Origin of the sequence: uncultured Rothia sp. (genome assembly GCF_963555405.1) — a bacterium.
In the GTDB taxonomy this organism is placed as follows: domain Bacteria; phylum Actinomycetota; class Actinomycetes; order Actinomycetales; family Micrococcaceae; genus Rothia.
Map to the genome: position 1 here is coordinate 1 of NZ_CAUVVO010000008.1, position 108,134 is coordinate 108,134.

At 62.1% G+C, this 108,134-nt stretch carries 75 protein-coding genes and 4 tRNA genes; 21 read left to right on the forward strand and 58 right to left on the reverse strand.

What is annotated here, in order from left to right:
• Nucleotides 1–2: 2 nt before the first annotated feature.
• Nucleotides 3–77: transfer RNA gene (locus tag RWL87_RS06285), tRNA-Pro, on the reverse strand.
• Between the two features lie 269 nt (nt 78–346).
• On the opposite strand from RWL87_RS06285, the gene RWL87_RS06290 reads away from it, so the two are divergent.
• Nucleotides 347–417: transfer RNA gene (locus RWL87_RS06290), tRNA-Gly, on the forward strand.
• A gap of 214 nt (nt 418–631) precedes the next feature.
• Here RWL87_RS06290 and RWL87_RS06295 read toward each other — a convergent pair.
• The 3 genes from RWL87_RS06295 to RWL87_RS06305 form a co-directional block, all read right to left on the reverse strand.
• Nucleotides 632–1,177 (reverse strand): cysteine hydrolase family protein, encoded by a 546-nt coding sequence (locus tag RWL87_RS06295; protein ID WP_303937085.1) that lies wholly within the window; start codon nt 1,175–1,177, stop codon nt 632–634.
• Between the two features lie 19 nt (nt 1,178–1,196).
• The gene (locus RWL87_RS06300) at nt 1,197–2,081 is read right to left on the reverse strand and encodes a DNA-formamidopyrimidine glycosylase family protein (RefSeq protein ID WP_313969278.1); all 885 of its coding nucleotides are present in this window, start codon (nt 2,079–2,081) and stop codon (nt 1,197–1,199) included.
• Nucleotides 2,082–2,200: 119 nt separating this feature from the next.
• Nucleotides 2,201–2,692, reverse strand: a complete 492-nt coding sequence (locus RWL87_RS06305; protein WP_005505713.1) for a ribose-5-phosphate isomerase — start codon at nt 2,690–2,692, stop codon at nt 2,201–2,203.
• A 376-nt stretch (nt 2,693–3,068) separates the two neighbouring features.
• Between RWL87_RS06305 and pepN the strand changes: the two genes are divergently transcribed.
• Nucleotides 3,069–5,618 carry an aminopeptidase N gene (gene pepN / locus RWL87_RS06310; RefSeq protein WP_313969279.1) on the forward strand — a complete coding sequence of 850 codons (2,550 nt, stop codon included), beginning with the start codon at nt 3,069–3,071 and terminating at the stop codon, nt 5,616–5,618.
• A 205-nt stretch (nt 5,619–5,823) separates the two neighbouring features.
• Nucleotides 5,824–6,981 (forward strand): SGNH/GDSL hydrolase family protein, encoded by a 1,158-nt coding sequence (locus tag RWL87_RS06315; RefSeq protein WP_313969280.1) that lies wholly within the window; start codon nt 5,824–5,826, stop codon nt 6,979–6,981.
• 133 nt (nt 6,982–7,114) lie between these two features.
• Here RWL87_RS06315 and RWL87_RS06320 read toward each other — a convergent pair whose 3' ends face one another.
• Both RWL87_RS06320 and RWL87_RS06325 read right to left on the reverse strand, forming a co-directional pair.
• Complete coding sequence (locus RWL87_RS06320; protein WP_313969281.1) at nt 7,115–7,720, reverse strand: peptidase; 606 nt, start codon at nt 7,718–7,720, stop codon at nt 7,115–7,117.
• Between the two features lie 274 nt (nt 7,721–7,994).
• Entirely contained in the window at nt 7,995–8,837 is an 843-nt protein-coding gene (locus RWL87_RS06325) for a transcriptional regulator (protein ID WP_313969282.1), read from the reverse strand.
• 206 nt (nt 8,838–9,043) lie between these two features.
• Between RWL87_RS06325 and RWL87_RS06330 the strand changes: the two genes are divergently transcribed.
• The gene (locus RWL87_RS06330) at nt 9,044–9,952 is read left to right on the forward strand and encodes an acyl-CoA thioesterase II (RefSeq protein ID WP_313969283.1); all 909 of its coding nucleotides are present in this window, start codon (nt 9,044–9,046) and stop codon (nt 9,950–9,952) included.
• Nucleotides 9,953–10,103: 151 nt separating this feature from the next.
• Here the strand turns inward: RWL87_RS06330 and RWL87_RS06335 are convergent, their stop codons facing one another.
• Nucleotides 10,104–10,679 carry a DUF308 domain-containing protein gene (locus RWL87_RS06335; RefSeq protein ID WP_313969284.1) on the reverse strand — a complete coding sequence of 192 codons (576 nt, stop codon included), beginning with the start codon at nt 10,677–10,679 and terminating at the stop codon, nt 10,104–10,106.
• A gap of 218 nt (nt 10,680–10,897) precedes the next feature.
• Complete coding sequence (gene ettA, locus RWL87_RS06340; RefSeq protein WP_311469426.1) at nt 10,898–12,577, reverse strand: energy-dependent translational throttle protein EttA; 1,680 nt, start codon at nt 12,575–12,577, stop codon at nt 10,898–10,900.
• Between the two features lie 93 nt (nt 12,578–12,670).
• Here ettA and RWL87_RS06345 point away from each other — a divergent pair, with 93 nt between their 5' ends.
• Nucleotides 12,671–13,087: an MmcQ/YjbR family DNA-binding protein gene (locus RWL87_RS06345; RefSeq protein ID WP_313969285.1), complete on the forward strand. Its 417-nt coding sequence runs from the start codon at nt 12,671–12,673 to the stop codon at nt 13,085–13,087.
• Between the two features lie 720 nt (nt 13,088–13,807).
• On the opposite strand, the gene RWL87_RS06350 is transcribed toward RWL87_RS06345, so the two are convergent.
• From RWL87_RS06350 to ffh, 8 genes are all read right to left on the reverse strand, one after another.
• Nucleotides 13,808–14,095: an antibiotic biosynthesis monooxygenase gene (locus RWL87_RS06350; protein ID WP_313969286.1), complete on the reverse strand. Its 288-nt coding sequence runs from the start codon at nt 14,093–14,095 to the stop codon at nt 13,808–13,810.
• Between the two features lie 209 nt (nt 14,096–14,304).
• Complete coding sequence (gene trmD / locus RWL87_RS06355; RefSeq protein WP_313969287.1) at nt 14,305–15,204, reverse strand: tRNA (guanosine(37)-N1)-methyltransferase TrmD; 900 nt, start codon at nt 15,202–15,204, stop codon at nt 14,305–14,307.
• Nucleotides 15,205–15,207: 3 nt separating this feature from the next.
• Nucleotides 15,208–15,858, reverse strand: coding sequence for a ribosome maturation factor RimM (gene rimM, locus RWL87_RS06360; protein ID WP_070634724.1), 651 nt, complete (start codon nt 15,856–15,858; stop codon nt 15,208–15,210).
• 180 nt (nt 15,859–16,038) lie between these two features.
• On the reverse strand, nt 16,039–16,284 hold the full coding sequence (locus RWL87_RS06365; RefSeq protein ID WP_005505691.1) for an RNA-binding protein: 246 nt from the start codon (nt 16,282–16,284) through the stop codon (nt 16,039–16,041).
• A gap of 2 nt (nt 16,285–16,286) precedes the next feature.
• Complete coding sequence (gene rpsP / locus RWL87_RS06370) at nt 16,287–16,709, reverse strand: 30S ribosomal protein S16 (RefSeq protein WP_049358453.1); 423 nt, start codon at nt 16,707–16,709, stop codon at nt 16,287–16,289.
• A gap of 301 nt (nt 16,710–17,010) precedes the next feature.
• Nucleotides 17,011–17,499 (reverse strand): NUDIX hydrolase, encoded by a 489-nt coding sequence (locus RWL87_RS06375; RefSeq protein ID WP_313969288.1) that lies wholly within the window; start codon nt 17,497–17,499, stop codon nt 17,011–17,013.
• Between the two features lie 12 nt (nt 17,500–17,511).
• A complete protein-coding gene (locus RWL87_RS06380; protein WP_313969289.1) occupies nt 17,512–20,376 on the reverse strand; it encodes a hypothetical protein in 2,865 nt (954 codons plus the stop codon).
• A 105-nt stretch (nt 20,377–20,481) separates the two neighbouring features.
• The gene (gene ffh, locus RWL87_RS06385) at nt 20,482–22,062 is read right to left on the reverse strand and encodes a signal recognition particle protein (RefSeq protein WP_049342095.1); all 1,581 of its coding nucleotides are present in this window, start codon (nt 22,060–22,062) and stop codon (nt 20,482–20,484) included.
• A 327-nt stretch (nt 22,063–22,389) separates the two neighbouring features.
• Here ffh and RWL87_RS06390 point away from each other — a divergent pair.
• Nucleotides 22,390–22,472 (forward strand) — tRNA-Leu (locus RWL87_RS06390).
• A gap of 210 nt (nt 22,473–22,682) precedes the next feature.
• On the opposite strand, the gene pyk is transcribed toward RWL87_RS06390, so the two are convergent.
• The gene (gene pyk / locus RWL87_RS06395) at nt 22,683–24,146 is read right to left on the reverse strand and encodes a pyruvate kinase (protein WP_313969290.1); all 1,464 of its coding nucleotides are present in this window, start codon (nt 24,144–24,146) and stop codon (nt 22,683–22,685) included.
• Between the two features lie 521 nt (nt 24,147–24,667).
• Between pyk and RWL87_RS06400 the strand changes: the two genes are divergently transcribed.
• The gene (locus tag RWL87_RS06400; RefSeq protein WP_313969291.1) at nt 24,668–25,240 is read left to right on the forward strand and encodes a flavodoxin domain-containing protein; all 573 of its coding nucleotides are present in this window, start codon (nt 24,668–24,670) and stop codon (nt 25,238–25,240) included.
• Between the two features lie 674 nt (nt 25,241–25,914).
• Nucleotides 25,915–27,846 carry a GH25 family lysozyme gene (locus RWL87_RS06405; protein ID WP_313969292.1) on the forward strand — a complete coding sequence of 644 codons (1,932 nt, stop codon included), beginning with the start codon at nt 25,915–25,917 and terminating at the stop codon, nt 27,844–27,846.
• A 914-nt stretch (nt 27,847–28,760) separates the two neighbouring features.
• On the opposite strand, the gene adhP is transcribed toward RWL87_RS06405, so the two are convergent.
• The 6 genes from adhP to RWL87_RS06435 all read right to left on the reverse strand — a co-directional run bounded on the left by adhP (nt 28,761) and on the right by RWL87_RS06435 (nt 38,773).
• Nucleotides 28,761–29,801 (reverse strand): alcohol dehydrogenase AdhP, encoded by a 1,041-nt coding sequence (adhP, locus tag RWL87_RS06410; protein WP_012903352.1) that lies wholly within the window; start codon nt 29,799–29,801, stop codon nt 28,761–28,763.
• A 413-nt stretch (nt 29,802–30,214) separates the two neighbouring features.
• Nucleotides 30,215–31,609, reverse strand: coding sequence for a phosphoenolpyruvate synthase (locus RWL87_RS06415; RefSeq protein WP_313969293.1), 1,395 nt, complete (start codon nt 31,607–31,609; stop codon nt 30,215–30,217).
• Nucleotides 31,610–31,911: 302 nt separating this feature from the next.
• Nucleotides 31,912–32,940: a prolipoprotein diacylglyceryl transferase gene (lgt, locus tag RWL87_RS06420; protein ID WP_313969294.1), complete on the reverse strand. Its 1,029-nt coding sequence runs from the start codon at nt 32,938–32,940 to the stop codon at nt 31,912–31,914.
• Nucleotides 32,940–33,794: a tryptophan synthase subunit alpha gene (gene trpA, locus RWL87_RS06425; protein WP_313969295.1), complete on the reverse strand. Its 855-nt coding sequence runs from the start codon at nt 33,792–33,794 to the stop codon at nt 32,940–32,942. The genes lgt and trpA overlap by 1 nt, the downstream gene beginning before the upstream one ends.
• Complete coding sequence (trpB, locus tag RWL87_RS06430) at nt 33,794–35,128, reverse strand: tryptophan synthase subunit beta (RefSeq protein ID WP_313969296.1); 1,335 nt, start codon at nt 35,126–35,128, stop codon at nt 33,794–33,796. The genes trpA and trpB overlap by 1 nt, the downstream gene beginning before the upstream one ends.
• Nucleotides 35,129–35,440: 312 nt before the next feature.
• Nucleotides 35,441–38,773: an AAA family ATPase gene (locus tag RWL87_RS06435; RefSeq protein WP_313969333.1), complete on the reverse strand. Its 3,333-nt coding sequence runs from the start codon at nt 38,771–38,773 to the stop codon at nt 35,441–35,443.
• A 322-nt stretch (nt 38,774–39,095) separates the two neighbouring features.
• On the opposite strand from RWL87_RS06435, the gene RWL87_RS06440 reads away from it, so the two are divergent.
• The 3 genes from RWL87_RS06440 (at nt 39,096) to RWL87_RS06450 (ending at nt 44,518) form a co-directional block, all read left to right on the forward strand.
• Complete coding sequence (locus RWL87_RS06440) at nt 39,096–40,151, forward strand: 3-oxoacyl-ACP synthase III (RefSeq protein WP_313969297.1); 1,056 nt, start codon at nt 39,096–39,098, stop codon at nt 40,149–40,151.
• 86 nt (nt 40,152–40,237) lie between these two features.
• A complete protein-coding gene (locus tag RWL87_RS06445) occupies nt 40,238–43,258 on the forward strand; it encodes an alpha/beta fold hydrolase (protein WP_313969298.1) in 3,021 nt (1,006 codons plus the stop codon).
• 30 nt (nt 43,259–43,288) lie between these two features.
• Complete coding sequence (locus RWL87_RS06450; RefSeq protein ID WP_399534337.1) at nt 43,289–44,518, forward strand: NAD-dependent epimerase/dehydratase family protein; 1,230 nt, start codon at nt 43,289–43,291, stop codon at nt 44,516–44,518.
• A 171-nt stretch (nt 44,519–44,689) separates the two neighbouring features.
• Here the strand turns inward: RWL87_RS06450 and mutM are convergent, their stop codons facing one another.
• From mutM to murA, 14 genes are all read right to left on the reverse strand, one after another.
• A complete protein-coding gene (gene mutM, locus RWL87_RS06455; protein WP_313969299.1) occupies nt 44,690–45,772 on the reverse strand; it encodes a bifunctional DNA-formamidopyrimidine glycosylase/DNA-(apurinic or apyrimidinic site) lyase in 1,083 nt (360 codons plus the stop codon).
• A 75-nt stretch (nt 45,773–45,847) separates the two neighbouring features.
• Nucleotides 45,848–46,537, reverse strand: coding sequence for a ribonuclease III (gene rnc, locus RWL87_RS06460; RefSeq protein WP_313969300.1), 690 nt, complete (start codon nt 46,535–46,537; stop codon nt 45,848–45,850).
• 16 nt (nt 46,538–46,553) lie between these two features.
• The gene (rpmF, locus tag RWL87_RS06465; protein WP_005505656.1) at nt 46,554–46,757 is read right to left on the reverse strand and encodes a 50S ribosomal protein L32; all 204 of its coding nucleotides are present in this window, start codon (nt 46,755–46,757) and stop codon (nt 46,554–46,556) included.
• A 30-nt stretch (nt 46,758–46,787) separates the two neighbouring features.
• On the reverse strand, nt 46,788–47,396 hold the full coding sequence (locus RWL87_RS06470; RefSeq protein ID WP_012903341.1) for a DUF177 domain-containing protein: 609 nt from the start codon (nt 47,394–47,396) through the stop codon (nt 46,788–46,790).
• A 188-nt stretch (nt 47,397–47,584) separates the two neighbouring features.
• A complete protein-coding gene (gene coaD / locus RWL87_RS06475) occupies nt 47,585–48,061 on the reverse strand; it encodes a pantetheine-phosphate adenylyltransferase (protein WP_313969301.1) in 477 nt (158 codons plus the stop codon).
• 120 nt (nt 48,062–48,181) lie between these two features.
• On the reverse strand, nt 48,182–48,808 hold the full coding sequence (gene rsmD, locus RWL87_RS06480) for a 16S rRNA (guanine(966)-N(2))-methyltransferase RsmD (protein ID WP_313969302.1): 627 nt from the start codon (nt 48,806–48,808) through the stop codon (nt 48,182–48,184).
• A 103-nt stretch (nt 48,809–48,911) separates the two neighbouring features.
• Complete coding sequence (locus RWL87_RS06485; protein WP_313969303.1) at nt 48,912–52,595, reverse strand: helicase-related protein; 3,684 nt, start codon at nt 52,593–52,595, stop codon at nt 48,912–48,914.
• Nucleotides 52,592–53,875 carry a Dak phosphatase gene (locus tag RWL87_RS06490; protein ID WP_313969304.1) on the reverse strand — a complete coding sequence of 428 codons (1,284 nt, stop codon included), beginning with the start codon at nt 53,873–53,875 and terminating at the stop codon, nt 52,592–52,594. Before RWL87_RS06490 ends, RWL87_RS06485 begins: the two co-directional genes overlap by 4 nt.
• A gap of 195 nt (nt 53,876–54,070) precedes the next feature.
• On the reverse strand, nt 54,071–55,450 hold the full coding sequence (locus RWL87_RS06495; RefSeq protein WP_313969305.1) for an AIR synthase related protein: 1,380 nt from the start codon (nt 55,448–55,450) through the stop codon (nt 54,071–54,073).
• A gap of 77 nt (nt 55,451–55,527) precedes the next feature.
• Entirely contained in the window at nt 55,528–57,198 is a 1,671-nt protein-coding gene (locus RWL87_RS06500) for a hypothetical protein (protein ID WP_313969306.1), read from the reverse strand.
• Between the two features lie 565 nt (nt 57,199–57,763).
• A complete protein-coding gene (locus RWL87_RS06505; RefSeq protein ID WP_313969307.1) occupies nt 57,764–58,882 on the reverse strand; it encodes a D-alanine--D-alanine ligase family protein in 1,119 nt (372 codons plus the stop codon).
• Nucleotides 58,883–59,109: 227 nt separating this feature from the next.
• Nucleotides 59,110–60,228, reverse strand: coding sequence for an NAD(P)H-dependent glycerol-3-phosphate dehydrogenase (locus RWL87_RS06510; RefSeq protein ID WP_313969308.1), 1,119 nt, complete (start codon nt 60,226–60,228; stop codon nt 59,110–59,112).
• 111 nt (nt 60,229–60,339) lie between these two features.
• Nucleotides 60,340–61,197 (reverse strand): lysophospholipid acyltransferase family protein, encoded by an 858-nt coding sequence (locus RWL87_RS06515; protein ID WP_313969309.1) that lies wholly within the window; start codon nt 61,195–61,197, stop codon nt 60,340–60,342.
• On the reverse strand, nt 61,197–62,630 hold the full coding sequence (murA, locus tag RWL87_RS06520) for a UDP-N-acetylglucosamine 1-carboxyvinyltransferase (RefSeq protein ID WP_313969310.1): 1,434 nt from the start codon (nt 62,628–62,630) through the stop codon (nt 61,197–61,199). Before murA ends, RWL87_RS06515 begins: the two co-directional genes overlap by 1 nt.
• A 689-nt stretch (nt 62,631–63,319) precedes the next feature.
• Between murA and RWL87_RS06525 the strand changes: the two genes are divergently transcribed.
• Entirely contained in the window at nt 63,320–64,771 is a 1,452-nt protein-coding gene (locus RWL87_RS06525; protein ID WP_313969311.1) for a transcriptional initiation protein Tat, read from the forward strand.
• 195 nt (nt 64,772–64,966) lie between these two features.
• On the opposite strand, the gene leuD is transcribed toward RWL87_RS06525, so the two are convergent.
• Both leuD and leuC read right to left on the reverse strand, forming a co-directional pair.
• Nucleotides 64,967–65,560: a 3-isopropylmalate dehydratase small subunit gene (gene leuD / locus RWL87_RS06530; protein ID WP_005505627.1), complete on the reverse strand. Its 594-nt coding sequence runs from the start codon at nt 65,558–65,560 to the stop codon at nt 64,967–64,969.
• Nucleotides 65,561–65,586: 26 nt separating this feature from the next.
• Nucleotides 65,587–67,029 (reverse strand): 3-isopropylmalate dehydratase large subunit, encoded by a 1,443-nt coding sequence (gene leuC / locus RWL87_RS06535; protein ID WP_070831218.1) that lies wholly within the window; start codon nt 67,027–67,029, stop codon nt 65,587–65,589.
• 410 nt (nt 67,030–67,439) lie between these two features.
• Between leuC and RWL87_RS06540 the strand changes: the two genes are divergently transcribed.
• Nucleotides 67,440–68,336: an IclR family transcriptional regulator C-terminal domain-containing protein gene (locus RWL87_RS06540; RefSeq protein ID WP_371416058.1), complete on the forward strand. Its 897-nt coding sequence runs from the start codon at nt 67,440–67,442 to the stop codon at nt 68,334–68,336.
• A gap of 111 nt (nt 68,337–68,447) precedes the next feature.
• Here RWL87_RS06540 and RWL87_RS06545 read toward each other — a convergent pair whose 3' ends face one another.
• Together RWL87_RS06545 and RWL87_RS06550 are read right to left on the reverse strand one after the other, a co-directional pair.
• Nucleotides 68,448–70,316, reverse strand: coding sequence for a GTPase (locus tag RWL87_RS06545; RefSeq protein WP_313969312.1), 1,869 nt, complete (start codon nt 70,314–70,316; stop codon nt 68,448–68,450).
• 47 nt (nt 70,317–70,363) lie between these two features.
• Nucleotides 70,364–72,262 (reverse strand): dynamin family protein, encoded by a 1,899-nt coding sequence (locus RWL87_RS06550; RefSeq protein WP_313969313.1) that lies wholly within the window; start codon nt 72,260–72,262, stop codon nt 70,364–70,366.
• 613 nt (nt 72,263–72,875) lie between these two features.
• On the opposite strand from RWL87_RS06550, the gene RWL87_RS06555 reads away from it, so the two are divergent.
• From RWL87_RS06555 to epsC, 7 genes are all read left to right on the forward strand, one after another.
• A complete protein-coding gene (locus tag RWL87_RS06555) occupies nt 72,876–73,703 on the forward strand; it encodes a DUF6318 family protein (protein ID WP_313969314.1) in 828 nt (275 codons plus the stop codon).
• A gap of 268 nt (nt 73,704–73,971) precedes the next feature.
• The gene (locus tag RWL87_RS06560; RefSeq protein WP_313969315.1) at nt 73,972–75,150 is read left to right on the forward strand and encodes a DUF6318 family protein; all 1,179 of its coding nucleotides are present in this window, start codon (nt 73,972–73,974) and stop codon (nt 75,148–75,150) included.
• 310 nt (nt 75,151–75,460) lie between these two features.
• On the forward strand, nt 75,461–76,294 hold the full coding sequence (locus tag RWL87_RS06565; protein ID WP_313969316.1) for a DUF6318 family protein: 834 nt from the start codon (nt 75,461–75,463) through the stop codon (nt 76,292–76,294).
• A gap of 103 nt (nt 76,295–76,397) precedes the next feature.
• Nucleotides 76,398–77,366 carry a DUF6318 family protein gene (locus RWL87_RS06570; protein WP_313969317.1) on the forward strand — a complete coding sequence of 323 codons (969 nt, stop codon included), beginning with the start codon at nt 76,398–76,400 and terminating at the stop codon, nt 77,364–77,366.
• Nucleotides 77,367–77,483: 117 nt separating this feature from the next.
• Nucleotides 77,484–78,257: a DUF6318 family protein gene (locus tag RWL87_RS06575; RefSeq protein WP_313969318.1), complete on the forward strand. Its 774-nt coding sequence runs from the start codon at nt 77,484–77,486 to the stop codon at nt 78,255–78,257.
• 402 nt (nt 78,258–78,659) lie between these two features.
• Complete coding sequence (gene cysK, locus RWL87_RS06580; RefSeq protein WP_005505601.1) at nt 78,660–79,595, forward strand: cysteine synthase A; 936 nt, start codon at nt 78,660–78,662, stop codon at nt 79,593–79,595.
• A 308-nt stretch (nt 79,596–79,903) separates the two neighbouring features.
• Complete coding sequence (gene epsC, locus RWL87_RS06585) at nt 79,904–80,488, forward strand: serine O-acetyltransferase EpsC (protein WP_298699618.1); 585 nt, start codon at nt 79,904–79,906, stop codon at nt 80,486–80,488.
• A gap of 209 nt (nt 80,489–80,697) precedes the next feature.
• Here the strand turns inward: epsC and gndA are convergent, their stop codons facing one another.
• Both gndA and RWL87_RS06595 read right to left on the reverse strand, forming a co-directional pair.
• A complete protein-coding gene (gene gndA, locus RWL87_RS06590) occupies nt 80,698–82,170 on the reverse strand; it encodes an NADP-dependent phosphogluconate dehydrogenase (protein WP_070677220.1) in 1,473 nt (490 codons plus the stop codon).
• Nucleotides 82,171–82,369: 199 nt separating this feature from the next.
• Nucleotides 82,370–82,442 (reverse strand) — tRNA-Val (locus tag RWL87_RS06595).
• Nucleotides 82,443–82,922: 480 nt separating this feature from the next.
• Between RWL87_RS06595 and aceE the strand changes: the two genes are divergently transcribed.
• Nucleotides 82,923–85,655 (forward strand): pyruvate dehydrogenase (acetyl-transferring), homodimeric type, encoded by a 2,733-nt coding sequence (aceE, locus tag RWL87_RS06600; RefSeq protein WP_313969319.1) that lies wholly within the window; start codon nt 82,923–82,925, stop codon nt 85,653–85,655.
• A gap of 173 nt (nt 85,656–85,828) precedes the next feature.
• On the opposite strand, the gene RWL87_RS06605 is transcribed toward aceE, so the two are convergent.
• The 15 genes from RWL87_RS06605 to RWL87_RS06675 all read right to left on the reverse strand — a co-directional run bounded on the left by RWL87_RS06605 (nt 85,829) and on the right by RWL87_RS06675 (nt 107,957).
• A complete protein-coding gene (locus RWL87_RS06605) occupies nt 85,829–90,136 on the reverse strand; it encodes an amino acid adenylation domain-containing protein (protein ID WP_313969320.1) in 4,308 nt (1,435 codons plus the stop codon).
• 227 nt (nt 90,137–90,363) lie between these two features.
• Entirely contained in the window at nt 90,364–90,591 is a 228-nt protein-coding gene (locus RWL87_RS06610; RefSeq protein WP_313969321.1) for a phosphopantetheine-binding protein, read from the reverse strand.
• A gap of 33 nt (nt 90,592–90,624) precedes the next feature.
• Entirely contained in the window at nt 90,625–92,325 is a 1,701-nt protein-coding gene (locus tag RWL87_RS06615; RefSeq protein ID WP_313969322.1) for an AMP-binding protein, read from the reverse strand.
• Nucleotides 92,326–92,580: 255 nt separating this feature from the next.
• Nucleotides 92,581–93,984 carry an enterochelin esterase domain-containing protein gene (locus RWL87_RS06620; RefSeq protein WP_313969323.1) on the reverse strand — a complete coding sequence of 468 codons (1,404 nt, stop codon included), beginning with the start codon at nt 93,982–93,984 and terminating at the stop codon, nt 92,581–92,583.
• Nucleotides 93,985–94,529: 545 nt separating this feature from the next.
• Nucleotides 94,530–95,372, reverse strand: coding sequence for an ABC transporter ATP-binding protein (locus tag RWL87_RS06625; protein WP_303944694.1), 843 nt, complete (start codon nt 95,370–95,372; stop codon nt 94,530–94,532).
• Complete coding sequence (locus RWL87_RS06630) at nt 95,372–96,478, reverse strand: iron chelate uptake ABC transporter family permease subunit (protein WP_313969324.1); 1,107 nt, start codon at nt 96,476–96,478, stop codon at nt 95,372–95,374. The genes RWL87_RS06625 and RWL87_RS06630 overlap by 1 nt, the downstream gene beginning before the upstream one ends.
• Nucleotides 96,478–97,545 carry an iron ABC transporter permease gene (locus RWL87_RS06635; RefSeq protein WP_303989148.1) on the reverse strand — a complete coding sequence of 356 codons (1,068 nt, stop codon included), beginning with the start codon at nt 97,543–97,545 and terminating at the stop codon, nt 96,478–96,480. The genes RWL87_RS06630 and RWL87_RS06635 overlap by 1 nt, the downstream gene beginning before the upstream one ends.
• Nucleotides 97,546–97,684: 139 nt before the next feature.
• Entirely contained in the window at nt 97,685–98,731 is a 1,047-nt protein-coding gene (locus tag RWL87_RS06640; protein ID WP_313969325.1) for a plasmid partitioning protein, read from the reverse strand.
• 178 nt (nt 98,732–98,909) lie between these two features.
• Nucleotides 98,910–100,913 (reverse strand): peptidase, encoded by a 2,004-nt coding sequence (locus RWL87_RS06645; RefSeq protein WP_313969326.1) that lies wholly within the window; start codon nt 100,911–100,913, stop codon nt 98,910–98,912.
• A gap of 114 nt (nt 100,914–101,027) precedes the next feature.
• Complete coding sequence (locus RWL87_RS06650) at nt 101,028–102,107, reverse strand: iron-siderophore ABC transporter substrate-binding protein (protein ID WP_313969327.1); 1,080 nt, start codon at nt 102,105–102,107, stop codon at nt 101,028–101,030.
• Nucleotides 102,108–102,503: 396 nt separating this feature from the next.
• Entirely contained in the window at nt 102,504–103,205 is a 702-nt protein-coding gene (gene rpe, locus RWL87_RS06655) for a ribulose-phosphate 3-epimerase (RefSeq protein WP_313969328.1), read from the reverse strand.
• 69 nt (nt 103,206–103,274) lie between these two features.
• On the reverse strand, nt 103,275–105,305 hold the full coding sequence (locus tag RWL87_RS06660; protein ID WP_313969329.1) for a transcription antitermination factor NusB: 2,031 nt from the start codon (nt 105,303–105,305) through the stop codon (nt 103,275–103,277).
• The gene (fmt, locus tag RWL87_RS06665) at nt 105,302–106,270 is read right to left on the reverse strand and encodes a methionyl-tRNA formyltransferase (RefSeq protein WP_313969330.1); all 969 of its coding nucleotides are present in this window, start codon (nt 106,268–106,270) and stop codon (nt 105,302–105,304) included. Before fmt ends, RWL87_RS06660 begins: the two co-directional genes overlap by 4 nt.
• 6 nt (nt 106,271–106,276) lie before the next feature.
• Nucleotides 106,277–106,882, reverse strand: coding sequence for a peptide deformylase (gene def, locus RWL87_RS06670; RefSeq protein ID WP_313969331.1), 606 nt, complete (start codon nt 106,880–106,882; stop codon nt 106,277–106,279).
• Nucleotides 106,883–107,108: 226 nt separating this feature from the next.
• Nucleotides 107,109–107,957, reverse strand: a complete 849-nt coding sequence (locus RWL87_RS06675) for a PD-(D/E)XK nuclease family protein (protein WP_313969332.1) — start codon at nt 107,955–107,957, stop codon at nt 107,109–107,111.
• Nucleotides 107,958–108,134 lie beyond the last annotated feature (177 nt).

Here is a 108,134-nt window from a genome sequence, read left to right on the forward strand (position 1 = left end):
CGTCGGGGCGACAGGATTCGAACCTGCGATCTCCTGCTCCCAAAGCAGGCGCGTTAGCCAAGCTACGCCACGCCCCGTGAAACCGACCGTGTTGTGCACTTGCGTGTTTTAACACAGTCAGTGCCCTAGTTTACCTGTTTTCCCGCTAAATGCCCAACACAGCGGCTCGTGCGCGGTTTATTTCCACTGTGCGCGTACTCGCCCCATAAGGATGCACAGACCGGCACAAAAAGAGGAGGCGAGCGCCCGCAAGAACACGCCAAAACCACCACACAAAACCGGACCAACACCCCAAAGAGTTTGACAGCGCAGACGGAACCTCGTTACTATGGTCAAGTTCCATTCCGGGGATGTAGCTTAATGGTAAAGCCTCAGTCTTCCAAACTGATTACGCGGGTTCGATTCCCGTCATCCCCTCGCACAATCCCCCCGACGTTGTCGGGGGGATTTTTTTGTGCTCGGGGATGCAGGGAATCGCTTCCGGGCGAAAATACATTCCCTCGCGCGCTCGGGATTTTCACCCTCCAGCCCGTCATCCCCTCGAGAACTATCCTGAACGATTCGCTACGGAGCCCTTCCACATGCGGATTTATCCCCTCGCACGCTCGGAATCCGCACGCTCCAGCCTAACTTATATATACTTCTCAAGCACCTGCTGCGCCGAGACAATCGTGGCGAATTCATCGCGCAACGCCGCAATATTGTAGAGGTGCACCATCTCCGGGGAAAGAAAATCACCGGCACCATCAGAAAGAGCAAAGGTTACGCAGGCATCCTCAACAAGAGTCACCTGAAAACCATAATTTGCCGCCATCCGCACAGTGGTAGACACACAATGCGGCAGCGTACAACCCATCACCGTGAGCCGATCAATCCCGCGTTCACGCAGATAGGCAAGCAGATTTGTACCAATAAATGCGCTATTCACATTTTTTGTAAATACCTTCTCCCCCACACGAGGCTCAAATCCGCTCTGGAACCTAATATTTTCCTCATCGTAAAAGAAGGAGCTCGAATCCGTTCCCCGATGCTGAATATGGATTATTTCGCGCCCTGAACAGCGGAAATCCTCCATAATCTTCTGCATCTTCTCTTCCGCACCGTCATTATTTCTAGCCGGTAGCTGCGGATGCAGAAAACCCCTCTGAACATCCACCACCAATAGAGCCTCAGCCATTGTTCTTCTCTTCCTGTAGCTACTTCTGGCAGCCGGGGCACCAGTAGAGCTTGCGTCCGGCGATTTCTTCCATGCGGATGGTGGTTCCGCAGCGGCGGCAGGGTTCGCCGTGGTGCATGTACACGTAGTTCGCATGGTCGGGCCACGCCTCGGTCTCAGGAATACCGGGGCGGTCTTCGGGTTCGGTGGTGATGATGCGTCCCACGCGCACGCCGATAACCAGCAGGTGCTTGTTGTCTTCCCAGAGGCGCTTGAGCTCATCGTCGCTCAGGCTCTTACCGGGGCGTAGCGGGTCAATTTCCTGGCGGTAGAGCGACTCGGCACGGAAAATATTACCCACGCCAGAGATTGCCGCCTGATCCATCAGAATCACACCAATCGGGCGGGAGCTCTTACGTGCGGCGCGGTAGAACTGCTCGGGGTCCGCATCCGGATTGAGCGGATCCGGGCCGAGCTTCGAGCGGACGGTGCGCACCTCCTCCGGCGTGAGCGTGCGGCAAATAGTGGGACCCACCAGGTCAGCCCAGCCGTGCTCCGATACAATACGGCAGCGCACCGTACTCTTCGGTTCGGGAGGGCCGGCGTAAGGCTCCCCCTCCCCCGCCGCGTATTCCTTCTCGCCAATCTTGCGGGGCGCACCAATGCTCGAAGCGCCCGTGAACGTCTCGTCGCCGCCGAAGCTCCAGTTACCGTAAATACCCAGGTGCACGTTCAGGGTCAGGTCGTTTTCGAAGGTCACGAACAGGTGCTTACCGTGCGCGTACGCGCCGGTGATGGTGTGGCCGTCCAGCAGGGCTGCGCCCTCAGCGTAGCGGCCCTGCGGGGAGGAAACCTGCACGCGCTCGCCGGTGAATACGTCGCTGATTTGGCGGGCGATACGGTGAATGGAGTGGCCTTCGGGCACGGGTCCCCCTCGAAAACTCGGCGGCTAGAAATAGCACGGATACAAACAGTACGGATTATCTGGAGTGCAGAGACGACCGAGGCGCATAGCCTGCACTATGCGCCTCAGATTCTTAGAGCTTAGGCAGCGTCAATCTGCTTGCCGGCAATGTCGCCGGTCTGCTCGTACTCAGCCAGCTGGCCGATACGGCGTGCGTGACGCTCCTCGTTGGTCCAGGGGGTAGCCAGGAAGACCTTGATGATTTCCAGTGCTTCTTCCTTGCTGTGCTGGCGGCCGCCCACAGCAACGACCTGTGCGTTGTTGTGCTCGCGAGCCAGCGCTGCGGTGTCGTGGTTCCATGCCAGAGCCGCGCGGATACCATCAACCTTGTTCGCAGCCATCTGCTCGCCGTTGCCGCTACCGCCCAGCACAATACCCAGGGAGTCCAGACCTGCCTCGCGGTCACGCTTCACGCCCAGCGCCGCGTTAATGCAGAACGAGGGGTAGTCATCCAGCGGGTCGTAGTCGGCGGGGCCGTGGTCAATCATCTCGTATCCCGCAGCGGTGAGGGACTCAATCAGGTAGTGGCTCAGTTCGAGGCCAGCGTGGTCGGTTGCGATGTGTACGCGCATGGTACTCTCCTGGTGATTTTGTCTTGGTGACGTGCGTTTGTGCGTTCGTGGGAGGCGCCGGTTCTCAGTTCTGAGCGCCGTTGCTAGAGTGCGCCGCGCATCCATCAGGTGGGATACGCTCCCCGTTTGGGTTTTTTCTGTCTTAACTGTATCGAATTCGCGCGGGTTCGGGTAATGCGGAGCCTTCTAGACCCCCACCTATACGGTAGACTGTGGGATATGGCACTTTTTGGTGTCCCGATTCGCCGCGCCCAAGCTTGAACGTCTCCAGCGCCACGTATGCAGCGTCGCAGGAGCCGCGCGCCTCGGGAACCAGCACACCATGACAGGGCGTGTCAGCACGGCACGCTATTCACATCTAAGGAGAGGGAGCTGTATGCCCGGCCTGAACCTAACCCGCAATGAGGCAATCGAACGCGCATCCATTATTAAGCGCGTGCACTCGTACCGTATTGAACTCGACCTGCCGAAGGACAAAGACGTCTTCTCCTCGAAGGTTGAAATTCGCTTCGACGCTCAGGAAGGTGCTTCCACCTTCATTGACGCGATCACCTCCTCGGTCAAGTCCATTAACCTCAACGGCGAAGAGCTGAGCACCGACCTGGCTGACGGCGAGCGCATCCAGCTGCCGAACTTGGCGGCTGAGAACACCCTGGTCATTGATGCAGAGATGTTCTACACCAACACCGGTGAGGGCCTGCACCGTTTCGTGGACCCCGCTGACGGCGAGGTGTACCTGTACTCCCAGTTTGAGGTGCCGGATTCCCGCCGCGTGTTCCCCGTCTTTGAGCAGCCCGATCTGAAGGCAACTTTTGAGTTTATTGTGCGCGTGCCCTCGCACTGGGTGGTTGTGTCGAACCAGCCCGAGGTGAAGGTTGAGGACAAGGAGTGCGGTTGCGGCCGTGCGAAGACCTGGTACTTCAAGCCGACCCCGCGCATGTCTTCGTACATTACCGCGATTGTGGCTGGCCCCTACGAGAAGGTCACCAGCGAGCTGACCAACTCTGAGGGTCGCGTCATTCCGCTGGGCGTGTACGCTCGTAAGTCCCTCATGCCGTTCGTTGACGCTGAGGACATGTTTGAGCTGACCCGTCAGGGCTTCGAGTTCTACGAGGAGCAGTTCAAGACCCCGTACCCGTTCGAGAAGTACGATCAGCTGTTCGTGCCCGAGTTCAACGCCGGTGCGATGGAGAACGCTGGCTGCGTGACCTACCTGGAGACTTACGTCTTCCGTTCCAAGGTTGCGGAGGCTCTGCGTGAGCGCCGCGCTATCACCGTTCTGCACGAGCTGGCTCACATGTGGTTCGGCGACCTGGTCACCATGAAGTGGTGGAACGACCTGTGGCTGAACGAGTCCTTCGCTGAGTTCATGTCGACCCTGGCTGCTGCGGAGAACACTCGCTACGCCAAGGAGGCGTGGGCTACCTTCGCTGCTTCGGAGAAGACCTGGGCGTACCGCCAGGATCAGCTGTCTTCGACCCACCCGATTGTGGCTGAGATTCGTGACCTTGCCGATGTTCAGGTGAACTTCGACGGCATTACTTACGCTAAGGGCGCTTCGGTGCTGCGTCAGATGGTGGCGTGGGTTGGCCAGGAGAACTTCATGGCCGCTCTGAAGGTGTACTTCGATAAGCACAGCTGGGGCAACACCGTTCTGGACGACCTGCTGGTTGAGCTGGAGCGCACCTCCGGCCGCGACGTGCGCGCCTGGAGCGCCAAGTGGCTTGAGACCGCCGGCGTGAACACTCTTGCCGTTGAGGTTGAGAACGATGAGGCTGGCAACATTTCTTCGCTGGGTATTCGCCAGTCCTACGCTGAGGGCTTCGAGACCCTGCGCCCGCACCGTGCAGTGATTGGTTTCTACAACCTGGTGGACGGCAAGCTGACCCGCACCGACCGCATCGAGCTGGACATCGACGGCGAGCTGACCGTGGTTGAGGAGGCTCTCGGCAAGAAGCGCCCCGACCTGCTGCTGCTGAACGATGAGGACCTGGCGTACGCAAAGATTCGCCTGGACGAGCGTTCCATCGAGACCGCTATCAAGCACCTGGGCGACATTGATTCGTCCGTGGCTCGAGGCGTGGTCTGGGGTTCGCTCTGGGATACCGTGCGTGACGCTCAGATGCCGGCACGTAAGTACGTTGACCTGGTGCTGAACAACATTGGCAAGGAGACCAACTCCACCGCTCTGCGCACCCAGATTAACAACCTGTCCGCTACCCTGCACTCCTTCGTGGCTCCCGAGGCTCGCGAGGAGACCCGCCACCGTGCCGCTGACCGTCTGTGGGAGCTGGCATGCGTTGCAGAGCCCGATTCGGATGCTCAGCTGCAGCTACTGCAGGCGTTCATCAACCAGACCCGCACCGAGGACCAGTACAACAACGTGCAGCGCCTCTTCGAGGGTGAGCTGACCCTTGAGGGCCTGGACATTGACGCTGACCTGCGTTGGAACCTGGTGTGCCGTCTGGCTACCGGTGGCCGCTTCTCCGCCGAGCAGATTGCTACGGAGCTGGAGAACGACAACACCGCGAACGGTCAGCAGTACGCTGCTCAGGCATACGCATCGATTCCGACCGCGGAGGCTAAGGCTGAGTACTGGAACAAGATCATGGTGACCGGCGAGCTGTCGAACATGATTCAGCGTTACGCTATTTCCGGTTTCAAGTCCGGCAAGCCCGAGCTGATTGCCCAGTACAACGAGCCGTACTTCGAGCAGATTGAGGGCATCTGGCGTTCGCGTTCGCACGAGATTTCCATGCAGATTATTGGTGGCATGTACCCGAGCGAGCCGACCGCTGAGCTGCTGGAGCGCACCGAGAAGTACCTGGCGTCTCTGCCTGAGGATGCTGCGGCACTGTACCGTCAGATTGCGGAGGCACGCGACGGCGTGGCTCGTGCACTGAAGGTTCAGGCTGCTGACATCTAACAATGCTTGTGAGCTGAGGCAGGTTTACTGCCCGCTCTCATGAGTTTCTGTTCGTCCCCTTCTACCCCGTTTGCGGGGTGGGAGGGGACGTTTTGCATCAAGAGTCTAAATTCTTGTCACTGCAGTGCATATTTTTTGTCTTTTTCGTTTGAATATCCCTAAAAAGCTCTCTACTTGGGGTTGCGCCTATCGTATACTGTTGTGCATGCCTTCTATCAAGTCTCCTATCGCGAAAGCTTCTTTGACCGGCGCAATCGTTGCTGTGGTTGCCGCCGGTTCCTTTGGCGTGTACTCCGCAGGAGGCTTCAACGCGCCCGGTGCCACTGCCGCTACCGCTGCCGCGAGCGCCGAGCCTACCCAGTCGGCGCAGGAAAGCCCCAGCGAGTCTCCCTCTCCCGAGCCGACTCCGGAACCGACTACCCCGGCGCAGAAGATTGAACGCACCGCGCAGAACGCCTTCGGCAAGGAAGGCGCACAGGCAACCGGTGAGATTCAGGCGCCGTTCTCAACCTCCGCTGATGCCGCAGACATGCTGGTTCAGCAGTTCAAGGGCGGCGTGGTCATGTACACCCCCAAGTACGGCCCGGTCGCGGTGGAAACTGGCGTCTACACGCACTGGTGGAAGCAGCGAGAGTACAGCGACTTTGCCGGTTGGGAGGGCCTGCCGGTGAGCTGGCGTTCCGAGAACGGCGTTCTGTACACCAAGTTTGAGAAGGCTGAACTCTACTGGGATAAGGCGAACAGCCTGCCGCGTAACACCAACGTTCTGGGCGCTAAGGACGCCCTGGTGATTGGTGACTCGCAGGTGACCTCAACCTCCTGGGTTGGTTTGGGCTTGAAGCAGGCAGGTTTTGTACCGTACCTGTTCCGTTGCGGCGGCGTGGGTTTTGTGACCGCCCGCGAGGGTGTGTGCCCCTCCTACTATCAGGGCGTGATGGGTGGCCGCTGGGCTCTGCCGAGCGGTAACCCCGGTGTGATTTACCTGGATGCCTCCGGTAACGACATTTACATCCACGAGGATGAGACGAAGGCTCGCGAGCACGTGAACGCGCACCAGACTCAGGTCATTGAGCAGCTGCGACGCATGTACCCGTCCTCGAAGATTGTGTTCGGCGGCGTGGTGTCGATGAGCGAGGACGCGGCAACGGATAAGCAGGTGGCTCATAAGCGTCACGTGGCGAACGAGGTTGCACGACAGGGTGCACGAGAGACCGGCGTGCTGTTCATGGACACTGCGGACTGGCAGACCATCTACCTGACTGAGGGTGACATGGCTGATGGTGTGCACCTGAAGGACGAGGCACAGTACAAGCTGGCGGCACCCTTTGCGGCTCGTCTGCGTGAACTGCTCGGCACCGCCTAAATCAGCCGTGTAGAGCATCGTTGACACCGGACCTATAAACGAAAATGAGGTGCCCGGAAGGATTCAATCCTTCCGGGCACCTCATTCGTTTGAGTGGGTTACCCTCCGCAGCTCTACAGTTAGTGTGCGGGTTTTATGCCGCGATGCCTGCTCGGCGTTCCTTCGCCTCAGCCTTCTGGTGTGCCAGCACGCCCTCCGCAAGGCGACGCTTCTGACGCTCACGAGCAGCTTCCTTCTCGCGCTGTTCAGCAGCCCAAGCAACCGGGTCAATGTCGATTGCCTCGTAGTGCCATTCGCCAATGTAGTCACGAATCGGGGCAACCAAGGTCACGGGAATACCGCGGCGCAGGTACACCTCATGGTCGGTGTCTTCAAAAGCGTGGATAATGCGGTTGCCGTCAGCAATCAGGGACTCAAGGATGGAGTCCTTCCAAGCGGGGCTATTGGAGCCATCGTTGCCAGGCTTAGCAAATACGTGCTTGGGTTCCAGACCAGCGCGGGCGATGAACTGGTTCAGCTCCTTCATGTAGGTGCCGTCTCGGCCGGTAATCACTACGACCTCTGCGCCGGTTTCTGCCGCGATTTCGCGAACACGGTCGGCAACTTCAACATTGACCGTGGCGTTGCGGATAGCCTTGAAGAATCGGCGGTTGCTGGCGAAGAAACCGGTCAGGTACTTGTCCATCTGATCTCGGTTACTGGCAAGGGTGCCGTCAATGTCGACTGCAATCAGATCCATAAAGGTCTCACTTTCGATCCGTACGGGAAGAATGTGCCTGGTGAGGGCGCGGCGGAAGATTCCCGTGCGGTGTGGCTGGTAAATCGGTGTGTCATAGACGCCCCGGTGAAGGGCGTAGTCTTTTTAGAATACCTTATTTGCGTAAAGTAATGTCCTATCGAATGTCATTATTACAACCACCCCGTTGATGTCATGCAGCATAAAAACGCTGGTGGCGTAGGCTAGGAGCCCACACCACCAGCGTAAAAAGTCTAAAACTGTCTCAAGGAGAGAGTTAGAGCAGCGCACCGGATCCGCGGCGCACCAGCACCATGCCGGCGGGTGCCACAATACGCAGCCACTCCTCCGAACCAACATGCGCAGCAAACAGCGGCAGATCGCCGGTGAAGCCTTCCGGGATGAAGCCGAACACGCGCAGGGCGAATGCCGCGCCGGTCGGTACAAGCACGGTATCGAACTCGGGCAGGTACTCCAGCACCATATCGGAGGACCAAATACGCGAGCGCACCGTGGAAAGCACCGCGGCGCCGGGGTTCTCGGGCAGGGCGCGTTCTACCGCATCCAGGCCTTCTGCGGTGGCGCGGTGGAACTCTTCAACCGGAACGGTGCCGACTTCGTGCCAGCCGCTGAGCGGGGCAGACTTACCCGCCCAGCTGGCGTTGACGGTCACCGGCGGCATGAACAGCACCAGCTGCGGGTTCTCCTCGTTAGCCTGCTCTTCTGCCTGCTTCTGCAGACGCGCCAGACGATCCAGCAGCGCCTGCGCCTGAACGGTCATGTCCAGGGTGGAATCAGCCAACAGGTGCAGGGCACGCAGACCCATAATGACCGGGGTGTTCGAGGAGGCGTCCTCCGGCTCCAGGGAGCAGGCGAATACCGCCACCACGCGACCGCGTGCGGTCAGGCGGATTGCCGCATCGGGGTTGACCGCCAGGGCGCGAGAAATGTAGGTGGCAAGGTCCTTGACCACTGCGGCACCCTGGGCGCCGCCGGACAGAATCAGGAAGGGCTCCTCCACGCCTTCGTGGGGGTTGTACTTGAGCTCGATGGGTGCGGGCGCATTGTTCTGGTCGGGAGCGTTTTCCTGTGCAGGGGTGGTGTCAGACGGCGTAGTCATTTCTGCTCCTTTTCGGCGTTGGCCTGCTCGGTGGCAAGTTGGTGGGTGATATATGCGATGGTGTGTTAGGCAGACGTTCCGGATCGATAATCCGGTGTCATTATTCCTAGTCAATGTTCCGAATCAACCCGTCGTGGTTGTCTCAGAGTATGCTCTCCCACTCTACGCCAGAAACCGGCTCATTGAAAACGTGCGAGAATAAAACCATGACCAAGCCCACTGTGACCCAAAACCTCATGCGGATGCTGGACCTCTCCCCCGTGGAGGCGGCGCCCGCCTCCTTCGGTAGCGATGAAGTGTCCACCGGTGTGACGCTCACCCGCGAGCAGCCGCGTACTTTCGGTGGTCAGGTTCTTGCCCAGTCGATCATTGCCGCCGACCGCACGGTGGAGGGCAAGGACATCCACTCGATTCACGCCTATTTTCTGCGCCCCGGCGATATTGAGCGTGAACTGTTCTTCGCCACTCAGCGCCTGAACGATAGCCGCTCCTTCTCGACCCGCCGCGTGCAGGTGTTCCAGGATGAGGCTCCCATGTTCTCGGCGATTATGTCTTTCCAGGCGGAGAGCCGCGGCCCGGAGCACACCGCGGTCACCATGCCGGAGGTTCCGGACCCCGAATCCCTGCCGAAGGTCAGCGACTACCTGGGTGAGCTGCCGCATCCGATTGCGCAGGCTGTGGCGTGGGAGCGTCCGATTGATATGCGCCACGTGGATGCGCCCCTGTACACTCAGCCGGATTCCTCCTCGACTGAGCCGCGTGCCTGCGTGTGGTTCAAGACTTTTGACCGCCTGGTGCATGCTGATGGTTCTGAGGCGTCGGAGGCGGAGCACCGCGCCGCTATCGCCTACGCTTCGGATTACCTGCCTCTGGAGCCCGCTCTGCGCCGTCACGGCAAGTTCTGGCTCGAGCCGGGCATGAAGAGCGCGTCGCTGGATCACGCGATGTGGTTCCACCGTTCGGCGCGCGCCGATGAGTGGCTGCTGTACGTGCTGGACTCCCCGAGCGCGCAGGGTGGCAGGATGCTCTCGCAGGGTTCGATTTTCAATCGTTCCGGCGAGCTGGTGGCAACCGTGGCGCAGGAAATGATGTTCCGCCTGCCCGAGTACCGCTAAAGCAGAGTACCGCTAAAGCCGCAGGTACCCTAAAGCTTCGGCACAGCGACAGCTCAAAACGTTAGAGCATACAGAAAGACCGTGTGAGGTGGTTGTCTCACACGGTCTTTCTTATGTTCTAGTGTACGGTCTAGAAGCCGTTTGGAAGCTCTTATTTGGCTTCGACGTCAATCACACCGTCCGGGGAAATGTGCACGGTGCTCTTGGTGCGGCGGGAAACAAAGAAGTCACCCACAAACACGAGACCAGCCAGCAGCAGCACCAGGGCAATCAGCCACACGGCAACCGCTCCGAAGAACATCGGGAACAGCACCACGAGCAGACCCAGGACCAAGGCGCCGATAGCGGAGAACTGCAGGTGGCGTCCAGCGGCGTAGCTCAGGTACTTCAGGCCCTGAGCGATCATCAGACGGATCAGCGCCCAGGCAATCAGCCACACACCCACAATGGTCGGAATGTACGTCGCCTGCGCGCCCGCAGATGCGGTCAGCAGAATCAGACCAACGACCACGGTCAGGATGCCGTTGACCAGGTCCCAGCCGGTACGCGCCGGCTTCAGCACACCGAAGTACCGGACCACCTCAAACACGCCGCCGAGAAGCACAGCAAAGGAAAACACGAAACCCAGAACAGCCAGCGGGGTGGCGGGGTTGGCGAACATGTAGACTGCCGCAGCGACCAGTAGCAGACCGGTGACTAGGGACATCCAGTTATATTTTGAAAGCATGACACTCTACCCTTCGTATCGAATGCGTTAGTTGTACACATCCATTAAACCGCGAATGTGAACTCTGCGATGGCGTGCTGGTCACTACTGGGCGCACTATTTCTACTGGCGAACACCTCTCCCCTAGCCAGCGCATACGGTATCTAGCGCATACAGCAAAGCCCCGCCTCCCCGTGCTTCAACAACACAGGAGGCGGGGCTCGCTACCGAACCAAACCCTATCGGGTCAGCTTGCGGTGCACCACGCGGTGCGGCTTAGCAGCCTCAGGGCCGAGGCGCTCAATCTTGTTCTTCTCGTAGGACTCGAAGTTACCCTCGAACCAGTACCACTGATCCGGGTTCTCATCGGTGCCCTCCCACGCCAGGATGTGGGTTGCCACGCGGTCCAGGAACCAACGGTCGTGAGAGACGACCACGGCACAGCCGGGGAATTCCAGCAGCGCGTTTTCCAGGGATGCGAGGGTCTCAACGTCCAGGTCGTTAGTGGGCTCATCGAGCAGCAGCAGGTTACCGCCCTGCTTGAGGGTCAACGCCAGGTTCAGGCGGTTACGCTCACCACCGGAGAGCACACCCGCCTTCTTCTGCTGGTCCGGGCCCTTGAAGCCGAACGCGGACACGTACGCACGCGAAGGCATTTCAACGTTGCCGACCTGGATGTAGTCAAGACCGTCAGAGACGACCTCCCAGAGGCTCTTCTCCGGGTCGATGTTCGAACGGTTCTGGTCAACGTACGAAATCTTGACGGTCTCGCCGACCTTCAGGTTGCCGCCGTCGAGGGGCTCCAGGCCAACGATGGTCTTGAACAGGGTGGACTTACCCACACCGTTAGGACCAATCACACCCACGATGCCGTTACGGGGCAGGGAGAAGGACAGACCGTTAATCAGGGAGCGGCCGTCGAAGCCCTTCTGCAGGTTCTCAGCCTCAATAACGACGTTACCCAGGCGGGGTCCCGGAGGAATCTGAATCTCTTCGAAGTCAAGCTTGCGGGTCTTCTCAGCCTCCGCAGCCATCTCCTCGTAGCGTGCCAGACGAGCCTTTGACTTAGCCTGGCGGCCCTTAGCGTTGGAGCGGACCCAGTCCAGTTCCTCGCTCAGGCGCTTAGCGAGCTTAGCGTCCTTCTTGCCCTGAACCTCAAGGCGGGAGCGCTTCTTCTCCAGGTAGGTGGAGTAGTTACCCTCATAGGGGTACAGGTTACCGCGGTCAACCTCGGCGATCCATTCTGCCACGTGGTCGAGGAAGTAACGGTCGTGGGTAATCGCGATGACGGCACCCTCGTAGGACTGCAGGTGCTGCTCCAGCCAGAGCACGGACTCTGCGTCCAGGTGGTTGGTGGGCTCGTCGAGCAGCAGCAGGTCGGGCTTCTGCAGCAGCAGCTTGCACAGTGCCACGCGGCGGCGCTCACCACCGGAGAGGTGGGTGACGGGCATGTCAGCGGGCGGGCAGCGCAGCGCCTCCATAGCCTGCTCCAGCTGGGAGTCGAGGTCCCACGCGTTAGCGGCGTCGATAGCTTCCTGCAGCTGACCCATTTCTTCCATGAGGGCGTCGAAGTCAGCGTCGGGCTCAGCCATCAGGGCGGAGATTTCGTTGAAGCGGTCCAGCTTGGACTTAATCTCGCCCACGCCTTCTTCAACGTTGCCCAGAACGGTCTTCTCTTCGTTCAGCGGCGGCTCCTGCATGAGGATACCCACGGTATAACCGGGGGTCAGGCGTGCCTCACCGTTGGACGGCTGGTCGAGGCCAGCCATGATCTTCAGGATGGTCGACTTACCCGCACCGTTCGGACCAACCATACCGATCTTGGCGCCGGGGAAGAACGACATCGTCACGTCGTTAAGGATGACCTTGTCGCCCACAGTCTTGCGGGCCTTGATCATCTGATAAATAAATTCAGCCATAGTTACCTATTTTAGCGTGGATTTGCCGGGCAGTACGAGAGTTTTTGATTGCGTGCTAGGCGGGGTACCGTGCGGGGCACTAGACTCGAAGCTATGAGCACAAACCCCTCCCCCAAACTTCTGCGACCCGAGGACCTGGAGCCGACCCTGCACCGCCTCGCACTCGCCATGCCGCTGGCAACCTCCGACCAGCCGTTCGGGCCCGAGCACACGGTGTACCGGGTCGGCGGCAAGATGTTCGCCATGTACACGGATGGTATCGGCTACCCCATTGTGAACCTGAAGACCGATCCGGAAGAGTCGGAGGTGCTGCAGCGCATCTACCCGAGCATCATCCCGGCATGGCACATGAATAAGCGGCACTGGATTTCTGTGGGAGCCGGCGAGGGCGTGACCGAGCAGGTGCTGGAGGAACTAGTCGAGGATGCATACTTGCGCGTCATGTATTCATTGCCGAAGTCGAAGCGGCCCATCGAGTTCCGTGAGCGCCCGGTACCCGAAAAGCACTAGGTACAGGAACGCTAGGTAACGTATAGTCCAAGTCTGGGACGTGTAAAAGTCAGTTTTAAACAGCGGAGCGGGTGAGCCTCGGTCCGGACCACCGAATTGCCCACCCGCTAAGCAAAGCACTTTTCTATCCGCGGCTGGGAGAGTCATCAACCACAATGAACGCTCGAACCACCAAGCTCCCATCCCATATATTGCGGGGTCCAGTACCATGCACCACTTGTGTGAATACGTGATAGTTGAGTCGGCTCCCTTGCCAGACCTCCTTATGCAGAGGAGGTGCTCACACGGGTGCGCTGAATACTCCCTTGAGTGACTCGGCTGTCTCATGCGATACAGCCGAGAGGAGATTGCTGTCCTCGCCCGAACTACCGACTCGGGCGAAGCGTGCTCTCGGGACTAATAATAACCTTTTTGCACCATGGTGTCACTTTTGGGTTGAGGTATTCCAGCGGCGCCTATTGAGCGTATTTCAGGTGTTTTATAGCGCTAAACCCACATATCCAACCACCACGAAATACCTGCAGGTTTTAAACCCCGAAAAATCAAGGAGGGGTCGCATCAAACCTTCCTTATATCGCCTCCACATGGGCTAATACCCACTTAAAGCAATATTTAGAAAAGTCAGTGCGACCCCTCAATATATGAGATGAAAATAAGATAAAATCCCTACTCAGGGCGATTATCGACAGGAATTACCCCGAGGCTACCCTGAGCGAGTCATTACTCGCCGAATTCTACCTTTTCGAAACTCATGGTGCCGTCAGCGTGAGAGACAACAGTATTCGGGTCACGCTCACGACGAGCCGCCGCGTACGCATCGTGGCTTGCCTCATCAACCCAGCGGGTCACCACGAAATAGTCGCCACCCTCATCCAGGGGGCGCCACAGCTCGAAGCCCTCGAAGCCGGGGAAAGAGTCAGCAATGTGGCGGGCAGCGGCGAAGCGCTTCTCCAGCTCAGCGTGATTGTCACCAGTGACGGTCAGACGGTGAACCTTAACAACGGACATGTGTCCTCCTTCTGTTGAGTACGTACTTTCAACGATGAAAGCGTATTACCACCTCGCACCAGCTATAGGTGAGCTATGTTCTTAGCGAGGTTACCCTCAGAATAACGGTTTACGGGTACAAAAAATAGGGGTTAGCGCCAACTAACAGTTATATGACGCTAACCCCCATTCAGAGGATTACGAGGCGCTCGCGAGCGCCTGTTCGGCCCCTAGGAATTTGCCTCGGGCTGGGTGGTATCGGCGGGAGCTGCGGGGCTCTTCTTCGCTTTCTTCTGAGCCACCTTCGCCGGGTTCGCAAAATGCACCCCGCGTTCAGCCAAGAAACGGCGATCCTTCTTATCCCACTGCTCCACCGGGTACGCCTCCAACAGATCCGGGCGGCGCTCCAGGGTGCGCTCAATCTGACGGTCACGACGCCAACGCGCAATCGCACCGTGATTACCTGACAGCAGTACCTCCGGCACCTCACGGTCACGCCACACGGCGGGCTTCGTGTACACCGGGTACTCCAGCAGACCACCCGTATGCGATTCCTCCTCCAGGGAGGCGGGGTTACCCATCGCACCGGGAATCAGGCGGGTGATCGCCTCAATCATTGCCATGACCGCAACCTCACCACCGTAAAGCACGTAGTCACCCAGGGACACGGGCATCACGCGGAAGCTCTCCTGCGCCCAGTCCAGCACACGCTCGTCAATACCCTCGTAGCGCGCCGGGGCGAAGACAATATGCTTCTCCTCCGCCAGCTCGTACGCCATCGCCTGATCAAACACGGCACCCGCCGGGGACGGGACAATCAGCAGCGGACGGGTATCAGCAGGGGTATCAGCGGCGGGCTCGGTACCCTCAGCATCGCCTTCAGTAGTTGCCTTTAGCGGGGAGGCGGTAAGCACCTCGTCCAGGGCCAGGCCCCACGGCTCGGGTTTCATGACCATGCCAGCGCCACCACCGTACGGGGTGTCATCCACCGTGCGGTGACGGTCAAACGTGTAATCGCGCAGGTCGTGCAGGTGCAGGTCCACCAGGCCCTTCTCACGCGCCTTACCCAGCAGGGACAGCTTCAGCGGTTCCAGGTACTCGGGGAAAATCGTGACCACATCGTAGCGCACGGGCTACTCCCCCGCCTGCTCGGTAGCCTGCTCAGCATCCTCGACCAGGTCAATCAGACCCGCCGGAGGAGTCAACAGCACAAAGCCGGGCTCGTCCTCGGTGGAGGGAACCACCTCGGGTACAATCTCCTCAACAAAAGGAATCATAATCTCTTCACCCGCGCCGGAGGCAAGACGCGGCGAACGAGCCAGCTTAATGAGTAGCAGGTCCTGAACCGGCATGGTCTGCAGACCGGTCACCTTACCCAGCGGCTTACCCACAGCCGGGTTATCCACGGGGCTCTCGCCCTCGGGCACGTCAGCGAGCAGGTACACGGGCAGGTTCACCAGCTCCTGCTCGTAGAAGCCCTCTTCATCGCCCTCATCCTCGGGCACCTCGTACACCAGGCGGCTACCGCGCAGCTCCTCAGCCTGATTACGGGTGGTCACCTCATCAAAACGGACCACCAGAATCTTCTTGTTCCAGCGGGCACCGGCAACCGTCAGCTCACCGGTAGGCGCCACCGAAGCGGCAGCAGAGCCAGGCTTGAAATTCTCGATACCGAGCACCTCACCGCGGGCAAAACGCTCCTGCGGGGCATCAGTAAAGAGCTGAACCGTCACCTCACCACGAATACCGTGCGGCTTACCGATACGAGCCACCACAACCTGCATAATTTTCCTCCGCTGGATACAAGCTAAAAACCTACGCCGCGCACGTGCACGGCTCCCACTATTCTACCGGGCACTCCGGACGGGCGCATTCTGCCGCCAGCCCCACCCACAGGCCCCCGGGTACGCGAACGCCCCCGCCTCCGGAAAAACCGGAAACGGGGGCGCTTCAAACGTTACGAGCTAGCGTCGCTTCTTGTCGGTGTCGATAATGTCGATACGCATCGGCTCGCCATCAGAAATAGCGTCCATCACCAGACGGATGCTCTTGGCGGTACGACCGGACCTGCCGATAACTCGGCCCAGGTCATCCGGATGCACGCGAACCTCAAGGGTTTCGCGGTGACGCTGAGTGCGCAGGCGCACCTTCACGTCCTCCGGACGATCGACAATCCCTCGAACCAGGTGTTCGAGTGCGTCAGCCAACATGATTACTCAGCTGCTTCCTCAGCCTCAGCCTCGGGAGCTGCTTCCTCAGCAGCCTCTTCAGCCTTCTCAGCCTTGGGGGTGATAGCCTCGGGCAGGATCACAGAACCCTTTTCGGGAACAACGAACTCAGCCTTAGCCTCGACGGGCAGAACCTTGGACTCTGCCTTCTCGCCCTTGAATGCAGCCCAGTCGCCCGAGAGCTTCAGCAGAGCCAGAACCTGCTCGGTCGGCTGTGCGCCGACGGAGAGCCAGTACTGAGCACGCTCAGAGTTGATCTCGATACGCGAGGGGTGCTCGGTCGGGTGGTAAATACCAATCTCTTCGATGGTCTTACCGTCGCGCTTGACGCGCGAATCAGCGACCACAACGCGGTAACGAGGATCGCGGATCTTACCCATACGCTTGAGACGAATCTTAACAGCCACTTTAGTGGTTACTCCTGTTTCATAATTTGGTGCGAGGCACACGGTTCAGCACCCGTGGGGCGGGCCATTCACGGCGCCTCTATGGACACAACGGCGCGCGAAGAGAGGGGTCGCGCGTCGCCGGGTACTCAGCTAGGGTATCAGAGCCCAAGATTTTAAGCTAGCGACACGGAAAAATAATTGCCGCAGGCACCGAACATCACTTTTAAACAGCGTTCTGTGCCCAGTTTAGGCTCAAACAGCTGCCCCGGCAATCCCCTCACCGATGAGCTCTAGTCGAGGATGCCAGGATTCGGGGCTACTAGGAGTCGAGGTTGCTCATTTCCAGAGTCTCCCCCGTCTCCAGAGCGCGGTAGCACTCACGCAGACGCTCCACCATCGACGGGCGCACATAGCCCTCCAGGCTCTCCGGAGCCACCCACTCATAGGTCACCAGCTCGGCATCCTGCAGGGTAATCTTCGTATCCGCCGCAATCACGCCGCCGTCATACATGTAGTAGGTCGAATCGCCCCACACGCCCAGCGACAGGCCGTGGAAAATCAGCAGCACGCGGCCCAGCTTCAGGTCCAGGCCCAGCTCCTCCGCAATCTCACGCTCGCAGCCGGGCTTGGGCGCCTCGCCAGCCTCCACGGTACCGCCGGGAAGAATCCAGCCGTCCTTATAGTTCGGCTTCACCAGCAGCATCTCGCCGCGCTCATTACGAATCAGCGCGCCCGCCGCCAAACGGCGCGTGGGGAGGGTCGCGATAAAAGCCTTCAGCTCTTCATCGCTCAGATAGGAATCCTTCATGGCTTCTTTCCTTTAGCGGTCGGTTTTCTTCGCAGCACGCTGCCTGATGCTACGCACTATACCCAGGGCACGCTCACGCAGTCCAGAGGGTGCCTGCTCCGTGGACGGGGCGGCGTCCTCCACCGTGCGGTAGTGGCCCTCACGTAGGTCATCAATCAGAGTGCGCTTGGTCGGGGGCTGCTCACCTACGGTGTCACCCGGATGCACCAGCTCAGCATCCGCCACCGGGCGGGCATGCTTCTTCAACTGGGTCTGCTCGAAAGAACGCAGAACCGTCGGAATCAGAGCCGACTCGACCGTAGCGTTCAGCGCAAAGAGCGCGGCAGCCACCGAGAACTTGCGGCTCGCCTTACCCCGCGCGCGGCGGCGGCGCGCCACATTTGCCAGGGTCAGGGCAATAGCGCTCTGAGCCGTCACATCCGCGCCCAGGACAAGACCCACACGGCGGGTCTTCGCACGAATCTGCTCCGGGGTCAGGCGCTTGCGGCGCGAACGCGGAGCGGAACCCTGAGCGGATGAGCTCTGCGGTGCGGATGAGCTCTGCGGTGCGGGGCTCTGGGACTTCGGAGCCTGGGGCTCGGCATCCTGCGATGAGTTCGGCGCAGGTTCGTCGCCCACCGCGGCATCGTTCTGATGCGCAAGGTCCTGATGAGTGAGGTCCTGATGCGCGAGCGCGGCAGAGCCCTCGGGAGCCTGCTGGCTCACCGTTGCTTCGTGCAATGCCTGCTCCTCGTTCAGTGCCGAGTCAGCCTCGTGCAGGGCACTGTCAAGAGACAGGTAACCCTCTTCAGTCTCCACGAAGGAATCCGGCGCAGAACCCTCCGGCGAACCCATGTGCGTGTACTCGTAGGGGATGTGCGCGTTGTTGAGAGCGTCCATCCACTCGGCGAGGGTCACACGGCGACCGGTCGCAACGAGGCGGTAGCTACGGTCCAGGGGCGAGGTGTAGCCGCCCAGGTAGGGCTCGATTTCCTCGTCGGCCTCGAAGGAATCGTCCTCCGCGGCAGTGTCCTCAGAGAAAGCGTTCTCAGCGAAGGTAGCCTCGGCAACGGAGTCTTCCAGAGGGAAGGTAACGTCCACAGCTTCAGATGCCTGCGCATCAGTAGCTTCAGACTCAGCAGGCTCAGCAGAACCGGCAGGCTCAGCAGAACCGGCGGGCTGTGCGAGCTCCTCATCCTCGTTACCGAAGACGCGCGCCGTGCTAATCGAAGCCACATCAAAACCGGTGGTCGGAACCAGCGCCAGCTCGGTAGGAACATCCAGCAGCTGCAGTACCGACTCCAGCGCCAGGGTATTGCTCGTATCGCGCAGGTACGCGTTCAGGCGGCGGCCGGTAATGGAATCAGCTTCCACGCCAAACATCGCCATGACGTTAGCGATGCCCTGCTCGATTTCGTCCTCATCGGAACCGAAAATCTTCGAGCCTGAAAGCTCCGGGGCGCTACCGGGAAGCTCCGAGAGCAGATCCTCAAGCACGCCGCCAAAGCGGGCGACTTCCTCACGGCTGAGGGCACGGTTCAGGCGCTTAGGCACGCGTTGCCAGGTGAACTCCTCCACGATATTCTCGTAGGGTTCACCGAACGCCTCCAGGTACCATTCCTCATCGGAGTAGGGCTCGCGGGCGGGTTCCTCGTACACCACCAGGTGCTGCTGGTTCGCGTTGCCCTCAGCAATCAGGGCGTTGCAGTTCAGCAGGCCCAGCAGAGCCATGAGGTCCACCGGGTCGGCAGAAATGAGGGTCCACTCCCCCGCCGGTGCGGCAACAACCTGCCGAGTACCGGCAGGAAGGTACGCCAAAAGAAGCCCGGTAATCATGTCAATGGGCAGGTCAACGAGCATGGCGGCGTCGCCGTCCACCAGGAACTCCAGCTCGCCCTGTCCACCGGGAAGCTCCTCCCACACGGTCGCCTCACCCTCCAGGGCGGCACCGGTGACCGGCAGCTGATCCACCAGCTGAGCCACATAATCCTCAACGGGAGTACCCACGTGCAGGTGACCATCAGCAACCTCCAGCACGTTCATGTAGCCCTCATCGTCCACGGCACACAGCACGTAGAGCTGCACCTGATGCTCGCCCATCTCGTAGGCAATCAGCTCCGGGGAGGCGGCGGTCGCCTCAATGAGGGCGGCAATCAGCTCCTCATCGGTGGTGGAACGAGCCATGATGCGGCGGCGCTGAATCTTCTCCTCCAGCTCCATGGTCTGCTCGATGCGCTCATTACGCTGCTTCTCGGCGGTGCGCTCCTCATCCTGGGCGCGCAGGTACTCGGGGCTATCCGATTCGCCACTACCGGCGGGTGCGGGGGCGTCCTCCCACATGTCGGTGAGCTTATCGACGGTCCACTCTTCGCTCTCCAGGGCGGCGGCGAGGCGGTCAACCTTCGTGCGGTCGTTCCAGGCGCGCTGCTTATCGGGGTCTTCCGCCTTCACCTCATCGTGCATGCTGCGGGCTTCACGAATGAGGTTCAGGATAGTTGCGGCAACGTCGTCAACGGCGGGGTCATCGCTCTCACTCGAGTAGACGAGGTCGCCCGCCAGCTCGGCGGAGTGCTCACCGTACTCGAGGGCGATGCGCGCCCAGACAGGGGTGTACCCGGGAAGGATGCTCGAATCATCGTCGAAGTCGCCCATAAGGTCGCCTGCGAAGTCATCCGAAAAGTCATCATCAAGATCCTCTGCGGAAGCTTCGGAGAAGCCCAACGAGCCCTCCTCAGCTACAGGCTCGCCTGCAGACTCCTCTACAGACTCGGCGGCAGATTCAGTAGCAGGTTCCTCTACAGAATCATCAGCGAAGGCGCGCTGAGACCACGGCGTGACCTGCTCATTCAGCTGATCATCCGCGTTCTCTCGATCCCAATTCTGCTCGTTCTGAGCCATTGATACCTTCCCTTCACACACCCAAACCGGGCACCATACCGGTACGGGTGCGCCCCGTCACCACGTGCGCACCCGTACCACCCCTCGCGGGGCTCATATTTGCTCTTACTGCAGGAACTTCTCGAAGCCCTTCGGCAGGTTCATGCTGGACAGATCCATCTCCTGGTTCTGAGCCTGCTGACCGAACGCAGCACCGGCGCGTGCCTGCTGCGCCTTAGCTGCTGCCGCCTCCTGCGCCGCACGCTTCTGCGGGTTGCCGGAGCGAGCCTTCTTCTTCTTGTTGTTGTTCTTCGCGTTCTTACGAGCGCCGCCCGCCGCAGCCGCCATACCGGGCATCTGCATACCGCCGGGCATGCCGGGCATCTTGCCCGAAGCGAGCTTCTTCATCATCTTCTGAGCCTGAGCGAAACGCTCCATCAGCTGGTTCACCTCAGACACGGTCACACCAGCACCCTTAGCGATACGGGCACGGCGAGAACCGTTAATGATGCGCGGAGCCACACGCTCGTGCGGGGTCATGGAGCGAACAATCGCCTCCACGCGGTCAATCTCGCGCTCGTCAAAAGCCTCAAGCTGCTGACGCATCTGAGCCGCGCCGGGCATCATCATGAGCAGCTTCTTCATGGAACCGAGCTTACGAATCTGCTGCATCTGAGCCAGGAAGTCCTCAAAAGTGAAGTCTTCCTGATCGATGAACTTCTTCGCCATGCGGTCGGCTTCAGCCTTATCCCACTGAGCTTCAGCCTGCTCAATCAGGGTCAGGATGTCACCCATGTCCAGGATGCGGCTTGCCATACGGTCCGGGTGGAACTGCTCAAAGTCAGTGACGTTCTCACCGGTGGACGCGAACATAATCGGCTTGCCCGTCACCGAAGCCACCGACAGTGCCGCACCACCGCGGGCGTCACCATCCAGCTTGGACAGGACCACACCGGTGAAGTCCACGCCCTCGTTGAAGGCGTTAGCGGTGTTCACGGCGTCCTGACCGATCATCGCGTCGATGACGAACAGAACTTCGTGCGGCTCAATAGCGTCACGGATGTTACGTGCCTGCTGCATCAGCTCAGCGTCAACACCCAGACGACCCGCGGTATCGACGATGACCACGTCGTGTAGCTTAGCGCGCGCCTCAGCCACACCGTCACGTGCCACCTGCACGGGGTCGCCGGTGGGTACGTCAAACTCGCTGGTCACACCGGGGTGCGGCGCGTACACGGGCACGCCCGCACGCTCGCCAACAACCTTCAGCTGGGTCACCGCATTGGGGCGCTGCAGGTCGGATGCAATCAGCATGGGGGTGTGGCCCTGGCCCTTCAGCCAGTGAGCCAGCTTGCCCGCCAGGGTGGTCTTACCGGCACCCTGCAGACCCGCCAGCATGATGATGGTCGGGCCGCTCTTCGCCATGTTGATGCGGCGAGTCGAACCACCGAGGATGCTCACCAGCTCCTCGTTCACGATCTTGACGATCTGCTGGGAGGGGTTCAGCGCCTCGGAAACTTCCGCACCGAGAGCACGTTCCTTCACGTGGGCGGTAAATTCGCGGACCACGGGGACGGCGACGTCAGCGTCGAGCAGGGCGCGGCGGATTTCGCGGACGGTTGCATCAATGTCTGCCTCGGAGAGGCGGCCTTTGCCGCGCAGGTTCTTAAAAGTTGCCGTCAAGCGGTCGGAGAGAGAATTGAACACGAGCCGTGATCACTTTCTTAACGTTGAGGTGGCCCCCAGCCGCGAAGGCGAACGGGGATGGTTAGTCAGTCTTTAAGGATACAGGATGCGCGCTTTCTCCCCCGCCTCCACCTGTGGATAAGCCGCGCCGGTTCACCCTCAGCTCAGGATTTACGCCGAGGATTTACACTGAGGGGCACCTGTAGCCGAGGCGCACCGGGAGCCCGATGGAAGCGTTCAGCACACGCTCCCCGCCCCGCCACAACGCTCCCAACACGTCAGATAGATTAGATTTTCTAGACAGCCTGGGTTAGAATTCTAAAGGTGTTACGCGTAAACGCGTGATACGCCCGAGTGGCGGAATTGGCAGACGCGCCTGACTCAAAATCAGGTTCTTCGGAGTGTGGGTTCGAGTCCCACCTCGGGCACCAACGCAAAAGCGGCGGGAAAGTTTCAAGCTTTCCCGCCGCTTTTCTGTATCCACTTATACACCTATCCGCGCATCAGATGGGGCAACTACACCAACACACAAAACCGCCGCCCGACCGTGAGAGTTTCACGACCGGGCGGCGGTCTCTATACACCGAGCGTACAGGCTGAGGATTACCCTCAGCTACGCATCGGAAAGAATGGTGAGCGGCCTAGCGCTTGACCTCGTTCTCCTCGTAAGGACGCAGAGTCTCGCGCTCGCCCTCAGCACCGTGGACGCGGTGTACCTGAACCATGTTGGTGGTACCTGCGCGACCTGCGGGAGCACCGGCAGCAACGACGACCAGGTCGCCGGCTTCTGCCAGACCGTTCTTCAGCAGGTACTCGTCCACGAAGTGGAACAGACCTTCCTGGTCGGTGATCATCTCAACCTGCTCAGCGTCAACGCCCCACAGCATGGACAGGAAGGAGCGAACCTTCGAGCTGGTGGTGAACGCGACGATCGGGGTCTCGGGACGCAGACGTGCCAGACGACGTGCGGAGTCACCGGACTGGGTGAAGGTTACGATGAGCTTTGCGTCCAGCTGGTCGGCAATGTTCACTGCTGCGCGGGTGATTGCGCCACCGCGGGTGCGGGGCTTGCGGTCCAGCTCGGGCACGCGGTACAGGCCGCCCTTTTCGGTGTCCTGAACGATTGCGGCCATAGCCTGCAGGGTCAGAATCGGGTACTTACCGACCGAGGTCTCACCGGAGAGCATAACTGCGTCTGCACCGTCGAGGATTGCGTTAGCGCAGTCAGAAACCTCTGCACGGGTGGGGACGGGGTTGTCGGTCATGGACTCGAGCACCTGGGTTGCCACGATGACGGGCTTTGCCCAGCGGCGTGCCATGTCGATGGCCTTCTTCTGGACGAGGGGAACCTCGGAGAAGGGCAGCTCAACACCGAGGTCACCACGAGCGACCATGATGCCGTCGAACTTGTCGATGATGTCCTGCAGGTTATCGACTGCCTGGGGCTTCTCGATCTTGGCGATGACGGGTACGCGGATACCCTCTTCTTCCATGATCTTGTGGACGGGGTCAACATCTGCGCCGGTACGAACGAAGGAGAGTGCAATGATGTCTGCACCCATCTTCAGTGCGAAGCGCAGGTCGTTCGCGTCCTTCTCGGTCAGCGCGGGCAGGGAGACTGCTGCGCCGGGCAGGTTGATGCCCTTGTTGTTGGAGATGGGGCCACCGACGACCACGCGGGTGCGAACGCGGGTGGGGGTTACCTCAATAGCTTCGAGGCGGATCTTACCGTCGTCGAGCAGAAGCTTGTCGCCGAGCTTTACGTCGCCGGGCAGGCCCTTGTAGGTGGTGCCACAGATTTCTGCGGTACCTTCAACGTCTTCGGAGGTGATGGTGAAGTCTGCGCCGGGCTCAAGGTATTCCTTGCCGTTTGCGAAACGCTCGAGGCGAATCTTGGGGCCCTGCAGGTCGGCGAGGATAGCAACGTCCTTACCAAGCTTTGCAGACTGTTCACGGATGGTGTCGTAGCGTGCCTGGTGCTCGGCGTGGTCACCGTGGCTCATGTTCAGACGGGCGACGTTCAGGCCAGCCTTGATTGCCTCGGAGATCTTCTCGGGGGACTCGATTGCCGGACCGATGGTTGCAACGATTTTTGCGCGCCTCATGTACCTAACCTTTGTGTGTTGTTTTGTGCGACCACTGAGGGTTCACACTGATTTTCCGGGGAAGACTAACGTCAAATTCCCAATTATTCCCACGCGTTCTAACAGGTAACCACATGCCGGATGCGTGGGACTCTTTCTCAATTATAGGGGTTTTACGCCCTCTTGGGTATGTTTCTCCCAACTCTTTCCATCGAAGAAATTGTGTTTCACGTCGCATTTTGAACATCACCTCTCCCCCGTCGAGCACACCACGAGAAGTCGGTTTCCATCCCCTCCACCCCCACCTCGCCCGGAAAGTAAATTAGGGTGCTTTTTACCTATAGAAAATGGGCACTGCGCAATATTTAGTCACACTCGAGAACCTTCGATCGTATTTCAAAAACATAGAGACACTCAGAGTGGGCTATGAGAAGATAGATAGGGCTCCAAGAGCTAGGCGATTTCACATTTTCGCGCGCCTAGCCTATATTGGAACCCATAATTAGTATTTGAAATGCGAAATATATCTGGAAGGTTCACAGATGACTACTCGCGTGCTGATTATCTTCGGCTCCACCTACGGCTACACCGAACAGTACGCCACCTGGCTGGCAGAAGATCTGCGTGCACTCCCGCAGGCTCCCGAAGTTGAGACTGTCCCCGCCTCCAAGGTCACCCCCGAGCAGGCAGAGGCATTCGACGCCTTCGTGATCGCCGGCAGTGACTACGGTGGATTCCTCAACGGCGCACCGGCACTTCGCAAGAAGATCCTGCCGGTCATTGCGCCCAAGAAGAACCGCACCGCGTTCTTCACCGTCTCCTTCACCGGTGAGTACTCCAAGAAGCTGCTCGACAAGGCCGTCGCCAAGAGCTACACCCCCGAACTGACCGAAGGTCGCCCCATCTACCACCTGCGTGGCGGCATCGACTTCGACAAGATTTCGCTGGCTCACAAGACCGCCCTGAAGGGCCCGGTCCGCGCATGGCTCATGGCGAACCCGAACCCCAACGAGGGCATCAAGCAGATGCTCGAATGCTACAAGACCGGCAAGGCTGAGTACATCGATCGCGAGACCCTCAAGCCGCTGATCGAGGACATCGCCAAGTTCCTCTAAGCCCTTCGGGAAACATAAGCTTTCGCCTCTTCCCACCCGCTCTTTCAGCCGGACACCAGAACCTGAAAGAGCGGGCGGGAAGAGTCGAGAAAAACGTGCCGACAGGCACCATATACGTGGTCGATGACTCTTCATCTCTCCTGCATCGACCATGAAACTCCGGGTACCGGTGCGAGGCCGCGCCAAATTACAGTATCCGGAACATGAGGGGTGGGTCTTTGTGTGTGCGGCCCACCCCTTTCCTTATGCACAAAAGTCCTTATGCACAGAGCCTTATACCTAGAGCCTTACGCTCGGTGCTCTTCAGCTGCGCCCCAATAGCACCCACGACACGACAGTCCACAGAGTGAAATTCGCAATGCCCCGGCGTGTCGCGTGCCTAAAATTTTTGGCAAAAATTTGAGCTCATAAATGCACCGATAAGCCACAAAACAGAGCAGAATCCCCCAACACCCCCGGCTACTGTGCACCCCGCACCACCCCGCCCGCAAACGGAGGCGCGTATTCATTGCGCACAGCGGTGCAGGTACCGTACGCTAATAGCTGTGTCAGCCGACTGACGTACCCGGCATCCGACACACGAATCACTCAACAACCCGGCATGCACACACATGCCAAACGCCCCCACACAGGGCCGCATCGACACATCCACCTCTCAAACACAGGCAAGATCTATGAAGAAACTCCAGACTGCCGCGCGCTCTGCGGCAGCCCGCTCCATCATGGCGTCCGCAGGTGCACTCTCCCTGGTCGCCGCCTCTCTCACCTCCGTTCCCGCAGCCTTTGCAGCTCCCAGCGCGAGCGCAGCGGCAGAGGTGAACGCCAACGCATCCTACGAGGAGCTCACCTACGCCCCTGCCCCGGATGCATCCCTCGTCGAACGCTCCAACCCCGCCATGGGTGCGGGTGAGCGTGAGCGCCTGGGCACCGCCAACGCACGCACCGGCGCAACCTCCCCCGCCTCCACCGCGACCCTGAGCGGTATTGCCGCACCCCACAGCTCAGCGCAGGGGGTGACGGCTACTCAGGCGCTGGCACCCGGTCAAGCACTGGCGCAGGGCCGCTCCGCGTGGACCCCCTCCGGCGGCACCCTCGGCATGGACGTCTCCTCACACCAGCAGAACGTTGACTGGGCGAGCGCCTACGCCGCAGGTTCCCGCTTCGCCTACGTGAAGGCAACCGAGGGCGGCTACTACACCAACCCCTACTTCGGTCAGCAGTACAACGGCTCCGCAGAGTCCGGCATGGTGCGCGGCGCTTACCACTTCGCGAACCCCCGCACCTCCTCGGGTGCCGATCAGGCACGCTACTTCGTGCAGAACGGCGGCGCGTGGACCGCCGACGGCCAGACCCTGCCCGGCCTGCTGGACATCGAGTTCAACCCCTACCCCGCCTACGGCAACACCTGCTACAACATGACCCCGGCGCAGCTGACCGCCTGGACCCGCGATTTCGTGGACACCTACCGTTCGCTGACCGGACGCGACCCCATGGTGTACACCGCGACCTCCTGGTGGTCACACTGCGTGGGTTCGCAGCAGTTCGGCACCCTGCCGCTGCACCTGGCGAGCTACTCCACCGTGGTCGGTGCTATCCCTGCAGGTTGGAGCGGCTACGACATTTGGCAGTTCACCGACTCGGGCCCGTTCGTGGGTGACTCGAACTTCTTCCCCGGCACCGTGAACGATCTGAAGGTTCTGGCGAAGAACCCCAAGGCTGTGCACCGCAACTGGTCGAACGGCCAGGATCGCGCAGTTGAGGACCGTGCAGTAGAAGACCGCGCCGTCCAGGACCCGAACGTGGTGACCACCGCGACCGGCTCCATTGATATTCGCACCGGCATCGGTAACTTCTGGAACAAGAACCGTTCCTTCTACGGCGACCCGATTGGCACCGAATACTACCTCGGCAACGGTGTGTACGCGCAGAAGTTCACCAACGGCAAGACCATCTACTGGACGAACTCCCACGGCTCGCACTGGCTGGTCACCAACGGCGGCCTGGACCACAAGTTCCGCTCTGATATTGCACGATTCCGCGGTCTGACCACCAACGAAGAAACCCGCTCCGACACCATCGCGGTCTCCTTCGCCAACGGTGAGGGTGGCTACTGGTCCAACGCGTACGGCACCCACATCATCAACGAGCGCGGCGCAATCTACGCGACCTGGCGCGCAGCTGGCATGAAGGGTGCACCCACCACCGACGAGCAGAACCTGGGCAACGGCATCATCAAGCAGGAATTCACCGGCAGCACCACCTACGTGTGGTCCGCACAGACCGGCACCCACCGCCTGCACACCGGCGGCGCGTTCTACCACCGCTTCCTACAGCACCGTAGCACCTGGGGTGCACCGGTAACCGACGAAACGGTCACCTCCACGGGTGCGCAGGTTCAGTTTGCCTCCGGCAAGGTACTGCTCTGGTCGGATGCGTACGGTGCGTACGAGACCAACGGTAACGGCGCAATCTTCAAGCACTGGGAGAAGAACACCGCCCGCTACGGTGCGGCACGCGGCGACGAGTCCTACGTGAACGGCGTGTACTACATGGACTTTGAGCGCGGCACGATCCGATGGACCGCGCAGCGTGGAATCTACTCATAGCGCGGCATCTACTAAACAGTAAAACGCGCATACAAAAACGAGGGGCACCTGGCAGAGGTGCCCCTCGTTCTTTTGCTACAGGGCGCATCTTCTGAACAACACAAAAATTAAGATGCGTTCTGCAGCGGGTGGGTTACCGAGTGAGTAGAGAACCCGGCTATGTTACCCGTGCCGGCAGGTAAATTTAGCCGTGGCGGTAAGAGTCGCCACGAAGTCATGCAATGTCCTAAAAGCCCCGGATTAGTGTGGCGGACATAATCCCCATTGACTATGTCCGTGGGGCCCACACTAATCGTTGGTGAGACCTCACCCCGAAGGTGTCTAGAGGGGCGCCTGACCGGAAGTAAGGACTCAACGGTGAATAACGGCACGGTACGAAGATGCTGAAATTCACCCGGGTATGGCGTTCCGTAAGAAGGAATCGATATCTAGGAGGGCCGAAACCTTCACGCGTCATATCCCGTTACATCTAGGGTAGGTGCAGGAGGCCGCGAAACTCATCTTTTCCGGAAATATTACAATTCAATCAGTGGTTGAATGTTTGTGTCAAAAAAATGCATTTTGAGATATGTAGATGTCAAACATAGCGCAGTATTGAATTAGTTTAGTGTAGTTTTTGAGATAATCCACCGGATATTTCAAAATAAATTCCCGCGTATATTACGTTTAGGTGTATTGCACTCACAGAGGTTTTCAGCTCCTTACGATAACGGCTCTCAAAAACCCGGCAACTCTACAACGCCGCATTAAAAACACTAAGGCGCACCCCGCGTCGTATGCACAGCAGAAAGAGTACCCCTACTCCCCCGCCACACGGGATGCGCCTTAGGCGCTATAACCATCGAAGCTACCGGCAGGACCTCAGCCGAGTGAGACCTTGAAGACCCGCCGGGCGCCTCGACCCATCCGCCAGCTTAGAGGCTAGCGAAGTCCAGAACCATACGGCCGGTAATCTTACCTGCCGCCATTTCCTCGAAGACAGCCGGTGCCTCGTCAACCTCACGCAGCTGAACCACCGGAACCACGATGCCGTCAGCACCGAACTGGAATGCCTCCGCCAGGTCCTGGCGGGTACCCACCAGGGAGCCCACCACGCGGATGCCGTCCAGAATAATCTTCACAATGGACAGCTCCATCATCTCCGAGGGCAGACCAACAGCCACCACGGAACCGCCGGCGCGTACCGACTCAACAGCCTGGTTGAACGCAACCTTCGACACTGCGGTCACCACGGCAGCGTGAGCGCCGCCGCCGGTCAGCTCGCGAATACGAGCCGGAACATCCTCAACCTCACGGCCGTTGATGACGTGGTCAGCGCCGGTCTCACGAGCCAGAGCCAGCTTGTCGTCGTTGATGTCAACAGCAATAACCTTGGCGCCGAAAACCTTCTTAGCGTACTGAACAGCCAGGTTACCCAGACCGCCAGCACCGTACGCAACCAGCCACTGACCCGGGCGAACCAGCGACTCCTTGATTGCCTTGTAGGTGGTCACACCGGCGCAGGTAATCGAGCTAGCCTGTGCCGGGTCCAGACCCTCCGGAACCTTCACAGCGTAATCAGCGGTCACCAGGGTGTACTCGCTCATGCCGCCGTCAACCGAGTAGCCTGCGTTCTTCACCGAACGGCACAGGGTCTCACGACCCGAGGTGCAGTACTCACAGTGACCGCAGCCCTCGAAGAACCACGCCACCGACACGCGGTCGCCTTCCTTCAGCGACTCAACACCCTCGCCAACCTTGACGACACGACCGATGCCCTCGTGGCCCAGAATACGACCCGGAACCTCACCGAAGTCACCGGAAGCCACGTGCAGGTCAGTGTGGCACACACCCGAGTACTCAATCTTCACGAGCGCCTGACCGTGACCAACAGCCGGAACGGGAACCTCACGGACAACAACCGAACCGTCAACCTTCTCAGGAACAACAACAGCCTTCATGGTTTCCTTGCACATGACCTAAAACTCCTTAGTCATTGGTTGCCGCGCTCAAGCCGCAATCTGCAATTTGCGCTTTGCAACCTAGCGGGGCGGGCGCGCGTATTCTTTACATTTCCACCGTAAAATGATGAGCCGCCAATCTAAAGGACTATCCCCGAATATGACAGAGGGGTTATTTAGGGGTCGGCACGCGAGCGAGGATGAGCTTTCGATAAGGTCTATTCCGACCAATGCGCTAAACCGCCAAAGGTTGAAATGACGCTATGACGAAGCGACACAGAAGATGAGAATGCCTCCCAAACCAGTAGCTTGGGAGGCATTCAGAAAAAATTTAAATATTAAGTTTGAGGCGCATACCACCCTAAAGAAAGGGTTCAATCTGCACCTATACAATTCACGGCAAATTCCACCGGCAGGCCAGAAATAGCCTAGAAGCAGAAAGCAACCTCAATATAGCCGGCACCGCGCTCACCCGGACCATTCGGAGCGTTCAATGCCCAGCCCAGATCCGTCACACGCACCGTAGTATCCATGAACGTACCGCCGCCAGCGCCACCGCCAGCCAGCTGCACCGAACCCACCGCGTAGCGGGCACGAGCCGCATCATTATTCCACTTCTGCGACACCACACGAGCTGAAACGCTCAACGCAGCGCCCGAGCCGCCGCCGCCATAACCGGCGCCACCGCCTCCAGAAACCACCGACTGGTAGCCGTTAAACAGCTCGCCAGCGTTCGACGGGCGGTTGTCGACACCCTCCGGAGTCTGATCCCACTGGTACGAATAGCTCGCCACACCGTCGGCGCCCTTCGCACGGAAACCGCTCGCACCCGCCGCACCGGCAGTCGCAGTGCTCACCAGCTTCTGAGTGGAGGTGCTCGAAAAACCAATCACCGGACCATCGGCGGTCGGCGGGTTCAGCTTCTCGCCGCCAGCACCACCCACGCCGCCGGCCGCACCCGAACCCGGGTTCACCGTCAGAATCGGATTAGACTGCGCCTCGTACGAGGTGAAACCAACAAAACCGGGCGAACCGTCGCCGTCACCCGAACCGGCACCGCCACCGGTGCTGAACTGGTGCTCACCACCGGAGCTATCCAGCGAATAGTGCGCCGTCGGACGCACAGCACCCGCATTCGCGGGGTTCGGCAGAACCGTAGCGTACGACGCCAGCACACCGGCACCGCCGCCGCCACCGGCAACAATCATCGGCACGCCGTCCACCTCAATAGCGGACGAGCCACCGCCGGACGCCGAATACAGCACAGCGCTCATGCCGCCGCGACCGGTCACACCGCCCGAAATGCGGGTCAGGTTATTGATCGCAGAAACAACGTTCGCGGGAACCGGCGAAGAAGCCTTCGAAGAACCACCCACGCCGTAGCCGTCGCCACCCTCAGCGGGCTTCAGCTCACCATTACCGATACCGCCCGAACCGGCAGTCAGGGTAATCACCTGGCCGCCGCGCACAGCCATAGAGCCCTCAACCATGGCGCCGGAACCGGCATCAGCCACAGTGTAGTTCGTGCCGCCAGCGCCGCCCACAGCCACAAAACGCATACGCTTAGCACCCGGAGGAACCGTCAGCACGGCAACCTTCTTCACACCGTCACCGGCGGTAATCGTTGTCGAATCCTCGAAGGGACCGGTGCACTCGCCTTCCTCATTAGAAGCCGCATACGCGGGAATCACCGAAGACGCCACCACAACCGGGGCAGCCCACGCGGCACCAGCCACCAGGCGGCGACGGGACAGACCGGGACGGGAAGAAGAAGAAGAAGAAGAAGAAACGGGGCGCGAAGAATCGCCAGAAGAAGAGCTCACGATAAAAATCCTGTACGTTGAGTGGGTGTTTCTAAACGCAGACGCGGCAGGCACCATCGCTCGAAGAGCCTCATACTCCACAGAGCTTCGTATTCCTCATGGGCACCCGCCACACGCAGTATCTCTATTATGCCTTCTCAGCGGCCCAAATCCGTACAGGGCGCCAGCACACGCCAGCATAAGAACACCCACCGGCAAGAAGCAGACAGCGAGCACAAATAGCGGACACAAAAAACCGCCGGACGGGGCGCTCCCCCATCCGGCGGTTTTCTATGAAATTTAGCTATGAAATTGAAGTTGAGCTAGGAGCTCTTAGTTGAAGACTCAGCTTCGGAAGAATCAGAGTCTTCGGAAGAATCAGAGTCTTCAGAAGATTCAGCCTTCTCGGATGCCTTATCCTCAGCGTCCTCTGCCTTCTCATCTGCGGCAGTCTTCGGAGCGAACTCCGCAGGAGCCGGTTCAATACCCGCAGCAGCCTTCGCCGCCGCACGACGACCAGCCACCACAAAACCAGCGGCACCCAGCAGAACCAGCAGCAGAGCAGTCCACACGTGAATACGAACGCCCCAGAGCATCTCCGAGGTATCAATACGCAAGAACATCTCAATGAAGAGGCGACCCACACCGTAGTAGAACACGTACAGCCACAGGGTCTGACCCAGCTTCAGCACGCCCTTACGGCCCAGCCACAGCAGCAACACCACACCCAGCAGGTTCCACAGCGACTCGTACAGGAACGTCGGATGGAACAGCGTACCCGCCGGATACTGCGACGGGAAATTACCGCTCGACGCGCTAATCTCCAAGCCCCACGGCAGAGTCGTCGGCTTGCCGAACAGCTCCTGGTTGAACCAGTTACCCCAGCGGCCAAACGCCTGAGCCAGCAGAATACCGGGCGCTACCGCATCCGCGAATGCCGGGAAATTCATGCCGTAGCGGCGGCAACCATACCAGGCACCCAACGCACCAACCGACACGGCACCCATAATGCCGATGCCGCCCTCCCAAATCTTCAGGAAAGCCCACGGATCAGCAACATTCGGACCGAAATAGCTACCCGGGTCAGTAATCAGCACGTGGTAGGCGCGGGCACCAACAATGCCCGCCGGGATAGCCCACATCGCCACGTCAAAAACGCGCTCAGGGGTACCACCCGCCGCCTTCCAACGGCGAGAACCCAACCACAAGCACACCGCCATACCCGCAAGAATACACAGAGCATAGAAATGCACACGGAACGGGCCTAGCTGCAGGTACGAAACGCTCGGAGACGGAATCGAAGCCAGCGCGTTAGCTACCGGCACGCTCGCCAGCGACAGCACATCAGACATTAGCCTTCACGCCCCGCCAGCTCACGGGTCAGCTTAGCCACCGCCTCAACACCGCCAGAAGCCAAAGCCTTCACCAGCGCAGTACCAACAATCACGCCATCCGCGTACTCGCCAATCTCCTCAACGTGGGCACGAGTCGAAACGCCCAGACCCACGCACGCACGAGCGGAACCGGCAGCCTTAATGTCCGCAACCAGGGTGCGAGCCGCCTCCGACACGGAGGTGCGAGCACCGGTCACGCCCATCACCGACACGGCGTACACGAAGCCACTCGACGCCTTCGCAATAGTCGCCAAACGCTCCGGCGAAGAAGACAGCGCGGCAAGGAAAATACGATCCAGACCGTACTCGTCGGAAGCCTCAAACCACGCCGATGCTTCATCGGGCACCAGGTCCGGGGTAATCATGCCCGCACCGCCGGCAGCCGCCAGGTCACGCGCAAAGTTCTTCACACCGTACGCCAGAACCGGGTTCCAGTAAGTCATCACCACGACCACAGCGTCGGTCGCCTCGGTAATGCGGCGGACCGCCTCAAACAGCTGGGGCAACTTGAAGCCGTTCTCCAGCGCCACGCCGGTCGCCTTCTGAATCACCGGGCCATCCATGACCGGATCAGAATAAGGCACGCCCAGCTCAATAATGTCCGCGCCGTTATTGCCCAGAGCAATCGCCGCGTCAATCGACTCGTCCAGGGTCGGGAAGCCCACCGGCAGGTAGCCAATCAGCGCCGCACGGCCCTGCTTCTCGCACTCAGCCAGACGAGCCGCCAGGGGCGAATCGGGGTTAGCAACCGGGAAAGTGCCATCCAGCACCTCAAACGGTGCCGCCTGAGAAATAGCGTCCTGGTAGCTCATTACTTAGCCTCACTTTCAGCCTGTGCGTTCTGCGCAGCGGATGCGGCAGCTTCCTTATTACCGGTCATCAGGGTCGAGGACGGAATCGCCTTACCCAGGCCGAACCACTTCAGCGCGGTCTCCATGTCCTTATCGCCACGACCCGAAAGGCACACAATCATGGTCTTCTCGCGTGCCGCCTCCGGATCCTCAGCAGCCCAACGCTGGCACACGCGCAGCGCACCGGCAAGGGCGTGCGAGGACTCAATCGCAGGGATAATGCCCTCGGTGCGGCAGAGCAGGCTCAGCGCGTCCATCGCCTCGGTATCGGTCACCGGCTCGTAGGTCACGCGACCAATATCGGAGAGGTACGAGTGCTCCGGACCCACGCCAGGGTAGTCCAGGCCAGCCGAAATCGAGTGGGACTCAATGGTCTGGCCGTCCTCATCCTGCATCAGGTAGGTCATCGCGCCGTGCAGCATGCCCGGGCGGCCCAGAGTAATGGTTGCCGCGTGACGGCCGGTCTCCACGCCGTCGCCGCCAGCCTCAAAACCGTAAATCTCAACCGAAGAATCGTCCAAGAACGCGTGGAACAGACCAATCGCGTTCGAACCGCCACCCACGCAGGCAGCAATACCATCGGGCAGGCGGCCGGTCTCAGCCAGAATCTGCTCGCGCGCCTCCGCACCGATAGCGTCGTGGAAGAAACGCACCATCGCCGGGAACGGGTGCGCACCAGCCGCAGTACCCAGCAGGTAGTGGGTATTCTCAACGTTCGCAACCCAGTCGCGCAGCGCCTCGTTAATGGCGTCCTTCAGGGTGCGGGAACCGTTCTGAACCGCAATCACCTTCGCGCCCAGCAGCTGCATACGAGCCACGTTCAGCGACTGACGCTCGGTGTCTTCCTCGCCCATGTAGACCACGCACTCCATGCCAAACAGAGCCGCAGCGGTCGCAGTCGCAACACCGTGCTGACCCGCACCGGTCTCAGCAATCAGACGGGTCTTACCCATGCGCTTAGCCAGCAGAGCCTGACCAATCACGTTATTAATCTTGTGGCTACCGGTGTGGTTCAAATCCTCACGCTTGAGGAACACACGCGCACCAGCGTGCTCAGAGAACTTCGGAACCTCAGTCAGCAGCGACGGACGGTTCGAATACTCAGCAGACAGACGCTGGAACTCGGCAATGAACTCGGGGTCGTTCTTCGCCTCGTTGAAGGTCGCCTCCAGCTCATCCATGGCGGCAATCAGCGACTCGGGCATCCACCGCCCGCCGTACTCACCAAAATAGGGGCCGGGGGCATTCTTCAACGACTCACCGTTGAGGAAAGCTTCTGCCAGGTTCTCGCTCATCACTATTCCTTCCCTGGATGGTTGCCGCCGGACGCGCCGCGGGTAGGGCGGGGCATCAGGCCTGATCACAACGAAACACCACGCCAACCGCGAATAGGGCGGGCAGTGTTCACGCATATCCCCCTATAGTACCCGGGCGCGGGCAGTGAACAATACCTTGAGGTGCGCATGACCATTCCTAGGACATGTGACGTTCGCCGGGAAGCGGGCGCTCGCGGGTGTGGGTGGCTCGCTTAGGAAGGTTAGATGCTGTGAAGGCGCGGCGAGGCGGGGCACATGAGCGCGGCAGTGCCAGGATGCGAGCGCGGCGGGCTAGAGCAGCTCGCGCAGCTCCTCCATCTGCTGAGAAAGCACCGTCGACACACCACCGCGCATCGACACCCCGTACAGGGTCTCCGCAATCTGCATCGTGCGCTTCTGATGCGTCACCACAATCAGCTGCGAACGCTCCCCCAACTCACCAATCACCTGCAACAGACGCGAAAGGTTGCGGTCATCCAGCGCCGCCTCAACCTCATCCAGGGCGTAGAACGGCGACGGGCGAGACATATAAATCGCGATCAACAGCGCCAGCGAGGCAAGCGAACGCTCACCGCCGGACAGCAGCGACAGGCGCTTGACCTTCTTACCCGCCGGGCGCGCGTGAATCTCCACACCCGAGTTCAGCAGATCGGACGGGTCATCCAGCTCCAGGTGGCCCTCGCCTCCCGGGAACAGGGTCTCAAAGATGCGGCGGTAGTGGGTGTTGATGTCCTCCATTGCGGCGGTGAACACCTCCGCAATGTGGCTGCTGACCTCGTCCATGACCGTGTTCAGGTCGCGGCGGGTCGCCTTCAAATCCTCAATCTGCTGGTTCAGGTAGGCATGGCGTTCGGACAGCGCCTCGTACTCCTCCAACGCCAGCGGGTTAATGGCGCCCAGGGCATCCAGTTCGGCGCGGGTCGCCTTGAGGCGAGCGCGGACGCTCTCGGTGGAGGCTTCGGCAGTCTCTGATACCGGCTCCGGCGCGGTTTCGGGCGCGGAGTTTTCGGATGCCGCATTCTCGGTGGCAGTGTTTTCGGAAGCCTCCTCAGCGGGCACATCAACCGGCAGCTGCTCGGAGTACTCCTCCTCCAGCTGCTCCAGGGTCAAACCGGTTACCAGGCGGGCACGCTCCGCCAGCGCCTGCACGCGCTCCTGCACGCGCGCCGCCTCCGTCTGGGTGCGTGCCAGCAGGGTCAGTGCCGCCGCGTGTGCCGCCTGCAGGTCCTGCACCTCATCGTTCGTGCTGGTCAGGCCCTCCTGGGCGTTCTTCAGGGCGGTGCTCAGCTCGTGCAGCTGCTGTTCGCGCTCGCTCACCTGCTCGGCAAGAACCTCGCCCAGACGCTGGGCGCGGCGCTCAATCTTTGCCGCCGGTGCCTGCTCCCCCGTGCCCGCCAGGTAGGCGTCCTCGCGGGTGCGTGCCGACTCGTAGGCGGTGCGCGCCTGCGCCACGGATTCCTCCGCGGCGGCGAGGCGCTCGTTCAGGCGGGCGCGCTCAGCCTGGATGTTCTGCGCGGATGCCTCCAGGGACTCCGCCTGGGCGCGGGCGCGGGCATGCTCGGCGCTCGCCACACCCGCCGCCTTCGCTGCCTCGCGTTCGGCTTCAACCGCTGATTCTGCCCCGGTTTGCGCCTGCTGAACCGCCTGCTCGGCTTCGTCCAGTTCGGCGCGGGTGCGGGTCACGACCTGGGATGCGGCACGGTAGGCTGCAGCAAGTTCCAGGGGGCTGGCGCCCTCAGCCGGGTAGAGCAGGCTGTAGCGGGTATGCTCGATGCCCGCGGGGTCAAAAATACGCCAGATAGTGCGCTGACCTGCGGTGTTGTGGTCGGTGAGCAGGCGCAGGGCTGCCTCAGTGGAGGCGGTATCCGGCGCGAACAGCACGCCCGCCAGACGCTCACCCAGCGCCGCGGTGACGCGCGCCAGGGCGTGCTCGTCAATGCCGGCGAGCGCGGCGGCATCCTCGCTGAGCGGTTCAATGATCTCGGTTGCGGGGCGGATACCCAGCTCGCGCAGTTCGGTGGCGCAGGATTCGGGCAGGGTGGTTTCAGGCAGTGCAGATTCGGGCAGATCCGCGGCAGATTCGCCGGCATCACCACGCATTTCACCGCGCAGCTGCGACACCTCGGTACCCTCAACCGGCACGCTCAACGCCGCGGTAGCCAACGAGGTCAGCGCAGCAGACGCCGCGCGGGCGTACTCGGGGTCAATCTGCACGGCATCCAGCACGCGCAACAGGCTCGCGCCCTCAGCTTCGGTGGGGGTCTCCACGAGCTCGCCGGTTTCGGGGTCGAAAACCGCCTCGGCAGATTCAGTGCCGGTCTCGGCGGGCACCTCACCCAGGCTCTGGCCCAGCGCCTCACGCAGGGTTGCGGCACGCTCAGCCGCCGCCGCGTAGGCGCGAGTCGCCTCCACCGCCGCGGCGCGGGCGGCATCCAGCCGGGCCTGCGCGCGGGCACGAGACTGCGCCGCCTCACCCGAGGCACACTCAGTCTGCGCGACCTCGCCTGCCGCCTTCTCAACGTTCTTCAGCGCCGCATCGTAGCGCTCCTCAAAGCTGGCGTAGCTTTCCACGGCGCGCTCCGCCTCTTCGCGGCGCTCCTCCAGCAGCTCCAGGGCGCGCTCATATCCGGCGCGGGCGGCGGCGGTCGCCTCGGTCAGTTCCACACGGTAGGTGCGCACACGCTCGGCGGCGATGGACTGCACGGTGCGCACGCGCGCGGCGGACTCGCGAAGGGTCGACACAGCCTTCTGGCAGGCGGTGACCTCGGCGTTCAGGCGGTTCTGCTCCTGCTGATGCTTAGCGGATGCCGCACGTGCCGCCTCCAGCTGTTCTTTCAGGGTTTCGGCACGGCGGGTACCCTCCGCCTCGGAGGCGAGCGCCTGCGCCTGCTCAGCCTGCAGAACGCCCAGCTGACGAGCCAAAAGTACCGCTTCCAGCTGGCGGATACGCGCCTGCAGCTGGCGCGCGGTCGCGGCGGATTCTGCCTGCTCGCTCAGCGGCTGCAGCTGCGAATCCAGCTCGGCAACCAGGTCGCTCAGGCGCGTAACGTTCGATGCCACAGACTCGAGCTTGCGGCTGGTCTTCTCCTGGCGGCGGCGGTACTTGACCACGCCCGCCGCCTGCTCAATCATGTCGCGGCGCTGCTGCGCGGTGGCGTGCAGGACCGCATCCAGCTGACCCTGGCCGACGAGCACGTGCATCTGCTGACCCAGGCCCGCCTCCGAGAGCAGGTCCTGAATATCGGCGAGGCGCGCCGGGGAGCCGTTAATCTCGTACTCGCTGCCGCCGGAGCGGAACATGGTGCGCGAAATCTGTACCCGATCAGCGGGAATGCTGAGGGTGCCGTCAGAATTATCGAAAGTCAGGGTGACTTTGGCGCGGCCCAGGGGCGCACGCTGGGCGCCGTCGCCCGAACCCGCTTCGCCGGAGCCCGCGAAGATAACGTCCTTCATGCTGCCGCCGCGCAGGCTCTTAGCGCCCTGCTCACCCATAACCCAGGCGAGCGCATCCAACACATTGGACTTGCCGGAGCCGTTGGGTCCGACCACCGCGTTAATGCCGGGGGTGAACTCAAAAGTGGTTGCGGAGGCGAAAGACTTGAACCCGCGCAGGGTCAGCGACATCAGGTGCACAAGGGGCCTTTCTGCAGAAGAACTGGTGTGTGCCGGGCACGTTCTGTGGTGCGTGGCGGCATCCCTCTAGTGTACGCGGTGCGGCGAGCGGGCGGCGTGAACGTGCACGAGGTGAAGAGGGTTCAAAGTTCTTCATTGTGCATCATCTTACGCGCGGGGTGAACGGGGGCGTTCATATTGGGTCTACAGATACGGGTTCGCCCGACCGGTGCGGTAGATTGGAATGAGCATCACGAATTCTGCGGGGCCGCTATTCGCATCCCCGCGGTTTTTCTATGTATCCCACTGACTTCTATTTTCAAGGGCCACACCATTGTTGAATGCACCCGCCGATAAGGTCGGCACGAACTCTGACATTCGCCACGCTAATGCAGCTCTGCTGTCCATTACCCACGAGCTGCCTCCGGAGGTCGTCACGAGCGACTACTTCGATGAGCAGCTGGCCCAAACCTATAAGCGTCTGCGCATGCCGAAGGGCCTGCTGGAGCGTCTTGCCGGTATTAGCACTCGCCGCGGTTGGGCTGAGGGTCAGACCTTTGAGGACGGCGTGGTTGCCGCAGCTGAGAAGGCTATCGAGCAGGCGGGTATTGACCGCTCCCAGATTGGTCTGCTGATTAATGCTTCGGTGACTCGCGATAACTTTGAGCCCGCCGTTTCGGTGGGTGTGCATGACCGCCTGGAGTTGCCGCGTCATGCCCTGAACTTTGATATTACGAACGCCTGCCTGGGCTTCGTGAACGCGATGACCGTCGCCTCCACCATGATTGATGCGGGCGCTATCGACTACGCCCTCATCGTCGCTGGTGAGGACCCCTCCCCGTGGCACCGTACCGCGGTGCGCATCCTGAACAACCCCGATTCGACCCGCGAGGATGTGCTGGCTCAGTTTGCGACCCTGACTCTCGGTTCGGGTGCGGCGGCGGCTGTGATTGGTCGCGCTGACCGTCACCCGGAGGGTCACCGCATCGTCGGTTCGGTGTCCCGCGCGGGTACTGAGCACCGCAACCTGTGCATCGGTGGCGAGGCTGACCAGGGCATGAACACTGACGCTGAGGGTCTGCTGAAGCACGGCCTGGAGCTGGTGGCGCAGGCGTGGGAGCAGGCTCATCAGGACGGCTGGGAGTGGAACGACATGACCTCCTACGTGACCCACCAGATTTCTAACGCCCACACGAACGCCATTATTGAGGCGGTCGGTATTGAGCGTGAGCGCATCCCCATGACCTTCCCGAAGTGGGGCAATGTGGCTGCGGCGGCTCTGCCGATGACTCTCGCCGAGTGCGCGCCGACCTATGAGAGCGGCGACCGTATTCTGTGCATGGGTGTGGGTTCTGGCCTGAACACTGCCCTGCTTGAGATTCAGTGGTAGCCCGTTAGCCGGCAGCCCTTAGCCGGCAATCTTTAGCTTTTGTGCGGTAGACATTCACCGATTCGATCCGGAAGGATTCCCCCAGCATGCGCCATTTGAACTTCCCTAAGGCTCAGCCCCCGTATAACCCGGAGGAATGGGCGGGCGTGAACCCGCGCTACTCCCACCTTCTGGAGGTGCCCACCACCGCCCCCATTGAGCAGCGGGCGCAGCAGGCTGGCGCGCGCCGCTGGCACTACCTGGATAACCTTCCGGTGCTGGTCGAGCAGGGTTTGGAGCCGATTGGCACGATTCTGTGCGTGCACGGTAACCCGACCTGGTCGTACCTGTGGCGTACCGTGCTGGATGCGGGTGTGAATGAGCGCGCCCCGTGGCGTGTGGTTGCGGTTGATCAGATTGATATGGGTTATTCGGAGCGCACCCATCTTGACCTTGAGGGTGAGCGCCGCAGTCTGGAGGACCGTATCGCTGACCTGGGTGATTTCACGAAGGCGCTGGGTCTGGATAAGACCGACAAACCGGTCGTGACCCTCGCCCACGACTGGGGTGGGTTGGTGTCCTTCGGTTGGGCGCTGGAGCATCGTGAGATTCTTTCGGGCGTGATGCTGACGAACACCGCGGTCTACCATGATGGCATTGAGAATATCCCTGCCGCCCTGCGCCTGGCGTTGGGTGTGCACGAGTGGGGTACGCATGATTCGACCGCGTTTATTGATGTGACCCTGGGCCTGGCTCAGAATGAGGGTCGCCTGCCTGCGCCGGGTTCTGCCGGTGCCGGCGCACTTGATGGTGCCCTGCCGCAGCCGGTGGGCAAGCAGCCCAAGCGCCTGTACCCGAGCCCGCTGAACGAGGCGATTTACCGCACCTACCGTGCGCCGTACGCCCATTCGGCGTGGCGCGAGGGCGTACGCAATTTTGTGGGCGATATTCCCACCGGCAGCGATATTCCTTCCTATACGCCGATGCAGCGTATTGCCGAGCAGATTCGTGACCTGGATGTGCCCGCGTTCTTCCAGTGGGGTACGAAGGATCCGGTGTTCCAGCGCCGCTACCTGTTCGACCTGATGGAGCGTATGCCGCAGGCGAAGGTGCACCGCTACGAGAAGGCCTCGCACCTGGTCATTGAGGATTACGACATTGCCACCCCCATGATTTCGTGGCTTGCGCAGACCTTCGGCACGCTGGAGGACGGTGTTCTGGTTCCGGCGCGTAATGCGGAGGCAGAGCATCGTGCCGCCCGCGCGCGCCGCCACGGTCTTACTACCGGCGAGGGTGCTGCCGCTGAGGGCGCTGAGGGCACCGCCGCTGAGGGCACCATTCCCGCAGCGTTCCGCCCCATGCTCGCCGCCCTCACCGAACGCGCCAACGACACCTCCACCGCTGTGGTGGACATGGATCCCAAGGGTGACGGCACCTCCGTATCCGTGACCCTGACCTGGGCTGAGCTGAACCAGCAGGTCAACGCCGCCGCGACCCGCCTGCACGCCCTGGGTGTGCGTCCGGGTGACCGCGTGAACTTGATGGTGCCTCCGGGTGCCCGCCTGACCACTCTGATTTACGCCTGCATGAAGCTCGGCGCGGTCATTGTGGTGGCTGATACCGGTCTGGGTCTGCCGGGTCTGACTCGCGCGTTGAAGGGCGCTAACCCGAGCTTCCTGGTGGGTATTCCTGCCGCTCTGAGTGCCGCCCGTACCCTGCTGTGGCCGGGTGTGCGTATTTCTGTGGAGCCGCTGGGTTCGATGCAGGAGAAGCTGCTGGGCGTTGCCGGTTCGGTGTTTACCGCGCCCGCCGCCGATGGTACTCCGGGTGCGCCTGTGCCCACCCCGACCGTGGTGGAGTTCCCCTCCCCCGTGCCGGATGCCGACGCGGCGGTGCTGTACACCTCCGGTTCGACCGGCCCGGCGAAGGGCGTGGTGTACACGCAGCGTCAGCTGGCGGGTATGCGCGATGCCATCGCGAACACCTACGGCTTCGCGCCCGGTAGCGGTCTGGTTGCCGGTTTTGCGCCGTTTGCTCTGTTGGGTCCGGCGCTGGGTGCTACCAGCGTGACCCCGACGATGGATGTGACCCGCCCGAAGACTCTGACGGCATCTGCTTTGGCGTCGGCTGCGGCGGCTATCGATGCCTCGGTCGTGTTTGCGTCCCCCGCCGCCCTGGTGAACGTAGTGGCGACCGCCGACGAGCTGAGCGGCGAGCAGCGTGCGGCGTTGGCTAAGGTTCAGACCGTGCTGAGCGCTGGCGCGCCGATTCCCGTGCCCCTGTTGGAGGCGCTCTCCGCCCTGGTGCCGAACGCTTCCCTGCACACCCCCTACGGCATGACCGAGGGTCTGCCGGTGACCGATGTGTCCTTCGAGATGATTCGCCAGGCGATTGCCGAGGGCACCCCGAACGCCGACGGTGAGGTGCTTGACCCGTTCGCCCGCGACGGCGTGTGCGTTGGTTTTGCGGTGTACGGCGCGGCGGTGGCCATTGCGCCGCTGTTGCAGGACGGTTCGGTGGCGGATGAGCTGACCCATGAGCCGGGTGTGACCGGTGAGATTCTGGTGTCGGCACCGCACGTGAAGGACCGCTACGACACCCTGTGGGTCACCGAGGAGCAGTCCATTAGCACTCCGGGTTGGCATCATACCGGTGACGTCGGGCATCTGGACGCTTCGGGTCGCCTGTGGGTTGAGGGTCGCCTCGCCCACGTGCTGCTGACCTCCCAGGGCGTGCTGACCCCGGTGGCTGCCGAGCAATCCGCCGAGTCGCTGCCGGAGGTGCGCCGCGCCGCCCTGGTCGCGGTGGGTCCCGCTGGTACCGCCGCCCCGGTGCTGGTCATTGAGGCTTCCGCGAATACCGCCGCCCTGGAGGCGCGCCAGTCCGCCTCCGCGTTCAAGCGCGCCCTGCTCGACCGCGTTCCCGGCGTTGGCCGCTTCCCCATTGCCGAGGGTGTGGCTCCCTTCGAGCTGTCGCAGCTGGTGCGTCAGAAGGTTGCCGAGGATACCGGCGTGGAGCTTGCCGCGGTGCTGGTGGTGCACGAGCATCCGACCGATATTCGCCACAATTCGAAGATTGACCGCCCCGCCCTGGGTGAGTGGGCGTCGAAGGTCCTTGCGGGGGCGTAAGCGCCTACCGGATCTCTAAGTCTAAGGAGTATGATGTCCCCTCATTCTTCGCGTGAGTCTGCACACCGTTTGTCTGCGTCCCGCCTGTCGACTGCATATGCAGTGACTTCCCCGACGGCGCGGTTCCGCAAGCCAGCGCAGCCTTTGGCGGCACGCTACACCGACCCCGCCCCGCGTTCGCTACGCCCGGTTGAGGAGCCGGATTTCGCGCCGCGTATTGGCGAGCGCATCCTCTTTACCGGTGCGAGCGGTCTGCTGGGTCGTGAGAGCGTGCTGGCGTTGCTGCGTGCCGGTTATGATGTGCGCGTTTTTCAGCGTGGCGACTCGGGCATCGCGGCGCTTCTGCCCGATTCGGTGCGCCCGCGTTTTGAGCAGGTGCGCGGCGATATTACGAACGCGCAGGCTGTGGATCTTGCGATGACCGGTGTGAACGGTGTGGTGCATGCTGCGGCGAAGGTTTCGGTCAGCGGCGAGTGGGCTGATTATGAGCGCATCAACATTGAGGGCACCCGCACCCTGTTGCAGGCGGCGCTGAACCATTCGGTGGGTTCGTTCCTGTACATTTCGTCGCCGTCGGTGGCTCATGCCGGCGCGGCGATTGTGGGTGACGGTGCCGGCGTGGCGTCCCCGGAGCATGCGCGCGGTAACTATGCGCGTTCAAAGGCCGCCGCTGAGCTCCTTGCCCTGGAGGCGAACGGCACTCCCCTGCCCGGCGGCGGGGTTTTGCGTGTGGGTGCGTTGCGCCCTCACCTGATGTGGGGTCCTGGCGATACCCAGCTGGTCGAGCGTATTCTGGAGCGTTCCGCTGCGGGTCGTCTGCCGCTGCTTTCTGGCGGTACGGGCCTGATTGACACGCTCTACATTGATAACGCCGCCGACGCCGTGGTGCGCGGATATCAGCGCCTCGACGCTTTTGCGGGTCGGGCGCTGGTGGTGACGAACGGTCAGCCGCGCACTATCGCCGAGCTGCTCGGCGGTTTCTGCGAGGCGGTCGGCGTTCCCGCCCCGCGTTTCTCGGTTCCGGCGAAGGTTGCGGCTCTGGCGGGTAAGGTCATTGAGCGCGTGTGGGAACGTCTGCCGAAGAACGTCACCGCCGGTGACGAGCCACCCATGACGGAGTTCCTTGCCGAGCAGCTGTCGACCGCGCACTGGTTCGATCAGCGCCGCACCCGCGAGCTGTTGCAGTGGGAGCCCTCCGTGTCGATTGAGGAAGGCTACGAGCGCCTGGGCCTGTTCTACGGGGACAGGTACAAGCGATAGGTACAGCCGCTAGCTGCTTCTTTTCGGGTTGGCTCCCCAGCCCTTTCCCAACCCAGTTTTAAACAAATGACGGCGTAGCTACATCCCCCGTACGAGAGGAACGTAGCTACGCCGTCATTTGCGTATCTAGCGTGATGCTTTATGGAGCCTTTATCTAGCGTGCGCTTTTATCTACCGAGTACGCGGCGCCCGCTGGCAGTGCGGGCAGCGGTAGGAGGAGCGGTTCTGGAACGGTTCGCGCACGATCAGGGAGGTGCGACCCGCCTCCGCGCACCGGTGGCAGGGCTCCCCGGCACGCCCGTAAGCGTTCAGCGAGCGCTCAAAGTAGCCCGATTCGCCCAGCACGTTCACGTACAGGGCGTCGAAGCTCGTGCCGCCAGCCGCCAGGGACTCGCGCAGCACGTCCGTGACCGCCTCCAGCAGGTCGCGGGTCTGCGCGGCGCTCAGGGTGCGTGCGGGCTTCGCGTAGTGCAGCCGCGCACGCCATAGCGCCTCGTCAGCGTAAATATTACCCACGCCGGAGATTACCGATTGATCCAGCAACACCTTCTTAATGCCGCTGGAGGTGCGCAGAAACTTGCGGCGCACCGCCGCGGGGTCGAAGAATTCGTCCAGCGGGTCGCGGGCAATGTGTTTGACCGCTTCCGGTACTAGAAAACGCTCGGGTACTTCACCCGGCGCTACTTCATTCCTTGCAACCGCCGCGGGTACGTCCGGCACGAGCGGGCTGAGGAACATGCCGCCGAAAATGCGCTGGTCTACGAAGAGCAACCGCTGCCCAGCGCTCGCCTCGCCGCCGGTAGTTCCCGTGTCACCGGCAGCTCCAGCGGTGCCGGAAGCTCCCGCCGGTCCTAGTTCCAGCGCCACGCGCAGGTGCCGCGGCTGCTCATCAAAGGCCGCGCGAGCCTCCGACTCACTGCCCGAGTCACCATCCGATTCATTGACAGAATCACTGCCCGAGTCGCCGCCCGGCTCATCGCGCACGAGCAGCTGACCGCTCATGCCCAGATGCACCACGAGCGCCTCGTCGGCAAGCGTGCCGTCCGCCTCGCTCAGGGTCAGCCACAGGTACTTGCCGCGGCGGTAGGCACCGCGCAGCGCCCTGCCGGTGAGTGCCGCCTCAAAGTGGGCGGGACCAGGCAGGTGCCTGCGCAGCGAACGGGCATCGACCACGCGCACCGCCCGCACGGGCCGACCCAACGAATGGTCGGCAATGCCCACGCGAACGGTTTCCACCTCGGGCAGTTCGGGCATGATTCCCTCCAATCAGCGAGGCTGCAGAATCAAGAACCCGCAGAGCTAACAGGCCTGCAGGATGCTTGAATGAGCCTAAACCAGAACGCGGTACGCCTGCTCAGCGGCAAGGCGCTCCGCCTCCTTCTTGCTCGGACCCACACCGGTGCCGGCCTGCTGGTTCGCCACAATAGCGACCGCAGTGTACACGCGCGCGTGATCGGGGCCCTCGCCGGTGACCTCATAGCGCACGTCTCCCCAGCCGCGGGCGGTGGCGAGGTTCAGCAGCTCAGTCTTCCAGTCGCGTCCAGAGTTCAGGACCTTCTCATCGTCGAGCAGCGGCGCAATCAGGCGCAGCACCAGGTCACGAGCCGCCTCGCGACCGCACTCCAGGTAGGTCAGGCCAAAAATCGCTTCCATGGTGTCGGCAAGGATCGAGTCCTTATCGGCGCCGCCGGTGTGAATCTCGCCCTTACCGAGCAGGATGTACTTGCCCAGATCCAGGTCGCGTGCCACCTTCGCCAACGCCACAGTCGACACCACCACGTGGTGCAGCTTCACGAGCTCACCCTCGGGCAGCTCGGGGTAGCGTCGGTACACTTCTTCAGCAATCGCCAGGGAAAGCACCGAATCGCCCAGGAACTCCAGGCGCTCGTTATGTTCCACCCCGGGGTTCTCGAAGGCGTAGGAGCGGTGGGTTAGGGATAGCAAAAACGTCTCGGCGTCGATATCGACCCCGAGACGTTTACGCAACTCCCTAGTATCAACACTAGGAAATTCAAACATAAGGATTCACCGCTTCTTAGGCGTCTGCAACCTTACGGCCCTTGTACTCCAGGAACAGGGCGTTGCCTGCAGCGTCGGTTACAACCTTTGCCTGGTGGGGCAGGCTGTAGGTCACGCGACCGTTCTCAACGGTCTTAACCAGCTGGGGCACGGATGCCTTCCACTGGGAACGGCGTGCGCGGGTGTTAGCGCGGGACATCTTGCGCTTGGGAACAGCCACAGCTATCTCACAATCTCTAGTAACAACAATTTAGTTTTCGGTATCTGCACCGAGCAGGCCCTGCAGGGCCGACCAGCGCGGATCCAACACCTCGTGATGATGCCCGGGGTCATCCTCCAGGCGCGCACCGCAATCGGCGCACAGACCCTGGCAGGTGTCCCTACAAACAGGCTGGAACGGCAGTTGAAGGATTACTGCGTCCCGCAGAGCCGGTTCAAGGTCGATCGAATCATCCTCAACGGCGTACTGCTCATCTACTTCATCTTCGGGGCCGCCAGCCGGGGCCTTCTCAAAGACGAAAAGCTCTTGAATATTGGCCGACATCTCGTAATCAATCGGATCCAAGCAGAGGCTACACTCGCCGTGTACATCCACAACGACGGAGCCGGTAACTAGGATACCATCAACAACAGACTCCATACGAATATCGAGGTCAATATCCGAACCCTCTTCCACGCCGATGAGCGTGTTACCCAGGTCTGCCGGTGCGGGCAGAACCTCAGTGAGAGTTTCCATGGTGCCGGGGCGGTGAATCAGGTTAGTGACCGATACCACCAGCGGCGATGCGTCTGCACGTGAAATGGCGTTTCTCCTTACGAAATGTATAAACCAAAGTCCCATTTTAGGGGTCATTCGCACCGTTAATCAAGATTAAGCACCATTTAAATCTCGTTAAGTGGCGCTCACCTCTTAAATATCCCCTTAAGGAGGCGCCGTGCGGCACTTAACCGGCCGGTCGGGGATGGTGCAGAGGTAGTTAAGCTCCCGGTCGGTGGCGCGGGTGCACCGGACAGGCGGACCCGTTAATACCCCAAGACCCGGCTTAACTAGGCGTTCTTCAGGGCGCGGGCAACCGCCTCCGGCACGAAGGGAGTCACGTCACCACCCAGCGACGCAACCTCACGAATAATCGTGGACGACACCGCACCGTAGCGGTCCTCACCCGCCAAGAATACCGTCTCAACCTGCGCCAGGTGGCGGTTCATGCTCGCCATCGGCGCCTCGTAGCTGTAGTCCGTCGCCGAACGCAGGCCCTTCACCAGCACCTTCGCGCCACGCTCCGCCGCGTACTCGGCAAGTAGCACGCCCGGCGGAATTGGCTCCACACTCACGCCCTCAATGCCGAGCTCGCGCAGAGATTCCTCCACGAGCTGCACGCGTTCCTCCAGGGAGAAACGGTACTTCTTGGCGCTATTGTGCGCCACGCCCACAATCACCTCGTCAAAGAGCTGGGCGGCGCGGGCAATAATCTCCAGGTGGCCGTGGTGCACGGGGTCAAAAGATCCGGGGCAGAGGGCAATCATGGCGGTCCCTTCACGAATAAAAATCAGAGGTTGGAATGGCTAGGGGCGGGTGGGTTAGAGGGGTTGAGCTCGCGGGGGATGCGCGAGCGCGGGCTTAGACTGCGAAATGAGGCAGTGCGATTAGGCGGCGAGCTCTTCAGCGTCCTCGCCGGACTCGTCGCCCGCCTGTTCCTCCACCTCGTCAGGCTCCACATAGTAGAGCACCGTCTCGCCGTGCTGGCGGGTCGAAAAACAGTACAGCCCCTCGCCCCACACCGGCTCGGGGTCGCGCGAAGAACGCTCCACCACGACTACGGCGCCCTCGGCAAGCTTGGGGGTCAGCGCCTCCAGCAGCTCACTGACCTGCTCGTTCGGCATGGCGTAGGGCGGGTCAACAAACACCAGGTCCCACGGGCCGGAGGCGGACTTCACGTAGGTCAGCGCCTGCGACTGCTGCACACGCGTAGAGCTAGAGCCGGTGCGGCCCATTGCCTTCTCCACCGCGGCAACGTTCTTACGAATCACCGCAACAGCCTTCGGGTAGGTGTCCAGCAGGGTCACGGAGGCGGCACCGCGCGAGAGCGCCTCGCAACCGAGCGCGCCCGAGCCGCCAAAAGCATCCAGCACGCGGGCGTCACGAATAATGTCGTAGCTCTCCAGCTTGGAGAAGAGGGATTCCTTCACCCGGTCGGTGGTGGGGCGAGTATTATCCCCCGGAACCGAGGCAAGGCGAACGCCTCCGGCGGCACCGGAAATAATACGGCTCATAGGTCTCTCCTCTTAGCTAGTGCGGTGTGTTGAAGTCAGGGTTTTAGTGGACGGAGGTTTCAGCGGGTGGTGGCAGGGGCGGGCGTTCTCCCCCGTTAGGCGCCTATCCCCTGCCGAGGAACGCTTCACGGTCAGCATCCAGAGCACGGTCAATCGTACGCGCCAGAGACGGATGCTTAGCCAGCGTCGGGTCCTTCTCCACCACCGAGCGGGCATCCTCGCGGGCACGCTCAATAATGTCGGCATCGGCGAGCGCCCGCAAGAACCGCAGGGTGCTCTTCGAACCCGATTGTGCAGCACCCAGAATATCACCCTCGCGGCGTTGCGCCAGGTCGATGCGGGAGAGCTCAAAGCCGTCCGTGGTGGAGGCGACCGCGTCCAGACGCTCGCGGGACACGCCGCCCTCCTCCTGGCGGGTGACGAGCAGGCAGGTGCCCGCGTAGCCGCCACGGCCCACACGACCGCGCAGCTGGTGCAGGCCAGAGATGCCGAAGCGGTCGGCGTCCATGATGATCATGAGCGTGGCGTTCGGGACGTTCACGCCCACCTCAATGACGGTGGTGCTGATGAGCAGGTCAATTTCGCCGCGCTCAAAAGCGGTCATGACGGCGGTCTTCTCCGCCGGGTCCATGCGGCCGTGCAGTGTGCCGATACGCACGCCGACGAGGGCGTCCTCTGCGCTCAGGTAGGAGTACATGGAGGCGACCGAGGTCAGCTGCACCTTGCCGTCGCTGCTGGCGCTACCGCCCTGACCGAAATAGCCCTGCGCAGTACTGCCCGCGCCTGCACCGTTGAGGCTGGATGCGCCAAAGAACGCGGCGCCTTCCTCCAGGCCGTCGCCGTCCTCCCCGATTTTGGGTACGACAACATACACCTGGTGGCCCGCGTCGATTTCTTCGCGGGCGCGCCTCCACAGGCGGGACGCCCAGGCAGGCTTCTCGGCGAGGGGCACCACGTGGGTCGAAATTTTCTGTCGGCCGGCGGGCAGGGTGTCGAGCACGGACACGTCCAGGTCGCCAAACACGGTCATGGCGACGGTACGCGGAATGGGCGTTGCGGTCATGACCAGGCGGTGCGGCAGGGCACCGTCAGTGCCGCGCAGGCCGTCGCGCTGTTCCACGCCGAAGCGGTGCTGCTCATCCACGACGACCAGGCCCAGGTCGTGGAAGCGCACCTCATCGGAGAGCAGGGCGTGCGTGCCAATCACAATCTGGGCGGTGCCGTCGGCGAGCTCCTGCAGTACCTTGCGCTTAGCGCGGGTACCCATGGAGGCGGTCAGCAAGCGCACGCGCACGCGGCCGGGGGCTTCCCTGCCGCCAGTCGAGCCGTCAGCATCAGTATCTTCGGGCGCAGCCATATCCCCCAGGATGTCCAGCACCGAACGCAAATGCTGCTCGGCAAGCACCTCGGTCGGGGCGAGCATCGCGGACTGGCCGCCCGCATCGGCAACCTGCAGCATCGCGCGCAGAGCCACCACGGTCTTACCGGAACCCACATCACCCTGCAGCAGGCGGTTCATGGGCGATTCACTCGACAGATCCGCGCCAATCTCAGCACCCACCTTCTGCTGCCCCTCGGTTAGCTCGTAGGGCAGAACCTGAAGCAGCTGATCGGCGAGGCCGCCCTCCACGGCGGGGCGCGGCTGAGTCAGGTGCGCGGCACGCACCGAGCGCAGGCGGGCGAGCGCGCTCTGCAGCACGAACGCCTCGCGGTAACGCATCTGCGCCTGCGCGGCACGCCACGTGTCCTCAGAGTCGGGGGTGTGCAGGGCGCGGTACGTCCACTCCAGCGACGGCACCTTGCGGGCGCGACGAATCGTGTACGGCACCGGGTCTTCGAGCTCTTTGAGCGGAACCTTTTCGAGCAGCTGCGCCATGTAACCGCTAATGCGGTCGGTGGGCAGTTTCACGGGGGCACGGTAGACGGGCACGGGGGCGGGGGCGGCGTCGGTGACGTCCGCGCCGGAGGCGTCCTTCGAGAGCAGGGCGTAGTGCGGGTTGGTGAGGGTGTATTCGCCGCGGTAGATGCCGACCCTGCCGGAGAACATCATGGTTTCGCCCTCGTGGATTTCGCGGGCGGCGGTCCAGGCGTTGAAGAAGGACAGCTTCATCTGCGAGCCGATGAGCGCACCGGGGGTCGTGCTCGGGCTGGGTGCGGGCACGCCAAAGAGGCCTCCCTGCACGAAGCTATCCTGTGCGAAGCTATCTTGGCCGAACGAATCCTGGCCGTAGCTGTCTGCGTAGCCGCTATAGGAGGCGGGCTGGGCTCCCCTGCCCTGGGTGGGAATCTGCGCGGCGGGGTTCTGAGTGGCGTTAGCGAGCGCGTTGATGCGCGGGTTGTGCATCCCGGTTGCTTGCCAATTCTGCGCGGGCGCAGCGGAGGAACCGGGGCGGTTAGCGCGCCCTGGCACCACGGAGACGGGGCCGCCAGTCCCGTAACCAGTAGCACCGTAACTAGCCGCGCCGAAGCCTGCGGGCGCGTCCTGCCCGGTTGCGTCGGAGAGCCGGTCGGTGATGGTCACTTCCGTGATTTTGCCGCGGCGTGCCGCCATGGTTCGGGTGCTCACGTGCACCACGCGGGCAATGATAGTGACGTCCTGGCCTTCGACGAGTTCGGCGAAGGAGCTGAGTTCGCCGCGCGGCAGGTACTTGCGCGGGAAGTACTCGAGCATCTCCCCGACGGTCTCCAGGCCCAGGTGCGTGGCGATTGCTTTGGCGCTGGGTGCGGGCAGGTACTTTTTGAGCGGCGCGTTTTCGATGCGGTCTTCGGAGGCATAGCGCGCCAGGGCACGGCTCTTAGCCTCCGCGGCGGCAGATGCGGAGGCTACAGCGGGCTTCTCAGCCGCAGCTTTCTTAGTAGCGGCCTTCTTCGCGGAAGTCTTCTGGGCGGGCGCCTTCTTAGCAGGGGCAGGGCTCTTCTGCGCAGCGGTCTTCAGCTTTGCCGGAGTCTTCTTTGCGGTAGCAGATTGAGCGGCGGCTGCTTTCTTAACGGGAGCCACCTTCTTCGCTGTTACCTTTTGGGTCGCGGGCTTTTCAGCTTCTACCTCGGGCACGCTCTTCTGTGCATCAGGCATCTTCTGCGCAGGCTTCTGCTCGCCCTCTTCGCGCACCTTCGCTACCTTCTGCGGGCGAGCCGAAGTAGCCCGAACAGGAGTTTCATTCTCCTGCGGGCTCGGTTCAATCTGAGCTGGTTCTTTCTGGGCAGGTTTCTTCTGCGCGGGTGCCTTCTGCACAGGATTCTTCTGAACCGGTTCCTTTGGCTGATGTGCACCCGACTGTTTTACGTCCGGCTGAGCCGCCTGTCGTGCCGCCAACGCAATATCGACCAGCTCGTAGAGAGCGTCGTCGGTCATGGTGTGCGCGGCGGGGCCCAGCGAATGCTTGAGGGTCTTGAGTGCCTTACGGTAGGGTGCGCTGGCGCGCTGTGCCGCGCGTTCGCTCAGTTCTGCGCGGCTCACCTCGCCTCGGGCGTAGGCGGCAAGATCGCGCACGGTCAGCTCGGCGGTGGTGCGGAGCTGCTCATCGCTCAGTAGCGGCGCGCCCTTTGTCGCTCGCTGAGCTCGGGTCACAGGCTCAGTACGGGTCACAGAGGCGGCGCGGGTAGGCTCCACAGTCGTTGAGGCTACGGGTTCGCGCTGCGCTACCTCAGACTGCCCTGCCGCAGCCTTAGCAGGCTTAGTCTTTGCCGGTGCAGCTTTGACCGGGACAGCTTTAGCGGGTGCAGGCTCGGGAAGCCCCAAGTCCAGGGCTTCCTGTTGCGGGTTTACGGAACGTCGGGCGGGGCTCATGCGCCACCCTCCGCACCGCACGCATGGTCGGCGTGGTGACCATCCGCCAGGGAGGAAATACGCTCGTCGGCCCACTGGCCGTAGCCCATAATCAGTTCACGGGCGGGGTCAATCTCGGGCACGTGCACGTGCAACGCCCAGAGTCCAGCCGCCATGTCCAGGGGCGTAATGAGCAGGCTGTCGCCCATAGCTTCAAGTTCGGGGCGCAGCTGCGCCAGGGCGAGAGGCTCGCAGGTCAAGGTACCCATGAGCTCCCAGCCGTTCTCCCCCTCACTTTCTGCGTGCTCGGCAGGTTCAGAACCTGCCGCAGAAGCCGCCCGCGCGACAGAACCAGCTGCAGAGGGCGCGCGTAGCATGGACTCCACCTGCGCCTCGCTCAGGGTTGCACCTTCCCAGCGCGGGTTGGAGTGCACCACGGCAAGGTAGAAGCCGAGCGCACCGGCATCAACGAAACCGGCAAGCTCGGGCGAGGGCGGGAACTGTGCGGTACGTTCCAGTGCGGCAAGCATCAGCGCACGTCGACGCTCTTTCAGTGCCTCATCGGCAACTTCTGCGTCCTGCGATGCATCGTAATGAGCGTCCAGGCGGGCGAGCTCCACCATGACCGACAGCATCGTGGAGGGCACCATCTGCTCCCCCACACTGGCACGAATACGCTCAGCCGCAAACGCCATCGCGCGCGCCTCCGCATGGGCGTACTCCAGCTTCACTTCACGATGCTTAGGCAGGGAGCCGCCAGCAATCACAGCTTCGTAGTCTGCCTCCAGGGCGCGCACGAGCGGCAGCTCATCGGCTGCCTCACCAAGCTCCTGGGCGAGGTTGCCGGGCAGGAACCAGTAGCTGCGCACCGCCTCCAGCGCCCAGGCACAAAGCAAGGTACCGGAGTTGCCGCGCGCCACGCGGGACGCGCGCATAATCGCGTGCTCGTAAATATCGCCGAGCTGAACCCACAGGTGAGCGAGGGATTCTTCCTCGGGGCTTTCCGCCGGCTCTGCTTCCGGCGCGTACGATTTTTCCCCGTTGGGTAGATCTCCGTTGGGCAGAACCTGCTCCATGCCCCGCTCAAATTCCTCGGTCAGGGTCAGCAGGGTGTGGGCAATATTGGAGCCGGTGTCCTTATCGGGCACGGGGAACCCGTTGAGCTCGTTGAGCGCCTCGCGGTAGCGTTCGATGGTGGTGCGGGCGGCGGTGGACCACGCTACGCCGAAGCGGTAGGCGCGCACGCAGGCGCGGCGGTAAATCTCGCGCTCTTCGGTGCGCTGGTTCTGTTCTGCGTTCACGCTACCCTCCTCGCTCTAGCTTCGTGCAGTTCTCGCGGCACTCTCGGTGCGGTTCTCAACCCGCGCCTCGAGCCAGCCCAATGTATTTCGTACTTCTATTCTAGTTAATTTCGGTTAAATGTACGGTATTGTCCGACATCTATCCCGCTAGCTGAAAATGCCGGCTAAAACACCCCGCGGCATCCGATTAGGCTTCTACGCGGAAGCCCCGTAGTGCTCCCAGCCCATACCGTCCAGGGAGCGGCCGTCCATCACCACCGCGGCGCCGGTCACCGCATTGTGGCGTCGCTCGGCACCGTAAAGCTCAGCGCTCAGGCCGCGCTCCGGGGCGTCCGCCACGCAGGTTCCCAGGGGCACGAACTCTTCGGGCACCTCACCGGGGAAGGTCGCCAGCAGGCCGTGGTCTTCTCCGCCGACCAGCACGAAGGTACGCGCCAGGGATGCGGGGCTCTCCCCCGCCTCATTGCGCTCACCAATCGCCAGCAACAGGCGCGCCAGGGGCAGCAACGGTTCGGCGAACGCATCCACGGCGGCGCGGTCGAGGCGCATCTGCACCCCGGAGGCGGCGGCAACTCGCCCGGCGTCCTTCACGAGTCCGTCGGAGAGATCCAACATGGAGCTCGCCCTATGCTGGCGTGCCACTTCACCGGCGGGGATGGGGCTGACCGGGTGGTGCTGCGAGTCGACGGCGCGCTCGCAGACCGCGAGCATGTGCGCAGCGTCTTCGGGGCTGAGGGTGCGGGCGAGCTCGATAAGACCTTCGGGAAGAGCAACAGCCGAGCCTTCGCTCTGCTCCTGCCCCTGCTTTTCGGGATGCTTTTCAGCCTGTTTCTTAGCCCACGCCTGAGCCACCGCGTCCAGAGCTACTTCTACATCCTGACCTGCGGCAATGGCACGCAACAGCGCCGTGGCGGGCAGGGAGAGCGGGTTGAGCAACAGGCGCAGACCGGCATCAGACCAGGCGGTACGACCCGCCAGGGCGATGGTGTCGCCGGGGCGCGCACCGGAGCGCAGCACGGCGCGATCAGTGTAGCCGAGGGCGGTGACGGTCACCGACATTTCGGTGGAGTCGCCAATATCGCCGCCGCCAATCACACATTCGGTGGCTCCGCAAGCGTTGATTCCGTCCACAATGCCGTGGGCGAAGCCGTCAATCCAGCCGTAAGGAGTGCTGCCGGGCAGACTCAGGGAGATGAAGAGGCTTGCCGGGCGCGCACCCATGGCGGCAACGTCGGCAAGGTTCTGGGTCGCGGCTTTGCGCCCCACATCGTAGCCACTGCTACGGGCGGGCTCCAGAATGAACTCACCACCCTCAGTCACCTGGGCAATACCGCCGGGCCACAGGTTCATGAAGTCCTGGTCCTCAACGAGGGTGTCGGTGGTGACCACGGTACGCTGACCGGGCGCGGGCGCGGCGAGGACGGCGCAGTCGTCACCGGGACCCACCTCCAGGGGTTCGATATGCCCCGCCTGGCGTGCCGCAGCGGCAACCTGCTCGTTGTGGGCGTTGATAATCGGCATGAAAGCGCGCAGAACGCGGGACTCGCCCAGCTTTGAGAGAGGTGTCTCTCGCATGGGGTTGTCCCGCGTTTCGCTAAAAGTCTGAGGATTCACATCCTCTATTATCGCGTATTCCACGCGTTATGTTCGCCTTAGGCTCCGCGGCTGAAGTAGCGGATTGCCAGAGCAATCAGCACCAGACCGATGAGCGAGAAGAGGATCAGCGGTGCGATACCGGAAAGTCCGGAATCGTCCGCGTCCGCATTCTTCACGGCCTGCTCCTGGGCGGCGTTCGCGCCGTCAGCCTTTGCCACGCTCTTTGCGGAGCGGCTGGCGCTAGCCGAGGTGGAGGAGGAGCTAGGCGACTTCGAAGCCGATACCGAGCTTGAGGAGCTCGAGGGGCTTGCCTCGTGGGAGTGGTCCTCGTCGGTCTTATTGCGCGAGAGGTATCCAGCAACCCAGTCAGCCGCACCCGGAATGGAGTCATTCGAGCCGTTATTAGCTGCGATTCGTCCGAGGGTGGTACCGCCAGAACGCAACGGATCGTCATCCTCGCCATCAAGCCTGCCGCTCGGTGCCTTGCTCGGTGAAGAGCTCGAAGATCCCGAAGAGGAACTTGAGGATTCAGAGGAGTTGCCCGGTCGCGGAAGCTCAATGGAGATGATGACATCTTCCCCAGAGACTTCCTGACGGTTTCCAGGGACGGTCACCGGGTTGTTCGCCGGAGGAATCGGAGCAACAGGTTCGGTCTCAATCGGGGTAACCGACTTGGAGTCCGAGCTGCCCTTGTTATCCTCTACCGGAGCTACGGGAGCTACCGGAATCACGGGGATGACCGCGTCCTTGGTCGGCTCGTTAGTCGGATCCTGAACCGGGGCCGGAACGACCGGAACCTGAGAGGGCTCCTGGGTCGGTTCGGGAGTTACATCCTTCGTCGGCTCGGGAACCGGGACGGGATCCTGAGTAGGCTCCGGGTTCGGTTCGGGAGTTACATCCTTCGTCGGCTCAGGAGTGGGCTCCGGGTTAGGTTCCGGAGTGGGATCCTGGGTCGGTTCAGGGGTGGGCTCGGGAGTCGGGTCCTGAGTAGGCTCCGGAGTCGGTTCGGGAGTTACGTCCTTCGTCGGCTCGGGAGTGGGCTCCGGAGTCGGTTCGGGGGTTACATCCTTAGTCGGCTCGGGAGTAGGTTCCGGGGTGGGCTCTACCGTAGGCTCAGGAGTCGGGTCCTGAGTGGGCTCAGGGGTCGGCTCTGCAGTAGGCGCAACGCTAGGCTCCGCAGTGGGAGCTACGGTGGGCTCGACAGTCGGTTCAACCGTGGGAGTAGCGGTGGGTGCTGCAGTCGGCTCAGCGGTCGCATCCTTGGAAGGCTCTACGCTAGGACTCGCCGTAGCGGTAGCACTCGGGGTTGCAGAAGGCTCAGCAGTGGGCTGCGCGGTAGCGTTCGGAGTAGGCGTCGCGTCCGGGCTGGGCGTAGCGTCCTGAGTGGGTGCAGCACTTGCGGAAGGCTCAGCACTAGCGGTGGGCTGAGCGCTCGAAGAAGCGCTAGGCTGAGCGGTGGGCTCTGCCTGCGCTTTGTCAGTCTTATTGTCCCCCTGAGCGGTGGGCCATGCGCTCACGGTTGCGAGCGTGGGTACTGCCGCCTGAGAGGAAGATGCCGCGTTAGCGGTGGGGTCCAGGGTTTGGCTTGCGGTGCCGACAGGGTTGGGCGGAACCTGAGACGCTGCCTCCTGCACATCTTGAGCAAATGAGGCTACGTAGGGGCTTCCGGAAGCAACCAGTGCTGTCGCCAGACTCGCAGAGACCACCTTACGGTTTCGTTTTCCCAAAGGTTGTCCTTGACTTTCTGATACGTTGTGAGTGAATAGATACCCAATCGCTAGGGCAGATTGGATATACCTTCATCTATTCTACCGAATCGGCTTTTTCTTCATTACTCATTTTAGCGCTTTCATACCAATCTTTGAGCTTCAAGATGTGCAACGACCACCTAACGAATCGTTTCATGATTTAGAAGCATCACTTTATGCACTTGTGGGCAGAATTATGTTTTACCTTATCAAGGTCGTTTTAGAACACCCATCCCGCGCTTCGAGTGCCCTCGGAGTCAAAGCAAGTGATTTTTCTCATGAGTGAAAAACGAGCGATTCTCATCAACACTTAGAGCTGAATACGTACCAATTACCCCTCCCACAAAGGTACTAACTTGCCCCAGCGCGCAAAAAACGCCCCGGCGCGAACCCCTCAAGAATCCGCGCCGAGGCGCCTCGCAGCAGGTGCTACATAGCGGGAGCCACTCCCCCGCCGCTACGCATTCAATGTCTGAACGCAAACTATAGAACTAGCGGTGTCTCAAGAACTAGCCCAGCCTCAAGAACTAGCCCAGCCTATGAATTAGCGCAGACCCAGGGGGCGTTCCATCGCCAGGGTCAGCAGCTCGCTAATCAGATCAGTGTAAGAGATACCGGTGTTCTCCCACATGGTCTTGTACATCGAAATCGGGGTGAAGCCGGGCATGGTGTTCACCTCGTTGATGACCAGGCGGCCGTCCTCGGTGTAGAAGAAGTCCGCACGAGACAGACCCTCGCCGTCCAGTGCCAGGAACGCCTTCACAGCCAGCTCACGCAGACGATCCTGCACATCCTGCGGCAGGTTCGCCGGGCACACGGTCACGGCCGAGGACTCAGAGACGTACTTGGCCTCGAAGTCGTAGAAGCCATGATCCTCATCCACAACCTCAATCTCGCCGGGGTAGGATGCGCGCGGCATCTCGCCGTGGTGGCCGTCCAGCACGGCGCACTCGATTTCGCGGCCCACGATGCCCGCCTCGATGATGATCTTCGGGTCGTGGCGGCGTGCCTCTTCAATCGCGGGCACGAGCTCCTCCACCGAATCCACCTTGGTAATGCCGAAGGAGGAACCGGCGCGGGTCGGCTTCACGAACATGGGGAAGCCCAGCTTCAGCACGCGCTCCAGAATCTGCTCGCGGTCCTCGTGCTCCCACTGGCGGTTGGTGATGACCTCGTAGGGGCCGACCTCCAGGCCAGCGGACTCGAAGGCAACCTTCATGAAGTGCTTATCCATGCCCACAGCGGATGCGGTCACGCCGCAACCCACATAGTGCAGGTCAGCCATTTCCAGCAGGCCCTGCACGGTGCCGTCCTCGCCGAAGGGGCCGTGCAACAGCGGGAAGACAACATCCACCGGCGCGGTGCGGGTCACGTTGCCGTCCTCGTCAATCAGGGTCAGGCGGGAATCGCCAGCACCCATCGGCAGGAACACCTGCTGGGTGCCCGCGGGAAACTCTGCGGTACCGCGAGTGCCAGCGGTCAGCTCGGCGAGCTGCTGCTCATCGGTCAGGTACCAGCGGCCGTCACGGGTAATACCGATAGTGATGACGTCGTAGGCGGTGCGGTCAATAGCGCCCAGAACGCCGGCAGCGGTAATGAGCGAAATCGGGTGCTCGGAGGAGCGGCCACCGCACAGCAGGGCGACGGTCTTCTTCTCGGTCATATATTTCTCCTAGTCAAGGTTCCCCTACCCTCAGGTCCGGAAGGTGGAACGGCAATGCGTCAATAATCCTAACGCACGAATACCGTCGCGGTCACTGATGCGTTTCTCACGCGCCGGTTTTCCGCAACGGTATCCGTCCTTGGATGTCTACATTCAATCTTCTTCTAGTATGTCCTGGCACACAACCCGAATCAAGGGGTGCCAGCACACCAGAAAAGCTTTAAAACCTAGTGGCTCTCGTGCTTGAGGCGGCGGCCCAGCAGCTTCGGGGCGAGCTCCTCAATGCCAATGCGACCCGAAAGCACCGCCACCACAGCCTCCACGATGGGCATCTCCACGCCGTGACGGCGAGCCAACTCAGCCACCACCGGCGCCGACTTAATCGACTCAGCGGTCTGGCTCATGTGCTCGTGCAGGCGGTCAGGGGTAATACCCTGAGCCAGCAGACGACCCGCCGTGTGGTTACGAGACAGCGGCGAAGAGCAAGTCGCAATCAAGTCGCCCATGCCCGCAAGACCGCTCATGGTCGCAGCCTCGCCACCCAACGCCACCGCCAGGCGGGTAATCTCCGCCAGGCCGCGCGTCATAATGGACGCCTTCGAGTTATCGCCATAATTGCGGCCCTCGCAGATACCCACGCAGAGCGCAATCACGTTCTTCACCAGGCCGCCAATTTCGGTACCAACCACATCCGTGTTGGTGTACGGGCGGAAGTAACCGCACGCAATCGCGTGAGCAACAGCCTCAGCCACCGGCAGAGTACGAGCCGCAACCACGGAGGCGGTAGGCTCCTCCCCCATGATTTCCTTCGCCAGGTTCGGGCCCGACAGCACGCACACGCGGTGCGGAATATGGCCAATCGCGCGCACATCAGCGCCGCGCAGAGCCATAGCCTCTTCCAGCTCCTCGGTAATGACCTGCGACATGCGCAGACCCGTACCGGTCTCCAGGCCCTTCGCCAAAGACACCAGCATGGCGTTCGGCTCAATATAGCGGGCGAAGCTCTGCAGCTGCGAACGCAGAACCTGCGCGGGCAGGGCAAGAACCACGATATCGGCACCGGTCAGCGCCGCGGGGGCTTCCACCGTGAAGTGCATGTTATCCGGCAGCTTCATTCCCGGAAAATAGCGGGCGTTCTCGCGGGTGCGCTCGCACTCAGCCATCACCTGCTCATCACGACCGATGAGGGTCACGCGAGTGTCATCGCCGCGCTCACGGGCAGCGTCAGCCGCAATCTTCGCGAAAGCGGTACCCCAGCTACCGGCACCGAGCACCGCAATCGACTGCACGGTTGCCGGAGGGGTAAATTCAGGGCTTGCTGCGGGGGTGCGTCCAAAGAAGGTCACGAAAACACCTGCCTCTCTTCCTTGCGAGCTTATTGTGCGAGTCCCTGACAGGCGCCTCAGCGAATAGCCGCGGCATCTGTCAGGGCCTCTACGATTTTCCCAGCTGGGATGCTACTTTTCGTCCGGTTCGCCAAGCGCGCCACCGACCGGACCCGAGGGGGTACCGGGGGCTTCACGACGCTTCGTGCGGGGGTTCCAACGACCCTCCGGAGCCTTCTCGCCGCGGATCTTCTCCAGCTCGGCGGTAATAGCGTCCAGCATTGCGTCGGTGACCACGCTCAGTTCGGTGCGGGTGTGCTTAGCCTCGGGGCTGGAATCCTCAACGAGGGAGGCAATATCCAGCGCCTTGCCAACCTTCACGCGAACGGTCTTGCGCGGGAACAGCGAAATCTTGCGCTTCTCCTTGATACGGCCGTCCTCGCCGGGCTCATCCACGTAACCAAGAATCTGCTCGTCGCCCCAGTGCGCTACCGGGAAGACGGGCGCGCCGGTTGCAAGAGCCAGGCGAGCCGCACCGGTACGCGCCTGCATGGGCCACAGCTGCGGATCGTGGGTGGTGGTGCCCTCCGGGAAAATCACGACGGCACCGCCAGCTTCAACAATCTTGCGGGCAGTAATCAGGGACTTACGCGCATCCACCGAGCCGCGAACCACCGGAATATGCGCGAGCTTGCGCATAATGTAGCCGAGCACGGGGGCGCGGAAGAGCGAATCCTTCGCCAAGAAACGCGGCAGGGCGCCCTCAACGAAGGCAGGGAAAGCCACAGTCACCGGGTCAAGTTCGGTGGTGTGGTTAGCCACGATAATGTACCCGCCGCTCTTAGGCAGGTTCTCGCGGCCGGTAATCTCAACGCGCGCCATGAGCTTATACAGTCCACGCGCAGCGTTGCCGAGCACCTTATACAGAGCGTCACCGTAGGCGGTGGGCTCAATCTCAGGCAGAGCCTGCTTTCCCTGCTGTCCGCTCATTAGCCCTGAACCTCAACTTCCTCGGGCTCAACAACAACGATTGCTGCATCGGGCTTCGGAGCCTTGGCTGCCTTGCGTGCCAGCACCTCAAAGTTGGCACCCAGGCCCTTGAGCTTCTGCTCGAAGTTCTCGTAGCCGCGTGCAATCAGCTCAACACCGCTCACGTGAGAGGTACCCTTAGCAGCCAGCGCAGCAATGATGTGGGAGAAGCCGCCACGCAGATCCGGAACCTCAATGTCGGCACCGGTCAGCGGGGTGGGGCCAGAAATAATAGCGGAGTGGCCGTAGCCCTTGCCCTCGAAACGGCAGGGTGCGCCACCCACGCAGTCACGCATAACAACAATATCTGCACCCATCTGCTTCAGGGCGTTGGTAAAGCCGAAACGCTCCTCGTACACGGTCTCGTGCACGATGGACGCACCCTTAGCCTGGGTCAGCGCCACCACGAGGGGCTGCTGCCAGTCGGTCATGAAGCCGGGGTGCACGTTGGTCTCAAAAACGATGGGCTTCAGCTGAGCACCGGGGGTGCGCTGAGCCGGGTGGGTGAAGCGAATACCATCAGCGGTCACCTCGTACAGACCGCCCATCTTACGGAACTGGTTCAGGAACGCGGTCATATCCTTCTGAGCTGCACCGCGAACGAAAATGTCGCCGCCGGTAGCCAGCGCCGCAGAAGCCCAAGAAGCGGACTCGTTGCGGTCGGGCAGGGACGCGTGATCGTAGCCAGTCAGCTCATCCACGCCCTCAATGACGATGGTGCGGTCCTCGTTGATGAAGATGATTGCGCCCATCTTCTGCAGAACAGCAATCAGGTCAATAATTTCGGGCTCAATCGCGGCGTTACGCAGGATGGTCTTACCCTTAGCGCGCACACCGGTGAGCAGAACCTGCTCGGTAGCACCCACGGAGGGGTAGTTCAGCACAATCTCTGCACCCTTCAGACCCTCTTCGGGAACAATCAGGGTGGTGCCGGTTTCGTCGTCCTTCTCAACGACTGCACCGAACTTGCGCAGTGCAGACATGTGGTAGTCAATGGGTCGGTCACCAATCTTGCAGCCACCCAGGTTGGGGATGCGCGCGGTACCGAGAGTGTGCAGCAGCGGGCCCACCATCAGAATCGGGATGCGGGAGTTACCACCGAAGAGCTGAATCTCCTCTGCGTTCTTTGCAGCGGTGGTTGCGTCCTGTGCGGGGTTAAGGGTCAGAACACCGGCTTCACGGTCGTAGTCAACCTTCGCACCGTGCAGCTCCACGAGGGTGGTAACGATTTCAACATCGCTCAGGTCGGGAACGTTACGCAGGGTCGAGGGAGTCGAACCGTGCAGTGCTGCGACCATAGCCTTGGGCACCAGGTTCTTGGCGCCTCGAACGTGAACCTCACCAACGAGCGGAGTGCCACCTTCAATGCGAAGCTTGCTGATGTTCTCAGTCATTAAAAATCCTTTGTGGAGTCGGCTGGTGTACGCCGAACTTTAACAGTGTGCCGATACGCCGCGTTCTGTCGTGCCGCGCCCCTGCCGGTAGCAGGGCGAAACGGGCGCATATATTCATCATTATTCTAAGCCCTGCGTAAAGGTGCTCCAAACACTGAAGAGCCTTTGGAACTCGTGACTGGGATTTTGCTCTGGTGTGTATATGAAAAACCGGTCTGAACCCTCAGATTCAGAGCCAGAAAAAACAAAAAGATACACAAACATTCACACTAATGCAAACATTTTTAGGTTCTTCACCGAAATTTGACGCTAGTTTCGTCTTTTTGACGCACGAATTTGAACTTGAGAGCAACCTCACCCCTACAATAACGTGCACACGCGTGCCCGCTGAGCGGCACCTCCACTCTCAAGGAGAAGCCAACCAGCTCTCAACTGCGGCATCGGCGCCGGCATTGCCGTTGCTCCACGCAGTACGGGGCCACATGGCAGGGAACGGGCGTGCATTCACTGCATACAACCTTGCGATGATGCCCAACTAAAACGGTTCGGCTTCCTGGTTCACTTCAACTTCAAAAATTCACTTCAACATCACCGTAAATATTCGAAAGTCAACCGAAAACCACGGCGCATCGCAACCAACCACAGGTTACTTCGCGGCTGCATCCGCGAACTACCGGAGGACCCCAAAAATGACACATCACAACACTGCATCACGCATTTCGCGCCGTCGCCTCGTACAGGGTGCGGCATGGAGTGCCCCCGTCATCCTCGCCAGCGCAACCGTCCCCGCATGGGCGGCAAGCGGCGAGCCCACCTGCTCCCCCGCCCTGACTCTCAAGCCGACCGCAACCGGCTACGACGATAAGGCAGGCGCATACACCGAATGGCTCGTCCCCGAAGGCGTTGGACGAGTCCGCTTCGACCTTGTAGGCGGTGCCGGCGGTGCCGCAACCTCCTTCACCCCCCGCTACCTGACCGACGTCACGAACGCCTCCCTGGCTGGCGGCGGTGCCGGTGCACAGCTCAGCGGCGTTCTGGCGGTTAAGTCCGGCGACATCCTGCGCGTCTGGGCGGGTAACGGTGGCGTCGGCTCCGCAGCCGGCGCACAGCCCGCACTCGGTGGCGAAGGCTACGCAGCAGGCGGCGACTCCACCGGCTCCAGCACCGCAACCGGCGCAGCGCAGGTAGTAGGCACCGATAGCGGCTACGTGTACGGCGCGTCCGGCGGCGGCTCCTCCGCAGTCGAGCTCGTCCGCGACGGCGCAGTCACCGTCGTAGCCGTTGCCGGTGCTGGCGGCGGCGGCGCGCAGCTGGGCACCCTCACCACCCACCAGAGCCTCTTCAACGCCCAGCCCAAGGATCAGCTGAACCCGGCACTGCGTATCGCCATGGAACACAGCGATGCCAACAGCACCGCGGGCGGTAGCGCAGGCGGCGACCTGGGCACCGACAACCCCGGCCAGGGCGGCATGCTCATGGCAAGCCCCTACCAGGAATTCAAGCCCCTCGACGAGGACGACAAGACCCTCGACATGCGCTTCATGGTCACCGGCGGTACCGCCGGCCGCTCCGGCGTGGCGGGCACCCTCGGCGAGGCAATGATCGGCATCCTCGACGAGAACAACGAGCTGAAGCTCATGCCCATGTCTACCTCCTGGTTTGAGTCGTACGATTTCCCGCGCTACTACCTCTACGGGGGCGACTCCGTGCATGAGGGAGAAAAGGGCACCGGCGGTGCGAACGCAACCGGCTCTTACCGCGGTAAGGGCGGCTCGGGCGCACTGCTTTCCCGAACCCAGGGCAAGCTCTCCCTCACCTCCGTAGCATCCGGTGGTGGCGCCGGCTACGGCGGCGGCGGCGCAGGCCTGAACATCTGGACCGTTGGCTCATACTACGAGGGCGTTTTCGGCCGCCAGGTGCAGTTTGAGAACGAAGGCAACATCTACTCGCTCAGCGCCCTGAGCAGCGGCGGCGGCGCGGGCGGCAGCTACATTAACCACGAGGTGGTTTCTGATTTCGCTCTTGCCACCGCGCAGAATGCAAACCCGACCGCGGGCGTGCGCTCCCCCGGTTCGGCGGCACTGTACAGCTGCACCGAGAACGCAACCCTGAACACCCCCATCACTGAGGGTGCTCTCTAGCTAGTCAATAAATGCGCCTCCCCGGAAGCTAATGCTCAGGGGAGGCGCTTTTATATGCGTGCCAAGGTTTTAGGTGCAGAAAAGCTCAGGATACAGAAAAGCTCGAAGGCTGCGACTGATTCAGTCGCCGCCTTCGAGCTTTATCTATGCCTTAGAGCTCCGCGTTTAGAGCGCTCGGCTTAGAGCTCCCCCTATTTAGAGTTCCTGGGTGCGGGGCATCCAGGAGGGGCGCTTCGCCTCGTACGCCTCGATAGCCTCGAGGTTCTGCAGGGTCAGACCGATGTCGTCCAGGCCCTCCATGAGGCGCCAGCGCACGTAGTCGTCAATCTCGAAGGGAACAACCAGCGCACCCACGGTTACGGTCTTGGACTCCAGGTCAACGGTGATTTCGGTGCCGGGCTCGTGCTCCAGCGCCTTCCAGATCAGCTCGATATCGTCCTGTGCAACCTGCGCGGTGACCAGGCCCTGCTTACCCGAGTTGCCGCGGAAAATATCAGCAAAACGAGCGGAGATAACGACCTTGAAACCGTAGTCGCGCAGCGCCCACACCGCGTGCTCACGGGAAGAACCGGTACCGAAGTCCGGGCCCGCAACCAGCACGCTACCGTGCTTGTAGGGCTCCTGGTTCAGGATGAACTCGGGATCCTTACGCCAGTTCGCGAAGAGGGCATCATCAAAGCCGGTCTTGGTCACTCGCTTGAGGTAGACGGCGGGAATGATCTGGTCGGTGTCAACATTCGAAGAACGCAGCGGCACGCCAATGCCGGTGTGCTTAATAATGGGTTCCATAATGGCTCCTTAGCTATAGCGGCGTGCTAGGCCACGACGTCGGACGGGGCGGACAGGGTACCGCGCACAGCGGTTGCGGCAGCAACCACCGGGGAGACCAGGTGGGTGCGGCCACCCTTACCCTGGCGGCCCTCAAAGTTACGGTTCGAGGTGGAGGCGCAACGCTCACCGGGTGCCAGCTGGTCGGGGTTCATGCCCAGGCACATGGAGCATCCGGCGAAGCGCCAGTCGGCACCGAAGTCCTTGAAGACCTTGTCCAGGCCCTCTGCTTCTGCCTGCGCGCGGACCTTCTGGGAGCCGGGCACGACCATCATGCGTACGTTCTCGGCGATGGTGCGGCCGCGCACGATGTCGGCTGCGGCGCGCAGGTCCTCGATGCGGGAGTTGGTGCAGGAACCCAGGAAGACAACGTCCACGGGGATGTCCTTCATGGGGGTGCCAGCCTCCAGGCCCATGTATTCGAGGGCGCGTTCTGCTGCAACCTTGTCGTTCTCGTCCTCGAAGTCGTCCGGGGAGGGAACGGCGTGGCTCAGCGGAATACCCTGACCGGGGTTAGTGCCCCAGGTGACGAAGGGCTCGAGCTCGTCAGCGTTGATGAAGATTTCCTTGTCGAAGACGGCGCCTTCGTCGGTGGGCAGGCTCTTCCAGTACTCGACTGCCTTGTCCCACTCTTCGCCCTTGGGTGCGTGCTGGCGGCCCTTGATGTACTCGAAGGTGGTCTCATCGGGGGCAACCATACCGGCGCGTGCGCCCGCCTCAATGGACATGTTGCACATGGTCATGCGGCCCTCCATGGAGAGGGAGCGAATTGCGGAGCCGCGGTACTCGAGCACGTAGCCCTGACCGCCGCCGGTGCCAATCTGCGCGATGACGGCGAGGATGATGTCCTTAGCGGTCACACCGGGCTTGAGGGTGCCTTCAACGTTAATTGCCATGGTCTTGAAGCGTGCCAGGGGCAGGGTCTGGGTGGCCATGACGTGCTCCACCTCGGAGGTGCCGATACCGAACGCGAGAGCGCCGAACGCACCATGGGTGGAGGTGTGGGAGTCACCGCAGACGATGGTCATGCCGGGCATGGTCAGGCCGAGCTGCGGGCCGACCACGTGCACGATGCCCTGCTCCTCGTCGCCGAGGGAGTGGATGCGCACGCCGAATTCCTTGGCGTTGCGGCGCAGGGTCTCAATCTGAGTACGGCTGGTCAGGTCGGCGATGGTGCCGAAGATGTTGTCGGTGGGGGTGTTGTGGTCCTCGGTGGCGATGGTCAGGTCGAGGCGGCGCAGGGGGCGGTTCTCGATGCGCAGGCCTTCGAATGCCTGGGGGGAGGTCACTTCGTGCAGTAGCTGCAGGTCGATGTAGAGCAGGTCGGGCTTGCCGTTTTCACCGGGGACGACGACGTGTGCGTCCCAGACTTTTTCTGCCAGGGTGCGCGGACGGGTGCCCGCGGTGGTTGCGTTCTGTTCGCTAGTCATGCTTTCTCCTGCTTGATGCGTTCCTACGGTGGATGCGTTCGGTGTGGTGCGTGCCGCAAGTTTGCGGGGTTGAGGGGCGGATTATGTACCCGATGGGACCCTCAAATCGGTATTTCCCTGCGGCGTGTCGCATATTTTTTCGCGGATTCTTAGCCTATGAGACGGCCTAGAAGCACCCCGAACCAGCAAGTGTTTTTGTGTGGGTTTATTCTATGACTCCAGGGTGATTTTGCGGGATTACCCGCATTTTTGCGCGGTTTTTCGCATATTTTCACCCATAAACCCACATAAACACTTATTATGAAAAACTCATAATTTATCCCGTAGGGGGTGATTCCATCTTCAGCTCTGCACTCCAAAGAGTCCATGAAGTCCGGGGTATCTTTCATATTCTGAGATAGAATATAAGAATGACTCCTTCCGCATCACGTTTTAACGCACACGGAATGCGTCACCCCAACGCATCCACACAACACAACGCACCGATTGTTGACCCCGTCAAGCCGCCCGAACACATGGCCGCCGACGAGCAGATGGTAGAGGTACACTCCCACGGCTCCTCCGGCGTTGGCGTGCTCGACAAGGCAACCCTCATCCTTGACTGCCTCGAGGCAGGCCCCGTATCCCTGGGCGACCTCGTCAAGGCAACCGGTCTGGCGCGACCGACCGCGCACCGCCTCGCCGTGGCACTGGCACACCACCGCCTCGTAGCCCGCGACGTGCAGGGACGCTTCATGCTCGGACCCCGCCTGACCGAGCTGGCATCCGCCACTATTTCTGATGAGCTCATCACCGTGGCCGACCCGATTCTGCAGAAGCTCAGCCTCGAAGCTGACGAGTCCACCCAGCTGTACCGCCGCCAGGGCGACTGGCGCGTGTGCGCTGCGACCGCGGCACGCCCCTCCGGCATGCACGAGTCCATTCCGGTCGGTACCCAGCTGTCCATGCAGGCTGGCTCCGCCGCTCAGGTTCTGCTCGCGTGGGAAGACCAGAACCGCATTGTTGAAGGCCTGCGCGATGCACACTTCAGCGCCGCCATGCTCGCGGCCGTGCGCCGCATCGGCTGGGCACAGTCCGTGGGTGAGCGCGAGCGCGGTACCGCCTCGGTCTCTGCTCCGGTGCGCGCCCCCGGCGGCAAGGTCATTGCGGCAGTGTCCATTTCGGGCCCGATTGACCGCATGACCCGCCAGCCGAACCGCAACTACCCCGAGCTGGTCGTTAAGGCTGCTCAGGCGATTACGGACGGTCTGCGTGAGCTTGCGGCGTCTCAGCAGGCTCCCTGCGCTGAGGCTTCTGACGAAGACTAGGCTTCAGTAGCGAATAGATTTAATGGAAGAATCCCTCCCCGCCTCGATTGAGGTGGGGAGGGATTCTTTTGTGTGTTCCTAGATTGATACGGCTTCTTGGAAGCTAGTTCGCTAGATATCCAGCGCCTTGCGGTAGGCGTTCAGGCGCTTTGCCTCCTGCTGTACCGGTGAGACCACGCAGGTCTGTACTGCTTTCTCCACGCCGGTCTGCAGGCGTCCCCGCAGTTTGCGTGCGTAGTAGCGTGAGCCCATGGCGGTGAGCAGCCTGCCCACGCCCGCCGAGGCGATACCGAGGAGTACGCCCAGCAGCAGAAGCAGGGTCGGCAGGGGCACCGGGGAGCCTTCGGGGGTCGGGGCGGGCGGCAGCTGAATCTGCAGGTACGCCATGCCGGAGATCAGGGTCAGCCAGGCGACACCTACCAGGGCGCTGAGTAGCGCAATCCACTGCAGGGCGTTGAAGATGACCCAGGGGGCGCGGGTGCGGCCCAGGCCGTAGTCGATGCGCATCATGTCGCGTTCGAGCAGTTCGGGTAGCTCCGCCTCGCGGGAGAGCGCGGCTTCCTTCATGCTGCGCTTCCACGGCTCGTCGATACGGTTCGCCATCTGCTTGCTGTACTGGCGCACGGCGTTTGCCATGCCCGCTTTCTGTGCGGCGCTCAGCGGAGGTAGCGAGGACGCTACCAGCTCGGGTGCATTCTCGCTATCGGGGCCGAGCATTCCCGCGAACTTCTCAGCCTTGGATTCGCTCTTCTTCTCGTCCGGCTGTCCCAGGTGCAGGCGGCGCAGGGGGTCGGCCTTCAGTCGGCTCATCCAGCGGGTGAGAATCCAGCCGGTGTGCTGACCCGCCGCGCGGCGGTAGGAGGCGGTTGCCGCTTCCAGAACCTGCTCGGCATGGCTGGAGGCGTAGCATGCCTTCACGAGCTTCTGTTCCGCTTCGAGGGCGTAGGCTCCCGCAAGGACGGCACCCTCTCCCCCGGCGTAGGTGCGTAGCTGGGAGGCGGTGGCATGCAGCTGAGCGTCGGTCCGTTGCAAGGACAGGCTCTTGGCGGCGGCTACCTGCGCGAGCAGGTCGCGGAGCGCGTCCACGCCTTCGCCGGTTCGCGCGGAGACGGCGATGGGTGCGGCGAGCAGGTGCGCCTCGGTGCCCTCAGCCTGGAGCAGGCGGGTGAGGGAGGCGAGCACAGCGGGCACCTCGGCGGGTGCGAGCTTATCCGCCTGGTTGAGCACGCAGAGCGCCTGCGCGCCGGAAGCGGCGAGCGGCACCATGAAGTCGCGGTGGATGACGGCGTCGGCGTACTTTTGGGGGTCGACGACCCAGACGAGCACGTCTACGTAGCGCATCATGCGGGCGGCGAGGTCGCGGTTGGTGGTGGTGACCGAGTCGAAGTCGGGCATGTCCAGCAGGATCAGTCCGCCGGTTCGGGTGCGCATTTCGCCGCGACCGCCAACGGCGCGGCGGATGCGGTTGAAGAGTCCGGGTGCGGGTTCGGTGACGGCGTTGGGTGCCGCTACTTCCCCGCCAGCCCCGTTACCCTCGGTTGCTTCCCCTTCGGCGGCGAGCGCCTGAGTTTGCGGGTAGACGCGCTTGTCGATGCCGAGCCAGTCGAGCAGTTCTTCACTGCCTTCTGCCTCCCAGATTGCCGCCTGCACGGTGGAGGTGGTCGGGCGCGTGGGTGCGGAGAGGGCAATGTTCTGCCCGGCGATGGCGTTGAAGAGGGTGGATTTGCCGCTGCCGGTCGCGCCGAAGAAGCCGATGACGGTGTGTTCGGTGGAGAGTTCGCGGCGTTGGCTGAGGCGTTCGAGGGTTTCGGCGGCGTCGAGCAGCACGGTCTCGGGGACTCGTCCTTCGCCGTAGCTGATGGCTTCCTTGAGGGATGCGACGGAGCGCGCGAAGGGCGAGGTCGCCACGCCGGGGGCGGCGCCTCGCTCGCTGTTGCGTTCTACGCTGGCGTTCTCGAGTTTGTTCTCGGGGGTAGTCATAGTGCGTTTTTCTTCGTCTGTGGTGCGGGGTGCCTGTCCGGAGTGGTTTAGCGGGCAACCGTGCCGTTAGCGTGGGCTGCAGCGTGGCTCTGCGCGCTCATTTCTGCGGCAATTGCCTGCACCTGTTCGGCGGCGCGGTGAATCTCGTCGGCGACAGCCTGCGGATCGGTTTCCTCGAGTACGGCGGTGAAGGGCTGGGCATGCTCGGTGAGCAGCCCAGCCATGCGTTCGAGCAGGTCGGTGCGGGCGCGGGTTGCCATGCGGCGCACCGCGTCTTCACCGAAGATGGACTCGAGCAGCTTGGTGCCGACCACGCCGCTACCGCCCGCAATGCCCGCCTCAATACCGGTAATGCCGCCGGTGAGGCTGAACGCGGCGACCATGAGCATCACGGCGGTGGCGTTCACGCCCAGGGAGAGGAAGCGGGCGCGTTTGCGCTTGTCGGCGCCTTCTTCGCGGATCATTTCGAGCACGGAGCCCTGCCAGAGGCGAATCTGTTCGGCTACGGCTACGGAGAAGATGTCCTCGGCGGACTGCACCTCGCCCTTAGCTTCTGCGTTCTGTTCGGGCGCAGCGGATTCGGACACGGCAGAGGTAGCCTGCGGCGCATCCAGGCGCGCCAACAGGGAGCGTCCGGCGCGGCTGGCACGCCAGCGGGTACGGGTGTTTTCGGAGGCGCGGGCGGCGGCATCCAGCACGACGGCGTGAATGCCGCTTTCGAGGGCGTCTTCAACCTTCTGGGCAGCGGCGGGCTGGCCGCGCAGGGCGGAGCCGACGCGGTCACGCAGGCGACCGATGGTGCTGTCGAGGGAGCGGAAGAAGTCGCCGGTTCCCACGAAGTCGTGCCACCGCGAGAGCACTTCGCCGCGTAGCAGGGAACCGTCGGAGAGCGCCCCGTCGATGGTGGTCAGGGCGTCCTCGTATTCTTCGGCGGCGATGGTGGCAAGCGACTGGTGCGCCGCCTGCTGGCGCGCCTGTTCGGTAGCAATAACCTGCAGGTTTCCCGCGAGGGTTTCGACGGCACCGGCAAGGGTCTGCCGGGCGATGGCGGCGCGGGCGGGCGCATCGGCGCCGAGTTCGCGGATCCACAGGGTCAGCGGTGCGAGGCTGACGGGGGCGAGCATGCCCTTCTCGTCGCGCGGCTGCTCGGTGACGGTGTGAATCAGCACGGCGTGGATTCCCGCCTCGTCGAGCATGCGTCGCAGGTCGTTTTCGATGGCTTCTTCGTCGCCTTCGGGCACGCGGTTGAGCACCACGGCGATTGCGATGGAGCGTGCGGCGGCCTCGTGGAGCAGTTCCCAGGGCACGGCGTCGGCGTAGCGGTTGGCGGTGGTGACGAAAAGCCAGAGGTCGGCCGCGGAGAGCAGTTCCTTGGCGAGGGTGCGGTTTTCTTCGGAGACGGAGTCGATGTCGGGCGCATCAATGAGCGCAATGCCCTGCGGCAGCGCCGAAGTAGTAATAGGAATGAGGGCGCGCGCAATCTTCGGGTCGAGGCCGGGTAGTGCCTGCGATCCGGCGTTCATGCCGGAGGTGCGGGTGCGCGGCAGGGTGGGCAGGAAGCGTTCGGGTGACAGCGCTGCCTCGTCTTCTGCGCGGTGCAGGAGGACGGGGTGGCGGGTGGTGGGTCGAATCGCGCCGGACTGGGTGAGCGGTTCGCCGAGCAGGGTGTTGACGAGGGTGGATTTGCCGGCGCCGGTGGAGCCGCCGACCACGATGGTGAGGGGGTTATCGACGCTGGCGCTGCGCGGCAGGATGTAGTCGTCGAGTTGGCGTGCCATGGCGGCGAGTAGGGTGCGCGCGGAGGCGGTGCCGTGCTCTGCGGTGCCGTCGTGGGTGACGGTGTAGGGGGTGCCGGGGGTTTCGCCGGGTTCTACGTCGAGCGGGAGGGGGATTCGAGTGAGCAGTTCGCGAGCTGCTTTGAGCTGCGCATAGTCGGTGGTAGTCACAGCGCTATTGTCCCATAGGGTGAACCCGCTTCATGCCATGTGTGGGCGTTGCGGTGGGCACGTTGCGACTGCGGGGAGTTTGGTGGCTCACGCAGAGGCATTTTTGATGGGTGTTCGGACAACGTGGAGAGGTTGAATTACTATTTACACACAAGGTGCAACAACTCCAATTTACGATTTACTCATATCAAGAAAAAGCCGAAAAATCCCTAAGTTTCTAGGGGAAACAACAGATTTTAATGCGGTTATCCCGAACACATTGGTACGTTTTATAACCCGCATAAAACGGGCAAATATTAAGATTTGATAACTTTTTACGCTCAAGCGCAGATATGGTCGTTTCGAACCTGAAAGTACGCTTAGAATCATTGAGCACGACAACCAGGCAGGTCATAACCCACACCGATTCCCTCAGGAGGCTTCTGGCCTGCCCTTTCTATCGCATCCGTACTCACCGCGGTATGCCACACCCTTCGGGAACGCTCACAGAGCCCTCGCTCAACTGCATTCGAGCTACCCGTTACTGCCTGCCCGTCTTTACTCTTGCGAAAGGTTGCGTATGTTCGGTTCGCTGTCACGTCGCCATCTTCTTGCTCTTTCTTCCGGAGCAGCATTGAGTGCACTCGCAAGCGCCTGCAGCCCCAGCGCAGTTTCTCGCCCTCAACCACTCACTGAACCCTCTCCTACTGATGCCGCACCGGCACCTCAGAGCACCCAGACTAAATCTGCGACCACCACGCGCAGCATCACCTACGCCGAGCCTCTGCCCGCATCCGCTCTGGACGGCCGCGGCCCGGCGATTCTGCCTGATCAGTTCTTTGAGCGCGTCGGCAATTTCTCGAACGGCACTCTCAGTCACCGTGCCGTCAATGTCCCCCGACCCATCATGCCTCCGGAGGCTAAGGAACGTACCGTTGAGGGTCTGCACGCCTTCCTGCAGTACTGGGGTGCGGCGCAGAACTACATGCTCCTCACCGGTGATACCGACCCCTTCATGAACCTGCCCGGACAGGAGCACTTTAGCCACATGGCGAATATGTACCGCGATATTTACCGCTACAACATTGGCTGGCTGGTCTCTAAGAGCAACCACCCCATGTGCATCAATCTGAGCTCCCCGCAGCCGGTACCCGCCACCGAGCAGGACGTCTACTGCTGGAAGGCGACCCTGAAGGTGGATGAGAACGCGTTCCTGTTCAACCATGAGACCCGTCAGCGTGAGCAGCTCACCGGTATCTACGGCAGCAATCAGAAGGCGGACGCTTACGTCTACTTTGGCGAAGAGGGCTGGCAGATGCTGGAGGATCCGCAATCTTCCCCGAGCGCTACCGCCACCCCGGCGGCTACCGCTGAACCGTCCGCGAATACTCCGAGTGCGCTCCCGACCCCGAATGAGAGCACCTCTTCTAAGGCGGCTCGTTACATTCGAGGCTCAGCCTAAAGCTTCTTTGCATCCGTGCCTCAAAGATCCCGTCATATTGGGTGATATGAGGCACGGATGAGGGCTTTTATTTGTGTGCCACGCGTGAAATCTATAGGCTAGGGCTAGATGAGGTCCGCCCATTTTCGCCTCAATGCGCCTCTACCCGCCCCGCGGGTGACTGCTTCACGCCCTCTGATGGGGGCGTGATGTTAGGCTGAGGATTAGGGCGTGAGCTCTTCACCTATCACCGATACTTCCGCATCACAGCACATTCAAGGGGATCACTATGATTCACAGCCGCCGCCACTTTATTGCGCTCACGGGCACTGCCGCCCTGGGTGCGATGCTTGCCGCTTGCGGTTCCAAAAAGACTGCGGAGGCGACCGCCTCCCCCACTCCTTCCGCTTCGATTGCGGGTGCCTACGATAACCTGTCGGGCGAGCTGAAGTGGACCAAGTACGTTGCCGGTACCGGTGCTGCTCCGATGAGTAGCACCGACCCGGAGACCGGTCAGGTCTACACGATTGAGCCGACCGCCGGCCCCGCGAGCGTTGATTCTAAGGCGAGCGCCGTGCCCATCCCGGTTGAGGATGAGACCATGTACGAGAAGAACGCCCGCAGCCTGCGCGCCACCTTCGCGTATTTTGCGGCGGCGGTGAACTACGCCCGCATGACCGGTGATCCCGGTCCAGCTCTGCAGGTGGTTCATCAGGATAATTCTGTTCAGCGTGCTTCTTTGGAGAAGCTACGCGCCTTCTATGCGCCCGGCACGAACTGGCTGGTTGATGGTGAGTGGACCTTCCGCCTGACCGATAAGCAGCCGACGACCCGCGGCACCAAGTATTCGTGGGCGTGCACCGTGACTCAGGCGCACGGTCTGCAGGTTGAGAAGGCAACCAACACGACCAAGCCCCTGGAGGATACTGAGGCGCAGGAGATTAAGGCTCTCTACGCTGAGTACGATGAGGAGGCGAAGCGCTGGTTGGTGATTGCGCCTCAGCAGTACGATCCGGCGTTGACTCCGAAGCCGACTCAGACTCCGCGCGCGCATCCTTCGTCGACCTATACTCCGACGGTGACTGATGACAGCACCGTGGCGGCTAATGCTGGTGCGAGCACTTCGGGTAACGGTGCCGCGCAGGGTACCGCTAATAACGGTGCCGCTCAGAATGGCGCAGGTCAGAGCGGTGTCGGTCAGGGCGGTTCCCGTCAGTACATTGGCTCCCAAAATGGTGGTGCACAGAATGGTGCCGGTCAGGGTTCTGCAGGTCAGGGTGGCGCGGCTCAGGCTCCTCAGCCTGCCGCTACCCAGGCGCCTGCGGCTACCGCTCCCGCGCAGCCCGTGGCGACTCAGCCTGCAGCCGCGACGGTTCAGCCGACCGTAGCACCCGGCGCCCCCGATGCGGGCGGTGCTGCTGGTGGCGCTGAGGCACCTGCCGGTGTTCCCGGTGAGGGCGCCCAGTAGCCCCTCCCCTATAGACAATCTCTATAGACGATGAACGCGTCCCCTCCTTCGCTATACCCGCCATACCCCATCCGGCGCGATGCACCCGCTGGTTCCAGTAAGTTCCTGGTTACCGTAAGTTCACCACCTGCGGTAAGTTCGCTGATGGGCGGCATATCACGCTCCTTTGGGCGCTGGTACGCACGGGTGTGAAGGCGGGGGCGCGTTATACTTAGGACTGTCTCTAGAGGGATGTCCGCGTGTGATATCCGCTCGTCGAGGCGTTCTCTCACTCGTCTCTCACCTGAGATTCTCACTCGAAAGGTATTCCGTGGCGCTTTTCCCCATGACCTCCGGGCTTCCCAGTTCCACTACCGGCATCAGCCGCCGTTCTGCCCTACGTTACGCGGGTGCGGGCGTTGCGGGCGTGTCTTTGAGCGCCCTGCTGGTTGCGTGCGGCGGTGGTTCTTCTAGCAATGAGACTGTTGATGCGGATACCCCTCAGATGTCCCCGTCGGCGTCTGCGCGCACCGATTTTAGCGGCGAGGTTACCTTCGACAACTATGAGAAGAAGGGTAATTTCGTTCCGGCGACCGAGTCTGCTCCCGCGCAGAACGTGCCGTTCCCCAAGCGCCCGGCGAGCGCCTCGGAGAACTCGGTGCAGGGTCTGTACGATTCGATTGCGTTCGTTTATGCGGCGATTAACTACCTGGTGCTGACCGGTGACGCCGGCCCGCTACGTGAGTCGAAGGCTGATGAGAAGTTCGTTGCGTCGTTCTCGTCGTTTATGGATGAGTCGAATGAGAGCTCGCAGGCGCGTGACTGGTTTGTGTCGCCGAAGGTAACCATGTCTGCGTTCACTGCTGTTCCCGCGCTGGTGAAGAAGAGCGTTCAGTGGACCTTTGACCTGGTGATTGATTTGGGTCCGACCGTGGTGATTGACGGTGCTCCTGCGGAGATGTCCGAGAAGGTGCGCCGCACGGAGCGTGGCCTGGTGGTTACCGGTGTGCGCCACGATAATGACTGGACCCTGACTATTCAGGATGAGTACGAGGTGCAGGCGTCGGCTCAGCCGAAGAATGGTGGTGCTAATGGCGGTGCTTCTGGTGACACCAGTGGCGGTAACGGCGGTAATGGCGGCAACTCTAATGGTGACAACCTCTAAGTCTTCTGATTGCTCAGGCATCATGCCCTAACTCTCCCTCGGGTTAGGGCATGTTGTGTTTTACCCTAGTAGTATCGGCATTTCCCGAGTTCAAGGTTTTTGTATGTCTTCTTTTTCTCAGTCTTTCTCTCGCCGCTCCCTGCTGCGCCTGGGCGTGGGGGCTTCTGCTGTTGCGGGTTCTGCGGCGCTGTTGAGCGCGTGCGGCTCGGGTTCTAGCCAGCAGTCGGGCTCTCAGGGCGGTAGCTTGAGCGGTTCGAAGTCGAGCGCTAACCCGAATGGGTACAGCGATGATGGTCAGAACTATTCGGGTCTGGTGGAATACACCCACTATGATGGTGCGTTGAATTATGAGCAGGGTACGGTGGATCATCCGCCGCGTAATGCTCCGAAGCCGAAGGTGACTGATACGCTCTCGTTGAATACGGTGACGGGTTTTCATGAGGCGGTTGCTTATTTTGCGGCGGCTATGGATTATCTGGTGAAGACCGGTAGCACGGATGCGTTCTCGACCGGCATTCAGCTGTCCTCGAAGACTCGCTCTGAGGTGGATGCCCTGTCGGCGTCTATTCTTGCGGGTGTGGAGAAGGGTTCCTGGTATGTGAACCCGTCGGCGTCTTATGCCCTGGCGAGCGCGCAGCCGTCGATTATGAGCGATGGCAACCTGCTGTTTAAGGGTCAGTACACTCTGGACTTTGGTACGGAGGCGGTGGCTGAGGGCAAGATTCAGCCGGTGGCCGCCTCGGCGAGCGCTTCGGCTTCTGCGGAGCCTACTGAGCCGTCTGAGGATGCGCTGGTATCTGATGCGGCGTCCCCGAGCGCCTCTGCCTCTGCGACTGCGGCAGGTCCGGCTTCTCGAGTGACGATTCAGGAGTGCGATTTCCGCGGCCGCTACCACACTGATTCGAAGATGTGGGAGCTGAGCGTGGCGTACGGTGCCACCATTCAGGGAGGCGCGTCCACCGCAAGTACTGCGGCATCCGGCGCGGCTTCCCCATCTACTTCCGAGCCCTCTTCTGCCGCCGCTTCTGCTGAGGCTTCCGCTGAGGCGTCCGCCACCTCCGCGGCGTCATAATCTGTCATAACGCTTTTATCTGCGAGGCGCTTCTCACGCTTCGCCCGCTCAACTCTGTATCCTGTTGGGTTTGCGGCTAAACTGGTTGCAATCACCGACTGACTGAAAGGTATCACTATGTCCGAGAACCTGACCCGCCGCGCGGCGCTGGGTGTGCTGGGCGTCAGCTCTATGGCTTTGCTGGCGGCTTGTGGCTCTAAGGCTTCGTCTGAGGCGTCTGCTTCCGCTTCTGGCTCTGAGAGCGCTTCTGCTGCTTCTGAGTCTGCTACCGCTTCGCCGAGCGCTTCGGCTTCGGCGTCTGCTTCCCCTTCCGCTTCTGCGTCGGCTTCTGCTTCGGCGTCGAGCTCTCCGCTGCCTAACGACAATAAGGATTACAGCGGCGTAGCGAAGCTGGAGAAGATGGAGGAGCACGGCGAGTACCAGCCGGGTAACGCTGAGCACCCGCCGCAGAACGTGCCGTCCCCGATCGTTCCGGAGGCTATGCACCAGAATTCGGTGGCTGGCTTCGCGGCGGCGCTGGCGTACTTCGGTGCGGCGTTTGAGTACCTGCTGCGTACCGGCGATATGCACTACATGAACGAGGTCAGCACCGACCAGGAGACTCTGGCGGCGATGAAGAAGTACGCGGACTCCACCAAGGCAGGTATTGAAGAGAAGAAGACCTGGTACGTGAACCCGACCGCTACCCTGACTATCGGCACTAAGCAGCCGGTTCTGGCGCAGGGTGCGTACAACTGGACCGTGACTCTGAACGTGGATCTGGGTGAGAAGCTGTTCAAGGACGGCAAGGAGCAGACCGTGGCGGCTGATAAGCGTCACGTGAAGATGTTCGGTGAGGCTGTTGGTCGCTACTTGAATAACAAGTGGGACCTGCACATGGACATCAACTAGTCTTCTGGGCTGGTTCTCTCCCCCGCTTTTGCGTCTTTTCCATCTCAGGATGCGGTTTTTCACTGTTTTTTCCATTGATGGCAATAAAATTTGTGGCTCCAGCTTGCGGTGAACAGAGTTCATCACTACTCTTATATACAGAGGTTGTCTTTTGGGCTACATAATGTTTCTAGAGAGCGCCGCACATTCATCATCCTTTATCGAGAAAGGGTTTGTGCGGCGCTTTTCTGTACCCTCTTTTTGAACCTCGTTCCCTGAGGTTTTTCTCTGGCATTATTACGAACTGTGAACGGCAGGGTTACCCCGGCGCGTTTGGCGTAGTAGAGTTGCCACGTAACCGATTATTCATTGCGGAGACCCCATCGCGGCTGGCCTCCCCCAAGCTCATGAAGGAGCACCCCCATGGCAAAGATTCTCAACAGCATTGTTGAAGCAACCGGCCAGACCCCCCTGGTTAAGCTGAACCGACTGGACGAAGGTCTTCCCGGTAACGTAGCGGTCAAGCTTGAGTTCTACAACCCCGCTGGTTCGGTTAAGGACCGTATCGGTCGCGCCATCATTGACGCTGCTGAGAAGTCGGGTGCGCTGAAGCCCGGCGGCACCATTGTTGAGGGCACTTCCGGTAACACCGGTATTGCGCTGGCTATGGTGGGTGCTGCTCGCGGTTACCGCGTCATCCTGACCATGCCGGAGACCATGTCTGCTGAGCGTCGCGTGCTGCTGCGCGCTTACGGTGCTCAGATTGTGCTGACCCCCGGTACCGAGGGTATGCGCGGCGCTGTGGAGAAGGCTAAGGAAATCGTTGCGACCACCGAGAACGCTATCCTGGCGTCCCAGTTCTCCAACGAGGCGAACCCCACCATTCACTACAACACCACCGGCCCCGAGATTTGGGAAGCAACCGACGGTAAGGTCGACATTTTCGTGGCGGGTATTGGCACCGGCGGCACCATCTCCGGTACCGGTAAGTACCTGAAGGAGCAGAACCCGAACGTGAAGGTTGTTGCGGTTGAGCCGAAGGACTCCCCGTTGCTCTCCGAGGGTCGCGTTGGCCCCCACAAGATTCAGGGCCTGGGCGCTAACTTCGTCCCCGACACCCTGGACCGCGGCATCTACGATTCGGTGACTCCGGTCAGCGCTGAGGACGCGATGCGCACCTCCCGCCTGCTGGCTACCCAGGAAGGTATTCTGGGCGGTATTTCTTCCGGTGCGGCTGTGTGGGCTGCTCTGGAGGAGGCTAAGAAGTCTGAGAACAAGGACAAGCTGATCGTGGCTATCGTTCCCGACTTCGGTGAGCGTTACATCTCTACCGCTCTGTACGAGGACATCCGCGGCTAATTGAGCTTCTGAGCCCCCCCCCGTTAGTGGGAGGCATCAGTTTATAGTGCTACGCCCCGTCTGCCGGTTGCATACACGGCAGGCGGGGCGTTTTGCGTGCCCCAATCTAGCATCTGCGGGTGGAGGCTCTTGGCGGGGCCGCACGGGGCGTAAATATTACGTTCTGTACGGAATTGTGACTGAGATTTCGGAGGGGGCGTCCACTATGACAGCTGAGGGCGCGGGAATAGGTGAATGGGCCTCATTGTTGGTACCTTTGGAAAGGTCGCACACATACAGAGCACGACCGATGAGGGAAAGGGAACCCAATGAGTTTTATTGCGCGTCTGCGTGAAGATATTGAGAACGTCCGTCAGCACGACCCTGCTGCGCGTGGCGCTGTCGAGATTGCTCTGAACTATTCGGGTATGCACGCTATTTGGGTGCATCGCCTGACCCATAAGCTCTGGCAGAAGGAAGAGACGAAGTCGCTGGCGCGTACGCTCTCTCAGTTTGCGCGTTTTCTGACCGGCGTGGAGATTCACCCGGGCGCGACCATTGGCCGCCGTTTCTTTATCGATCACGGTATGGGCATTGTGATTGGCGAAACCGCAGAGGTTGGCGACGACGTAATGCTGTACCACGGCGTGACCCTGGGTGGTCGCTCCCTGGAGAAGGTGAAGCGCCACCCCACGATTGGTGACCGCGTGACCATTGGTGCCGGCGCGAAGGTTCTGGGTCCGGTGGTTATTGGTGCCGATAGCGCGATTGGCGCGAACGCCGTGGTCGTCAACGATCACCCCGCCGACTCGATTATTACCGGCATTCCCGCAAAGCACCGCCCGCGCACTCCGGAGAAGAAGAAGCCGCTGGTGGACGCTGTGGAGTACATTGACCCCGCCATGTGGATTTAGTGCTTGCTGGCGTTTTGGGTCCGTAGAGGCGCGCCTGGTGGCTCCTGGGTAACTTCCTGGCTAGACTCTGCAAGCGCTCTCCCCCGCCGCGTTCCTGAGATATATCGTGAGATACCTCGGGGACTGCCCTATCAAGACATAACGAAAGCCCGCCCCGACCGGATTCTCATCCAGCCGGGGCGGGCTTTTACGTATTCAGCTACGGGAGCTTAGTGAACGTGAATGTCCGCTGCGTTCACCTCGGAGCGGTCACCGCTCCACATGGTGTGGAAGGCGCCCTCTTCGTCAATACGACCGTAGGTGTGCGCACCGAAGAAGTCACGCTGACCCTGAATCAGGGATGCGGGCAGGCGGTCGCGGCGCAGACCGTCGTAGTAGGACAGTGCGGAAGCGAACACCGGCACGGGGATGCCCAGTGCGGTTGCCTTAGCCACCACGCGACGCCAGGAGGGAACGAGCTCCTCCATGAGGTTCTTGAAGGCGGGTGCCAGCAGCATGTTCGCGGGAGCCTCGTCTGCGTAGGCGGCCATGATGTCGCCCAGCAGCTCGGCGCGGATGATGCAGCCTGCACGCCACAGCGATGCGATGGTGTCCAGCTTCAGATCCCAACCGTATTCCTTGCCTGCGCGGGTGAGCAGGTCCATGCCCTGTGCGTACGCAACGAGCTTGGATGCGAAGAGTGCGCGGCGCACATCCTCAACGAACTCGGGGTCGCCTGCACCGATGCCGGTGGTTGCGATCAGGCCTGCGGGCAGTTCGCGCTGTGCCTGCTCGCGCTGCTCACGCTCGGAGGAGGAGAGAGCGCGTGCGAACACGGACTCTGCGATAGCGGAGACGGGGGAACCGAGATCCAGGCCAGCCTTAGCGGTCCACAGGCCGGTACCCTTCTGGCCCGCTGCGTCAACGATAACGTCGACCAGGGGCTTGCCGGTCTTTGCGTCTACCTGTGCGAGCACCTCAGCGGTGATTTCGATCAGGTAGGAGCTCAGGTCGCCTTCGTTCCAGGTCTTGAAGATTTCTGCCTGCTGTGCCGGCTCAATGCCTGCGATGGAGCGCAGAATGTCGTAAGCTTCGCCAATCACCTGCATGTCGGCGTACTCGATGCCATTGTGGACCATCTTCACGAAGTGACCCGCACCGTCGGTGGAGATCCATGCGCAGCAGGGTGCGCCGTCCTGCGGTGCCTTCGCTGCAATCTTTTCGAGCAGCGGGCCCAGGTGTTTGTAGGACTCTGCGGAGCCGCCGGGCATCATGGAGGGGCCCCAGAGAGCGCCCTCTTCGCCACCGGAGACGCCAACGCCTACGAAGTGCAGGCCCTTTTCAGCCAGGGCGTGCTCGCGACGGATGGTGTCGGGGAAGTGGGAGTTACCGCCGTCGATGATGATGTCGCCCTCATCGAGCATGGGGGTGAGCTGCTCGATCACTGCGTCGACGGGTGCGCCCGCCTTGACCATAATTAGGATGCGGCGGGGAGACTCGAGGGAGTCGACGAGTTCCTGCAGGGACTCGGTACGGATGAAGTCGCCGTCTGCGCCGTGCTCAGCCAGCAGTGCGTCGGTCTTCTCTACGGAACGGTTGTGCAGTGCCACGGTGTAGCCGTTACGTGCCAGGTTGCGGGCGAGGTTTGCGCCCATGACAGCAAGGCCGGTGACACCAATCTGTGCCTTCTTGTTTTCAGTCATGTATATAAGGATACGCGCTTAGGGCAGGCTATATATAGGTGGACTGCAGTTTTATGCCCGAAGGAATCACAGTTCCGGCTGGATTATCTTCGTGAGCTTCCCGCCGGGCACCTCGCGGTGGGTAATGGGTAAAGAAAAACCGGGTAAACAAAACTTGGTAAACAAAAACCCCGGCACCTTGCGGTACCGGGGTAATCGGTGGGTCCTACCGGGATCGAACCGATGACATCCACGGTGTAAACGTGGCGCTCTACCAGCTGAGCTAAAGACCCGTAGTTCTCACTGTTTCGTTTTCGTTCCAGTGGCGAACACAAGAAAAAACTATACGGGCTTCTGGCACGACATGCAAATCCACATCACGTGTTCTATGTCTCAATATTTTTTTCACTTTCCCACTGCACCCCACACTAAGCCACAACAAGTCATGTTGGACCATTACCTTTTAGGTAGGTCATACCCCTTCATTCCGCGCCATTCCGCCAACCCCGTCATTCCGCGCTATTTAGGTACAAAAAGACCCTAACTAGTACTTTTGATGCGTATATTTTCCACTCAGATAGTCACAATGCGAAACCCACATCACAAAAACCCTCATTTGAGACCAAGAGAGGCGCCTTTAGGTCTAAGATAGTAGAGATAAGAAGCGATGTGGGTCTTACAGACCTATAGCGCTTAAACACAAAGATTGTTCGACAACGCAACATCGCGGGGCGGGCGATCTCACAACCGCACAGAAGAGAGGTTGGATTAGTTTGGCTAACGTACCGAACGAGCACTCCCTGAGCACCCTTCTTGATGGCCTGAAGGACATCGACGTAGAAGAGACCCAGGAATGGGCTGAGTCCCTCGAGGACCTTATCAAGACTCACGGCACCGAGCGTGCAGAGTACATCCTTCGCGCACTGCTCAAGGAGGCTGGCGAGAAGGGCGTAAAGGTCCCCACTCTGGTCAAGACCGACTACATCAACACCATCCCCGTCGACCAGCAGCCCGAGTACCCCGGTGATGAGGAACTCGAGCGCCAGTACCGCGCATGGATTCGTTGGAACGCAGCAATTATGGTTCAGCGTGCCCAGAAGAAGGGCATCGGCGTTGGCGGTCACATCTCCACCTTCGCAGGTGTGGCTGACCTCTACGAAATGGGCCAGAACCACTTCTTCCGCGGCCGTAACCACCCCGGTGGCGGTGACCAGGTCTTCTTCCAGGGTCACTCCTCCCCCGGTGTCTACTCCCGCGCATTCGTTGAGGGCGTCCTGAGCGAAGACCAGATGGACGGCTTCCGTCAGGAGAAGACCAAGGGCGCAGACGGTATTCCTTCGTACCCGCACCCCCGTTGCATGCCCGAGTTCTGGCAGTTCCCGACCGTTTCCATGGGTCTGGGCCCCCTGAACGCTATCCACCAGGCATCCTTCAACAAGTACCTGCACAACCACAAGATCAAGGACACCTCCGAGCAGCACGTCTGGGCATTCCTGGGCGACGGCGAAATGGACGAGCCCGAGTCGCGTGGTGCACTGCAGCTGGCTGCAAACGAGCACCTGGACAACCTGACCTTCGTCGTCAACTGCAACCTGCAGCGTCTGGACGGCCCCGTTCGCGGTAACGGCAAGATCGTTCAGGAGCTCGAGGGATTCTTCCGCGGCGCAGGCTGGCACGTCATCAAGGTCCTGTGGGGCTCCGACTACGACGAGCTGCTCAAGAAGGACAAGAGCGGCAAGCTCATCCAGCTGATGAACGAGACCCTCGACGGTGACTACCAGACCTTCCGCGGTGAAGACGGTGGCTACATCCGCGAGCACTTCTTCGGCAAGTACCCCGAAACCAAGGAACTGGTTGCAGACCTGACCGACGAGCAGATCTTCAACCTGCGTCTGGGTGGCCACGACGACAAGAAGCTCTACGCAGCCTACAAGGAAGCTATGGAGACCAAGGGCAAGCCCACCGTCATCCTGGCACAGTCCATTAAGGGTGCGGAGCTCGGCCCGTTCTTCGAGGCACGTAACTCCACCCACCAGATCAAGAAGTTCACCATGGAAGCACTGAAGGGCTTCCGTGACCACCTGAACATCCCCATCTCCGACGAGGAGCTGGAGAAGGATCTGTACAACCCGCCGTACTACCTGCCCGAGGCAAACCACCCGGCACTGCAGTACATGCAGGCACGCCGTAAGGAACTCGGCGGTTACATCCCCGGCCGTGCAAACACCCAGCCTGAGATTATCCTGCCCGAGTCCAAGGTCTACGCACAGACCAAGAAGGGCTCCGGCAAGCAGACCGCTGCTACCACCATGGCGTTCGTCCGCCTGATGAAGGACCTCATGCGTGTGAAGGGCTTCGGTCACCGTATCGCTCCCATCACCCCCGATGAGGCACGTACCTTCGGTATGGACTCCTTCTTCCCCTCGGCTAAGCTGTACAACCCCAACGGCCAGAACTACGTGCCCGTTGACCACCAGCTCATGCTCACCTACACCGAGTCCCCCGAGGGCCAGATTGTTCACGTGGGTATTAACGAGGCAGGCGCAACCGCTGCATTCATCGCTCTGGGTTCGTCCTACGACACCCACGGCGAGCCGATGATTCCGATTTACATCTTCTACTCGATGTTCGGCTTCCAGCGCACCGGCGACTCCTTCTGGGCTGCTGCCGACCAGCTGTGCCGCGGCTTCGTCATCGGTGCAACCGCAGGCCGTACCACCCTGTCCGGTGAGGGTCTGCAGCACGCTGACGGTCACTCCCCGATCCTGGCGTCCACCAACCCGGCGTTCAAGATCTACGACCCGGCATACGGCTACGAGATTGCTCACATCGTGGAGCGCGGTATCGAGCAGATGTACGGCACCAAGGACGAAGACCACAACGTCATGTACTACCTGACCGTGTACAACGAGCCGATTCACCAGCCTGCTGAGCCGGCAAACGTTGACGTTGAGGGCATCATCAAGGGTATCCACAAGATCAGCGAGTCCCCGCTGACCTCCGGCCCCAAGGCACAGCTGCTGGCATCCGGCGTTGCTGTTCCGTGGGCTGAGAAGGCTCAGCAGCTGCTGGCTGAGGACTGGGGCGTCTCCGCAGACGTCTGGTCCGTCACCTCGTGGACCGAGCTGCGCCGCGACGGCCTTGCCGCTGAGGAAGAGGCTCTGCTGAACCCGAACCAGCCCGCTCGCGTTCCTTACGTGACCCAGAAGCTGGCTGGCGCTGCTGGCCCGATTGTCGCGACCACCGACTTCACTTCGGATGTTCCCGACCAGATCCGCCAGTTCGTTCCGAACGACTTCGCAACCCTGGGTGCTGACGGCTTCGGCTTCGCAGACACCCGCCCGGGTGCACGTCGCTTCTTCCACATCGATGCAGAGTCGGTTGTTGTCCGCACCCTGCAGATGCTGGCAAAGCGCGGCGAGGTTGCAGCAGACGTTCCCGCGAAGGCATTCGCTAAGTACGACCTGCTGAACGTGAACGCTAACTCCGAGCTGGAGCAGCACTAAGCATTTAGCGGTAGAACCCCGGTTCTGCGGTAAAAGCTAAACGATGCCCCCGGTTGATGATTCATCAATCGGGGGCATTCGTGTTTTAACTCAACCGCATGTTTTAACCGATGTAGCCCGGAGGTAACGACTATTACCTCCGGACTACTTCAGTTATTGGGGCGCCGGTGAGGCTAGCTGGCGAAGTGGCCGGTCACCTCCGCCAGACGCGCCGGGTTCACCAGATCAGGGTGCGTACCCTCCAACAGCACCGAACGGAACGACGACGCATGCGCCGCCCAACCCGCCGCATCCAGGTACGGCTGATCCTCGTGCGGCACACCCACCAGCAACACATCACCATCAAAGAACGCCTGCTCAGCACCACGCATGAGTGCCGCCGAAGCACGCATACTACCCAGGCACACGCCCAACTTCTCCTCCGGCAGGTAACCCATCGCCGAACCTGCCCTCTGCAGACGCTCCAACGTACCCGGCAAATCAAGCTGCTCATCAGCGGCAGGCTCCGGCAGGCCGCCCATACGCAGCAGCGCGCGGAAGCTCTCCTGCTCATCCGGCGCAGGCACGCCCTGCCACTGCTCCGAAGGATACGCATCCAACAGAACCACACGCTCAACCTGCGCACCCGCAGCCTGCGCCAAAGCCGCCACCTGCACCGCGGCGGTACCGCCCACAGACCAGCCCATCAGGGCAAAACGACGCGGCAACGAACGCTCCGCCAGAGTCTTCTCAATCAGCTTCAGGTAGCCTTCAGCCAGCTCCTGCAGGCTCGACGCGAACCCAGCCTGCGGGTCAGAGAACGCCTCAGCCTGCAAAGCATACACACCCTGCTGAGCCGGAAGATGCGAAAGGTACCCCCCATAGCACCAGCCCAAACCACCCGCAGGCGGCAGGATAAACAGCGGCGCGGGGGCATCGGTAGCGTCGTGCGCGGCAGGATGTTCACGCAGCGGCAGAACCGGCGCGAACTCCGCACCCTCGCCACGCTCGCCCGCAATAGACGCCGCCAAAGCCTGCACGGTCGGATGCGCAAACAGCGCGCCGATGCTCACGCTCAGACCCAGCTGCTCCTCAACCGCGGCAATCACCTCAAGAGCCGCCAGCGAATGACCGCCCGAAGCGAAGAAATCCTCGTCCACGCCGAAACGCTCACGCCCCAGCACGCCCGCAATAATCGAGCACAGCTGCTGTTCCAGCAGACCGTGCGGGCCCTCAGCGTCAGAGGTCTGCGGGGTCAGGTCGAGGGTCGCCAACAGCTTACGATCCGCCTTACCGGAGGGGCTCACCGGCAGAGCCGGCAGGGTGTGCCACAGAGTCGGAACCATGTAGTCCGGCAGAACCTGCGCGCAATGCTCGCGCGCCGCCTCCACCAGCTGCTCGGCACGCTCGGCGGGCACATCGCCCACCTCCAGCACCGCCGCCAGGGCGGGCTCACGCAGGCCGCGGTACAGCAGAGCCACCGAAGCGCTCACGCCCTCAACCGCGGCAAGAGCCATCTCAATATCGCCCAGCTCCAGGCGCTGACCGCGCACCTTAATCTGATAATCCGTGCGGCCACGGTAGCCAATGACGGCGCGGCCATCGGGAAGAATCTCCCAGCACGCCAAATCGCCCGTACGATACAGGCGCTGACTCTCACCGTTCAGCAGCGCGAGCGCACCGTCAGGAGCCTGCTCCACGAAAGCCGCCGCGGTCGCCTGCGGGTTGTTCTTGTAGCCGCGCGCCAGCTGCACACCCGACAGGTGCAACTCACCCGTCACACCTACCGGCACGGGGTGGCCGGTCGGGTCAAGAATCAGGGTGCCGGTGTTCCAGACCGGCTCGCCAATGGGCACGCTCTCGCGCTGCGGGTCGGTGGAGGTCTCCCAGAAGGTCACGTCCACCGCCGCCTCGGTCGGGCCGTACAGGTTCAGCGGGTACACGCCCAGGACCTCGCCCGCAGCCTGCACCTGGTCCTTCTGCAGCGCCTCACCCGAGCAGACCACGTAGCGCAGGGGCTGCTCTCGGTCCTGACCGAAGCCAGCATCAGCCAGGATGCGGCGCGCCGCCGGCGAAGAGGTCAGCGCCGACAGCATGGTCGGCACAAAGTGCACCGCCGTGACAGACTGCTCGGCAATCACGCGCGCCAGGTAGGCGGGGTCGCGGTGACCCTCCGGGGCGGCAATGACCACGGCGGCGCCCTCGGCGAGAGGCCAGTACAGCTCCCACACATGCACGTCAAAGGAGATGGGGGTCTTGTGCAGAACGCGGTCGCCCTCCTCCACCGGAATCTGGTGCTGCTGCCAGCGCAGGCGGTTATCAATCGCGCGGTGGCTGATGGCAACGCCCTTAGGCCTGCCCGTTGAGCCGGAGGTGAAGAGCACGTAAGCGTCCTCGTCCAGGCCGGTTTTGACGCCCGGAAGCTCCTCAGCGGCGGGTGCCTGTACAGGTTCCTCGATGCTCAGCTGCGGTAGGGTGTGCTGGGGCAGGTTTGCGTGACGCGCAGGCTCCTGCGGGTTCAGCTCCTGCGCGCTCAGCGGCTGCAGACCGGGGCCGTGCAGTAGCAGGGAGCACTCGGCGTCCTCCATCATCACGCCCACACGCTCGGCGGGCAGATCAGGAAGCACCGGAACGTAGGTGGCGCCAGCGTACAGCAGGGCGTACAGCGCCACGTACTGCTCCACGCCGCGGTGCACACGCAGACCCACCGCGTCGGAAGGGCGAACGCCCCAGTCCAGCAGCTGCGCGGCAAGGGCTCGAGCTCGCTCGTCCAGTTCGGCGTAGGTGAGGGCGCGGTCAAAAGCGTAGGCGCGCTCCGACTCGGGGGTGAGTACCTCACCGGGTGCGGGGGCAGAATCCAGCACGGCGAGCGCCTGCGGATGCGCCGCCACCGCGTCACGGAAGCGACCCAGCAGGGTCTTGTACTCCATCGGGTGCTCGGTAAGCGCCGGGGCGGTCAGCTCGCGCAGGGTCGCAAGCTCCGCCTCGGTCGCCAAGCCGAGGTTGTTCAGGGAGGCGCCCTCGCGCTGCGCCTCCGCCGCGTAGACGGGCAGCCACTCGCTCAGGCGGGCGGCGTGACGTTCCAGCTCCTCAGCGGTGTAGAGCGCCGGGTTCATGTCAATCTCGCAGGAGATGCTGTTGCCGCGGCCGGGCATGCCGCGCAGGGTGAAGGTCGCGTCAGCAACGGGACCGGCAGAGATATTGTGAATGCGCGCGGTCGGTACCGGGGCTCCGGACCCGCCCTTGGAGGGAGCCGCCAGCGGCAGCACCGCGTCAAAGGGCACCACGTTAATCTGCGCACCAAACAGCCTTGACTGGGCGTTACGCGCGGTACGTTCGAGGTCTTCCTGACGAGCCAGCGGATGCTCGGCGTTACGGGCGTACTGCTCCTTCACCGAGTGCAGGGACTCCGCGATGGGGCCGGTCGCCGCAACCTGCACCGGCAGAACGTTCACCGCGGTACAGCCGGTCTGCGCGCTCGCCGCACCCAGGGCGCGGGTCGCCTCCGGCAAGGTGCGGGCGAACATGCGGTTCATCTGCGGCACGCCGAATGAAGCCTGCGGGTAGCCGCCCACACGCGCCAGGTACGAGCCGACGGCGGCGGTCGCCAGCACGGGCCAGGAGACGGCGTTCTGCTTTGCCGCATCCAGCAGAGCCTGCTGGGTGGGCACATCAATGCTGAACGCCAGGCGCACAGACTGCGCCGACGGGGAGGCGGTACGACCCGCCAGGGAGGTGTCTTCCTGTTCCAGGGCGCCGCTCGCCTCCCAGAATGCGAGGTCTTCGTCACGGGCGGCGGAGGCGGCTTCGTCAGCATCGAGCAACTGCTGCAGGCTCATGCGGCGGGTTGCCGGAACCGGCTGACCGGCGGACAGGGCGCGGTAAATAGCGGCGACGCGGGAGAGGCCGTTGAACGCGGCGAACCCGTCGGCAACCACGTGGGAGAAGGAGTGGTAGACCCAGAGGAACCCGCCGTAGCGCACCGCGGCGCTGCGCACGGTCACGCCCTCATCGGTGGCGAGGGGCTGAGCGAGCAGGCGCTGCACCCAGGCGCGCACCGGCGCGGGCAAATCAGAGTCAGGCAGGTCAGAGGCGTTCTCCTCCGCCTCAGTGGAGCCGTTCAGCTCGCCCTCTTCCAGTTCACCCCCGTCCACGAGCAGGTCAATACCCTCCAGGAATGCTTCAAGCGGCAGAATCTGCTGGGAGGCGGCGCCATCGGCAATGCGGGTGCGCACGCGGAAGCCCTCGTTCTCACGGTAGAGCTGTTCAAAAGCCTCACGCAGCAGGGTGAGGTCGGTGTCCGCGGGATACTGCAGAACCTCCGCAGTGTTGTAGCAGGGGTTCGACGGGTCAATCGCCGCGGCAAAATAGATACCTCGCGCGTTGGTGGTCAGCGGCAGCCAGGGGCTGTCAGCGCTGTGCGGTGCGGGGTGAGTCGCGGCGGTGCGAGTATCGGAAGCAGTCTCGGAGCTAGCGGGTGCGATAGTATCAGCTACGCCCATGGTGGCCTCTCTGAGGGGGTCTCAACGTTGAATGTGTGGGTTTGCGCAAGTCCATACAGTTTTGCGCGAGGTTGCGCCTGCAAAAGCGCTAAATCCGGCAGCAGCGCCGAACCAGATAGCAATGCCAATCACGGCGGAGTACATGCTCAACGCCCCGGACACTCGCAGAACCGGCGGCACCCTACAGTGCCTACCGGCGTGACGAGCCTCCGGGGCGCTACACGTATTTAGCCCAGGCGGGAGGCGATGAACTCCACAGTCGGGTTCTCCACCAGCTCGGTAAACTCAATCACGGCGCCCTCAGCGGCAAGGTCGTCGAGCAGGGCGAAGCAGCCCATCGAGTCCAGACCCAGGGAGAACAGGTCGGTGGTCGGCTCGTCAAAAGCGGCCTGCAGGGAGTCGGGCTCGACGATGTACTTCTCCATGATGGGGCGCAGGGTCTCAAGTGCGGACATTTTTCTCCTCAATAGGGGTAGGGGGCGTAGGGTTTAGCCGAAAATTTCGGCAAGCTTGGCGCGCAGTTCGCGGCGGGAAATCTTACCCACGTTCGTGGTGGGCAACTCCTGCAGAACCTGCACGCGCTCGGGGATCTTGAAGTCGGCGAGCTTCTTCGAGGTGAAGAACTCGTGCATCGTGCGGCGAGGGTTCTCGCCCAGGTCGGCGCCCTCCTGCGGCACGATGACCAGGCCCGCGCGCTCGCCCACGGTCTCATCCGGGATGCCCAGGACCACGGCGTCAAAAACGTCGGGGTGGGTCAGCGCCAGCTCTTCGATTTCGTCCACGGCAATCTTCTCGCCGTTGCGGTTAATCTGGTCCTTCGCGCGGCCGGTCACCTCAAGGTACTTACCGGCAACCAGACGCACAATATCGCCGGTGCGGTAGAAGCCGTCCTCGGTGAAGCCGTAGCGGTTCGCGTTCTCCTCCAGGTAGTAGCCGCGAATCGTGTACGGGCCGCGGGTGAGCAGGTGGCCGCTCTCGCCGCGCTTGACCGGCTGGTCCTGATCATCAACAATCAGGATTTCGTCGTCGGGGCTAATCGGGTAGCCCTGGGTCCGCAGGCGCAGCTCAATCGGGTCGGTCGAGCGGGTGTAGTTCACCAGGCCCTCAGCCATGCCGAACACCTGCTGAACGGTGCAACCGAGCACCGATTCAATCTTGCCGGCAACCGCCGGAGCCAGCTTCGAGCCGCCCACCTGCAGGGTCTGCAGAGAGGGCAGGGACACGCCGCGCTTCTCTGCGGAGGCAACCCACGCCTGAGCCAGCGGCGGCACCAGCGCGGAGGTGGTCACACCCTCCATCTCAATGAGGTGGAACGCGGTCTGCGGGGACGGATCCGCCGCAAACACCAGCTTGCCGGAGGCGCACATGACGCCCAGAATACCGGGCGAGCTCATCGTGAAGTTGTGCGCGGCGGGCAGCACCACGAGCATGGTCGTGTTGTTGTTCAGCTTGCAGATGTCGACCGAGCCGCGCACCGAGTACAGGTAGGCGGCGTGGGTGCGAGGAATCAGCTTCGAAATGCCGGTGGTACCGCCGGAGAGCTGCAAGAACGCCACCTGCTCGCTCGCGCGGGTCTTCTCGGTGTTCTGGATGACGCCGGGCACGAACTCTTCAGCGAGCTCCTCCTCGGTCAGCGGGGTCAGCGGCTCCGCAACGTCAATAGCAACCGGCGGCTCCAGGGAGTTCTTGCGCAGCTCGGCGGCAACGTCCTCGTGCAGGGCGGTGAAATCCGCGCCGGGGGTCAGCGAAGAGAACACGTGCGCCGCCGCGTCGGTGCGGGTCGCAAAGTGCACAAGCTCGGTGGTGCGGTGCTGGGGCAGGCAGAACACCGGCAGCGCCGCCGCCCAGAAAATACCCAGCAGGTACACCAGGTACTCGGCGGTGTTGCCCAACTGCAACAGCACGCGGTCGCCCGGCTGCACGCCAGCCTTCACGAGGCGCGCCGCAGCGGCACGGCCTGCCGCCTCCAGCTCACCGTAGGAGAGGCGAATCTGCTGGGGCTTGCCGTCCTCATCGAGCTGCGCGTGCGAAAGCGCCACCAGCGCCGGGAAGTGCGGCTTCGCGCGGCAGGCGTCCAGCAGGAACTCGGGGATGGTCTGGTCAATCCAGTAGCCGGCTTCGCGGTACTTCGCGGCAAAAGACTCGGGGATGAGCGGCGTGGGGGCCAGGGGGCTACGTTCTACGGTCATCTTCTCTCGATTTCTGTGTCGTTTGCGATTTCTATAGCGCTCACGTTGTGTTCGCAGCGTGATGCCATCTCGTCAATGAGGGCGGGCGCGCAACCTACGCCGGGTACCCTTCGGTACCCCTCGCGGCTCGGTAGTGCTGCACATCTCTTAGGCTGTACTTCTCTAGGATACGGGCGAGGCGGTGTTTACCCTAACGGGAACCCCGCACGCCCACCATGCGGGGCGGCTCCAGCGGGGGACCCACCCCGTAGAAGCTTAGGCGGCATCTCGCTGATCCTCCGCGGAGCCCCGCTCAGCGTCAGTCTCCTGACGGCAAGAAGCAATCATGCGCTCCAGTGCCGGCACAATCGCGCCGCGCCAGCACGCATAATCGTGTCCACCGTTGAAGGTCGTGCAGCGTGCGTTCTCCAGGCCCAGCTTCTCCAGGCGCGCCTTCAACTCGCGGTGAGGCGGCACCAGAATCCACTCCTGCTCCCCCACCTCAATCTCAAGCTGCAGGTGGCGCAGACGGTCAATCTCGCCCGCCGCCTCCAGCTCGTCCAAGCGGTCCATGACCTGCGGCTGCCACAGCGACGAAGACTGCGCAATCGCGCCGCCAAACGCCTCCGGACGGCTCAGCACCGCCAGCAGGGAGGACAGGCCACCCAGCGACTGGCCGTTAATCACAATGTTCTGCGGGTCGGTCTTAATGCCGTGCACCGCCTCCAGGTGCGGGAACGCAATCTTCACCAGGTAGTCGGCAATCGGGTTGTCGCCGTTCAGTTCCTTCCAACGGTTTTCACGGCCGCCGGAGTGCAGGAAGAACACGTGCATCGCCGGAATACGGCCCGCCTCGTGGGCGCGGTTGAGGGTCTGCTCCATGCCCTGGCTGAACCACATCTCACCGTCGAACTGGATGAACAGCGGCGCGTCCGGGGCGGGGTCACCCACGCGGCCGAGCACGTACTGGTGGCCGTCAGAGGTCTGCATCCACTCGGGGGCGGGCAACGCGTCAATCTCTTCCTGAGTCAGGATGAACTCCTGCACCGGGGCGTGTTCAAGCTGCACCACGCCCATGCAACGGCCAATACGGTTGCATACGGTCTCGGGGTTCAGCGGGTCACCCTCGCCGGAGTCCAGGGCAGCACGCAGGCGCACCTGGTCGTCGTCACCCAGCCAGGCGGGGCGCTCGCCGGGCAGCGCCGGCAAGAAGTTGTAGGAGGCGCGCCAGGTGGTTTCCATCTGCATGCTCAGCTGCCACCAGCCGGTACCTTCAATGCGGGTCATGAGGGAACGGTCGAGGTTCTTCTCATCGGTCAGGCGGTTGATGAACATGAGCACCTGCTCTGCCTGCTCATTGTGGTACAGAAACGTGACGATGCGCTCGTTCTCGCTGATGCTGCCGTCTTCGAGGTGCACCGGCTCAATAATGGGGGTACCTTCGGAGACTACCTCAAGGATGCGGGCGTTCAGCTCTTCGGGGCTGACCGCCTCAGCAATGAGGGCGCTAATGAGGGGGCTGTCCACGCGCGGTGCCGGTACAGGGCGCGGGGTCTTAGGAGGGGTCGGGCGCACAGCCAGCGCAACGGTACGCGGCTGCGCAGAAGTAGCCTGGGCAGAAGCAGTCTGCACAGAAGTAGCCTGTGCGGGAACGGTCGCGGTGGGTTCGTGCTTGCCCAACGGTTCCTCCTTGGTCTGTGGAAACACTCAATCGGTGAGAATCGGTGAGGAGGCGCATTATCGTTAGTTAGCCTCTACTACCTCACTCTATGGTATCCCTTACCCAAATTCTAGCCAAAGGAAAAAGCGAAAGAACCAAAACATGACAAGATGACAGCGAGCGCGGGCATTTTTCTCGCCTCCCCCCCCCAAAAAAATGGGGTCGAAATTTGGGGCGCCAAGAATAGGCTGCACGAATAGGCGACACAAACCGGGCGGTTAAATGAGATGAGGCACCGAGACCGTACATCAAACCTCTCAAGTCGCAACTCTCAAGGTCTCATGCGGCAGTCTCGGTGCCTCATCTGCGGGTTCCCAAAATGGAACCTACCCAGTGCTCGTTTCCGTTCATGCGTCAAAGACGGGCGAGCACCGGGTAGGCGCCCTACGCGCAGGGGATCCTGGGTCCCTCAGATCCTAACGTTCGCTGCTTGGCGCAATGCCGAGCTTTTCCACCCGTACTGAGACAGGTGGCGCAAACTCCCACGCGGCTTAGGGGCGAAAACTTATTTGCTTTCGCGGGCCGCCGAAATAGCGTCAGCGGCAATATGAATTGTTTGGTTCTCCTTAGGAATCACCAGAGGAGTACCAGTGCATGGATCAGGAATAATGACCGATTGCAGGTCAAAAACTTCCTGGATAAGTTCCGGTGTAATTATCGCACGCGGATCGCCCTGAGCGATAATCCGACCCTGCTTCATTAACACAACATGAGTAGCATACCTGAAAGCAAGGTTCAGGTCATGCAACACCACGGCTACCGTTCGACCTTCGGAGTGCAATTTCTTCGTCAGGTTCAGCACCTCAATCTGGTGCGTGATGTCCAGGTAGGTGGTCGGCTCATCCAGCAGAATCAGCGGGGTCTGCTGCGCCAGGGTCATGGCAATCCACACACGCTGACGCTGACCGCCCGAGAGCGCCTCAATGGGGCGTTCCGCAAGCTCCAGTACGTTCGCCGCCTGCATCGCCTCCACACAGGCGCGCTCGTCCTCATCAGACCAGGAACGCAGCAGCGACTGGTGCGGGTAGCGGCCGCGCGCCACCACATCCGCCACGGTCACGCCACTAGGCGCCTCCGGGGTCTGCGGCAGCATCGCCAGAATCTTTGCGATAGCGCGAGACTTCATCTGCGGCAGCGGGGTGCCGTCCAGGCGCACCTCGCCTTCCTTGAGCGGGTTCACGCGGGCAAGAGCCTTCAGGGTGGTCGACTTACCGCAGGCATTCGGGCCCAGGATAACGGTCAGCTCCCCCTCCGGCACCTGAAAATCTACCCCGTTGAGCACCGTATGCTCACCGTAGGCAACCACCATGTTCTCGCCTTCAAGGCGGGTCGTCACACTAGTGTTCACTAGCCCTTCTTCCTTTCGAGGTAAATCAGGTAAATCAGGTACAGGCCGCCAATCGCGCCGGTCACCACACCCACCTGAATGATGCGTCCGGGAACGGCGAATCGGCCGATTAGGTCGGAGCCGAGCACCATGAGCGCGCCCATAAGTGCCGCGGAGGTGAAGCCCACCCCGCCGCTACGAGACAGGGTCTTCGCGATGTGCGGTGCCGCCAGGGCGACGAAGGCAATCGGGCCGGTCGTCGCGGTCGCCAGCGACACCAGAAGCACACCAATAAACAGTGCCGCCACACGGTACGCGTTCACGCTCACACCCAAACCGGATGCCACCTGATCACCAAAACGAATCGCGCCCAGCGGGCGGACCAGCATCAGCAGCAGCGGAGTTACCACGAACAGCAGACCCAGCAGCGCGTAGGTGCGCTCCCACGTGATGTCATTGAGCGAACCGGCAAGCCAGGACGCCGCAGTCTGCGCCTGAGTCAGCGAAGCACGCACCACCAGCAGCGCATTGAACGCCGCCAGGGTCGAACCCACACCAATACCGACCAGCACCAGACGGAAGCCATGCAGACCCGTACGGCGCGTCAACAACCACACCAGCACCGAAGTCGCCAAGCCACCAACCACAGCGCCCAGAGCAACCTCAACGGGACCAGAATTGAAGACAATAATCTGCAACAGCGCACCGGTCGCAGCACCATTCGTGAAGCCGATAATATCCGGCGAACCCAGGGCATTACCCGAAATCACCTGGAAAATCGCACCCGACAGACCAAGCGCCGCACCCACCAGAAGCGCCGCCACAATACGCGCCGCACGCTGCTGAGCGAAAGTCACAGCAATCTGCTTACCCTCACCCATCAACGCCGGAATGACCTTCTCCGGGGCGAGCTTATAATCACCCTGCAACATGCCCCAAAACGCCAGCGCCGCAATCAGCACCACCAACGCCACATTCAAAATCAGCACACGCCACGGCACCTGAGCACTCAGCGGACCGCGCACAGTCAACACCGGGCGGCCGCCCAAATCGCGGCCGCTACGACGCGCAGAACGATTAGCGGAGCTGGTGGCAGTCGCCGTCGAAACAGCGGAAGAATTCGACATCAGAGAGCCTCCACCTTACGACGAGTCATCAAGAACAAGAACACCGGGGCACCGGCAAGAGTCGCCACAATACCCACCTGAGTCTCCTGCGGAGCCACCAGCACACGCGCCAACACGTCAGCACACAGCAGCCACACCGGACCCAACAGCGCCGAACCATAATTCACCCAGCGCACATCATTACCGAGTAGGGCACGCACCACAAACGGCACCGCCAAACCCACAAAACCAATCGGACCCACCGCAGCAGTCGCCGCACCGGCAAGCACCGTCACCGCCAGCAACGTCAGATTCTGGGTCGTACGCACACTCACGCCAAGGCTGGTCGCCGCCTCCTCGCCCATACTCAAAGCATTAATCGCAGGAGCCACAAAGAACGCCACCAGCATACCCAGCACAATCACCGGACCCACCGTCGACGCGATATCCATACCGCGGCCCTCCAGCGAACCGGCAACCCACACACGGAACTCGTTATACGCATCCTGATCAGCCAAAATCAGGCCCTGCGCAATCGCCGACAGCGCCGCAGAAATCGCCACACCCGCCAAAGCGAGCTTCACAATCGAGCCATCACGGCCACGACCCAGCGTGTACACCAGCACCGCAGCCAACGCGCCACCAATCGTCGCAGCAACCATGTACTGCCAAATACCCATCACGCCAAAAACCACCACGGAGCCAATCACAGCCACCGCAGCACCGGCGTTCACACCCATCAGGCCGGGCTCGGCCAACGGGTTACGAGTCAACGACTGCATCAGAGAACCGGCAATAGCCAACGCCGCACCCGCAGCAAGACCCACCAGGGTACGCGGAATACGCTGCTCCATCACAATCGTCTGCGCCTGCTCAGAAGCAGTGCCATTGAAAACAGCCAGAACCTGATCCGGCGGAAGGTTATTCGACCCGAACAGCAAAGAAGCAGCCACAGCACCCACCAAAAGCACCGCAAACAAGAACAGAAAAGCCAGGCGCTTACCCAGCTTCTGCCCCTGAATCACAGAGCCCTGACGGGACGTACTCTCCTGCTGAACACCTCGGGACAATGAGCTCGTGCGGGCCACTATGCTCCTTATGCTCGATACAAGAAAACGGGGAGGCGCACCCGGCACCCCACCAGAGGGGCACCCGGCACACCGATAGATAACGAGAGAAACGCCGGAGCGGGCGGGGCACTCCCCCACCCACATCCGACGTTAAGTCTTAGCGCTTACGGGCCAGCAGCAGCGCAGCGGCACCCACAATGCTTACGCCCAGAACCACCACACCAATCCACGGGAACGCAGCACCGTAGGTCACGGTCTGAACGGTGGATGCGGTGTTAGCGGAGTTCGAAGCCGAAGCGCTCGGGTTCGACGCAGTACCGCGCGCAACTGCCGAAGAGGACGCGCTCGCCGAAGCGGTCGCCTTCTTCTCGCCCGCAGCAGCAGAAGCCGAAGGTGCAGCGGAAGCTTTAGAAGAACCAGAGGTAGTGCCGGAGGAGTCAGCCTCCGCATTCAGGCGGTCGTACTCTTCCTTGGTGATGGTGTTGCCGTCAGCGTCGGTGTACACGGTCTCAGCGTCAGCCGCGCCACCTGCAGAACCATTCGAGGAACCGTTCGAGCCACCATTGGATGAGGACTCGTTGGAATCGTTAGAGCCCTGAGCCTCGTCTGCAGAGTCTGAGTTGTTAGAGTTCGAGCCGCCGTTCGAGGAACCACCGTTGCTCTTCGAGCTGGAAGAGCCGCGGTTCGAGGAAGAGCCCGAAGAGTTCGAGGAGGAATTATCCGAACCGCCCTCACCCACCACGGTGAACTCGGGGCTGCGGTTGCTGTACGCCTCGGTGCCCAGGTACTTGCCGTCCTTGTCACGCTTCTCACCAGTTGCAAGGAAACGCAGGGTGTGGGTGCCAGCGCCAACATCCGGCAGAACGAAGGAACCGGAGACATTACCGTTACCATCGGTCTTCTGCTGGTGCACCACGCAAGCGCCCTGAGCCGCATCGGAGGGGCACAGGTTACCGTCGTCCACCTTCACGGACACCACAGTGTTCGCGGGGAAGCCGCTCACGCTAAAGGAAATCACGCCGTGCTCGTTCACAGAAGAGGAAACGGTCGAGGAGGTGCCGGGGGTCGATGCCTTTGCACCGCCCGGAGGCAGAGCGGATGCGGTGCCAACACCCAAGCCCAGCGCCAGGGTTGCGGCAGCGCAGGCGGTCAGCGCCTTAGAGGTCAGGGATGCCTTCGGGGCTCCCGAAAAAGGTGCACGCATGGTGGTCCTTTCAAAATTACCGGGGTCGAAGCTGAACGCTACCGGGTTCGTGGAGGTGCAGTTCAGCGGGTCGTGACCCGAGTGGTTGGAGGCACCCGATCCACGCCCCTGTTCAAGGGTGCAGGGTCAAAAGTGTGGAGCGTGGACCGGTGCCGATGTGAATATGTGGTCAGAGAGCTTACTTCTTGGAGGTGCGCAACAGCAGAGCCGCAGCCAAAACCACCAGGCCAGCCGCCGAGAGCAACAGGTTATTGGCGTTGTTGACCAGCCACTTGGTCAGACCGGTCAGCTCAGTACCCTCAATGACCGGGCCCTGAGCCTTGGTGCCTGCGGCAGAGTTCTGGGAGCCCTGCGTGTTCTGCGAGTTCTTCGAACCGGATACGCCCGCAGCCTTCACAGCCTTCTTTGCGTTAGCCTCGGTCTTCTGCAGGTTGGATGCCAGGTTCTTCTGCGCGCTCTGAACCTTCGCCTTAGCCTGCACACGGTTCACGACCGGAGCGGTGCTCTGCGAGAGCGCGGCGAGGGATGCGTCCACGTCGGTGGCGCGGGTGCTGATGCGGCCGCCCGCGTTACGCATGGGAACCGGCGCGGTAGAGGTGCTGGTTGCGGGGTCCTCGTTCAGCTCTTCGACCAGCTGGTCGTTGGCGTCCTGCTCATCGCGGGAAACTTCCTGACGAGGGGTAACGGCACGCTCCACGGTCATGTCGGCAAAACCGAGCACAGCATTTTCAGCGCCCTGGTTGCCGTTGTGAACGACCACGCGGTAGGTGGCAGCGGGCATGCTCACGCTGGTTTCGTAGCTGAAGCTGCGGTTACCGTCCAGGCGCTTCCAGCCGGAGCCGTACAGGGTCTGCGGGGAGTTGCCCAGGTAGGTCGCGGCGTACACCCAGGTGCCCGGCTCTGCATTCGGCACGGTCACGGTCACGGTGGAGCCCTCGCGACTCACCTGCACGCCGTTACCGTCGGTCAGCTCGGAGGCGCTAATCGGCTCGGGCGCGTCACCGGGGGCGTACTCGCCAATGGTGAAGGTGGTGTTGATACCGCCCTGGCTGTTGGCGCCGCCGTAGGTTCCGGAGCGGTCACCGTCGCGCAGGCTACCGGTCAGCAGGCGCAGGGTGTGCTCACCGGAGGCGTACTTTGCGGCGTCTTCGTCATTCTTGAAGGCTGCGTTGTCGCGGGTGGGCAGGTCAATCCAGGCATCGATATGGCCGTTCTCATCGGGGGTGACGATAGCCCAGATGGTGCGGTTGTCGTTGACTGCGGTGGCGTCGTTGCGGGACACCTTGCCGTCGTCAATCTTCAGACCGATAACGGACGCCTTCTTGTCTTCGGGGTTGCACCAGCCGTCACCGGTCAGGTGCAGCTTGCCGCCCTGAACAGCCTTCGGGTTCTCGATGGTCAGGCGCGGGGTGAAGGAGCCATCAGCGGGGGCGCAGGTTTTCGAATCTGCGCTGGGTTCGGGGGTCGGCTCCGCGGTAGGCGCGGGGGTGGGTTCTGCAGTTGCGCTGGGGTCAGCAGTAGCAGAGGGGTCTGCACTTGCGCTGGGCTCGGCAGTTGCAGAAGGCTCAGCGGTGGCGCTGGGGTCAGCAGTGGGCTCAGCGGTCGGTGCCGGGCTCGGAGCCGGGTCGCTCAGCGTAATATTCTGCGACACAGATGCACGACGGTCGTAGGTGTTGCCGTCAGCGTCGGTACCGCCCAAGGAGCCGGAAAGCACCTGAATACGGTGGCTGGTACCCTCCACGGTCCAGCCCTTGCTCTTGAGATGCTCAGCGGTCAGACCGGTGTTCTCAGGGGTCGGCAGAGCAACCTCAACCTCAAAGGTGCCGTCCTCCTTGGCGATTGCCATGAAGTTCGCAGGCGAGTTGCCGCCCTGCTTGGTGAGCGGGTTAATCGCCTGGTGAGCCTCATCCGGCACGGCGTCGAGGAACTTCACAGCGAACACTGCGCCGCGGCCGGATGCGGTGCTGGTGAAGCCGGTTCCACGTAGCACGAGCTTGCCCTCGCGCCACTTCTCGGTGGAGATGGTCACGGCAGCCTTAGCGTCCTGCTGGGTAGCGGCGGGGGTGTCCGCGAATGCGATGGTGGTGCCGGTCAGTGCCGCTCCGGGGGTGATGAGCGCGCCGGCGAGCGCCACGACGGCACCGTAGCGGGCTGCGGTGCGTGCGGGTCGGGTTTCGGTCATTGTGGTCCTTGAGGATGGTGTGGTGGGTCGTGCATCCCCTGCCCGCCGCGAGTTTAGGTCGCGGCGGGCAGGGGTTCAGGAAGCCTCGGTGGGTGATTACTTCACGCGGGGCGTTTAGAGCGGAAGCGCCTTCTTGACGTCTTCGATGATGCCGTTGAGCAGCAGCGGGCCGCCGGTGGAGGTCCACTTGGAGCCTTCAACCAGGATGACGTGGTCGTCCTTGACTGCCTTCAGGTTGGTGAAGCCGGAGGTTTCCTTCGCCTTCTTCAGTGCCTCTTCGGCGCCCTGCAGGCCCGCGGTACCCTGCGCGTTCGGGTTCTGCTGGCTTGCACCGCCGAGGGTGCCGAGGAACATGTAGTCCGCGTCGATGGTTGCCAGGTTCTCCAGAGAGACAGGCTCGGAGTGGCCCTGACCGTTGCGGTCCTGCGCCTCGGGGCGCTTGAGGCCCAGGTCGGTGAGCACCTGACCGGCGGGCAGCTCCTTGAGAATCAGGGCGGGGCCGTTACCTGCCCAGCGCACGATGGAGAAGGTCTTGTCGCCGTACTTGGGGGCCAACTGTTCCTTCAGGGTTGCGGCGCTTGACTCGTATGCCTTGATGACCTCTTCGCCCTTGTCAACCATGTTCATGGCGTTAGCGACGTTGCGGAAGTTGATGCGCCAGTCGCCGCCCGCGTAGCCGCAGTAGACGACGGGGGCGATCTTCTTGAGGGTTTCGTAGGCGTCGGAGCGCTTGTCCACGCCGGTGGAGTCGACCAGGATCAGGTCGGGCTCGAGGTTGCCGATCTGCTCGTAGTTGACCTGCGCGACGGTGCCGATGATCTGCACGCCCTTGGCGCGGTCGGCGAGGTAGTTGGGCACGCCGGACTGGCCGCGGCCGGAGACGGAACCGACGGGGGTCACGCCGAGGGCGAGCAGGCCGTCGAGGGTGGGTTCGGAGAGGACGATGACCTTCTGCGGGTTGACGGGAACTTCTACGTTCTCTTCGTCAATATCCTTGATGGTTCGGGTGCCGCCATTACCGGAGCCGCCCGAGGTGGAACCGCCGGAAGTGGTGGTCGTGGTGGTCTCGCTGCTGCATGCTGCGAGGGCGAGAGCTGCCGAGGAGGCGAGCGCCAGGCCGAAGAAGGCGCGGCGGTTAACGCCCGATGCGCCGTGGTTCTCGGCGTCGGTCAGCTCGGTTCGGTTGAAAGACATAGTTCCCCCTATAAATGACTAAACTATACCTAACCTTACAGATATCTGAGTGTTACATCAAGGCGGGTTCAGTTTGGCTTCTCTGGCCGTCGCAATGCCCGGTTTTGCCACGGAATTCCGCGGGTTAACATATTTCACGCTTTGTCATAGTCTTGCTGACATTATGTCACTTAAAAGGGGTGATTCTCCCCCGCCCTACGCCCTCTCGGCGGTGACCTCATATATGCACCCGGGCACGCGCCCAGGCACACACAACACCCGGGCACGCACAACGCCCCGCCGCGAGAATCCGCAACGGGGCGTATGAGGTTTATTCAGTACAGGCGCCGAATCAGGGCACCGGGTTCAGAACGCAGGGGCGCCGTTACCGGCGTACATCATTCCCCGCGTGGACCGCTAGTGGCCGCAACCGCAACCAGAACCGGTGCGCTTGACCGAAGCAGCCGCCGCACGCAGGGAGGCGATGGCAGCCTCCGGACCGCCGAGCGCCTCGTCCACGCCGTAGACCGAGCTGCCGGCAACGAAGCAGGTTGCGCCAGCCTCCGCGGCACGCAGGATGGTCTCTTCGGTGATGCCGCCGTCCACCTGCACGGTCACCGGCAGGTTCGCGCCCTCAATCGCCTTGGCGGCGCGGGCGATCTTCGGCAGGGTCACGTCCAGGAACGCCTGACCGCCGAAGCCGGGTTCCACGGTCATAATCAGCAGCATGTCCAGCTCACTGAGCATATCCAGGTAGGGTTCCACGGCGGTTGCCGGACGCAGCGCCATACCCGCCTTCGCGCCCTCAGCACGCAGGGTGCGTGCCAGCTTGATGGGGGCGATAGCCGCCTCCGCGTGGAAGGTCACCGACTCGCAGCCCATGCTGGCGTATTCGGGTGCCCAACGGTCGGCGTCCTCAATCATCAGGTGCACGTCGAACGGCACCGGGGAGATTTCGCGCAGACGCTTGACCACCGGCGGGCCCCAGGTGAGGTTGGGGACGAAGTGGTTATCCATCACGTCAATATGCGCGGCGTCTGCGGTGGAAATGCGCTCCAGCTCGCGCTGCAGGTTCGCGAAATCTGCCGAGAGGATGGAGGGGTTAATGGCAATACCCATGTGTGTTGTCCTTAGGTTGCACTCCCCCGGCGCCCGCTCGGTTGAGCGGGGCACCGGGTGGATAAGAGGTTAGTTCTTGCGCAGCAGGGCGAGGAACATGGCGTCGGTTCCGTGCACGTGCGGCCACAGCTGCGCGGTGGTCGGGTTCTCCGAAGCCTTCACAACCGGCGCGCCCTTCTTCACCTTGATTTCGGGGGTGTGGCCGGGGTCCTTCTCCCCCGCCAGCACGCTCACGGGCTCGCCGTTCGCGCCTTCGGTGTGCAGGGCGACCTCGCGCAGTGCGGCAGCCGAGTCGAGCAGGCTGACCGCGCCGCTTTCGAGCACCTCGGCAACAATGTTCTGGGTTTCTGCCGCGTGTGGGGAGCAGGTCACGTAGGCGATGACGCCGCCGGGGCGGGTCGCCTCAATGGCCGCATCCAGAAGCTGACGTTGCAGGGGCAGCAGCTCGGCAATATCGCGCGGGGACTTGCGCCAACGCGCCTCGGGGCGGCGGCGCAGGGCACCCAGACCTGAGCAGGGCACATCCACCATGACGCGGTCGAAAAGCTGGCCGGGTTCAACGGATCCGGGCAGTGCGGAGGCGTTCTTGCGCAGGGTCTCGCGAATCTGGCGGCCGTCACCGGTGAGCACCGTGTAGCTGTCCTCGGGCAGGGGGCGCATGGAGGATTCCACGAGCTGGGCGCGGTGCGGTGCCGCCTCGTTGGCGACCAGGGATGCGCCGCGCTGAACACCGATAGCGCCGAGCAGCGCCGCCTTACCGCCGGGGCCCGCGCACAGGTCGAGCCATGCGGTGTCGGTGCCGTCCAGGGGTGCTGCGGCGAGCGCGCGTGCTACCAGCTGGGAGCCGGCGTCCTGGGCGCGGACGGTGCCTTCACGCACCGATTCGAGGCGCGCCAAGTCGCCGGAGGCGTACAGCGCCGAGCCCTCAACCAGTTCACCGTCCACGGCGCCCTGTTCGCGCGCCTCGTCGAGGCTACCCAGACCGGGCAACGCCACCAGGTTCACCACGGGGGCGAGGTTGTCCGCTTCGAGCAGCTGCTCAATTTCGGTGGCGGGGCGACCGTGCGCGACGAGTGCCTGACGCATGGAACGCACAATCCAGGCGGGGTGCGAAGCGAGCAGAGCCATGCGTTCAGTGTCGTCCTTCGCGTCCTCGATGATGAGTTCGTACCACTCTTCGGGGGTGCGCTCAGAGACGCGGCGTAGCACCGCGTTGATGAAGCTTGCCGGGCCCGCACCGATCTTTTCGCGTGCCAGGGACACGCTCTGGTTCAGCGCCGCGTGGGCGGGTACGCGCATGTTCAGCAGCTGGTGCACGCCCATGCGCAGCACAATCAGTGTGGTGGTGCCGACCTTCTCGAGGGGGCGGTCCACGCAGTGGCGCAGAATCGCGTCATAGGTACCCTGGTGGCGTAGCGTGCCGTAGGTCAGCTCGGTGGCGAAGCCTGCGTCGCGATGGTCGAGGCGGTGGCTACGGATCGCCTTGGGCAGCACGAGGTTCGCGTAGGCGTCAGATTCGGCAACGGATCGCAACACCTCGAAGACGGTGGCGCGTGCGGTGTCTGCGGTACGCGAGCGTGCGGAGGGTGCCGCCGCGGAGAATTCGCGGGCGGACATGGAGCGGCGGTTACGTTCGTGGCCGCTCTTATTGCGTTGGGAGGTGCCACCGCCACCGCGTTTGGTGTCGTCGTGTGCGGTCTTGGCGCGGCGTGCGGCGCGTTCGACGCTGGTCAGGCCGTCAAAGCGGCGGCCGGTTCGGGACTCTGCGCGGTTCTCATGACGATTTTCGCCGCGCGGTTCGAAGCGCTTCTTGTCGCCGCGGGAGTTGTCATCCCACTTCTGCGGGCGGCCCTGGGAGCGCTGATTCTGGGAGCGCTGGTTCTGCTGGCGGTTCTGCTCGTTCACACCAGCACCGGAGCCGGAGCGGCGGCGACGCTTACGCTTCGCACCGCCCTCGCCACTGCCCTGATTGAACTTACCCTGACCGCCGCCCTGGCTGAACTTGCCGTTGCCGGGCTTACCGGAGTGACCGGGCTTGCCATTGCCAGCGTGACCGGGCTTGCCGTGTCCTCCCTTGTAGGGGCGCTTTTCGTTGCTCATGCGAGTACCACCAGGCCTTCCGCCATGTCCTTGCCAGCGCCGCGAGCCCACGCGGGCGCATCCATCATTTTCTTACCGGCAGGCTGAACCTGCAGCAGCATCAGCGGTTCGGTTCCGGTGCCGACCAGTACTTTCTTCGCGTGCAGACGCACCGCACCGGGTGCGAGGGGGCCGCCGTTTGCCTCGCTCAGGGACTGCACCAGGCGCTCGTCGGCGACCGCGAGGCCGCCGATCTTGAAGCGGTTTTCGCCCAGTTCGCACCATGCGCCGGGTTCGGGGGTCACGCCGCGGAAGCGCGCCAGAATCTGCTCGGCGGGTTCGGTCCAGGTGAGGCGGCCGTCGGCAATGCTCATCTTGGAGGCGTAGCTGACCGACTCGTCCTCAACCTGCACGGTGCCGTTCTCGCCAGCCTCGAGGCGTTCGAAGGTGCGTTCAAGCAGCGCGCCACCGCTGATGGCGAGGCGCATCAGCACGCTTCCTGCGGTGTCGTCGGCGGTCACGGGGGTGGATTCCTGTTCGAAGGTGGGGCCGGTGTCCAGGCCCTCTTCGAGCAGGAAGGTAGTGGAGAAAATTTCCTGCTCACCGGCGATGAGGGCGCGCTGCACGGGGGCGGCGCCGCGCCATGCGGGTAGCTTGGAGAAGTGCAGGTTGACCCAGCCGTAGCGCAGGGATTCCAGCGCGGACAGCGGCAGCAGGGCACCGTAGGCGACCACGGCAGCTGCGTCAGCGTTCAGTTCGGCGATGGCCGCGGCGGCTTCGTCGTTCCAGCGGTTAGCCTTCACGATGGGCAGGCCGAGCTCTTCGGCACGCTGGGCGACCGGGGAGGGGGTGAGCACGCGCTTGCGGCCCACGGGGGCGTCCTCGCGGGTGAGCACGCCGACCACGCGCACCTTATCGGAGTTCGCGAGGTAGTCGAGCGGGGGCACGGCGACATCGGGGGTGCCTGCGTAAATAATGTTGAGCATGTGAGCCTACTTTCCGAAGCTACCGAAGAAGGAACCTGCAGAACCTGCACCGAACGCGCCACCTGCGCCGAAGGCACCGCCCACGCGGGTTGCACGTTCGGTCACGGTCTTCGCGGCGACAGTGTTGTAATCTGCGGCGCGCAGGGCACGCATCACGCGCTGGCGGTCTTCGCCCACGAGGCGGTCGATAAAAAGCTTGCCGTGCAGGTGGTCGGTTTCGTGCTGCAGCATGCGCGCGAACAGGCCTTCACCCTCCAGCACGAGGGGTTCGCCGTGGCGGTCCACGCCGGTCACGCGCGCCCAGTTCTTGCGCGGGGTCGCGGACTTCTGACCGGGCACGGACAGGCAGCCTTCGCCACCTTCCTGGTCTTCTTCGCCGACCTCAAGCACGGGGTTGATGATGTAGCCTTCGCGGTCGTCGATGCCGCCGAAGGTGAAGATCTGCTTGGAGATGCCAACCTGCGGGCCCGCGAGGCCCACGCCGCCCACGTCGTACATGGTTTCTAGCATGTCGTCGATGAGTCGTGCCAGGTCGTCGTCGAAGACGGTGATGGGGTCGCAGACGCTGCGGAGCACCGGGTCGCCCACGGTGCGGATGCTCAGGATGGTCATGGTTCTCCTCTGCCGGCGGGTGCCGGGAATGTGCTTACGGATTTCTTTGTGGTGGCAGAACTGCGCTGGCGGTTTTTCCCAGCAGGCGCATTCTTCACAGCGGGCGCGTGGGCGCCGTTCTGCCTATTTGTTCTATTGTCGCCGATTCGGTAGCGCGAATCTAGAACGAATCGAGGGGTTGGGGTGAGGGCTGAGCCTCACCTCCCCGGGGCTTGTTGCCTCTCCCCTATGCCACCGGCGGGGGTACTACGGGCATGAGCGCGGGGTCTTCAAATTCTTTGACCTGGCGGTCGAATTCCCAGACGCGGCGCAGGGCGCAGAACTTGTACCAGTTGCGTTCGAGCACGGCGGGGTTTGCCTGCTGCGGCAGTACTTGGGTTTCGCCGAGTGCCACGCCCATGAGGACGGGCGCGTCGCCGTATTTCCAGGGTTCCCAGGTGCCCTCGTCGGGGTCGACGATGGATTCTTCGGCTTTGAGCCCGGCGACGAGCTGCATGACGACCTTCTCGTCGAGTGCTTTGACGCGGCCGCGTTTGTCGGTGCCTTTGGTTTTGTAGTCGATGATGCAGGTTCGGCCCGCGATTTCTGCGACGAGGTCGAGGGTGCCCGCGTAGCCGACGGTGTCGTTCCAGATGGTGACTTCGGCGGCGAGGGGGCGGGGCTTGAACGCTTCCCACCATTCGTCGAAGCGGTCGGCGTAGGCCTGTTCGCCGTTCTTAATGAGCTGTTCGCGGCTTTCGTCGAGGTTGTGTTCGCGTCCCATGGCGCGGAGGGCGACGGCTTCGGCGTAGTTGTGGACGCGGTCGCCTCGGGCGGCGGCTGCGTCGCGGTATCGTTCGGAGGCGCTGGCTGCGTCGCGGATGATGGCGAATTTGAGGCCGTGGGATCCGGTGGCGCGGTAGGCGCGCTGGTCTTCGAGGGCGGCTTTGGCTGCCATGTACCCGTGCCAGCCGCTGAGGTCGCTGGCGTGCTGTCCGATGACGGTGGTGATGGAGGGGACGAGGAGTTCTCCTCCGCGTTTGCGGGAGTACATGCGTCCGTAGTCGGTGGCTGCGGCGAGTTCGGGTGTTGTCACGGGGTACCTCATTCTCGGGTGGTTGTGTCCGCTGCGGTGGACTGTTGCCGGTGGGTTTGACCCGGTGGGCATAATAAAACCCCCGTTCCTTGAAACGGGGGTTCTTTGGTGCGTGATACTGGGTTCGAACCAGTGACCTCTTCGGTGTGAACGAAGCGCGCTACCACTGCGCCAATC

What these genes read in the sequence shown, in the direction of transcription:
- RWL87_RS06295 (WP_303937085.1), bottom strand. Translation starts at nt 1,177, where the DNA reads ATGGCTGAGGCTCTATTGGTGGTGGATGTTCAGAGGGGTTTTCTGCAT.
- RWL87_RS06305 (WP_005505713.1), bottom strand. Translation starts at nt 2,692, where the DNA reads ATGCGCGTACACATCGCAACCGACCACGCTGGCCTCGAACTGAGCCAC.
- pepN (WP_313969279.1), top strand. Translation starts at nt 3,069, where the DNA reads ATGCCCGGCCTGAACCTAACCCGCAATGAGGCAATCGAACGCGCATCC.
- RWL87_RS06315 (WP_313969280.1), top strand. Translation starts at nt 5,824, where the DNA reads ATGCCTTCTATCAAGTCTCCTATCGCGAAAGCTTCTTTGACCGGCGCA.
- RWL87_RS06320 (WP_313969281.1), bottom strand. Translation starts at nt 7,720, where the DNA reads ATGGATCTGATTGCAGTCGACATTGACGGCACCCTTGCCAGTAACCGA.
- RWL87_RS06325 (WP_313969282.1), bottom strand. Translation starts at nt 8,837, where the DNA reads ATGACTACGCCGTCTGACACCACCCCTGCACAGGAAAACGCTCCCGAC.
- RWL87_RS06330 (WP_313969283.1), top strand. Translation starts at nt 9,044, where the DNA reads ATGACCAAGCCCACTGTGACCCAAAACCTCATGCGGATGCTGGACCTC.
- RWL87_RS06335 (WP_313969284.1), bottom strand. Translation starts at nt 10,679, where the DNA reads ATGCTTTCAAAATATAACTGGATGTCCCTAGTCACCGGTCTGCTACTG.
- ettA (WP_311469426.1), bottom strand. Translation starts at nt 12,577, where the DNA reads ATGGCTGAATTTATTTATCAGATGATCAAGGCCCGCAAGACTGTGGGC.
- RWL87_RS06345 (WP_313969285.1), top strand. Translation starts at nt 12,671, where the DNA reads ATGAGCACAAACCCCTCCCCCAAACTTCTGCGACCCGAGGACCTGGAG.
- RWL87_RS06350 (WP_313969286.1), bottom strand. Translation starts at nt 14,095, where the DNA reads ATGTCCGTTGTTAAGGTTCACCGTCTGACCGTCACTGGTGACAATCAC.
- rimM (WP_070634724.1), bottom strand. Translation starts at nt 15,858, where the DNA reads ATGCAGGTTGTGGTGGCTCGTATCGGTAAGCCGCACGGTATTCGTGGT.
- RWL87_RS06365 (WP_005505691.1), bottom strand. Translation starts at nt 16,284, where the DNA reads ATGTTGGCTGACGCACTCGAACACCTGGTTCGAGGGATTGTCGATCGT.
- RWL87_RS06375 (WP_313969288.1), bottom strand. Translation starts at nt 17,499, where the DNA reads ATGAAGGATTCCTATCTGAGCGATGAAGAGCTGAAGGCTTTTATCGCG.
- RWL87_RS06380 (WP_313969289.1), bottom strand. Translation starts at nt 20,376, where the DNA reads ATGGCTCAGAACGAGCAGAATTGGGATCGAGAGAACGCGGATGATCAG.
- pyk (WP_313969290.1), bottom strand. Translation starts at nt 24,146, where the DNA reads ATGAGGCGCGCAAAAATCGTTGCAACCATCGGTCCGGCAATCGAGTCC.
- RWL87_RS06400 (WP_313969291.1), top strand. Translation starts at nt 24,668, where the DNA reads ATGACTACTCGCGTGCTGATTATCTTCGGCTCCACCTACGGCTACACC.
- RWL87_RS06405 (WP_313969292.1), top strand. Translation starts at nt 25,915, where the DNA reads ATGAAGAAACTCCAGACTGCCGCGCGCTCTGCGGCAGCCCGCTCCATC.
- adhP (WP_012903352.1), bottom strand. Translation starts at nt 29,801, where the DNA reads ATGTGCAAGGAAACCATGAAGGCTGTTGTTGTTCCTGAGAAGGTTGAC.
- lgt (WP_313969294.1), bottom strand. Translation starts at nt 32,940, where the DNA reads ATGTCTGATGTGCTGTCGCTGGCGAGCGTGCCGGTAGCTAACGCGCTG.
- trpA (WP_313969295.1), bottom strand. Translation starts at nt 33,794, where the DNA reads ATGAGCTACCAGGACGCTATTTCTCAGGCGGCACCGTTTGAGGTGCTG.
- trpB (WP_313969296.1), bottom strand. Translation starts at nt 35,128, where the DNA reads ATGAGCGAGAACCTGGCAGAAGCTTTCCTCAACGGTGAGTCGTTGAAG.
- RWL87_RS06435 (WP_313969333.1), bottom strand. Translation starts at nt 38,773, where the DNA reads ATGTCGCTGACCCTGCGCGGGTTCAAGTCTTTCGCCTCCGCAACCACT.
- RWL87_RS06445 (WP_313969298.1), top strand. Translation starts at nt 40,238, where the DNA reads ATGCGCCATTTGAACTTCCCTAAGGCTCAGCCCCCGTATAACCCGGAG.
- RWL87_RS06450 (WP_399534337.1), top strand. Translation starts at nt 43,289, where the DNA reads ATGATGTCCCCTCATTCTTCGCGTGAGTCTGCACACCGTTTGTCTGCG.
- mutM (WP_313969299.1), bottom strand. Translation starts at nt 45,772, where the DNA reads ATGCCCGAACTGCCCGAGGTGGAAACCGTTCGCGTGGGCATTGCCGAC.
- rnc (WP_313969300.1), bottom strand. Translation starts at nt 46,537, where the DNA reads ATGTTTGAATTTCCTAGTGTTGATACTAGGGAGTTGCGTAAACGTCTC.
- coaD (WP_313969301.1), bottom strand. Translation starts at nt 48,061, where the DNA reads ATGATTGCCCTCTGCCCCGGATCTTTTGACCCCGTGCACCACGGCCAC.
- rsmD (WP_313969302.1), bottom strand. Translation starts at nt 48,808, where the DNA reads ATGAGCCGTATTATTTCCGGTGCCGCCGGAGGCGTTCGCCTTGCCTCG.
- RWL87_RS06485 (WP_313969303.1), bottom strand. Translation starts at nt 52,595, where the DNA reads ATGAGCCCCGCCCGACGTTCCGTAAACCCGCAACAGGAAGCCCTGGAC.
- RWL87_RS06495 (WP_313969305.1), bottom strand. Translation starts at nt 55,450, where the DNA reads ATGCGAGAGACACCTCTCTCAAAGCTGGGCGAGTCCCGCGTTCTGCGC.
- RWL87_RS06505 (WP_313969307.1), bottom strand. Translation starts at nt 58,882, where the DNA reads ATGACCGAGAAGAAGACCGTCGCCCTGCTGTGCGGTGGCCGCTCCTCC.
- RWL87_RS06515 (WP_313969309.1), bottom strand. Translation starts at nt 61,197, where the DNA reads ATGAGCGGACAGCAGGGAAAGCAGGCTCTGCCTGAGATTGAGCCCACC.
- murA (WP_313969310.1), bottom strand. Translation starts at nt 62,630, where the DNA reads ATGACTGAGAACATCAGCAAGCTTCGCATTGAAGGTGGCACTCCGCTC.
- RWL87_RS06525 (WP_313969311.1), top strand. Translation starts at nt 63,320, where the DNA reads ATGACACATCACAACACTGCATCACGCATTTCGCGCCGTCGCCTCGTA.
- leuD (WP_005505627.1), bottom strand. Translation starts at nt 65,560, where the DNA reads ATGGAACCCATTATTAAGCACACCGGCATTGGCGTGCCGCTGCGTTCT.
- leuC (WP_070831218.1), bottom strand. Translation starts at nt 67,029, where the DNA reads ATGACTAGCGAACAGAACGCAACCACCGCGGGCACCCGTCCGCGCACC.
- RWL87_RS06540 (WP_371416058.1), top strand. Translation starts at nt 67,440, where the DNA reads ATGACTCCTTCCGCATCACGTTTTAACGCACACGGAATGCGTCACCCC.
- RWL87_RS06545 (WP_313969312.1), bottom strand. Translation starts at nt 70,316, where the DNA reads ATGACTACCCCCGAGAACAAACTCGAGAACGCCAGCGTAGAACGCAAC.
- RWL87_RS06560 (WP_313969315.1), top strand. Translation starts at nt 73,972, where the DNA reads ATGATTCACAGCCGCCGCCACTTTATTGCGCTCACGGGCACTGCCGCC.
- RWL87_RS06570 (WP_313969317.1), top strand. Translation starts at nt 76,398, where the DNA reads ATGTCTTCTTTTTCTCAGTCTTTCTCTCGCCGCTCCCTGCTGCGCCTG.
- RWL87_RS06575 (WP_313969318.1), top strand. Translation starts at nt 77,484, where the DNA reads ATGTCCGAGAACCTGACCCGCCGCGCGGCGCTGGGTGTGCTGGGCGTC.
- cysK (WP_005505601.1), top strand. Translation starts at nt 78,660, where the DNA reads ATGGCAAAGATTCTCAACAGCATTGTTGAAGCAACCGGCCAGACCCCC.
- epsC (WP_298699618.1), top strand. Translation starts at nt 79,904, where the DNA reads ATGAGTTTTATTGCGCGTCTGCGTGAAGATATTGAGAACGTCCGTCAG.
- gndA (WP_070677220.1), bottom strand. Translation starts at nt 82,170, where the DNA reads ATGACTGAAAACAAGAAGGCACAGATTGGTGTCACCGGCCTTGCTGTC.
- RWL87_RS06605 (WP_313969320.1), bottom strand. Translation starts at nt 90,136, where the DNA reads ATGGGCGTAGCTGATACTATCGCACCCGCTAGCTCCGAGACTGCTTCC.
- RWL87_RS06610 (WP_313969321.1), bottom strand. Translation starts at nt 90,591, where the DNA reads ATGTCCGCACTTGAGACCCTGCGCCCCATCATGGAGAAGTACATCGTC.
- RWL87_RS06615 (WP_313969322.1), bottom strand. Translation starts at nt 92,325, where the DNA reads ATGACCGTAGAACGTAGCCCCCTGGCCCCCACGCCGCTCATCCCCGAG.
- RWL87_RS06630 (WP_313969324.1), bottom strand. Translation starts at nt 96,478, where the DNA reads ATGTCGAATTCTTCCGCTGTTTCGACGGCGACTGCCACCAGCTCCGCT.
- RWL87_RS06640 (WP_313969325.1), bottom strand. Translation starts at nt 98,731, where the DNA reads ATGCGTGCACCTTTTTCGGGAGCCCCGAAGGCATCCCTGACCTCTAAG.
- RWL87_RS06645 (WP_313969326.1), bottom strand. Translation starts at nt 100,913, where the DNA reads ATGACCGAAACCCGACCCGCACGCACCGCAGCCCGCTACGGTGCCGTC.
- RWL87_RS06650 (WP_313969327.1), bottom strand. Translation starts at nt 102,107, where the DNA reads ATGTCTTTCAACCGAACCGAGCTGACCGACGCCGAGAACCACGGCGCA.
- rpe (WP_313969328.1), bottom strand. Translation starts at nt 103,205, where the DNA reads ATGGGTATTGCCATTAACCCCTCCATCCTCTCGGCAGATTTCGCGAAC.
- RWL87_RS06660 (WP_313969329.1), bottom strand. Translation starts at nt 105,305, where the DNA reads ATGAGCAACGAAAAGCGCCCCTACAAGGGAGGACACGGCAAGCCCGGT.
- fmt (WP_313969330.1), bottom strand. Translation starts at nt 106,270, where the DNA reads ATGCTCAACATTATTTACGCAGGCACCCCCGATGTCGCCGTGCCCCCG.
- def (WP_313969331.1), bottom strand. Translation starts at nt 106,882, where the DNA reads ATGACCATCCTGAGCATCCGCACCGTGGGCGACCCGGTGCTCCGCAGC.